The following is a 91735-nucleotide window of genomic DNA, read 5'->3' as shown; positions in this document are numbered from 1 at the left end:
CATGGCAACGCTTGGCCTTGGCATCATCATCTACATCGTCTTCAACGAGACGGTCGATCTGACCGGCGGACCTTCGGGCCTTTCCGGCATACCCAACCTTTCGATCAACGGCATCACGTTTGATTCGGATCTGAAAAACTATTATCTGGTCTGGGTCTTCACCCTGCTAATGGTTCTCTTCTCCCTCAATCTGGCCAATTCCAGGATCGGCCGGGCACTGCGTGCGGTGCACGACTCGGAAGTGGCGGCCCGGGTGGTGGGGGTCAACGCCCGGCTGCTCAAAGTCCAGATCTTTGCCGTCTCGGCCGTTTTCTGCGCCCTGGCCGGGAGTCTCTACGCCCACACGATGACGTTCATCTCACCCGCCTCGTTCGGCTTCACGTTCTCGGTCGAACTGCTCACCATGGTGGTCATCGGCGGGTTGGGGAGCATCTACGGATCATTCCTCGGAGCCGCGCTCCTCACCCTGCTTCCCGAATTTCTGCGTGCCGCGCACGACTACGACATCATCATCTACGGCGGCCTCCTGATGCTAATGGTCATATACATGCCGGGGGGACTGGTGCGGGGCATTCCCGAACTGTACCGGAAACTGCTCAAGTCGAAAGGAAAGACCGCGCTCAAGTCGGAAGGAGGGGTCGAGCATGCTTGAAGTTTCCGGCATCAGCCAGGTATTCGGTGGCGTCACCGCCCTCGATCGCGTCTCCTTTACCATTGCCAAGGGGGATATTACCGGAGTGATCGGCCCCAACGGCGCCGGGAAGACCACCCTCTTCAACATCATCACCGGCATTTACACCCAGACTGCCGGCAAGGTACTGCTGGATGGGGCGGATGTCTCCGGACTGCCGCCCGAGCGTCTGGCCCGGCTGGGGCTCGTGCGTACATTCCAGAACATCGAACTGTTCGGCGGCATGACCGTCCACGAGAACGTCATGGTCGGCATGCACACGAAAAGTTCCAGCGGGCTTATGGCCTGCGGTCTCAAGATGCCCTGGAACATGGCGGAAGAGCGCCGCATTCGGGAACACTCCCTGAACTGGCTGGACTTCACCGGGATTTCCGACCTGGCCGACGTCACCGCCGGCAACCTCCCCTTCGGCAAAGGGCGGTTGCTCGAGATTGCCCGCGCCCTGGCCGTTGAACCCCAGATCATACTGATGGATGAACCGGCCGCCGGCCTCAACAACCAGGAGACCCTGGAGCTTGCAAAACTCATCCAGCGGATACGGGAGACGGGCATCACGGTCGTTCTCGTGGAGCACGACATGGAACTGATCATGGATATCTGCGACCGGATCGTGGTGTTGAACCTCGGGAGAAAACTGGCCGAAGGGACACCCCGCGAGATCCAGGACAATCATGAAGTTATTGCGGCGTACCTGGGGGAGGACGAATAGCCATGCTCCGTGTCAATAATGTCAACACCTACTATGGCAAGGTGCACGCCCTGAAGGATGTCTCCCTGTCCCTGGGTGAGGGAGAGATCGTGACCCTGATCGGTGCCAACGGCGCCGGCAAGACCACCATACTCAACACCATTTCCGGGGTAACCCCTGCGGCCAGCGGAGAGATCAGCTTCCGGAGCGAATCCGTTGCCGCGCTGGCGCCGGACCGGATCGTCAAACTCGGCATATCCCAGGTGCCCGAGGGGCGCCAGGTATTCAAGCCGCTGTCGGTAGAGGACAACCTGGAAATGGGGGCGTACCTGCGCTACCGCAGTTCCGAGAAAACCGCGGCCATTCACCGGGACATGGACCAGGTATTCAGACTGTTTCCCCGTCTCGAGGAACGTCGCAATCAGCTGGCCGGTACCATGTCCGGCGGGGAACAGCAGATGCTCGCCATCGGCCGGGCCATGATGGCCAAGCCGAAACTGCTGCTCCTGGACGAGCCCTCCATGGGGCTTGCGCCGCTGGTGGTCCAGGAAATCTTCCGGGTACTGGAACGGCTGCGGCAGGAAACCGGCATGACCATCCTCCTGGTGGAACAGAATGCGAAGGCGGCCCTGAAACTGGCCGACCGTGGGTATGTGATGGAAACCGGCAAGGTCATCCTGGAAGGGATGGCAGATGAACTGATGGAAAATGCCGAGGTCAAGCGTGCGTATCTGGGGAAGGAAAAGAAAGCTGCACCGGGAACGTAGCCGGCGCGGGAGCAACCGGCGGGCAGCCAAACATCAGGCAAGGAGCCATATCGTGGGAATCAAAGACATATTGGTGCATCTGGACGATTCCGATGCCGCAGAAAGCAGGCTGGATCTGGCCATCCTCTATGCCCGGAAGCATGGGGCCAGTCTGCGGGGGATGTATCCGATAACCCAGGCCTATTACGAATCCCGCGGCATTGGCGAACGGGCCAGTCTGGAGCGGGTCGAGACGATGTTCAGGGAGAAAACGGCCGCAGCCGGGATCGCCTCGGAATGGGTCTTCGCCGATTCATCGGTAATCGGGGCCAGTGTTTCGGATATTGTGACCGTTCAGGCCTACTACTCGGACCTGGTCATCGTCGGGCAGACCAATTATCGCACCCCGGGCCTGAACGTCCCCACGGACCTCCCGGAGCAGTTGGTGATGACCTGTGGGCGGCCCGTGCTGGTCGTCCCCTATACCGGATCGTTCGAAACGGCCGGAGACCGGATCATGATCGCCTGGAAGACGGGACGGGAGTCGGTCAGGAGCCTGCACGACGCCATGCCGCATATCGAAAAGTCCCACCATGTCTCCGTCGTCGGTGTCGGCGCGGAAGTGATCACCTCCGACAGTGACAGCGATTTCATGAACGTCCGCAGCTATCTCGCCCGGCATGCGGTAACAGCCCGAACCGACCAGATCTGTGGTGGGAATCTATCGGTCGGCGACAAAATCCTCAACCTTGTCTGCGAACATACGGCCGACCTGCTGGTCATGGGGGCATTTGCCCCCAACCGCCGGGGAGCTCTCGCCCTGAGCCCGGTTGCTCTGCATGTGCTCAGGCACCTGACCGTGCCGGTCCTTCTGTCGCATTGAGGCAATGAGGTTCATATCCAGGCACTAATCTCTCCCCTGTCGTGGTCTCTCCAAGGGCGAGAGCAATGCCTGTAAGAACGTTCTAAATGGCAGGGTGTTAATTGGTTTCACGAGGCCATCGTTTCATGGCAACGAGATGACAAAGGCGACCATGGCAGCACTCGCATGCTTCCTGTAGATCGTGAATTCCACTCCACACGGCAAGGTACCACTTTCCAGTTCATAGCCGTTTTCTTTGCGGCGTGAACTGTTTCCAACAGTTTTCTCGGTGCATATTTCATGCAGGAATTCCTTGAAGAACGAATCGGTCAGTGTGCTGCCTTTACGGGCAATAACCTGTATCGCTTTGATGGCCCCATGTTCGCGGAATACGCGAAATTCCCCGGTATCCGAAATATAGCGCTCCCAGCCGGGTGAGGTTGCTGCAAACGATGGGTCAGGTTGCGCATGTTGAACCGGGGATGGCAACCGCTGCACGTTCAGTGCTGACCAGTGCAACGTCGTTTCCTTGGGAGCGGGTTTGTGCCCCCAAAGCGAAACAGACTGTGTATTCCAAGGTGAGAAATTTCCTTTATGGAGTAGATAGTAAAGAGCACCAACAACAACCATCAATGCAAGGCCGACAGTATACCGGCTGATGTTCCTGACGATAATAGGATGCTTCGGCGCAACATTACCTTCAACCACTCCAATCAGATAATAGTGGGGTTGAATTTTGCTGTCGGTGGAGGTGGTCACTGTCTCCGTGGCTGCTGTTTCGACGACTTTTGGCAGATCGGCGGGGGGGGGCGCCGGTCCGGGAGTCGCTGATACCGGCGTTCCGGCTGGAGGACGGCTTGTGGTCTCAGCAGAAGAGCCTTTGATTGTGTCCAGGAAACAAGATGTCCGCTCCGGATCGGCCATGGCCAGATCTATCCTGCCGTCAAAATTGACGCTGCCGGAAACAGCGCCGGCAGCTGAATCGTACAGCAGGATGAGTTTTGGCGCGCTGTTCTGCAGCATGCTCCTGATATGGTGCGCCACCTTTTGGCAGGATATCCCATCGATGGTGTCCTGAAGATACACGGCAGCGGGGTGCTTTTCAAAGACGTACGCCATCCCGAGGTCAAAGTTGTCCGCCAGGGCAATCTTGCCCCGCACCAGCGGTTGAGCAGAGTCGATCAATGTCGACACGCGCTGATCATTGGAGATGACAACCAGGTTGGTCATAAGCTCTCTCGGTATAAATGACCTGATACCCTACCTCGAAATGCTATAGATCGTTGAAAAAACGCAGATCATACTTGCTGCCGGAAATGATGAACTGATTAGAAAGTTTGCCGGGTAAGTCCTGCTTGATATCTTTAAGTCTGGAGGCATATTCATTCTCAAATACTTTAATGTCACTTGTTTTGCATGTAGGTAAGGCCAGCGAGTCGATGACAATAGCGTTTAATTGTTTGTATGTTTCATACAGATGTTGAAGTTTATGAAACGACACATCATATGTTTTGGGATGTGTTGCAAGTTTCAGCATGAGGCCATCTATTTCATTCTTTACCATGTCAAGGCTCTCTTTTTCATCACCTTTGGCAATATGGCTTATGGTGGCTGGTTCAAAACTCTTTACCCCTTCAGTAGAATATCTCAACCAGATGTTTTTGCTCAGTTTGATGCCGGAATTTATTCCATATACAGTCTGCACATAGTTGGTCAGATACTCTTTTTCCGAATCCGTATGGAAAACCATGCGGCCGACCAGCAGTGTCAAACATGCCAGGAAGGCCAGGCCAACTATGGCTGATGTTAACCATCGCGGCCGTGAACCAAGCCAGGTAACGAACCGTTCAGCCGTTCTTCCCCTGCTGACGGAGTCCTGTTTCCCTTCAATCGCAGAGTCCGACTTGTTGGCTCTCGAACCAGTGATCCTTTTTTCCGTCTGCACGAGCATGAAGCGTGCAAAGCGACTTTTGCATGACGTGCAGTGATCCGAGAAGGCCTGTGTATTACCGCAGTTGGAACAGTATACCCTTGCCTCGCGATGGTCCGGCCGGGTGTCGACTCTGGCTTTTATGACAAAAACCATCGAGCATCGTTGGCATGTTGCCTGGAGGGAGTCCCAAGGTATTTTGGGAATATCGATCCGGCAGATTCCCCGGCAGTTTGGGCATGGCAACTTCATCGAGACACTACCTTCCTGCTACGCTGATCTCTGAGTCATCTAAGTAGCTGGCCGACAGCCGGGTCGCCGTGTCCTGGTTTATTATCCTGAAGAATGCCTGGACAACGACAGGGTCGAACTGTTTTCCCGCTTCCTCCCCCATGTATTCCAGAACCCGGGGTAATTCCCACCCCGGACGATAGGGACGATCGGAGATCAGTGCGTCGTAAACATCCGACACCGCCATGATACGGGCTCCCAGAGAGATTTCATCGCCTGACAGCCCGGTTGGATAGCCATGTCCATCGAACCTTTCGTGATGTTGAACGATCAAGGGGATGAGGTCGTGATATGCCTCGATAGGCATAAGGATTTCCCGACCTTTCTCCGGGTGTTTTTTTATGAGGGCATATTCGTCGTCGGTCAGCTTCCCGGCCTTGTCCAGGACTGCTTCGGGAATGCCGATCTTGCCGATGTCGTGAAAAAGCCCCGCTTTGTGGATCAAGTCCAGTTCGGGTTCCGTGAGTTCCATTTCCCGGCCGATAGCTACTGCCAATCTGGTCACCCGCTCCGAATGCCCGGCAGTCCACGGTGACTTTGCGTCGACTGTATTTGCCAGGGCTTTCATTGCTCCCAAATTGAGTCGGTCGAGGTCCTCGATCAGGAAAATATTTTCCAGTGCCACTGCTATCTGGTCTGCAACCTGACGTGACTGTATCAGGACTTCGTGAGTATCCACTGGTAGTTGCCGGTAACCTAAGGTGAGTACTCCTGCGACTCTATTTTTGATAAAAATCGGTAGCAGAAGAAATTTAGTTGCTCCTTCTGTAGTCAACGGTGCAAGCAGTGAGGAGAAATTATCATGCTCATGTACGAGGATACTCTCGGCAGCAGTTTGCAATATTTCCAGATCGTTACTGGTGAAAACCGTGACATGCCGCTTGCTGGCAGAGGAAAAGGGAGAGGTTGGAGAATCGTATATCGTAACTGCAATGTCGATTATTTCGGTGTCCATCAGAGAGAGGCCCATGGAATCACAGAGGATGATTTCGCGTAGTTCCGGCATGACTGCCTTTACAATGCTCTCCTGACAGTTTGAACCCAGCATGCTGCGGACAATCTTTCCCATTCTGTCAAGAGAATTGAAGTTTCTCCCAAGTTTGATTGACATCGCATTGAATGAGCTGGCAAGGTCCTCAAATTCGTCTCCGCTGGAGATGGTAACCTGGGTGGTTAAATCACCATCGCTGATTTTTTGCGCACCTTCTCTGAGAATTGAAAGAGGAATCAGACTTCTCCGAATCTGAATACTGCTGATGAATACCACTATTAATAGAGTAAGAAACACGACGAGATAGAACGTTTTGAGGAAAGCCTTGACCGGCTTGAAGGCATCCTTCTTGGATTGGGCTACCACAACGGTCCATCCGTCTGCGCCGAAGTTGGATTTGAGAAATACCGACCGGTAGCTGATCAGATGCTCTTCGGCGCCATCGTTCCATTCGAAATGACCGATCTGTGATCGACTGAGTTTTCCCAGGACCGAGTTGATGAGCCCTGATGCAATGTTGGTGGTGCTGAAAAGCGGTGTTCCGTTCGGGTCGAGAATGCAGATATTGACGGCTGGCGGAATAGCGTCTTCTACCAGCTGCCACAGGTATTCGGGATTGATCTCCCCGACAAGCATGTTCTGTCCGGGCTGTTTCTGGCTCTTCGATGTGACTATGAATATACGCGGTGTCTGCTTTGCATTATTTTGCAGATACAAAAAGGGGGTGCCTGCTTCCAGCTGTTTTTTCCCCGTGGTATCCAGGTGAGGAGGGGGGATAGGAGCGCCGAATATTGACTTATGAGACGTCTCTCCCCTGAACAATGTCAGTCCGAGAAACTTTTGGTGCGTTTTCTCCTGCGTCAGTTTGTGCAGTTCTTCGGAACTGTATTCCCGTGGAACCAATGCAGAATTTATCTCGGCATCAATAAGAAGCAACCCTTCATGGATTGTCGAGTCGACATTCTTGGCTGCATGGCGCAGGCGTTCAAAGTTTTCATCCCTGACCTTGCCGGATATCTGCCCGAGGGAAATGAACGTCAAAATACAGACTGGAACGAGGGCGCATAAAATGAATAGTGCGAACATTCTCTGGGCGAACAGGCTGCGAACATATGACACATTTTTTTTCATATCGATTCCGCTCAAAAATCTGATGCTATTCCGATAAAGCCGCCGTTAGCGGCCCTGATGATGTCATCCTGGCTCACAGGGGCGTTCAGATTCGGCTTACTTTGCCCGTCCTCTCCCATGCTGTAGAGGTCGTAATCCGTATTCAGCGGGTTAAGGAACTTGTCTTTACGAAGGCTCCCCTTGCCTTTAATGTCCCCATCCGCAATGTTCAGATATTGATAAGGGTGTTGCCATGGATCGGTAAGTGTCCCATAGTCGTTGCCAAGATCATTAAGTGTAGCGGGATACCGGTTATGATCATTTCTGTAGGCATTGATTGCGGTTGACAACATCTGGATTTCGGCGATGGCGTGCGAAATTTTTGCCCTTTTGAGATACAGATTATAAGCCGGCACGGCAATTGAGGCGAGAATTCCCAGTATTGCTACGGCAACGATCGATTCGATCAGCGTGAACCCTCGACGGTCACGCTTGAACGCCCTCATCCCATCATTGGTTATCGCCACACGCAGGGTTTTCACGGGATTTACCGATATTCTGATCTCATTTCCGGAGTGTCGCTCCCCGGGAACGTTACGTTATCAGTTTACATTGTTTCAGGTAAACACAAAGGTGAATTCTACTCTGAGTACTATTCGGAGGGGATCTGCGAATGCTTAAACGGTGTGTGACAACACCTTAAGAAAGAAGGATTTATTTTGTTGCGGATAACAACGGGTGGCTACCCCTCCATCCCCAGTCGCTTCATCTTCTCCACCAGGGTGGTACGGTTCAGGTGGAGGAGCGTTGCGGCCCGGGCCTTGATCCCCCTGGCAATGGCCAGGGCCTCGATGATCATCTTCCGCTCGATGTCGTTTACCACCCTGACCAGGTCGATCCCCTGCTCGGTCACGCGGGGTGCGAGCAATTCGGCCTGGCCGTAGAGCTTGCTGATGTTGGCCGGCAGATCCAGGAGGGTGATCTGTTCCCCTTCGGTCAGCGCCACGCTCCGCTCCACGGCGTTTTCCAGTTCGCGCACGTTTCCCGGCCAGTCGTAGCGCTCCATCGCCTCCAGGGCTTCCTTGGCGATGGTGAGGTTGGGGCGCGCCATTTCGTCGCAGTACTTGACCATGAAGTGTCTCACCAGCGGCAGGATGTCCGAGACTCTTTCCCTGAGCGGCGGGATGACGAGCGGTATGACGTTCAGCCGGTAGTAGAGGTCTTCCCGGAAGGTTCCCTTGCGCACCTCTTTCTCCAGATGCTGGTTGGTGGCGGAGATGATCCTGATGTCGATCTTGATGGGGCGGGTGGAGCCGATCCGCTCGATCTCCTGCTCCTGGAGGACCCGCAGGAGCTTGCTCTGCAACTGGTGCGGCATGGTGCCGATTTCGTCCAGGAAGATGGTGCCGCCGTTGGCTGCCTCGAACTTGCCGAGCTTGTCCTTGTGGGCGCCGGTGAACGACCCCTTCATATGGCCGAACAGCTCGCTTTCCAGCAGGGTTTCAGGGATGGCACCGCAGTGGACGGCAATGAACGGCTTGTCCTTGCGGTGGCTGTTGAAGTGGATCGCCTTGGCCACCACCTCCTTGCCGGTCCCGGATTCACCCATGACCAGGACCGTGGAGTCGGTCTTGACGATCCGCTTCATCAGGTTGAAGACCGTCTGCATGGCCGGCGAGTTGCCAACGATGTTGGCGAACTCGTATTTGTCCAGGAGCTGCTTCCTGAGGTAGACGTTTTCCGAGAGGAGTCGACCCTTTTCCACCGCCTTGCCGATGATGATCTTCAGCTCTTCGATGTTGAGAGGCTTGGTGATGTAATCGTAGGCCCCCTCCTTCATGGCGCTGACGGCCGTTTCGGCGGAGGCGTGACCGGTGATCATGATGACTTCGGTCTGGGGGGAGTCTTCCTTCACCTTCTTCAGGATGTCGATACCGCTGAAATCGGGAAGGAAAAGGTCGGTGATGACGATACTGAACCGCTCCTGGGTCAACAGTTCAAAGGCTTCCGCCCCGGTGCCGACCCCCTTCAGGTAGCTGTCGCCACCTTTGGCCAGGAGCAGCAGCAATGCCTTGCGGCTCGCCTCCTCGTCGTCCACCAGCAGGATGTTGATCTTCTCCCTCATAACTCCGCTTCATAGCACGATTGACGCTCCCTTGGCAAGGCCGGTTTGACGCCGCGTCAGAGGGGGCTATACTTTGGGGGCAGCTATCATTGCAGTGTCCGGAGGAGTAAATGATCGACATCGCCAGTATTGTCCCGATGATCTTTTTCGTGATCGTTGCCATTATCATTGTTTCCAACGCCATCAAGATCCTACCCGAGTACGAGCGGGGGGTGATGTTCCGTCTGGGGCGCCTGAAGGCGACCCGCGGTCCCGGGCTGGTGATCATCATTCCCGGCATCGACCGGCTGGTGCGGGTTTCGCTGCGGATCATCGCCCTTGACGTGCCCCCCCAGGACGTGATCAGCCGTGACAACGTGACGATCAAGGTCTCAGCCGTGGTCTACATCCGGGTGATGGAGGCGGAGAAGGCGATCGTCCAGGTGGAGAACTACCTCTACGCCACGAGTCAACTGGCCCAGACCACCCTGCGCAGCGTGCTGGGCCAGGTGGAGCTGGATGAACTCCTGGCCAACCGGGAGAAGATCAACAAGGAACTCCAGGAGATACTGGAAAACCACACCGGCCCATGGGGGGTGAAGGTGACCACGGTGGAGGTGAAGAACATCGACCTGCCGCTGGAGATGCAGCGGGCCATTGCCAAGCAGGCAGAGGCCGAGCGCGAGCGGCGGGCCAAGATCATCCATGCCGAAGGGGAGCTGCAGGCATCGGAAAAACTGGCCCAGGCAGCCCAGGTCCTGGCGGAACACCCGAGTTCCATGCAGCTCCGTTATTTGCAGACCCTGACCGAGATCGCTGCGGAGAAGAATTCCACCACCATCTTCCCGGTCCCCATCGACCTGATCAAGCTGTTCGTGGACAAGAAAGAGAGCTGAGGGTTATGGGATCGGAAAGACCTTAACCCCCGAGCCCCCAACGGTTTTTCCGCCCCTTGTGGCGCGGCAGTTACCTGCTATGATGAAATCGAGCACCAGACATTAAAGGAGGAGACAATCAATGCTGTCCAAAAAAATGTACGCCGCCCTCAACAAACACATGAATACCGAACTCTATTCGGCCCATCTCTACCTGAACATGTCGTCCGCTGCCAATGCCATGGGGTTCAAGGGGGCTGCCACCTGGTTCAACGTCCAGTACCAGGAGGAGATGGTCCATTTCATGAAGTTCTATACCTACATCAACAGCCAGGGGGCGCAGGCAGTGATCGAGGCGATGACCGCGCCCACCAGCAGTTTCATGTCGCTCCTCCATATGCTGGAGGAGACCCTGCAACATGAACAGCACATCACCCGGTGCATCAACGAATTGACCGACCACGCCGTTGCGGAGAAGGACCACGCCTCCCAGATCTTCCTGCAGTGGTTCATTACCGAGCAGGTCGAGGAGGAGGAAAACGACCGGGAGATCATCGGCAAGCTGAAGTTGATCGGCGACAATGGGTACGGTCTCCTCATGCTGGACAACGAGCTCGGGCAGCGGGTCTTTGTCCCGCCGCCCGATGCCCCGCAGGCTTAGCGACACTGCCCATGAAGATTCGTTTCTGCGAGCACAACAAGGGAAAGTCCAAGGCCTGCAAACGGCTGATGAAAGAGTTTCCGAAGCTGGATGTGAAAATCAAGGACTGCATCAAGAAGTGCGGACCGTGCCACAAGACCCCGTTCGCCGTGGTGGACGGGAAGAAGGTCTGCGCCGTCGACGGCGATGAACTGTACCGGAAAATCGTAGCGGAAATGAAACAACACTGAGGTATGCAACCGGAGGGTAAAAAACACGAAGCCTGCCAACGGATGGCAATCGTTGGCAGGCTTCGTGTTGTCTCATGGCTGTATGGCGGCGGTGCTACAGTTTTTCGATCGTCGCCGTTTTCCGCAGACCGGTGACGAATTCACCGATGGACTTGTTCACCTTCTGGTTCTTCAGGTAGGTGCGTAACTTGTCCTGAACCTCCTCCAATGGGGTGGTTTTCCCTTCCTTCTTTTCAATCACCTTGATGATGTGAAAGCCGAACTGGGTCTCAACCACGTCGCTCACTTCACCCGGCTTAAGGGCAAAGGCGGCCTGCTCGAAGGGGGGGACCATCTGCCCTTTCTTGAAGAATCCCAGGTCGCCTCCCTGGGCGCTGCTCGGGCAGGTGGAACTGGTTTTGGCCAGTTCCGCGAAATCCTTGCCCGCCTTGACTTCCTTCAGAAGCGCCTCGGCCTTTTCCTTCGCCTTTTTCTTGTCGTCGGCGCTTGCCGCGGCATCCACGCCGATCAGGATATGGCTGGCACGCACCTCCGGCTCCTCGACGAGCCGCGCCTTGTTTTCTTCGTAGAATTTCTTCACCTCGTCGTCGGCAATCACGACTTTATTGGCGATGGTCTTTTCGATGTAGTTGACAGTGATGGCGTAGCGGCGGATCTGGTCCGTCAGCTCCTTTTCCGTCAGCCCTTCATTTTTGAGGTAGGTATCGAATTCGGCCGGGGTGGCGAATTTTGCCTTGCTCTGGGCCAGTTTGAAATCGACCTGTTTTTCCAGGTCGTCGATCTTCATCTTGCGCGCTTCCTGGTAGATCAGCTCGAAATCTATCAACTGGTCCAGTGCCCTTGCTTCGGCCTGCTTCTTGATCTCATCGGGAACCTGGTCTGGGAGCTGCCTCTGGGCCTGGGCCTGGGCGATCATGTTCTGTACGGCCATCTCCAGTTCACGGCGGGTGATGGCGGCCGTGCCGACCCGAGCTACAGTGTCGGCGGGTGACTTTCTGGCAGTCGAGGCTGTTTGTCCGGCCGCTGTGGCGGGGACGGGAGATTCCTTCACGTCAGCGCCGGCAGCATGTGCGGAACTGCTCTGCAAGGCTGTAAGTGCCAGGGTCAGGCATGCCATGGAGGTCAGGAATTTTCTGCAAGCGATCATTCAGCGACTCCTTTGTTAATTGAAATTGTCAGGAAGACCGAATCCTACCATTTTTCAGGAAACCGGGAAAGTGCAAAGACTGGCTATCGCAAAATCTTCTTGACACGGAGAAATCTTCAAACATAGTTTCAGCCATGATCAACCTGCTCATAAATCTTCTGGAACGACTCGGGATATTCGCCATAGCCTTTATCCTTATCATGCGTTTCGATATCTTCAAGCGGCTTCTGACGGGCAAGGCCAATCGTTATGAGAAGCTATACCTGTCCGTTCTCTTTGGTCTTTTCGGTGTCGCCGGGACCTACATGGGGGTGCCGATCCAGAATGCCATTGCCAATTCGCGTGTTGTCGGGGTTGCCCTTGGCGGCATTCTGGGAGGGCCTTTGGTCGGTTTCGCGGCCGGGATGATTGCCGGGGGGCATCGCTACCTGATCGATATCGGCGGCTTTACCGCGATTGCGTGCGGTGTGGCTACCATTATCGAGGGGTTGGCCGGCGGCCTGATCTATCACCGGCTGAAGCGGCGGCCATTCGATCCGGCTATTGCCTTTGCCACCGGCATAGCCGTGGAGACCATGCAAATGGTCATTCTCCTTATCTTGGCAAAGCCTTTTCCCGCCGCGGTTAATCTGGTGAGCGTGATCGGCGTTCCCATGATCCTGGTCAACTCGATCGGGCTGGCACTGTTCGTGGAGCTGGTTGCATCGGTGTACAAGGAAAAGGAGCGTTTTGCGGCCTTTCAGGCGCAGACCGCGCTGCGTATTGCCCTGCGCACCCTGCCATTTTTGCGGAGCGGTCTTACCGGTGCATCCGCATCCGAAACCGTACGGATAATCCTGGAGATGACCGATCTGGATGCGGTGGCGATCACCGATGAATCGAACATTCTGGCATATGCGGGCGCTGAAAACGATCACCACCGGCTCGGCACCCCGTATGTACACGCTTCTACGGGGGCAGTCCTCACCTCTGGACGGATAGCTGCCCCGCTTACCCGCGCGGAGATCGGCTGCTCAGGTGCAAACTGCCGCCTCGGCTCCGCCATTATCGTTCCGCTGGGAAAACAGGGCAGGGTTATCGGTACCCTGCAGTTATTCCGGTTAAAGGAAAACGGCATCACGTCACTCGACATGGAGCTTGCCAACGGGCTGGCACATCTCTTTTTCAACCAGTTGGAGATTTCGGAGCTGGAGGAGCAGCGCAAGCTGGTCAAGGATGCGGAGATCAGGGCGTTACAGGCGCAGATCAACCCACACTTCCTCTTCAATGCCATCAACACCGTCATCAGTTATATCCAGACCAGTCCCGACACCGCCTCGGGGTTACTGGTGAAGCTGGCCGATTTCTTCCGCGCCAATATCAACCCGGGATCTGGACATGTCACCCTGGCTGCCGAACTGGAGCACTGCCGGGCCTACATCGCCATTGAGTCGGCCAGATTCGAAGAGCGGATCAGGGTTTCATACGACATCGACCGGGATGCCTGTGATTGCCGGCTTCCGCCACTTATCCTCCAACCTCTCGTTGAAAACGCCATCAAGCACGGTATCCTTCCCCGGGAGGAGGGGGGTGAGGTGGTTATAGCGGCTCACCGGGACGGGGAACATGTGTGCATCGAGGTCAGGGACGATGGCGTGGGCATCCCACCGCAACGGCTTGCCACACTGTTTGCGGCTGAAGTGGCCCCATGCTCCGGGGATGGAGCGGGTATAGCACTCAAGAATGTCAATGCCCGGCTGATCGCCCATTATGGAGCAGATCACTCTTTGCGGATTGACAGCACTCCCGGAAAGGGGACGACGGTGTCGTTCAGGGTGCCGCAATAAATACGATGGTAGTGCGTGCGTACATCATTGATGACGAAGCCCCTGCCAGGAGGGGGCTTCGGTTCCTGCTGGAAAAGGTCGGCGGCGTCGAGGTGGTCGGAGAGGCTGCCAACGGCACCGAAGCGCTCAAGGGGATACGTGAAGCCAAGCCCCACGTGATATTTCTCGACATCCAGATGCCGGGCCTGAGCGGGCTGGAACTGGCCCCGTTCCTGTGCGAACTGCCGCTAAAGCCGCTGATCGTCTTTGCCACGGCGTGCCAGGAACATGCAGTTCAGGCGTTTGAGGTCGATGCAATCGATTATCTGCGCAAACCCTTTACCCTGGAGCGGGTTGCCAGGACAATTGCCAAGGCGGCCAGGATGCTTGCGTTCTCCACGGTTCCCCCGGCGCCGGAGGCACGGGAGGCCGCGGAACCCTGCCGCAAGGTGCCCCTTTGCCGGGGAGAGGCCATCATTCCGACCGCACCGGACAGGATACTGTTTGCCCATGCCGAAGAAGGGGAGGTGATCGTCCGGACCGTCGACGGCAGATACCGGACCCGTTTCACCCTGAACGAACTTGAGCAAAAGCTTGCCCTTGCCGGGTTTCTCAGGACTCATCGCGGTTTCCTCGTCAATGTCAACCATGTCCGGGAGGTGCTCCCCTGGTTTAACGGCAGCTACAAGCTGATCATGGATGATCGGGAGCGGTCCGAAATCCCGGTGAGCCGTTATAATGTCAAAGATCTAAAAAGGCATTTTGATCTGTAATTTACCATTCATCCCCGTTATTGGACCATTCATTCCACGTATCGCTCCATTCGAAGATTTTCCCCCATTCTTCCGGGAAAGTCCTTTATCCTGATCTCACTATGGAACGAGACCGCGTTTCGTCCATGCTCCATGGACGTTACCGGATCATTGTCGAGGCCGCAGGGGCAGATCAACCCGGAAAGGGGAACAACAGATGAATGCATTAACGCTCATTTTTGTGGCACTCTGCGTCTTTGCGATTGCCTACCGGTTTTACGGCGTCTTCATCGCCGACAAGGTGATGAACCTGCGTGACGACCGGTCAACTCCCGCCGTCACCATGGCAGACGGGCACGATTATGTGAAGACCAACAAGTATGTTCTGTTCGGTCATCACTTCGCGGCGATCGCCGCCGCCGGCCCGCTGCTCGGTCCCGTGCTGGCCGCCCAGTTCGGTTTTCTGCCGGGTGCACTCTGGATACTGATCGGTGCGGTGCTGGCCGGAGCGGTTCACGATTCCATCGTGCTCTTCGCCTCGGTACGGCACAAGGGGAAAAGCCTCTCCGTTATCGCCGAGAGCGAGATCGGCAAGGTGGCTGGCAAGGTGGCCTCCATTGCCATTCTCTTCATCCTGATCCTTACCCTGGCAGGCCTTTCCATCGCGGTCGTCAATGCCCTGTTCAACAGCCCCTGGGGCACCTTCACGGTTTTTGCCACTATCCCCATCGCCATGATCATGGGGATTTACATGCAGAAGATCCGACCCGGCGACATCAAGGGCGGGAGTCTCATCGGTGGGGTTCTTCTCATCCTCGCGCTTCTTGTCGGGCCGTATATTGCCGCCGATCCCACCCTGGCTGCCATGTTCACCTTCTCCAAGAAGCAGATCGCCCTGCTCATCCCGGCCTACGGCTTTGCCGCTTCGGTGCTGCCGGTCTGGTTCCTGCTGGTGCCGCGGGATTACCTCTCCACCTACCTGAAGATCGGGACCATCGCCATGCTTGCCCTGGGGATCATCGCCGTCCATCCACAGTTGCAGATGCCGGCCATTACCCCATATGTCGCCGGTGGTGGCCCCATCATCCCGGGCGCCGTCTTCCCGTTCATCTTTATCACCATCGCCTGCGGTGCCCTGTCGGGCTTCCATGCCATTATCGGTTCCGGAACCACCCCCAAGATGCTCGCCAGCGAACGGGATATCCTCTTCGTCGGCTACGGTGCCATGCTGACAGAGGGGTTCGTCGCCATCATGGCCCTTGTCGCCGCCTGTGTTCTGGTCCCGTCCGATTACTTCGCCATCAACTCCCTGCCCAAGGTGTACCAGACCCTGGGAATGACTCCGGTCAATCTGCCCGCACTGGCCACCGCCGTTGGCGAGCAGGTGCAGGGGCGGCCCGGCGGCGCGGTATCTCTGGCGGTCGGGATGGCCTATATCTTTTCAGCCGTCCCCTTTATGAAAGGAATGATGGCATACTGGTATCACTTCGCCATAATGTTCGAGGCGGTGTTCATCCTGACCGCAGTGGATGCCGGTACCAGGGTGGGGCGCTACCTCTTGCAGGAGATGCTCGGCAAAGTCCACCCCCGTTTTGCCGACAATGGCTGGACTCCCGGCATTATCGTTACCAGCGCCATATTCACCTCGGCGTGGGGCTATCTGGTATACACCGGCGATATCTCCACCATCTGGCCGCTGTTCGGTATGAGCAACCAGCTCCTGGCCACCTGTGCGCTGATCGTCGGCACCACCATGCTGATCAGGCTTGGCAAGGCGAAATATGCCTGGGTGACCGGCGCCCCCGGTCTCTTCATGATACCGATCTGCATGTGGTCGGGGTATCTCAATATCACCAGGAACTACCTACCCAAGGGGCTTTACCTGCTGGCGAGCATGTCGGTGATCCTCATGGTGCTGATGACCATCGTCTTTGTCGAGGCGTTCCGGCGCTGGTACGGTCTGCTGCAGATCCGCGACATGGTGACGGATTCCTTTGGCGACAAGGTGTTGATAACGGTCGAAGAGGGGGACTGAATGTTCTTGCCGTGACGGAGCAGATGGCGTTTCGTCACGTTATTGATGTCTGAAACGCACCCGGGGGCTCTCTTTCCAGAGCCCCCGTTCTTTTTTTATCCTTTCTGATCCCCTCGAAGACCCAAAGTTCCGCCAGCGCAAAAACATGGTTGACAAAACTGAACCAATCTGTTTTATTGCCGCGACATTTGCGACGTAACTATTTAAAATAGTTGAATAAATTTTAGTTATGCTAAATTTTGAACGTTTCGGTATGTCCCATTTACAGTTTCGATAAATCAGATGGTTCAGGGAGGTTTTGAATGCAGAAGAGGACGTTCAGGAAGGTTATGGCTGCGAACCGGGGAGAGATCGCCATCCGGATCTTCCGGGCCTGTACCGAGCTCGGGATCGGCACGGTGGCCATCTACTCGGAGGAGGACAAGCTGTCGCTCCACCGCTACAAGGCCGACGAGGCCTATCTGATCGGGAAGGGGAAGAGTCCCATCGATGCCTATCTGGGGATTGACGAGATCATCTCCCTGGCGGTGAAGGCCGATGTGGACGCCATCCATCCCGGCTACGGCTTCCTTTCCGAAAACGCCGAGTTTGCCGAGAAGTGCGAAGCGGCCGGCATCGCCTTTATCGGTCCGACCGCCGAGATGCAGCGGGCGCTGGGGGACAAGGTGGCGGCCCGCAAGGTTGCCGTGGCAGCCGGTGTGCCGACCGTCCCGGGCACCGAGGAGCCGATCGAGCGGGAAGAGGAGGCCCTCAAGTTCGCCAAGGACCACGGCTACCCGATCATCATCAAGGCCGCAGCCGGCGGTGGCGGCCGCGGCATGCGGGTGGCCCGCACCCGAAAGGAGCTGCTGGAGGGGCTGGTGGCCGCCAGAAGCGAGGCCAAGGCCTCGTTCGGCAACCCGGCGGTGTTCCTGGAGCGATACCTGGAGAACCCCAAGCATATCGAGGTCCAAGTCCTGGGGGACAACCACGGTAACCTGGTCCACTTCTACGAGCGGGACTGCTCCATCCAGCGTCGTCACCAGAAGGTGGTGGAGTTCGCCCCGTCCCTCTGTCTGACCCAGAGGGTCCGGCAGGAACTCTGCACCGCGGCCCTGAAGATCGCCGGCCAGGTCAAGTACCGCAACGCCGGCACCGTGGAGTTCCTCATGGACCAGCAGGGGGACTGGTACTTCATCGAGATGAACCCCCGCATCCAGGTGGAGCACACGGTGACCGAGATGATCACCGGCCGCAACCTGGTGCAGAACCAGATTCTGGTGGCAGAGGGGCACAAGCTCTCCGACCCGGAGATCAACATCCCGAGCCAGAGCTCCATCGACATGCGGGGGTACGCCATCCAGTGCCGGATCACCACCGAGGACCCAGCCAACAACTTCGCCCCGGACTTCGGCGTCATCACCACCTACCGTTCCGCTGCCGGCTTCGGTGTCCGCCTCGACGCGGGGAACGCCTACACCGGTTCCCACATCACCTCCCATTACGACTCTCTGCTGGTGAAGGTGACCAGCTGGGGGCTCTCCTTTGCCGATGCCGCCCACATCATGCACCGCTCACTCCAGGAGTTCCGGGTGCGGGGGGTGAAGACCAACATCGGTTTCCTGGAAAACGTCATTAACCATCCGGTCTTCCTCCACGGGAACTGCGATACCTCGTTCATCGAAAAGCACCCCGAACTGCTTCTGATCAGGGAGAAGAAGGACCGGGCCACCAAGGTGCTCACCTTTCTGGGGGACGTGATCGTCAACGGCTCGCCCGGGATCGTCAAGCCGCTCAGGTCCTCGGAGCTTATTGAGGCGCGGGTGCCGGAGGTGGACTATACCAAACCGCGGCCTACCGGTAGCCGCGACCTGTTCATGGAGCTGGGGGCCGAGGGGCTGTCCAAGAGGATTCTGGAGCAGAAGAAGCTCCTGATCACCGACACCACCATGCGGGATGCCCACCAGTCCAACCTGGCCACCCGGGTGCGGAGTTACGACCTCTTGAAGATCGCCGAGCCGACCTCCTATCTGGGGGCAGGGCTCTTCTCCCTGGAGTGTTGGGGCGGGGCCACCTTCGACGTTTCCATGCGCTTTCTGAAGGAAGACCCCTGGCAGCGGCTCCACAAGCTGTCCGAGGCGATCCCCAACATCCTGTTCCAGATGCTCTTGCGCGGCTCCAACGCCGTCGGTTATACCAACTACCCGGACAACGTGGTCCAGCGCTTCGTCGAGGAGGCGGCGGCTTCGGGGATCGACATCTTCCGGGTATTCGATTCGCTGAACTGGACCAAGGGGATGGCCGTGGCCATGGAGGCGGTGAGAAAGACCGGCAAGATCTGCGAGGCCGCCATCTGCTACACCGGCGACATCACCGACCCGGCGCGGAACAAGTACCCGCTGGAATACTACGTGAACATGGCCAAGGAGCTGGAACAGATGGGGGCCCACATCCTGGCCATCAAGGATATGGCCGGTCTCCTGAAGCCGTTTGCCGCCTTCCAACTGGTAAAGGCGCTGAAGGAGAACATCGGCATCCCGGTTCATCTCCATACCCATGACACCTCCAGTAACGGCAGCGCCACGCTCCTCATGGCCTGCCAGGCCGGGGTGGATATCGTCGACGCGGCCCTCTCGTCCCTGTCCGGTCTCACGGCTCAGCCGAACCTGAACGCCCTGGTGGCGGCCCTTCACGGCACCGAATGGGACACGCAGTTGAACGAGGAGGGGCTGCAGCAGTTGGCCAACTACTGGGAGACGGTGCGGGAGTACTACGCCCCCTTCGAGTCGGGACTCAAAAGCGGCACTGCCGAGGTCTATCACCACGAGATCCCGGGCGGCCAGTACTCCAACTACAAGCCCCAGGTGGCCGGACTCGGGCTCCTGGACCGCTGGGAGGAGTGCAAGGAGATGTACCACAAGGTAAATCTCCTGTTCGGCGACATCGTCAAGGTGACCCCTTCGTCCAAGGTGGTGGGGGACATGGCCATGTTCCTGGTAAAAAACAACCTGCAGCCGGAAGATGTCTTCACCAAGGCGGATGAACTCGCCTTCCCGGAATCGGTGGTCGGCATGTTCAAGGGAATGCTCGGCCAGCCCTACCAGGGGTGGCCGGAGGAGTTGCAGCGGATCGTCCTCAAGGGGGAACAGCCGATCACCTGTCGCCCCGGAGAACTCCTGGAGCCGGTCGACTTCGACGAGGAGCGGCTCAAGCTGGAGGAGAAATTCGGCCATGCGGTGGACGACAATTCCCTCATCTCCGCCATCCTTTACCCCCACGTCTATCCCGAGTTCGACAAGCACCGCCAGGAGTACTCGGACACCTCGGTGATCCCGACCCCGATCTTCTTCTACGGTCTGGAGCCGGGCCAGGAGACCTCGCTGGACATCGAGCCGGGCAAGACCCTGATCATCAAGCTGAACGCCATAGGCAAGGTCCACCCCGACGGTACCCGCCACATCTACTTCGAGCTGAACGGCAACGCCCGGAGCGTGGTGGTCCGCGACCAGTCGGTGCAGTCCGACGAGGCGGTGCGGGTTAAGGCGGACAAGGGTAACCCTGCCCATGTCGGCGCGCCCATGCCGGGCAAGGTGCTGAAGGTCAACGTCAAGGCCGGCGATGAGGTCAAGGCCGGCGATGTGCTGCTGGTCACCGAGGCGATGAAGATGGAGACCAACATCAAGGCCAAGGTCGAGGGCAAGGTTGCGGAAGTGAAGTTCAGGGAAGGGGACAAGGTGGAGAAAGAAGACCTGGTGATCGTGATGGCGTAGCCGAAGCGTCAGGAATAGCAACGAAAAAGGGAGCCGTCCGGCTCCCGTTTTCGTTGTCCCTTCAAGATGCTCCTGCTCAATTCCTTGTAAATAGCGCGCTGGTGCTGGAATAGACCGGTGACACCGGCGACACCGTGCCATCGAGAATAGCCAGCGTGCCTGAGAGCTGGTTCTGATTGCCGGTAACAGGCGACAGGCTGCCTGCTACCATGCTGTCACCGACAGGGCTCTGGGCCTGGAATTTATAGCCGCCGGTTCCGAAAGGCAGGATGTAATTCAAACCGGAACTATCCACGATCGTTACCAAACCTCCCGGCAGGACGGAGCATTGAATGGTGCCGAGATAATGGATGTTGTCGAGCGCCGGGCCGGTAATGGTCATGGTCACGGCTGGAACTATGCCGGTATCGGACTTCCAGACCTGTGGGAACATTCCGCCGGTAACCGTGACCGTTGCCGTGGCGTAGTTTCCGGGATCTGCAGCACTCGTCGCCGTAACGTGGTAGGTGCCCGCGGTCTGCGGCGCCGTGTAGACCCCACCCTGCGTGATGCTGCCGCCATTGGACTCGACGACGCTCCAGATTACACCCTGACCGGTTGCACCGCTGACGGTGGCGGAAAAGTTGCTGGTTCCTCCGCCTGCCATGCTTACCGTAGAGGGGGTGATCGTGACGCCCGAGGTCGTGGTCGTGGTGGTGGTCGTAGTGGTGTGATCGCCCAGGGCATTGTCGACGTTCCAGCCACATCCTGTGATGACCATTAACAGGGTTGCCAGGCAGCAGCAGAGGAACAAGCTGCGATCATGCATTATTGAGACCTTTCCGTAATGTTGAGTAATAGCTTCATCACTATAACAGCCGGGCAACTATTGAGTAAAGCGGTGAGTTTTACTGCTCCAGGAATGCCGAGATCTCCCTCCATGTCTCAACCGGCTGCTCTTCGTGTGGGTTGTGGCCGCAATCGTCGATGACCGCCAGACAGGCACCGGGGATCTCCCGTGCCAGCCGCTCCCCCATGGCCAGCGGGATGATCCGGTCGTTCCTCCCCCAGACGATGAGCGTTGGTGTTTCGACAGATCCGTAGGCGGCCACCAACCGGTCATACTCCGGCGGGACGATCCGGCGGACCGACTCCCCAAAGGCGTGGCAGATGCCATGACTACTGAACCCCCTGGCGTAACGTTCGATCCGGTCCGGAGTGATGTCGGTCCGGTTGCGAAAACAGACGCGAAGTACATGCCTGACGATGGTCCGAACCGGGATAAGGGTCAAGAGGAGTGTGCCGGCCAGAGGGTGGGCGAGTAGCCGCATGAACCGGGGAAATGTGTGCCGGTAGGCGGCGGCGTCAATAAGCACGAGCCGGCCGATCCGTTCTCTGTCCCGGGAGCGGATGGCGGTGATAAGGGCGACTCCCCCGCCCAGGGAGTGGCCGACCAGCGCCACATGCGTCAAACCCAGGGTTTCGAGGAAGCCGGCGACCAGCGCTGCCTGGTCAACGGGGGAGTAGCGGGTGTCGTTCGGCTTGGCTGAAAAGCCGAACCCCTTCAGGTCGAGGAGATAGAGTGTATGGCGGTCCGGGGGGATGAGCCGTCGCAGGTCGTGCCAAGTGGCGATGGATGCGGCATAACCATGGAGAAGGACGATCGGCACCGGCCCGGTTCCTTCGACCTGGTACGCCAGGTTAATCCCACAGATTGAGATGGTGCGATACGCTGGAGGGAGGTGGCTGCCCATCCTGTCGGCGGGGGCCTAGCGGTCGTCCGAGTTGAGCTTGTGGCATTCGCTGCAGTGAACGGACGGCCCCTTGCCGACCTTCTTATGGCAGCCGAGGCAGAGTTTGTGGCCGCTCTGCTTATTGATGCCGAACGGTCTCGGTGCTCCTTCGTGGCAATCCTTGCACGGGAAGAGCCCCATGTGCAGGGAGTGGTCGAAGTCGATATCGCCGTTATAGGCCTTGAGGATCTTGCCTTGGGCCAGCGGGGCCGCGGCCAGTAGCGTAGCGATTAAGATTGCGAGCTTTTTCATCCGTTCACCATTCTCTTCGGTAGCTGGTATGGCAAGAAATTACCACAAAGGGACAGCACCACAAAGGCAAAAAAGGACGATCTGTCGGGAGATATATTCGGGATCAAATGTCCAATTCGCGCCTGACCTCTGCCAGGCACTCTCTGATCGCGCTGCAGCTTTCCAGGGTGAGCACCTTCCGGGCGATCTCTTCGGCCCTTAGGATGTCGACGTTCTGCAGGGCCTGCTTGATGACCGGAATGGCGGGTGACGACATGCTGAATTCCCTGATCCCCATCCCCAGGAGGATGACGGCGTTGAGAGGGTCGGCGGCCATCTCGCCGCAGATGGAGACCTTTTTCCCGGCTGTCATCGCGGCATCGACAACGGTCTTGATGGCGTGCAGGATTGCCGGATGATGGGGGTCGTAATAGCGGCGGACCCTTGGATTGTTCCGGTCGGCGGCCAGGGTGTACTGGATCAGGTCGTTGGTGCCGATGCTGAAGAAGTCCACCTCCCTGGCCAGAATGGCGGCGGTCTGGACGGCGGCCGGCAGTTCCACCATGATCCCCAGCGGCATGTCCGGGTCAAACGGCTTGCCGTGGTGGGTGAGTTCGTCCCGCACCTCTGCGATGATTCTCCTGATCTCCCGAATTTCGTCAACGGAGGAGATCATCGGGAACATGAGGCTGGCCCGGCCGTGGATGGAGGCCATCAGCACCGCGGCCAACTGCTCCTTGAAGATGTCGTGGCGTTCCAGAGAAACCCTGATGGAGCGCCACCCCATAAAGGGGTTGTCCTCCTTGGGGTACTGGAAGTAGGGGAGCCCCTTGTCGCCGCCGATATCGAGGGTGCGGATCGTCACCGGCTGGCCCGGGAATCCCTCCAGCATCTTCCGGTAGATATGGTACTGCTCGACCCGGTCCGGAAACGACTTGCGGGTCATGTAGGGGAATTCGGTCCGGTAGAGCCCCACCCCTTCGGCGCCGTTGGCCAGGGCCACCCGGATGTCGGAGAGAAGCCCGATGTTGGCGCGGAGAAACGCCCGACACCCGTCCCGGGTGACTGCCGGCAACTCCTTCAGCTCCTCAAGTTCTTTCCGCTTCTGGCTGTAGTCGTGCTGCAGCCGCTCGTATTCACCCTTCACCCGGTCATCGGGATTGATGTATATATGGCCGGAGCTGCCGTCGATGATCACCTCGTCCCGCAGCCCGATGTGTGCCAGGAGCCGGTCGATCCCCAATACCGCCGGTATGCCGAGGGATTTGGCCATGATTGCGGCATGGGAGCTGACATCCCCCTTTTCGGTGACAATGCCGACGATCTTTTCCGGGTCGAAGGTCGCCAGGTCGGACGGGAGGATCTCCTCGGCCACCAGTATCCGCTTCTCCCTGAGCCGCTTGGGGGTTTTGTCATTCCCCTCCAGGGAGTCGATGATCCGGCGGCCGATGTCCTCCATGTCCGCTGAGCGACTCCGCAGGTAGGGGTCCTCCATCCGCGAGAAAGCCGACACGTAGAAGTCGACCACATCCCGCACGGCACGGGCAGCACCGAAATCGCTGTCGATCAGCTCCTGGATCTTGGCGATGAAGCCACGATCCTCCAGGATCATCAGGTGGGTGTGGAAGATGGCCGCATCCTCCTTGGAGATCAGCTGGGCCACCCGCTTTTCCATGTACAGGGTCTGGATCTTGGCCTTTTCCAGGGCCATCTGGAACCGCTTGTGCTCCTCGGGCCGGGGGAGGATCTTCTCCAGAAGGGTGGCACTGCGCGTCCCCCGACGGCTCAGCACATAGAGCCTCCCCATGCAGAAGCCTGGAGAAACCGCCGCGCCGATCAGGACGAGCGGCTGTTTCCCTTTCTTCCCGGTGGGCACGGCCCGGGACTTGGCCACACTGTCCTGCTCCATGGCCTGGATCTTTTTCAGCTCCAGCTCGAAAAAGGCCCGTTCCTCCTCCTTCTTGCGAATGGAGTCGAGTAGCTTGGCATTGATGACGATGCTGCTGATCTGGTAGGCGATGGTGGTGAGGGTGCTGATCTCTGTCGGGGTGAAGACCCGCGACTCACGGGTCTGCACGACGATTACCCCGACCGGGGTTTTCCGTTCGAAGAGCGGGATGCCGAGGAAGGAGTGGTATTTTTCCTCCCTGGTTTCCTTGAAGTACTTGTAGCGCGGGTGGGTCGGAGCATCGTCGGTGTTCACCACCCCGCGCTGTTCCACCACGAGGCCGGTGAGCCCCTCCGAGGTCTTCATGGTGATCCGGCCGACCGACGCGCGGGAAAGACCCTTGGTGGCCTGGAGCCTGAGGGTTTCTCCGTCGTCCTCCAGGAGATAGATGGAGCAGACGTCGGACGCCATCCGCTTCGATACCAGCGAAACGATGTTGTCCAGGGTCTCCTGGAGGTCATGGGAGTGGAGGATCAGGGTGTTGATGTCCTCTAGGGTCCGCAGACCGCTGATTTCCTGCCGGTCTTCGCCGGCCGTCGGTAGTGAAGGTGTCATGGCGATAAAATAGTACACGGCGTACCAGATGAACGCAAACCAATATTTTTTGCACTGTTGCAGCCGTAAGCTGGAAAGCTGGTTACCTTCGTGGTATAGTGCCGGCCAGACTACTTAGACGGGAGACAAGCCATGACGAGCGGATTCGAGCAGGAGCTGGGAGCGGTCATCGCCGCCCTTGAGGCGGGCGAAGGGGAAACGGCAGTGGCGGCGGCCAGGCGCTGCATCGAGTTGGAACCGAAGAACCCGGAAGGTCATTTCTGCCTCGGTGAAGCTCTGGCTACGACAGAGAAGCCGGAAGAGGCTATAAACGCATACGAGACGGGGCTCAAGCTGGAACCTGACGATACGGACGCCCTGACCGCGCTGGGGGACCTCCACTTCGAACTGGGGCGCCACAAGGAGGCGCTGCAGACCTACCGGAAAATCGTCGACCTCAATCCGAAGGATGCGGATGGCTATGTAAATATTGGCCTGGTGTACAATGCCATGGAGCGGGCCGACGAGGCGATCAAGGCCTACAATACGGCACTCGAACTCGATCCCAACAACGTCTTTGCCTACAATGCCCTGGGGGACGCACTCTACGGCCAGGGCGAACGGGACCGGGCGGTGGAGGCCTACAAACGGGGGATCGAGATCGATCCGTCCGATGCCGCGGCCCATTTCAACCTGGGGGAGCTGTACTACGATCTCGGTGAGCACGACAATGCCGAAAAGGAGTGTCGTGAGGCTGTCCGCCTCGACCCCCACTTTACCCTGGCCTACCTCACCCTGGGGAGCCTCTACATGGACCAGGAGCATGTGCAGGAAGCGCTGAAGTCCCTGAAGCTCTATCTTAAGTACGAAACCTCTCCCCAGGCCCAGGAGATGGTTGCCGAGGTAAAGGCGGTTGTGGAGGGGCTCGAAGCAGAACTAAAGGGACAGTAACCGCTATCTGTTCGGAACAACGGAAGGGGCTGCCGCGGGCAGCCTTTTTTTTGCCCGGAAAACGCAACCCGGCTGAGTTCCCGGTACCGACGGTTTGCGATGCATATAAGCAGGCATATCGCAATGATACGTTGATGACCGGGGCGGCAATGAGGCCTCTTCCAAGCGCCCGTGCCGAGCCGTGTTAAGAAAGAGAGTTGTTTTTTTCAGATACCTGAAATGGTTAAAGTTGTAATGAATCGTTGCCGATAGTCGTTACATCTAGGTTGGTGACCCAGTCCAATGACAAAAGAAGGAGACGGATATATGAGCAATTTGCCAATGGTTTCGGGGAACACGCTAGCCGGCCAGACACTGCACATGGTTGGCTTCACGGTGGGGAGCGAAGAGTTCTGTGTCGACATACTCAAGGTGCAGGAGATCATCCGGATGGTGCCGATTACTGCCATGCCCAATGCCCCCGACTATGTTGAGGGGGTCATCAACCTGCGGGGCAAGGTCATTCCCATCATCGATTTCCGCAAGCGGTTTCATATCTTCGATACGACCACGGTGGAGGAACAGAACCGGCGTATCGTGGTTGTTTCCATCGGCAGCGCCACCATTGGCCTGGTCGTGGACCAGGTGTCCCAGGTTCTCAAGCTGAATGCCGACCAGATATCTCCGACCCCGGCCGTGGCCAAGGGGTACGAGGCCGATTCGATCATCGGCGTGGGGCGGATTGGCGAAAAGCTGCTCATCATTCTCGATCTGGAGAAGGTCTTTTCCGATGCGGAACTGAGCGGGATGGAGAGTGCCGCATAAGTTGTGAGGAGTTGTGAGTGAGGAGTGAGGAGGCGCCGTTAGGCGCCTTTTCTTTTTTAGGGCGTCCGGCAGGTGCGATACAATGATATCAAGGAGGATACGCCATGAATGCCCACGAAGACGGCAACGCTTTTATCGCCCGGCTGTTGGCGCTCGACCGGCAACGGCTGGCGCCGGACGGACGGCCGGATTACAACCGCCTGATCTTTTCGGTCAGCCCCTACCTGTTGCAGCATGCGGACAACCCGGTGAACTGGTATCCCTGGGGAGAAGAGGCATTTGCCCGCGCCAGGAGCGAGGACAAACCGATTTTTCTCTCCATCGGCTATGCCACCTGCCACTGGTGCCACGTCATGGCAAGGGAATCCTTTGCCGACCCGGCCGTGGCAGAGATCCTGAACCGGCACTGCATCGCCATCAAGGTGGATCGGGAGGAGCGGCCGGACGTGGACGACTGCTACATGACCGCGGCCCAACTCCTTACCGGGAGTGGCGGCTGGCCCCTGAACCTCTTTCTGACGCCCGACCGGCGTCCGTTCTTTGCCGCCACCTATATCCCGCCGGTCCCGCGCCATGGCATGATGGCCTTTCCCGAACTCGTGGAAAAGATTGTCGGGCTCTGGGCGCAGGAGCGGAGCCGGGTGGAGCGGAACTGCGCCCAGGTCCTGGACGGACTCCTGCAGTTTTGCGAACCCGCATTGTTGGAGGACCCGGAGCCTGGACTTGCGGACGCGGCCTACCGGCAGTTGGTCGAACTGTACGACCCGGTCTTTGGTGGCTTCGGCGGCGCTCCCAAATTTCCCATGCCTGCCTACCACGCCTTTCTGCTCTGGTATGGGAAGCAGCGCTGCAACCGGTCTGCTGCGGACATGGTCCTGGCGAGTCTTAGTGCCATGCGGGCCGGCGGGATCTTCGACCAGTTGGGCGGCGGGATGCACCGCTACAGTGTTGACCGGGAGTGGCTGGTGCCCCATTTCGAGAAGATGCTCTATGATCAGGCACTGCTGGCCGGCATCGCCCTGGATGCCCACATTGCAACCGGCGACCCGCTGTGCCTCGATCTGGCAGGAGAGATCATCAATTATGTGCTGCGGGACCTGGCAGCACCGAAAGGGGGCTTCTGCGCGGCAGAGGATGCGGACAGCGAAGGGGAGGAGGGAACCTTTTATCTCTGGCGTCGCAGCGAGATACTCGATCTGCTTGGCGAGGCTGAGGGGAGCCGTTGCTGCAGTCTGTTCGGGGTAACCGAAGGGGGGAACTTCGAGGGGCGGAACATCCTTCATCTCCCCGTTTCCCTTGAGGAGTGGGCGCGACAGGAGGGGGTGAGCCTCGAAGAGGCGAAGACCCTGGCGACCGGCTGGCGTGAACGTTTGTTGGCCACCCGTGACAACAGAATCCGGCCGCTACGGGACGGGAAGGTGGTCACCGCCTGGAACGGGCTCATGGTGGCGCCCCTGGCCAAGGGGTATGGCATTACCGGAAACAGGGCCTGGCTGGATGCGGCCAGGCAGGCCGTGCAGTTCATCACGACCGGACTCACCTCCCCGGCCGGTCGCCTGCTCCGCTCCCGGCACGCCGGGACCACCTCCGGCCCGGCATTTCTGGAAGACTACGTTGCGCTGGTCCAGGCGCTGCTGGAACTGCATGCCGTTACCGGCGAGGCATCGTTTCTCACCGATGCCGGTCGCTACACGCAGGAGATGCTGCGCCTCTTCGGAGACTCGCCGGGAGGGCTCCATGACGTAGGCTGCGACGACGAACAGCTGCCGGTCCGGATGATGGGGGGGAGCGATGGGGTGATTCCGGCCGCCAACGGGCTTGCCGCCCGGAACCTCTTGCGCCTGGCATCCCTGACCGGGGAAGGATCGTTCAGGGAGCGGGCCGAGGGTATCGTGCGGGCCTTTGCCGGGAAAATGGCCCGCCAGCCCGCCGGCTATCTGACCCTGATCAGGGTGGCGGAAGAACTCAGGTCGTGAATTTCAGCGCCAACGGGACCAGCTGTGACCGCGACGTGACATTGGTCTTTCTGAAAATCCGGCTCAGGTGCGCCTTGACGGTCTGTTCGCTGATGCTCAGTTTTTCGGCGATCTCCCGATTGCGCAAGCCCTGGGAGATGAGAACGATGATCTCCCGCTCCTTTTTGCTGATGGTTTCGTGCCGCTGGTTTCTGGCAATGGATTCCACGTGGGAAAGGAGGGCCTTCAGTTTGCCGTTGTCGATCCAGACCTGGCCGGAGCCGACAGCAAAGAGTGCTTTCCTGAACAGGTCGGTATCGGTATCGACGGCGATCACCCCGTCGATCCGGTGAGTAAGGAGGAGGTTGATGATCCGTTCTTCCTCGATACCGGTGTCTATGAGGAGTATGTTTGCCTTGGGCCACCGGGCCAACGGGTTCCTGGCAAGGGTAATGGCGTCAACAAGGATGGTGTCGGGGTTGAAGTCGTCGTTGGCAGTGTCGGCTGCGGCAATCTGCGCCCGAAATTCATCCGGGTAGTTGTGCAGGAGCTGGTGCACTGCCTGACAAAGCAGATGATTGGTGAGATTGATCAGGATAAGTAAGCGGTTATTTCCGCTGTGCCGTTCCATAACAGATCCTCCCGTTTCCAGGGACTCGATTCCAACGCAACGCGTTTCGTGGGAAACTGCTCACGGGCATGTGCCGAGCGTTTGCAAAGGCTATCCATTATAACCATGGAAGATTATTGAGCAAGTAAAAATGTGTCTTTTCTCATTGGTCCACTGTTGGGGATTTGGCTGTGGCTATACTGTTCACGTGGCTGAAAATGTACGTCCGGCAACGAAAACAGCACGACTAAATTGCCAACATCTCGGCTGATGTGTTAATACACCTAAGCTAACCAATTGCTCAGACAGGTGTCCATGTCGGAAAAAAAACAGATCGTCAGGGCTGCCGGTGTTCTCGGCGCAGCCACCATCATCTCCAGGATCATGGGGATGGTCCGGGATATAATGGTGGCCCGCCTCTTCGGGGCCGGCTTTGCCACCGATGCCTTCGTTGCCGCCTTCCAGATCCCCAACATGCTCCGCCGCTTCTTTGCCGAGGGGGCGCTTACCTCCGCCTTTGTGCCCACCTTTTCCGAATGCTATACCAAGAAAGGGACGGCAGAGGCCAGGGAGGTGGCGAACATCTGCTTTACCCTGCTCATCATCGTCATGGCCGTTGTAACCCTCCTGGGGATACTGTTTTCGCCCCAGATCGTCCTCTGCATGTTCCCGGGTTTTCGGGAGTTTCCGAGCAAGCTGGAACTGACGATTCTGCTGAACCGTCTCATGTTCCCGTACATCTTTTTCATCAGCCTGGTTGCCCTCTGCATGGGGGTCCTGAACACGGTCCGCCACTTCTTTACCCCGGCCATCTCCACCATCTTCCTCAATATCTCGATGATCCTCTCTGCATGGCTGCTTCATGACCGCTTCCGGGTCCCCATCACCGCCCTGGCTTTCGGGGTGCTGGTCGGTGGGGTGATCCAGCTCCTGCTCCAGTTGCCGGTCCTCTGGCGCAAGGGGTTTCCGATCCGCCCCCGTTTCGCCTTCGGCCATCCGGCGGTCAGGCGGATCGTGCTCCTCATGGGGCCGTCGATTTTCGGCGTGGGGGTCTACTACCTGAACATCACCGTCGGCAATATCCTGGCCTCTCTCCTCCCCCAGGGGAGTGTCTCCTATCTCTATTACGCCCAGCGCCTCTTCGAGTTTCCCCAGGGGATCTTCATCGTTTCCGTGGCCCAGGCGGTGCTGCCGTCTCTCAGCCGGCAGGCCGCCGAGGGGGACATGGCTGCCATGAAGGAGTCCCTGGCCTTCGGCCTGCGCCTCACCCTGTTCATAACCATCCCGGCAACCGTGGGGCTTATGGTCTGCGCCACCCCCATCTTCAGTCTCCTTTTCATGGTGGGGGAATTCGACTTCGGCAAGGCCCAAAATTGTGCCCAGGCCCTTGCCGCATACTCCACCGGACTTTCGCTGGTGGCCCTGGTCCGCGTACTGGTTCCGGCCTTCTACGCCCTCAAGGATACCCGGACCCCGGTTGTGACCGCCTTTGTGGCGTTCCTGCTGAATGCCCTCTTCAGCCTCGTGCTCATGGGGCCGCTCAAGCATGCCGGCCTGGCCCTTGCCTCCAGCCTTTCGGCCCTGGCGAATTTTTCCCTTCTCGCCTGGCTCCTGCGGCGCAAGATCGGTCCCTTCGGCGGCCGGGCCATTACCGGTGCCGGTCTGAAGGCGCTGGCCGCCTCCCTCCCCATGGGAGTCGTTGCGTGGTGGCTGATGGGGCTGACAGACTGGTCGCTCCACGGACAGAAGCTGGTCCATGCCGGGGTGATGGGGGGGACGGTTATCGTCGGCGCCGGCCTGTTTCTGCTTGTGGCGACCATGCTGAAAAGCGGCGAGGCGGTGGAATTGCTGGCCCTGGTGCGGAGAAAATTGGGGCGACAGTGACCTGACGGGAGTTCCGAAAGAGTGGCACTGCTAACTCACCGTGATGCTGAAGGTTTTTTGACCGGTTATGCACAGCTTGCTGACTTTTTGAAGTTTTTGTTGCCTGCCCACACAGCTGCCTTTCAATCTAACCATGCAGAACTACAGCATATGGTGAAACTTGTTGAAAATACTGGTGTTATTTCGTGCACACATTTTAGGCAGATAGTGAAAGGGCCATTTTCCGTGACCGTTTTCAAGGTTGTCCACATGCTTATCAACAGCTTTTCCACAGATTTTGTGGAAAAGAGCCGTTTCCGTTGAAAATACGTTAATTTTGTCGACCCGGCAGCGCCCGGTCGCCAGAGAGAGGAAGGGTCATGCTGGATGAAGAATTGAAGGCACAGTTGCAGCGGGTTCTGACGGCAGTGGAGCAGCTCCTGCCGAGACCGGTTGCGCCACTTGAATGGTCGACCTGTCCGGCGGCCAACTGGCGCCGCCGCTCCTTCAGCGGTTTCCTGGATCCGATCATGTCGTTTGCGTCCATGGGGCTGGACGACCTGCTGGGGATCGACCGCCAGAAGCAGGTGGTCGAGGAGAACACGCGCCAGTTCCTGGCCGGTTATCCGGCCAACAACATCCTCCTCTGGGGGACCAGGGGGACCGGGAAGTCCTCCCTGGTGCGGGCACTCCTCCAGGCCTACGCCCCGCAGGGGCTCCGGGTGGTGCAGGTGGACAAGAGCGATCTGGTCAACCTGCCCGACATCGTCGACCAGATCAGGAGCGAGCCGTACCGGTTCATTCTCTTTGCCGACGATGTCTCGTTCGAGACCGGCGAATCCAGCTACAAGGTCCTGAAGAGCGCCCTTGACGGCGCGGTCTATGCCCCGCCCGACAATGTACTGATCTACGTTACCTCCAACCGGCGCCACCTCCTGCCCGAGTACGAGAGCGACAACCGGGGGGCCATGCTGGTGAATAACGAGATCCACCACGGCGAGTCGGTGGAGGAGAAGATCTCTCTTTCCGGCCGGTTCGGGCTCTGGGTCGGGTTCCACCCCTTTACCCAGGATCAGTACGTGGAGGTCACCCGGCAGTGGCTGGAGCGGCTCTGCCAACAGAATGGCTGTCCGTTCAGTTGGAATGGTGATGTGGAGAAGGAGGCCATCGACTGGTCCCATGCCAAGGGGGACCGGAGCGGCCGGATCTCCTGGCAGTTCGCCACCCAGTGGGTGGGGCGCACGTTGCTGAGAAGCGGGGAAAGGTGATCGGTGACGAGGTTGGGAGCTGGTGCCATGCAACTGATTTGTTGGGTTACGGTGATACAATCGCCTAACCCAACCTACGTCAGTTAAAGAGTTACAGTGTGCCGGCCCCCTGCCGCTCCTTTTCCTTTGCTTCCTGCCAGAGCGCTTCCATCTCGTCCAGCGTTGCGTCCTTCAGATTGACCCCCCGGCGGTGCAGGGTCTCTTCCACATGGGTGAATCGGGTAGTGAAGCGGGCAATGGTCTTTCCGAGGGCATCCTCCGGGTTCACCGAGATGAACCGTCCCAGGTTGACGATGGCGAAGAGCAGGTCTCCCAGCTCGGCTTCCATCCGCTCCTGGTCCCTGTCCGTCAGGGTCTCCTCCAGTTCGTGAAGTTCTTCCAGTACCTTGGCAAAGACCTGGTCCACGTGCTCCCAGTCGAAGCCGACCCGGGCCGCTTTTTCCGTGATCTTCTGGGCCTTGAGCAGGGCCGGCAGGTGGGGCGGTACCCCGGCCAGGGCGGAACGCCGTTCTTCACCCTTTTCCTCTTTCTTGATCTTTTCCCAGTTGGCCACCTGCTCGTCGCTGGTCCTGATCTGCTCGTCGCCGAAGACGTGGGGATGGCGGCGGACCAGCTTGTCCGCCAGGGTCTCCAGGACATCGTCGATGGTGAAGGTGCCGCGCTCCTCGGCGATGGCGGCATGGAAGAGCGGCTGGAGGAGGAGGTCACCCAATTCCTCCCTGAGGAGTGCGTCATCCCTGGTGTCGATTGCCTCGATCACCTCGTAGCACTCTTCCACCAGGTACCGTTTGAGTGAGTCGTGGGTCTGCTCCGCGTCCCAGGGGCAGCCACCTGGTGCCCTCAGGCGGCGCATGATGCTCATGGCGCGGTTGAAACGGTCGGAATTACTGGTCATGGGTACTCTCCGGATGGGGATTGTTGAGGTCGTGATTGATGTTGATTTAGACGTTACCGTGCAGGATGTAAAGAGATTTCTCGGCCGGCCGCATCCTCCTTCTCCTTGCCCCCTTGGCTGGTTCTGTGCTAAAAGTCACAGACCACGTGTGAGGAGGGTTATTCATGGCTATTGCCACCAAAATACAGAACTCCATCGAGAGTGCTTCATGGATCAGGAAGATGTTTGAAGAGGGAGAGCGTCTCCGTGCCCAATTCGGCACTGAGAATGTCTACGACTTCACCCTGGGCAACCCCAACATCGAACCTCCGGCCCGCTACTACGAGGAGCTCAGGAAGCTGGCCAATGAGCCGCTTCCCGGTATGCACCGCTATATGAGCAATGCCGGCTACGAGGAGACCCGGGCCGCAGTGGCGGCACAGCTGGCCGAATCCTCCGGTCTGCCGGTCGGCGCATCCCACGTGGTCATGACCGTCGGAGCGAGCGGCGCTCTGAACGTCGTCCTCAAGACCATCCTCAATCCGGGCGATGAGGTGATCATCCTCACCCCGTACTTCGTCGAGTACAAATTCTACATCGACAACCACGGCGGGGTCCCCCGCGAAGTCTGGACCGATCGTGACACCTTCCAGATGGAACTGCCGGCCTTGGCCGCGGCCATCAACCACAAGACACGGGCGATCATCATCAACACTCCCAACAACCCGACCGGGGTGATCTATCCTGCCGAAACCCTGCAGAAGCTGGGGGAGTTGATCCAGCGCAAGGAACGGGAACTGGAGCGGCAGATCTATGTCATCTCCGACGAACCGTACGCCCGGATCGCCTATGACGGTCAGCAGGTACCGAACATCTTCCCGTACGTGGACAACGCCGTCATCGTCACGTCCCACTCCAAGGACCTGGCCCTGCCCGGGGAGCGGATCGGCTACCTGGCTGCCAACCCCCGCATGACCCACATCGACCTGTTCATGGAAGGGGCGGTATTCTGCAACCGGACCCTGGGGTTCGTCAATGCCCCGGCCCTCATGCAGCGGCTGGTCGCCAAGCTCCAGCACGAGTCGGTGGATATCGGTGCGTACCAGGCCAAGCGCGACCTGCTCTATGACAGCCTGACCGGCCTCGGGTTTAAGATGGTGAAGCCGGACGGCGCGTTCTACCTGTTTCCCAAATCGCCGCTTGCCGACGACGTGGCCTTTGTCAGGATGGCCCAGAAACACCATGTCCTCCTGGTGCCGGGAGCGGGCTTCGGTGCGCCGGGGTATTTCCGGATCGCCTACTGTGTCGATTCGGAGATGATCCGGCGGAGCCTGCCGGCCTGGGAGGCGCTGGCCGGAGAGCTGGGACTGAAAAGGTCGTGAGGAGTCGGGAGTGAGGGGTGAGGAGTTAATCCACGCTGGAAAGGTCATTCAATGAGCGCAACCATCCTGATCGTCGATGACGAGGAGAGCATCAGAACCTCCCTGGCCGGGGTTCTGGAAGATGAGGGATACCGGACCGTCTTTGCCGTGGACGGCCTGGAGGCGTTGGCAGCCATCGAGACCGAACTGCCGGACCTGGTCCTTCTGGACATCTGGATGCCCCGGATGGACGGGATGGAGACGCTGCAGCGGCTGAAGGAAAAAAAACCGAGTCTGACGGTGGTCATGATCTCCGGTCACGGCACCATCGAAACGGCAGTCAGGTCAACCAAGCTGGGTGCCTTTGACTTCATCGAAAAGCCGTTTTCCCTGGAAAAGGTACTGGTCACCGTCAGAAACGCTCTCGGCATGACCCGCCTGGCGGAGGAGAACTCATCCCTGCGGACCATGCTCCTGGGCGACCTGGAGATGATTGGCGAGACCCCGGCCATGCACCAGTTGAAGGAGCATATCGGGCTGGTGGCCGAAACTGCCGCGTCGGTGCTCATTACCGGCGAGAACGGGACCGGTAAGGAGTTGGTGGCCCGCGCCATACACTCCCTGAGCCCGCGGCGGGCCAAGCCGTTCGTGGAGATCAACTGCGCCGCCATCCCTGAAGAACTGATCGAAAGCGAGCTGTTCGGTCACGAGAAAGGGGCGTTCACCGGCGCACTGGCCCAGAAGAAGGGGAAATTCGACCTGGCCGATGGCGGGACGATCTTCCTGGACGAGATCGGCGATATGTCCCTCAAGACCCAGGCCAAGGTACTGCGCATTCTCCAGGAGCGGAAATTTGAACGGGTCGGCGGCACCAGGACCATTGACGTGGATGTGCGGATCATTGCCGCCACCAACAAGGTGCTGGAAGACGAGATACGGAGCGGTGCCTTTCGGGAGGATCTCTACTACCGGCTCAACGTTGTTCCGTTCGTGGTGCCGCCGCTGCGGGAGCGCAGTGACGATATCCCCCTGCTGGTCGGCCATTTTCTCGACCTTTACTGCCGTCGCGAGGGACGCGAGCCCAAGATCATGGTTCCGGAAACCATTGAACTGTTGAAAGCCTACGACTGGCCGGGAAATATCAGGGAACTGAAAAACCTGATCGAGCGTCTGGTGATCATGGCCCCGGGAAACACCATCACCCCTAATCACCTTCCCGATTACCTGGTCACCGCCCAGGTCTGCCGCCCTCAAGGCGGCGCCAGGCTGGATTCCATGCTGGAGTTTCCGTCGCTACGCGTGGCGCGGGAGGAGTTCGAGAAGGAGTTTATCATCCAGAAGCTGGAGGAGTTCCAATGGAACATCAGCAGGACCGCCGAGGCGATCGAGCTGGAGCGGAGCAACCTGCACCGGAAGATCAAAAGCTATGGCATCGATATGGAGCATATCCGCAAATAGACCCGTTTCCCTGCATACTTATATCCTCCCCATGGTTGATTGCGCAGCTTTCCTTTTCCGCCCGAGGTGTTTTCCTGTTGCGCCGTGCCTCGCTTACCATTGTTTGACGGTATTTATTTAATTGTTTATAATTCACTTTCGTTATTGACGCCGGACTGGCGCATGTACGATCGGATGGAGGAATGTATGCGGTTTCTACTGCTTGCTGTCGTTCTTGTTTGCTTCTGGAGCGGTCCTGCCTGCGCTGACGGCACGGCCTCGGCCGATTTCACGACAGGAATGAAGGCGTATGATGATGGCGATTATGCCACTGCCATTCGGGAGTTCCGGATCGACAACAGCGCCAGGGCCAATTTCATGCTCGGCCAGATGTATGCCGACGGGAAGGGGGTGCGGCGGGCGGACAAGAAAGAGGCTTTGCGCTGGTACCGGAAGGCCGCCGAACAGGGGCATGGGCGCGCCCAGTACATCCTGGGAACTGCGTTCTCCATTGGTGACGGCGTCAAGGCCGACAAGCGCGAGGCGCTGAAATGGTTCCGCAAGGCGGCCGAACAGGGGGGTGCCGATGCCCAGTTTCAGACCGGCCGCCTCTATGCACAGGCCAAGGAGATGAAGGAGGATCATGCCGAGGCTGCCAAGTGGTACCGCAAGGCAGCGGAGCAGGGGCACGCGGTTGCTCAGGAGGAACTGGCCGAACTGTACGAGAAGGGGGAAGGGGTTCCCCTGGACCGGAAGGAGGCCATGATCTGGTACCGCAAAGCCGCCGAAGCCGGGAATGTGCGCGCCCAGTTCAGTCTGGGTGAGCTCTACGAGCGAGGGGGCAGCCAGGACCGCCTGACCGAGGCCCTTGTTTGGTACCGGAAGGCGGCGGAAAAGGGGTTCGTCAAGGCCCAGTTCAAGGTGGGGTACCTGTATGACCGCGGCGAAGGGGTTGCCCGAAATGCCAGGGAAGCCATCAAATGGTATCGGAAGGCTGCCGACAAGGGGTTGGGGGCGGCCCAGTTCAATCTCGGCCTGCTCCACTATTTCGGGGATGGCACCGGGCAGGACTACAAAGAAGCGGTCAAGTGGTTCCGCAAGGCGGCAACCCAGGGCGAGGCCGATGCCCAGTACAACCTCGGCCACCTCTATGAGGAGGGGGAAGGGGTCAGAAAAGATCCGAAAGAGGCGGCCACCTGGTATCGGAAGGCGGCGGAGAAGGGGCACGACAAGGCCCAGTACGCCCTTGGCCTCTTTTACTACAATGGCGAAGGGGTCAAGCTCAACCGGGAAGAAGGTATCCGCTGGTTCCTCAGGGCGGCCGAGCAGGGAAACGAAGATGCGCGCCGGATCATGGAGACGATTGGCAAGCATATTACCGCGCCCGGAAGCTTGCGCCAGTAACCCGGAACGTTGGCGCGGACTCTTCTCATCGGCCTGCTGGCCGTACAATTGATGTCAGGCGGCTGCGCCTCACTCCGGGACGCCGTCATTCGAGGAAGGCTTATGGACCACCGGTATCAACGGAATACCCTTCCAACGTTCATGAATTCCTACCGGCTGAAAATGGAGAACAGTGTTACACCACCCCCTCGTATCGAACCGGCCCCGGATGGGATGGACAGGGGGTGAATTTGGTGACTGGGGGGGCCGTTGGAATTATCTCAAACTGCGAGGGGGCTACTATGACTATGATCGTATCACTGAATCGACTGTTTCTGGGTATGGTTGCACTTTTTGCCCTGGCAGGGACGGCTGCGGCCGAACCGGCGGTATTCGACTTCAACCGCGACTTTTATCCCTTCTACCCGTCACTTATCCAATGGAACAAGTCCAACGTGCCGTTTACCCCCCCACAGACCTGTGGACAGTGCCACCAGCAACAGTATCAGGAGTGGAACGGCTCGGTGCACAGCCTGGCGTTCCTGGATCCGGTCTATCAGGGTGAGCTGAACAAGGCGGTGAAGGCGGTGGGGCACGATATCACCCGCCAGTGCGAAGGGTGTCATTCCGCGGCCGGCATGGTGACCGGGGAGATCAAGGGCCCGGGCCTGGCGGGGTTGTCACCCATGGCCTTGAGCGGCGTTTCCTGCGATATTTGCCATTCGGTGAGCGGTGTCACCCACTGGCAGACCCCGTCCCACGAGCCGGAAAACGGCTCGCTGATCCTGACCACGGGGGGGCAGGACAAACCGGTGAAGCGGGGGCCGTTCAAACCATCCCCCGAATGCGGTGGCGGGTTCCACGACTGCGAGCAGACATCGTTTCATCTCAAGGCCGATCTCTGCGCCTCATGCCACCAGGTCTACCACTACGACTCACACTTTCCGCTGGAAGCGACCTACAACGAATGGAAGCACGGGCCGTACGCTCAGTTGGATATACTCTGTCAGGACTGCCACATGGTGGACATGAAGACCTTCCGGGAGGCGGCCGACACCTTCAGGAAGCCGGCCCGGGGAGAGTATCGGCATTACTTCAACGGCGCCAACTATCTTCTGACCTACCTGTCGGCCGGCGCCGCCAAAAAGACCGGCGACCAGCAGCTTGCCAAACGGCTCATGGCCCAGTACGACATGGCGGTGGAGAGGCTGAAGAGCGCTGCGGAACTGGACGTGGAGCCGGTATACCGGAATGGGGGGCTGGCTGAACTGCGGGTGCGGGTGAAAAACGTGCGGGCCGGCCACAACCTCCCCACGTCGTTGACCAATGTGCGCCAGATGTGGCTTGAGGTGACCGCCCGGGACGAGAAGGGGGAACTGCTGCTGTCAAGCGGCACGGTGCAACCCGATGGCACCCTGCCGGATGATGCCAGGCTCTTCAATTCGGACGGGATGGGCAAGGATTTCCACTTTGCCGTTGATCCCTGGGTGGTGACCTCGTTCTCCCGCCACGACACGATCCCGCCCCGTGGCTACAAGGATGTTTTCTACGGTCTCACGCCGCCCGCCGGGGTGAAGCAGGTCTCCCTGGAGGTAAAACTCCGCTACCGCCAGGCCGATCAGAAGGTTGCCGAAGCACTGCTCGGCGCAGTTCCCAAGGATATGGACCTGAAGGCGATTTACGGGCTGGACAAGGTGCCGCAACTGCCGATAGTCGACATGGTCGTAAAGACTGTCGCTGTCCGGGTGCGGAAATAACGCTGCCAGCTTTGTCCTGAGTAAATCCAACCGAATTACCCCTCGTAGATACGCTCCCCGGCTGTGCTGAAATCGTAGCCGGGGAGTTTCGTTTCACTCGCCTGCCGTCCATACTAATCGTCAGTCTGAACGAATAACGACAGCAACTTCCTTGAGCTCTATTCTCACCCCTCTACCTGCGAAGTACGTACACATCCGCTGCCGATTGCTGACAATCCCATTTCCAGGCTGTCCTGATCCCTCTTTGGGTATGTCGGAATATTTAACATCTTGGTGTTAACCGGGAAATCAGACTGGTAACTACTGGGTGTAACAGTGTTTTGTTTTGTGGTCTGGTAATTGCTACCAGGTTAAAAATATCAATAAAAAAAGTTTATTTGTATAAATTAATGAGTAGGCTATGCTTGGAGGTAGTCAATATGAAAACAAGAATGAAGTGGCTGGCTTTGTTCTGGGTGGTGGGAGCGTTCCTGCTGGCACTGAGTGGCGTTTGGGTACGTGAGGCTGCGGCGGTCCCGGTTTCGGCCATGAACGGCCTTGACGGGTGGACTGGTTCTTATCTTGCTGATTCAATAACCCCGAACACTCCAACAAGCATCACAGTTTCATCCGCTTCTCTCTATACCCAGGGTATCAATTCTGGGATATTCCTGACCTCGATCTCCAACGACATCAGCTTCGATGCAACGGGATCACTCCAGTTTGATCTTTCTCTTAGTATTCTTCCGACCCCGGATGACAGGGGTAGTAGTTATGATCAGACCGTCAGAGATTTCCTTAATTTTTCATTTTTAGGATCAGACGGAAGCTTCGCGTTTCTGGATTCCTGGAACACCAGCACGTTGCCAGGCGTTTCAGGCACACTTAACTTTGGAACAATCACCTACGACATCTCCACGTTACGTGGAAGTAGCGGTTCCCTCTACTTTGACCTTAACGACCAGGATGACGGCCTGTACACCAAAGCCGTAATCAGCAAGCTAGCTTTTGTCCCCGCCCAGGTGGCACCTGTTCCCGAGCCTTCCACTATCGTTCTCCTTGCCGCAGGGGTCTGCGCTCTGGGGATAAGGATGCGTACTCGCAAACCGGAAACGCCCTGAATAAATCAGTTCTATAAAATTTATTCGTCTCATTCGCTGCACCATTGACCGCGCATGTACTTCATTACATGGACTCGTGATATCTGCTTGATGAGGTGATACATGAACACGGATATTTATCCTGAAGACCAGTTTGAGTCACATTGGGGAATGAAACATCTTCTGCAGATAGCCACTACCATATTCGTAGTGGCTTTTTGTGTTCTTCCATCCGTATTTGCAGAGAATGTGACAACCTATACCACCCTTACAAAGACCAACGAGGTCTCCACTCTGAATCGCGTTACCATGATCTCAACCACCTCAGTTGACATCACGATCCGGAATTCATCTGCTTCAGTTATAAGATCACCTCTACATGCGGTGATAGAGATCAGTGCTTCAGGCGTTACCATGCCTAACGCCCTTGGAGGCCCCGGTACCTCCATTTATGGCGGGAAATACTATTACGATCTCACCCCGCAGCTAACTGCAGGCGAGTTCCGGCCTCAAACCACAGTTATCTTCAACGCCCGATTTGTACGACCTGCAGCAGTCAGATTCACCTACAATGTGTTAATTAACGGGACGCTCCCTTCTCCCAACCAGCCTCCAACCGCCAACGCCGGGCCGAACCAGACCATTACCCTGCAGCCCGGCCAGACGACGGCGAACGTGACGCTCAGCGGGAGCGGCAGTGACCCGGACGGTACCATCGCGTCCTATGCCTGGGCCGGCACCCCGAAGCCGGCCGACCTGGCCGGCCCCACGCTGGCGCTCGGCGTCGGCACCTACACCTTCACCCTGACGGTGACCGACAATCAGGGGGCCGTCAGCGCCCCTTCCCAGATGACCGTCACCGTCAACCCTGTCCCGAACCGGTCGCCGACCATCACCACCGCTACGCTCCCCGACGGCCACTCCGGCAGATCGTACAGTACGCCTGTCACGGCTCTTGACCCTGATGGCGACGTACTCACGTTCTCTCTTCTCGCCGGTGCACCGGCCGGCATGACCATCAGTCAGGCCGGTGCCCTCAGCTGGCTGCCGGGGGCAGAAACAGAAGGGAATACCTATCCGGTATCGGTGAGCGTCAGCGACGGCAGGGGGGGGACCGACAGCAGGCAGTATAGTGTAAAAATTCCCGACACTACCCCGCCGAGCGTCTCCCTTTCGGTCCCGAAAGAGGCGATACCAGGTTCTTCATTCCCGCTGGTTCCCAGTGCGACAGACAATGTCGGTGTAACCGAGGTCCGGTTGCTGGTGGATGGCCAGGTGGTGAAGACATTTGCGGCTCCGCCGTATCGCCATGACTTCACCCTGCCGGCACTGAAATCGGTCGGGTCTGTGGTGGCGTTCAGGGTCGTTGCCGTCGATGCGGCCGGCAACAGCGCCGAGGCGGCTGCTTTACTCACCATTGCCGGAATCCCTGACACTACCCCACCCACCGTTTTCCTCAAGGCGCCGGCCACCGTCACCCCGGGGAGCACGATTGTTCTTTCTGCCGTTGCGGCCGACGACCAGGGGATTGCCCTTCTTACCTTCTACCTGGATGGCGTCCAGGTAGGTACGGCAACCCAGCAGAGCCCGTCGGTGACCGTGGCGCTGTCGCCGACGCTTCAGGATGGCGCGACAGTCGGGTTCTCGGTGAAGGCGGAGGACTTCAGCGGCAACAGTGCCACCGACCAGGCCCGGGCAACCGTGGTAGCTCAGGCCCTGGCCGACACCACCCCCCCGATTGTCGTGCTGACCGCCCCCCCATCGGTGGAGCAAGGGCTCTCCATTCCGGTTACGGCCGATGTGACCGACGACACCGGCGTGGCCCTGGTGGAGGTCTTTCTCAACAATACCAAGGTTCGGACCTTCCCGAACGGCGGCACCCTGTCGTTCGATCTGGCCTTCCCCCAGGGAAGCCTGGCGGGAGACGATCTGCTGATCGAGGCAAAGGCTGTCGACTTTTCCGGCAACAGGGCCGCGGCCAGCCGGGTGGTCCGCGTCACAGCCCCGCTCGTGCGCCAGGGGCTTTTGACCGGTGCCGTGTATGACGACAGCAACGGCCTGCCGCTGGCCGATGCCACGGTGATGCTGAGTCTGGCCGGTAACCCCGATCAGACGGCAACCACCGACAGCCGCGGCCGGTATGCCTTCGTTGCCGATGAGGGAAGCGGCCGGCTGACCGTGACCAAGGCCGGCTTCACCAGGGTTGACCGTCCGAACCTGTCATTGGTCGTCAACCAGGGGCGCCGAGTGTTCGATGCCCGCCTGACACCGCTCAACATCGGCGGCAAACTGGTGGCGGCCGTTCAGGGTGACACCCTCACCAGACCGTTTACCGGCAGCGGCGCCGGCATCTCGTCGGCATTGAAGAAGGCCGGTTTTTCCGGATCACCTGTTGCCGTCATGACCCTCGTGCTCGGTCCGGGAGCACTGGCGGCCGACCAACGGCTCACCCTGACCCAGGTCGGCGCCCAGGGTCTCCAGGGAAGACTGCCGAACGGCTGGTCGCCGGTTGCAGCCTTCGATCTGCAGCCGCATGGCATCGCCTTTGCCGCGCCGCAGTCGGTAACCGTGCCGAACCTCTTCGGCGCCGGCGTGAGCGGTCCGTTCTCGCTCGTTCGCTGGGATGAAGGCGCCGGTCAATGGCAGGTGGCGGCGGGAGGCACGGCTTCCTCCGACGGGACGACCGTTTCGACCGCACTGTCCGGAACAGGGGAGTACGCCCTGGTTGTCCGTGACAGCTCACTCGCTGCCGCTACCCTGCCGGAGGTCGGCTCGCCACTGCCGGCCGCAGCGCTGTTGCCGGTGCCCCAGGATATCGCCCCGCTGGTCACCCCTCAGCCCAAGATCATTTTCTATCGGCCCGGCGTCAAGTCCGAGGTGGGAACCGGGCTCGGCAATCCGGCACCGCTGGTGAGCGGCCGGGCAATCTGGGCCAATATCGCCGAAGAGTACAATTTCTACTCCAAGGACCACCTGGTCGGCGAACCGTTCAACCAGGACATAGCGCTCTTCACCTTCGGCCTGCCGGGGCGCGAACTGCTGGCCGACTACCAAGTCTCGCCGTCGCTGCCGTTCAACGGTCTGGTCCTTGAGAAGGGGATCATCACCGTCACCGCCACCATCCCGCCGGACAACGCCGATACGGTTGCTGTCATCGGCCCGCAGGGGGGGACCCTTACCAGTCCGACCGGCGAGGCCATCACCTTCCCGGCCGGCGCCGTGCAGCGTTTCATCCCGGTTACGCTCAAACCGTTCAATCCGCTCGCTGCCGGCCTTTCGCTGCCGAACGGCTTTGAATCGCTCGGCGGGGTTGTCGTTTCGTTCAGCGGCGGCGTTCTGGGGCAGCCGGCGATCTTGTCGCTGCCGCTCCCGAACGGGTTCGTCAATGACGGCGACCTGTTGCTGGTCAAGGTGGTGGATCTCCTCGCCAGCACCCGGCTGTCCCTGGCCGGCGTCGGCAAGGTGGAGGGCAACCGCCTGATCACCTTCTACGACCTGAACGGCGACGGTCAGGTGCGGTTCCCCGGCCTCCTGGGCGAAGGGCGTTACCTGCTGTTGAAGACAAAGCTTCCCGTCGGCTATGGTATCGGCACGGTCACCGGCATCGACGCATCCCCGTTCAACGGGGCACTGGTTTCCGGTGACAACCTGCCGCTGGTGGCTCTCTCCGGGGCAGGGGGTAACTATACGGCGGCAGTCGGCGCCGGGAACTTCACCCTTACCGCCCTCGATCCGGTCAAGCTGGACAAGGGGATCGGTGCCGCCAGTGTGGCTATCAAAGGGTACGTCAAGGTCGATCTTTCCCTGAAGATAGAACCGCCGGCCGTTGCCTCGGTCACGCCGGCCAACGGCGCGACCGACGTGGCGCTGGCCGACCCGGTGAGGATCCGCTTCTCCGAGTCGGTCGATCCGGCCACGGTGACGGCTTCTGCGGTCACCCTCGCCAGTCCGGCCGGTCTGGTCAGCGGGACCCTTTCCCTCAGCGGCGACGGCCTGGAGGCGACCCTGCGTCCGGCGGCAGCGCTTGAGCCGAACACTGCGTACACCATTACCGTTGCCGCCACCATCCGCGACCTGGCCGGCTACACTATGGTCTCACCCTTCACCGCCGGCTTCACCAGCCTCAATACCAATCCGCCGCCGGCGCCGCCGGCCGGCAGTGTGACCGCAACCATCCCATCGGCAGGGGGCACCACAACAGTCTCAGCCACGCAGGGTACGGCCGGACTGCATGACGCTGTTTTTATCATCAACCAGACTACCGGCGCCCGGAATCAGGTACAGGTAGATCCCGACGGCGGTTTCAGTGTAGGTATTCAGGCCGGGCTCAAAGACAGGCTGGTAATCACCATCACCAACCCTGCGGGGATTACCACATCCGTACCTCTGGAAGGATTCCGGGAGATAAAACCGGATGGCAGCGTGGTTGGAGCGGTCGGTCCTGAAGGGGGTAGAATCCGTGGGGGGAATGGAATATTCCTTGATGTTCCCAAGGATGCATTCCCTGAGACTGCATTGGTCCGATTCAAGGTGCTGTCGGAGGCCGATCTGGGCGTATCTGCGCCTGCATCATTCCCGGTTGTGACTGCTTTTGAAATTGAATCCTCGGTTACTCCACAGGTCTATCTCAATGTCTCTGCACCCATGAACGAAGGCGTTGATCCCCGAACAAACGGCATGGTTGTCAAGGTTGTGGACGACTTGGGGACACCGGCATTTTCCGTCGTCGATACTGCCAAAATCATAAATGGCCGACTGGCAACTTCTTCCCCTCCCTGTCCAGGCATTACAGACCGTACCGGCCGCTATGCCATGCTGATGAATGATGACCAGAGGATGCGCTACCAGACGGTGCTCACAACACTCTATCCCAACAAGTATGTCAATTACAGTGTCATAATCAGACCATTTTTCTCTGATGCAACCGGGTCTGGTGGCTTCATGATTCCGTTTTTCAATTTTATTCTGAAAACTGATGTTACTGAAAGTGCGGCTTACAACTCGCTGTGCATGCCGGTGCCTCCAAACCAGAAGGCGTCATTCATTTTTCAGGATGCCCGAGACGGCAAGATAATAAAGTCCATTCCGGTTGATAATACCTCAGCAGGCGGCAGCAGCCTTTCCATAACCTACGTTGACAAAAATGACAGCGCAGCACCGGAAATAGTCGATACCGGCCCTGCGAACAAAACGCTTTCGCCATCAAACCGAAGTCTGGTCCTCCGGTTCAATGAGCCTATGTCGGATAAAAGCTTCAAAGACAATGCAAAGATCATTCTCGCAAAGGACTACGATCTTTTTCTGAAAACGACAGGTCCAAATAATCTGGTATTCCCTTTCAATGTTACATTCTCCGAGAATAATTCCGTAGCCACCATCACCCCTTCACAACTGCTGCCGATGGGGAATCGTTTTTACCTGCTACTGGACAAGATTACTGATACAGCTGGCAACAAGATCAAACTTCCTTATATCGAGTTTTTCTCTTCGAAGCCCCGTCTGATTTTTCCGGCAGGCGCTGATCGGATGGACAAGAGCAAGGTTGCCTTCGACCTGAGCCTCAGCACTGCTTCCGTCGGGGGCATAGCTTTCAGCGATGTGGATTTCTTTACAACACCTGCGGCGGCATCGCCTGACGGCAAATGGCATACCAATGTCCTTGGTCTCAACGGCAGTTATGTGAACCTTAGGTACAGGATATTGGCCATTGATGCCTCTGACCCCACTATGCCCAAAGTGCTCTCGGCATATCCAGCCGGCAACAAATATGCGCTCAAGATCCAGTATATCAAGGACTCATCATTCAATACCCGGTCAGATTCATCTTCTCAATGGCAGAAAAGAAAAATGTATAAGCTGCAGAGAGACCCGAGTCTGAAAGTCTGTGCCGACACATCTGTCAAAGAGGATGCAGACCGTCTCGACCGCTGGAGGACCAAGAACGGGTGCGGTCCCACATCGAGTCCCAACTCATCGGATTGTCTGGAAACTGTTACCAGCGGGTGCGGAGACCTTGCCGTTGTTTCAGGGTACGACTCCGTTTACAGCCTGCTCTGGTCTTATGATGTTACCAATCTTTCCGGTGTTCAGCTTATGGGGTCCCGCCTGCTGAGTGACAATGGGGAGATGTTGAGTTACCCGCGGAAAAGGTGGGCTCCGGCCGGTTTTGGCATGGCCAAACGCTTTGGGCTCCTTTCTCCAATGGATATTGACCATAATGGTGTAAGCAATGCGGGGACTATGGGTGCATTCGTTGCCGTTCCCGGCATAGGCCTGGAACTGGTGGATGTTGGAGCGAATGTCCCGCCAATTAATGATTTTGTAGAAAGAGGGATTACCGGAACGCCACTTACCCGGAATGAAAAACTAGGAGTATTCCAGGGGCTCTATTATCAGGATGCTGCTGTCCTGGGGAACAAAGTGATGGCTATTGCCGGCGACAGGTCAAACGGGACAGGTATCCAGACACTCGAGACTTTTGACACTGCACTCACTTCGTCCTCTTCCGTACTGGCATTACCCAATATTCCAAACAGGATGACGATTGCCGAGAACTTCCTTGCCTACGACGACAATGGTGACGGGAAAGATGAACAGCACGATTATGCCTTCATAACCGGCTATGACGGAGGCATTTCTGTTGTTGAAATACCCCGGAACAATTCGAGTCCCCAGCTAGTCGCCTTCCTGAAGACTCCAAAAGGGACACTGACCAAGCATATCGAAGTTGATCCGGTGGACAGGGTTGCCTATGTGAGCGCCTCATACTCGGATAGTGGGACACAGGTACATGCACTGCTTGTCGCAGATGTTTCGAGGATAGGCTCGAATGTCCAGGCAAGGCTTGATACCGATGGATGGGATACGAGGATAATCGGCAGAATTCCGGTTCAGACGCCGGCCTCAAACTCTGTTGCTCTTAACGGATTCAGGCTCGACCGTCAGCGTGGCCTTCTTTATGCGGCCATCGATGGCGGTTTTGAAGGAGACGGTCTGGCAGTTTTCAGGATTGCGGAGTGTGCCGATATTGGTCTGGATTTCAATGATCCTTCGAGTTCGATAACAGTTCCTGCCGTGGTAGAGAAAAAGGCGCTCCAGCAGGCAATTACCAAGGGGCTTGCACTGGCACAGAGTAAATGTGGGGCAGACAACCTGAAGAACATGACAATGCTTGAACAGGGGAGCGGCGCCTGCGTATGGACCGGCAAATGCCAGTCAAACTACCAGCCGGGCATCAGCGACCATGACTATGAACTGTTCTTTACCAGCGCAACACCTGATGATAAGCGTCAATGCGTGACCAAGGCACTGTCGGATCAATTCAGGGACGACGCCAGCAAAGAACTTACTCCCATAATTGTTGACGGATATCGCCTGACCTTCCCGGACATAACCTTTTATTCAATGTCCAGGGAGGAGTTCGAATCGGCACAACTTAATGTAAACCCTCCTCCTGGATCAACACCTGGCGATGCAATCGGTGACATGGGTCTGGGACGACAGATGCTGCTTCTGAAATGGCTGATAGAAGGTGCGTATGTCGATCTTGGCACCACTCCCAACCCTCTTCAGGGCAAGTCCCTCATGGATATACTTAAACTTCTCCGCACCCAGGTTGACGGTGAGCCATCCGGAATCAAGCGTCTGGAAGGATTTGAATGGGCCAGGCTGCAGGAGTCGGAAATATACAGCTCAGGCGCACTAATCAGGCTTCTGGGAGATGGCAAACCAGGAACTACACTGAATCATTCACTGGACAAGGATCTGCACAAGGTCGGCAAGGCCGGGATCCGGGCAGTACTTGCCCGGATGATCGCCAACAAGCTTGCCAACAGCATGATTCTCAGCAATGCCAACGGCAACATACATCTTGATGGCCTTGCATGCATAGACGCCAGCTCAAGCCCTCTGCCGATATACTGGTCTGAAGAGCCATGTGATTCCTTTGAACATTTCGTTGCCAGTCAGGCAGCGCGTATAACACGTGACACCGGTCTGAACATCTTCACCCTGGACCAGATAAAGGATCTTGTCTACCCTCTGTACCGTATAAAGGCCGGGAAAGACCAGCTTGACACTGATCAGAAGGCTAACGATTTCATTGCCAGGGCATTCAATTTTATTTCCAGTGTTACTGCTGGAGGTGGCGAGGCAAAATCAGTTTATGATTCAACGCTTCCTGTAGACAAGAACAGCGCCCAGCGTCAGTCCAACATGGCCAGCGTGACAGACAGAACCGACAAAGCGAAAAAGAACGGAAAGAAACAGATCGTTCCACGTTTCTTCAATAAGGGAGACAAAAACTCGGAAGATACATTCATCAGGATGTATCTCCCTGACCCTGTCGGCGAAGAGACCATGAAACTGACTGCTGGAGCCTCCTCTCTGCTTGATACCAAGAAGATCCCGGACCCAGCCGATCCCAACAAAAAGATAGAAAAGAAATATTTCACCATTGACAAGATTGACCAGACCAGTTCAGCAACCAGCAGTTGGGTCAGTTTCCTTGCAGACCTTCCTGAAAAGAGGAATGAAGAACCGGATCGTATCAACAACTGGACAAAGGTTTTCTACTATGTGCTCGACCCGGCGAATCCTGCTGTGCCTGTACCATTTGCAGCCACATTGCCGATTGCTGATCCGAAGAAAGATCTTCAGACTCCAGACAATGTCTGTCTGATTAAAAAGGCTTCAATCCGCATCGAACAGACATTCAAGGTCAAGGGAGTAGTAATTGCACCCCCCTTTGTATATGCCGGGGGAGATTGCGGAACCGTAGAGTCCAGGGTGACCAATTCCAGCGGGCAGACCCTGAAAGATGTGCAAATTTACAGTGCTCTTGACAAGAAGACCTACACCATCAGCAGCATTGCCGATGGCGATTCCAAGACGTTCTCCTTTGATTACTGCCCAGGCAAGACACCTGCAGTGGAAACCTCTTTCTTCATACCGACGGCCAACGACAGCAATGGCAATCCTACACCGGTGGGAATTTTCGCTCCAGCCATGGAGATCGAGACCCGCTGCCCCATTCAGATCGAATCTCTTGAACAAGATCCTAATCCCAAAGTATCCGAAGTCATGCTGGGTGGTACGTTCTATCGTTACTACAGGTTGATGGATCATCGCGAAGATCCGGCAAAACCGGTGGCCGCTAACGAAGTTGTGGCAACGTTTGTCGGAAAGAAGACAAATGGTGCGAGCTTCCTTATCGACAAGAAATACATTACGAACTCCCAGGGTTTTGTAACGCTTCCTGATTCAGAAAATCCGGATAAGGAAGTAGGTATGGCCGTACCGTGGTCTATCTGGGACGAGACAACAATCCTCAATAACAATTATTCGGTAAACGCCACGCTGAAAGCGACCGTAGACAGCAAGACCTGTAGCGAACAGGTTGATTTTACGGCCAAAAGAAAACCGCTTGATGTCCGCAGTTCCATTAAAGCCGGAGCGGCCATCGATCTGGCGAGCAATTTCGGAACGCCCAGACTATCCCTTGGTAGTGGAGCCAGCCTTGAAGTTGCCTTTATCGGGCAGCGAAACGGGACAACCGAAAACTATTCGTCCCTTTCAGTTGCCAGGAGCATGAATGTAAATGCTGGTGTCGGGCTTAAGTCGACCGTTGCAGACATGAAGATCATGGCTGGCGGATCAATAGGCGTAGAAGGTCCGACAGCAGGCGTTGCCGCAAAGCTGACAGTCAGTGCGGGCGACAAATATTCTTTCCCGCTACCGCTTTCAGCAGCAGACAAGACCAAGGTGGATGGACTTATCGTGGATACTCTCCTGGAAACAATGGGACCCGCTATCGGGCCTATAGGCACAGGATTTTCCAAAGCGCTTCAGTTGATTAACGGCTATGTAACCGACTTCAGCGCTGCACGTGATTCGAGGTCAGTGGGGATGGCTGCAGAAGTGTCAGGTTCCGTGACCCTCGCATCCTTCAAAATAAGGCTTCCGGGGTCCAATTTCGATAGCCCGACGGTCAACGTCGATGTCGGTGGGGGGGGCAAGGTCGGTTTCAACATTACTGTCGAAGACCTTATAAAGCAGAAAAGCACGTCATCATCCATAGGTTTATCGGGTGAAGTAAACTTCGCATCAAACTTGAAAATAGGTCTTTCTGACCGTTCATGGTCAGATATGCTTCATGATGACTGGGATAAGTATCAGAAGTGGAGTTTTACCAAGACGTTAGACAAGCTTGCCACTGGAGATGCCACACTTTCTTCAGCCATATCATTCAAGTTTGTCCAGAATAACGAGCAGAATATGAAACCGACTTTGCTGGAGATGACCTTGCAGGGCAAGAAGTCATACGGCCTGAAATTCCTCGGTAATACCATAATTGACAATGGTCCTGGCAACAAATGGAATCAGGTCATATCCATCAAGGACGATGCCGAAATCATCAGGACAATTCAGAAAATCAATTCCATCAAACTGCTTGTGGACAAAACCAATGCCTATCTGCAGGCAATCCCCTATGTAAACGTGGTTTCATCTGTTGTCGGCCCCCTATTGATAATGAAAGAGGCTGCAGACGTCATCATTGATGCAACAACTGCTGAATACTCTTTCAAAAGAGAAGCAGGCAATTCGACTGCCTTCCCGATTGGCATCAAAGCCGAGTTCGGGGCAGGCGGCGAGTTGAAATTCACTCTGAATGCCGATTATGCCGATTCCATAACCGACATCAAGGGGGTGAAAAGAGGGGGGCTGCCGTTCAAACTGGAAGATTACACAATGGTACCCCTTGATTATCCGACGTTGGGGGGATCCCTCGACAAGCTTGACGGGATTTACCTGACTGATCCTGAAATAAAGGCAGGTTTCCATCCGGTTACCGTCGATCCGAAGAACAAGACTGTCAAAAGCACCGGTTCAGCTGAAATTCGGCTTCAGAACGACGCCGACTTCACACTGATCAAAGGGATTGCGGCTTATGATTTCACGCCGGTCCAGGGGCCTGTCGAGCCACATCAATACAGCTCAATTGACGTGTCAGGTCCGGCAGGCAAGCCCCATTACGGGATTGGTGGATTCCAGCACATCCTCTCAACCGGAACAGATCTCTCGGTTCCGTCCACTCTCATCATGAACTATCATGACGAAGAGGTGGCTAGTTTCGACAAATCGACACTGAAGCTCTACTATTTCGATCCGGTTACCAACGAATGGAGTCCCGTAAGCGGAACTCATGACCAGACCCAGAAAACAATCACTGCTCAGGTCACTAAAACTGGTCTCTACACAATAGCTCCGCCTATGCCTGCCGGCAAAATCCTGTGGACTCTCGAGAGCCTTGTCAGAAACAGTGTCGATACCCCGGATGAATCTGCGACAGCAACTTTCACTGCCCAGGTTCCTTCCCAGAACGATGGCACTCCTGTCACAGCCGAAGTACTTTACCATGTCACAAGTGCGGTTCCATCATCTATGAACCAGAGTGGGGCTATCCCCTATGGCAAGATTCTGTCACCTGATGAGCGAAGTGATATCAAAGGTACTCAGCTGAAGGTCGCTGCAGACGGAAAACTGCATCTTTCCGTCCTTTTCCAGGGCAAGGCTGAACTGGCACGAATTGTTTCATTCTCTGATATCGGCACGGCATACAGTGACCAGATGATTACATTGGAATGAACTGAATGAGGACATCCAAAAATATTTCGATAATTTTCATCTTCGTTCTGGCTGCCCAGTCAGCTTTGGGGAAAGATATTCAGAAACCGCTCGCTTTGGTGGCGGATCAGGTCATAAGCATGGATTATTTCAAGACGTCACTCATCTCGAACAGAACGAGCGGCGACCTCAGTAAGTTGGCGGACAGCATGACCAAAGAGGGGAAACAGGCTTTGCTCAATGATCTGGTCGATATAAAGCTGATTACTATGAAGGCCAGGGAAGAGGGGCTTGATTCCTTGCCGCAGGTGAAGGCACAGCTTGAACTTGCTGCCGATTCAATCCTTGTCCAGGAGTATCTCAAGAGACAAGTTGAAAAACTGGACCTTTCGGATGCTGGTTTGCGGGCCTACTATGGACAGCACCCGGATGAGTTCCGCACGGAAAAAAAGGTTAAAGCCCTGCATGTGATCACTGCCAGTCTGGATGAAGCCAATAAAGCCAGAGAGGCTATCCTGGCAGGGAGAGAATTCAGGGATGTGGCAGCAGAAGTAAATATCGACTCTACAAAAACGCTTCGCGGCGACCTTGGGTGGACAAAACGGGGGATCTTTGTCAAGGAATTCGAGGAAGTGCTTTTTAATATGAAGGTTGGTGAAATCAGCAATGCAGTAAAGACCAGCTTTGGATATCACATCATTAAAGTTGAAGAAATAGATGAGGGGCAGGTCAGGCCTTTCGAATCTGTCCGGGATGCTGTCCAGAAGACGATTGCACGGAACACGATATCAGGACTCAAGCAGGAATTGAGGAAGAAGCACAGCATAACTATCGACAGGAAGCTGCTTGAGGCTGGTGACCTGTAATTTGAGGATATGCAGTATGGCCTGGTATACAGGTGTTTTGGGAGGCTGGTAATGGGAATTATTAATAGATCCAGGTATATGTGTTTTATCGGCACATTGTATTTATTGCTTGTCAGCCTGACGTCTGCCCATGCCTACGAAGGCCGCTTCCTGGCCCAGGACGACATCATCCTCTACGGCATGCAGCTGACCGCGGCCCCGGCCAAGCAGACGGTACCGAAGAACATCGCCACCATCGTCAGCACCTACCTGCAGGTTCCGACCATGCCGGCCGGGCAGATCCCGCCGCTCGCCCCCGATGCCACGGTCAGGGCGACCTTGCGGGGGCCCGGTCTGGAGACCCCCCTTGAGCTGGCAGTGCCGGCCAACTCACCGTTCAATATCCCTCCACTGACGGTACCCGGCAGTTACAGCCTCGACGGCATCCGCCTGGAGAGTGGCGGTCAGGTGCTCTTCTACGGCACGCCGGAGAGCGTGAAGATCGAGGTCATCGAAAAGCTGCTGGTTACCCAGGTGACTGCCCGACCGCTCACTGCCCAGGAGATCCGCGACAAGGGGATCGTCTTCGACAAGTCCAACTTTCAGGCCTACAACTTCACCGCTGCCTTTGCCATCAAGCCGGGGCAGGAAATCAACATTACCATGCCGGTCATTCTGCCGCGGCTCCAGACGACCCAGGATGTCCCGGTTGACGGAATCCGCATTCCCGGTATCCAGGGGGCGCAGATCCAGACGCTCTCCACGATCATCCCCGACTCGCTCAAACTGGCCCAGACCTCGATCCCCAACCTGAGCGTGCAGAGTTTCACCCTGAAGCCGGACATCCCGGTCGGGAACAACTTCTTCCTGCCGCCGATCCCGGGGGTGGTGGTCATTCCCGGTGACATCGGCTTCCTGAACCAGTACTTCAGCGTCATGCTGATGGTCGGGAACGTGGCGCCGGCTGACTCCAACCTGGTGGTAAAGGATATCAAAGCCGAGATAATCCTCCCTCCGGGCAGGGATGAAGTGGTGAACACCAGTGACGATCCGCTCCGGATGGCCAAGACCGATCGCGGGGAGTCGCCGCGTATCCAGCCGGTGGCCAAACCGGGTCCTGACGGCAAGCTCGGTACCGGCGACGACATCAGCGAACTTGCGCCGGGAGAGACCGGCAACGCCGAATTCCTGGTGGAGGGGCGTCGCGAGGGGAGCCACACGGTGGAGATGGAGATAACCGGTACCCTGTACGGCCTCCCCATCGGGCCGGTGCCGATCCGCGGCCGGGCCATGGGGACGGTGCTGGTCCGCAATCCGACCTTTACCATGACCTTCACCCACCCGGACCTGGTCAATGCCGGGGAGCGGTACAACCTGGACGTGACGGTGACCAATACCTCCGACTCGCCCGCCAACTTCGTTTCCATCAACCTGTACCCGCGCTACATCAGCGGCGCTACCCTGGTGGGAGACCCGGTCAGGTCCATCGACTCGATCTTGCCGGGTGATTCGGCGACCATCAGCTACGAGCTGATCTCCCAGGTGACCGGCAACGTCTTTGCCGCGACCCTGGATTCGGACGAGCATATCAAGGGTAAGTTCCTGCTCAAGACCTCGGTCGGAGAGCTGGGGATACCCCTCTCCCCGGACTCCCTGGTCCTTCCCAAGGAGGCGAACAGCCTTCCCGAGGAGCTGCGCAAGGCGGCGCTGGGGATGCTGGGCAAGGCGTACGCCACGGCCACCGCGCCGGCGGCTGCCCTGCCGAAGGACGTGCTCCGTTTCGGCAAGAAGATCGTCTGGGACCGCGGGATCGAGACGGCCGAGGCCGGGTTCCGCTACGCGCTGCACGAGGAGTTGCCGGCCACGGCCAGCCAGCTCCTGATGGACTTCATGGGGAGCAACTACAGCCGGATCGCCGAGCTCTACCCGAACCAGGCGGACCGGGACGCGGCAGTGACCGATTTCACCGGCTTCGACGACCTGCGCCGCCGGTCGGTGCGGGGCGACACCTTTGCCGCGGCCGTGGCGAACATCCTGAAGGATGAAGTTGCCGCCAAGGGTGCGCTTGCGTTCCACCGCGATCTGGCGACCCGCCTTGCCTACCGCCCCGGCTTCGTGTCACTGCTGGCGACCGGCGACAGCGGTCCGCTGCCGGTGACCATTTCTCTGGTTGACGGGAGTGGCAAGCGGCTCGGCGGCGTCGATGCCAAGGGAAAGGTGACCAAGGAGATTCCCTTCGCCGATTATCTGCTGCTGAACGACACGACCGGCGCCACAACCGGACAACTGGCCATGATGGCCGTACCCGGCAGAGGTCCGCTTTCCCTGCGGATCGATCCGGTCTCCGGTGTCACTGCCGGCAGCTATACCCTGAGCCTGATCTATCCCGACGCCACCGGCGCTCTTCACCAGGTGAGTTGGTCCGGTCTTTCCGGCCAGCAGGCACCCCTGTTTATACCGGCGGCCGGTGATCCGGTGCAGCTTGCCGTGGTCGCCGCCGGTACCGGCGTTCCGCCGGCGGGGAGCGACCTCATCCCCGACCTGTCGCCGTCAATCATCAGTGTTGTCCAGCAGCCCCAGGCCGATGTCCACAAGTGCGACGCGAAGGACCCGGGCGAGCCGCTGGGCCGGGTGGTGGCCATGCTCTTCAGCGAGGAGGTGACGCCCGAATCGGTACAGGACAAGCTGCCGCCGGAGCTGATCGCCAATTACTCCCCCGAGGGGAACAAGGTGGTAGGCGTCTCCCTGCAGCCGGGACGGCGGATCGCCTTTGTGGCCCTGCGCGACCCGCTGGGACCGTTCGTCCCCCGTACCATGACCGTTGCCAATGTGGTCGACCGGCGCGGGCATGCCATGGCGCCCCAGACCGTGCCGATGGAAGCGACCATCGAGGCGTTCGGCGGGGTCGTCTCCGGCCGGATACTCCAGGCCGACGGCTCCCTCGTCCCCGGTTCTGAGATCCGCCTGGTGCTCCAGCGGATGTGCGACGACGAGTGGGTCGATGTGGGGATCGCCGCCAAGCTGACCGACGCCAACGCCCACTACCAGTGGGACTACGTCCGGGGCGGCGCATTCCGGGTCAAGGAGATCGCCATGGACCCGGATACCAATGATGTCCGGCGTCTCCAGTTCTCCATCGCCCGCCACGGCCAGCGTCTGAACGCCGACATCGTTTTTCTGGGGCGCGGCACGGTCCAGGGGCGCGTCTTCGGCGAAGACGGCGTCACCCCGCTCAAGGATGTGCGGATCAAGGTGACCAATCTGGTGGATCAGACCGAGTATGGCGCCACCACCGATGCCAACGGCCGCTACGTCATCACCCGCGTCCCCATCGGCAACAGTCTGGTGGAGGCGGTGCACGTGGAGACCAACTCCCACGCTGCCCAGAGCACCTATATCGGGACTGCCGGGGAGGTTGTCGAGCTGAACTTGGTGCTTCTCACCGAGCAGGTAAAGACTATCACGGTGAAGTACGGCCAGGTTTCCGGTGTGGTCCTCCGGCCGGACGGCGCTACGCCGGTGCCGGGGGTGCCGGTCATCGCCTTCTACCAGAGCGGCAGCCAGCCCGGGGTTACCTGTCCCAAGCCGGGCGAGTGTCCCGTGGCCATGGTGACCACCGACAAGAACGGCGCCTATCTCTTCCCGAGCATCCCGGCCGGCAGCCACCGGATAAACTCCTTTGACCAGGCGGTTTATCAGGAGGGGAACATCAACCTTCCCCTTGCCGCCGACGCCAAGATCACGGGAAATATCCTTCTCAACGGCGGCTTCGGCACGGTGCAAGGGACGGTTCTGGACTCCGAGGGGCGGCCGGTGGCAGGCGCCCAGGTGGGTGGCGGCCTGGTGCTCGCCACCACCGACGTGAACGGCGCCTATGAGCTGAAGGATGTGCCGCTGGGTCACGCCAAGATCGTGGCGGTCTCCCAGGCCCTTGGCGCCTCGGGGAGCACCGAGATCGACATCATCAGAAACGGCGAGCTGGTCAACGCCACTATTGTCCTTTCCGCACAGGGTGGGGTCTACGGCACGGTCTATCTTGCCGACGGGATATCGCCGGCCGGAGGGATCGACGTCTTTGCCCTCAGGCAGGGAGACTCCGGCATGCAGATCGCCGGCACCGCCGTTACCAACGCTCAGGGACAATACCAGATCAAGCCGCTGCCGGTGATGACCGGGGCGGAATACACCATTTCCGCCTTCCTTCCCGACCTTTCCGACGGCAACGTGACCACGACCAAGGTCCTCTTCAACGGTCACCAGGCCAGGGCCAACGTGACCTTCAAAGGGAAGGGACGGGTGGAAGGTGTCATCTACGACGACGACGGCAAGACGCCGCTGAAGGCGCGGGTGAGCGTATCCGGTCTCACAGTGCGGAGCGCCAGGGGGCCTGGCGGCAAGTCGGTCGGTCTCGGCTTCGCCCACACCCCGCATATCCGGATCGTGGACAACGATTTCTCCACCGGCAGATTCTCCTTTGACAACGTCTTTGTGGGGCAGTTCGTGATCACCGCCGGCGGCGCCTTCAGTCCCGATCCGATCACCTTCAGCGATGCCATCAACCAGGATGGCGAGACGCGACAGGTCGTCCTGAAGCTGCTGCCGACCAGTGTCATCACCGGCAGGGTCTATCAGCCGGATGGGTTCACTCCGGTGGGGGAGGCAGTAAAGGTCACCTTCCATTCCGAAGAGACCAAGAAGTTCTGCCGTGAGACCTCTATCGGCGAAATGATCTGCGATACCATTCCGCAGGGGATACAGGAAGAGAACGTCTATACGCTCCCCGATGACGGCACCTCCAAGGTGGGGGGCACTTTCAAGGTGCCGATCGTGAACGCCGGCGACTTCACCCTGACCGCAATGGACCCGGTGACCGGCAAGAGCGCCCGGGTCAAGGGCCACGTGGCGGCAGGCCAGACCGCCGACGTCAAGCTGCGGCTGATCGGCAAGGCCGACGTGACGGTCAGGGTCTTCGGCAGCGATGGGGTGACACCGATCATCGGCGCCCGGGTAGACCTGGAGCGGAGCGAATTCCCGCCAATCAAGAAGACCGGCACCGCCGTGGACGGCACCATCACGTTCACCGGCATCGACGAGGGGACCTTTGTGGTCTTCGCCCAGGACCTCTCCCGCGGCTTTTCGGCCCGGAAGAGCGGCAAGGTGGTGAAGGACGGGGAAAAGGTCACCATCGATGTCTACCTGTATGACGCTACCGGCGTTGTCTATGGCACGGTCTACCGACCCGACGGGGTGACCCCGGTCCCCAACGCCGACGTGGCGATCTTCAACGGTCAGGGGCCGCTTGCCTTCAACACCACCGACAGCAACGGCCAGTACCGTCAGGGCACTATCCCTCTGGGTCCGGTCAACGTCAAGGTCTTCGAGGCTGCCACCGGCCGGCGCGGCGGCGGCAGCGGGACGGTCGACCTGGCCGGGCAGCAGGTGCCGATCATGATCAACGAGGCCGCCATCGGCCATGTGCGGGGCGTTGCCTACGACGCCGTTACCATGGCCCCGCTGCGTGGCTGGCGGGTGCAGCTCTCGATTTCCTTCCCGGACGGGAGCGCTCTCACGCTCATCGGGACCACCGGCCCGGATGGCAGCTACTTCTTCCCCGGCATACCGCAGGGGGCATTCTCTGTTACGGTGAGCCGGGACGGGCTGGGAAGCGCCAGTGCCACCGGGATCATCACCCGGGAGAACGAACTGATAGACCTGCCGCTGGTGGTAAATCTGCTGAAGCCGGCTCTGGGTAGTATGGACGGCATGGTCTTCAACACCGACGGCACACCCGCGAAAAACTATGCCATCTGCATAGACCCGAGCGGAGAAGGGTGCGGCGTCAGCCTCACCGCCGGTGAGGACGGCACCTTCCATGCGGCCGACCTGTCGCTTGGCCGCCACACGGTTGTTGCAAAATCCCAGGTGACCGCCAGCAGCGGCAGTGCCATGGCCGATCTTGCCTTTGCCGGTGAGGCCGCCGTGGTCAAGATCGTTGTTGACGGTCTGGGAAGCGTGTCGCCGGTGGTGGTCTGGCAGGACAATTCGCCCGCCAGCGGTGTCCAGGTGGTGCTGGAGAAGGCACCGAACGCCGGCTGCGGCTCATCCACCTGTACCAGGTACGGCGACAGCAACGGTACGGCAACCTTTACCGCCGTCCCGCCCGGCAACTACACGGTCTGGGCCCACGACCCGGTCCGTGGCCTGAGTGGCGCGGCCAGCGGCGTCCTCCATGTGGGGGACAACGCCACCCCGCGCCTGGTCCTGGAAGTGAATGGCACGGTCACCGGCACGGCTATCTATCCGGATGCCGTCAAGCGGGCCGGCATCATCGCCGCCCTGACCGGAACAACGGCAGCCGGCGCAGCTGCGCAACACTACACCGCCACCGATGCCAACGGCGACTTCACCCTGCGCGGGATCAAGAGCGGCACCTACACCCTCAACCTGCTCGACCCGCTCGGCAGCGGGATGGGGCGGAAATACCTGGTGGTGAACGGCCTGGAAAACGTCGGCACCATCATCCTCGACGATGCCCCGCCGTCGGTCAGGACCATCTCGCCGGTCCCCGGTGCCCTCAAGGTAGCGCTGGGTCAAAAGGTCGTCATCACCTTCAGCGAACCGGTCCAGCCCGGTTCGGTCACCGCCGCGACAGTAACGGTGAACGACGGCAGCGGTACCGTCGCCGGCACCATCGCCATGGGGGACGGCAATACCACCGTCACCTTCACCCCCATTGCACCGCTCAAGGAGCAGACCATCTATACGGTAAAGGTGTTCGGGGTGACCGACAACCTGGATCGCCCCATGGCCAGGCCGTTCGTGGCCTCCTTCACCACCGAGGACCGGACGCCGCCCGCCTTCCAGTCCGTCGACCCGGCAGCCGGGACCAGCGGCGTGCCGCTGGAGAGCGTGATCCGGATCGTCTACAACGAGCCGATTGACCCGGCCGCCTTCAGCGGCCCTGCCATCACCCTCAGTAGAGGAGGTGCGCCGGTTGCCGGTCGGGTGGATGCCATCTTCGGCAACACCGGCCTGGTCTTCACCCCCACCTATCCGCTGGTGGAAAGCGGCGCCTACCAGGTGGCGGTGCAACCTGCCACCGACCTTTCGGGGAATCGGCAGCAGTCCGGTCTTACCTACAGCTTCTCTGCCCTTGACCGGACCCCGCCGGTCATCGCCGGCCTTTCTCCGTCCAATAACGGCACGGTCATCGAAGGGAGTGTCGCCAGCGTCAGCGTCAATCTGGGGGGGGCCAGCGACGTCGCCTTTGTCGATTTTATGGTCAACGGCACGATCGTCGGCACCGACCGTACTATCGCCGACGGCTTCAAGTTCAACATCCTCTCCGTACCGTCGCTGGGCAAGCCGGGCGACACCATCAGGATCAGCGCCGTGGCCACCGACACCTCGGGCAACCGTGGTACGGCAGTCGACACCCTGTTCACCATCACCGCCGACACCCCGCCAACCGTGGCCATCTCGGCGCCGGCAGACGGTTCCGCCTTCAAGACCGGCGAACGGGTCAACGTGTCCGTCGCCGCCAACGACGACCTGGGGGTCAGCCTGGTCGGTTATCAGGCCATCGGCGGCCAGGCCCCGGCTGCCGCAACGACCGACGTCGTCCCGGCCTCGACCGCGACGACGAAGAACTTCGCCTTCTACGTGCCGGTCGACGCGATACCCGGCTCCACCATCACCGTCAACGCCACGGCCATCGACACCAAGGGGCAGACCACCAAGGCCCGGCCGGTGAACATCACCGTTCTGGACGCCACGCCGCCGCAGGTCGGCTTCACCAGTCCGGTCACCGGCGCCAAAGTAAAGCCGGGCCAGCAGGTGACCGCCGTGGTCTCCGCCGCCGACCTCGGAGGCGTTGCCAGCCTGGAGTTCCGCGTATCCGGCGGCACGGTCTACAGCGAGAACCGGGTCATCGACCCGGCACTGAACGCCGTCGCCACCACCTTTACCTTTACTGTCTCGCCGGCGGCCAGCCCGCTGGAAACGGTCAATCTGGACGTGACCGCCGTCGACAAGGCCGGCAACCGCGCCAGCGCCGGCCAGGTCAAGCTGGCAGTGGCCGACACCCATGCGCCGCAGGTAACGTTACGGACTCTGACCGGCTCCACCGAGATGGTCCCGGGGCAGCCGCTGACCATCGTTGTGGACGCCAGCGACGAGGTCGGGGTGCAGCGGATCGACCTCACCGCTAGCGGTGCCCTTACCTATGCCAATGCCAAGGGAATCTCGCCGCCGCTGGGGAGTGCCCAGGCCCAGTTCCTCATCACCATTCCGACCACCCTGGCCGACGGTGCCACCCTGAACCTGCAGGCCACGGCCGTCGACCTTTCGGGCAACGTGAGTGCCCCGGCGAGCCTGGTCCTCAGGGGGCAATCCCTGCCGGGCGTCACGCTCCCCGCCTCGCTCGTGCTGAATGCCGGCGACCAGCGGCAGATCGACCTGCTGCTGTCCGCACCGGCACCGGCCAACGGTGCCATCGTCTCCATCACCAGCGCCAATGCCGGCATCGCCGTGGCCACGCCGACACTGATCTTTGCCCCGGGCGAACAGAGCAAGCCGATCACGATTTCCGCTGTCAGCGGCGGGACCGTGCAGTTGCGTGCTTTCATCGGCTCCGTGGAGCGGACCGCCATGACGGTCACCGTGGGCGGCGGCATCGTCACCGGTACGGTTTACAATCCCTATCCGAACCCGGTTGCCGGCGCCGAAGTGATGATCAACGGCTATTCGGTCACCACCGACGCTACCGGCCGGTTCTCCATCTCCGGTATTGCCGGTCCGGGAGTGACGTTCAGGGCCAACGACCCGCAGACCAAGCTCAAAGGGTACCTGGCAGCCTCCATGAACGCCGCCAACGGCTACCTGAAGGATGTGCAGATCCAGCTGATCCCGGCCGCCAGCCTGGCCGGCACGGTCAGGAAGGCCGACGGTGTCACTTCTGCCGGTGCCGGGGTCCAGGTGGATGTCTTCCGCTCCGGCGACCTCTCCACCCCGCTCGATACGGTTTTCACCGACGCGGCCGGCCATTTTGAATTCCCGCTGCTCCAGGTCGGCACCTACGTGATCAATGCCGCTACCGGCCAGGGCGAGAAGGGGAGGGCGAACGCCGCCATCCTCCAGAGCGGCCTGGATGTGAACGTCGTTGTCGTCTTCCTGGGCAAGGGAAACATCACCGGCCTGGTGGTGGATGGCGCCGGGACCCCGGTTGCCAATCCCGAACTGCGGCTTGGCTCCTACTCGCTCTTCGGGGCGGAGCAGCGGCTGGCAAACGGCCCCGGCAGCGGGACCTTCTCTTTCAGCGACATCTTTGTCGGAGATTTCTCGCTGTCGGCCAGGGACCCGGTCACCCGGATGAGTGCCGGCGCTTCGGGCAAGATCGCCACCAATGGCGAAACTGTTCAGCTCACCCTCCGCCTCGCCTCGGTCGGTTCCATTACCGGCACGGTCTACCGCTACGATGGCGTCACCCCGGTTTCCGGGGCAACGGTCAGCGCGGGCAGCGCCTCGACGACCACCGACACCTCGGGTGGCTACCTGCTGGAGACGGTCCCGCTCGGTGTCTACACGGTGACCGCCGACGACAAGTCGGCCAGGAGCAGAAGCAGCGCCCCGGTTTCCCTCCAGACCCACGGCGCGACCGTGACCCGGAACCTGACCATGCCCGGCCAGGGGAACGTGGTGGTCACCGTTACCAATGCCAGCGGGCCGGTCGGTAATGCCGACGTCACTCTCCATGACGGCTACGGCACCGTCACGCAGAAGACGGCCGCTGATGGCGTAACCATATTCAACCAGGTCCAGGCCGGGAATGTCAGCCTCTACGCCTACTCCGGCAACGCCAGCGCCACCGGCAGCGCCAGCGTGGCGGTTGGCGGCTCGCCGGCCGTTGCCCTGGCCCTGCCGACCATCCAGGTACCCGTGGCCAGTATCACCGGTATTGTCTACGCCCCGGACGGCAAGACGCCGCTTGCCGGGATCACGGTGGGCGGCGGCCAATGGTCGGTCGCGACCGGTGCTGACGGCACCTATCGCCTGGATAATCACCGGCTTGCCACCTACCAGCTTTACTTTGTCGACAGTACCGGCATGGTCAGGGCCAAGGCTGCCAATGTCGTTCTCAACCAGGACGGCCAGACGGTGGTACGCGACGTCACGCTGGTCGGACTTGGCTCGGTCAGCGGCCGGGTGCTGATGCCGGACGCCTCCAGCGCCTCGTCGATCCGGGTCAACGTCAGGAGCATGAATGCCGATTTCGGCCGGACCGCTACCGCCATCACCGATGCGGCAGGCTACTACCTGGTGGAACGTCTGCCGGTCGGCCAGTTCACGGTCAGCGCCGGCGATGCGGCCCGTCAACTCCTGGGTGAAACGGCCGGATTGATCAATGCCGACGGCGATACTGCCAGCGGTGACATCGTCCTGCAGAACAATGCCTTCACGCCACCGCGCACCCTCCAGGACGGCAACCTGTACAGTTACGACATCCAGCAGGATGGCACCCTGGCCAACGGCCAGAATGGCGCCTTCACCCAAAACGGCAGGAAAGGGGCCGTCGCCCTCGAACTGATTGCCGGCAGCATCGTCATGCCGTTTGCCGGCGACCCGATCGCCACCCAGGAGGACCAGTCCAGGGAGCTGGCCCTGCGCCAGCAGAACCTGGCCGGGCTGAACGTTACCCGCAAGGTATTTGTCCCGCGCGACGGCTACTTCGCCCGCTACCTGGAGATCGTCAGCAACCCGACCCTTGCGCCGGTAACGGTCGACCTGCGTCTGCGGACCAACTTCAGTGCGGGCAGCGCAGGAGTCATCGCTACCTCAAGTGGCGACAGCGACCTGCAGGTGATCGATCCGGCCACCCGCGACTATTGGGCGGTCATCGACGACGGTAACGCAACCCAGCCGCCGGCCGTTGCCCTGGTCTGGGGAGGCACCGGTGCCGTGCCCCCATCTTCGGCAGCATTTGCGGCTGCCTCCGGCGGCAGTCCGGCCAATCTGCAGGCTACCTGGCAGTCGGTGACCGTGCAGCCGGGTCAGACGATGGCCCTGCTCCACTTCGTGGTGCAGGGGATCAGCAGGGACGGGGCAAAGAGTGCGGCCGAACGGCTGGTGCAGATGCCGCCCGAGACCCTCTCCGGCCTCAGCGGCGACGAACTGGCAGCCATTGCCAACTTCGTGGTGCCGGCGGACGGCAGCAGCCCGCTTGCATCCCTGCCGCCGCTCACCGGCGAGATCACCGGCCAGGTGCTGGCCAGCGACGGCCTGACCCCGGCCCCGGCCGGGACGCCGGTCACCATTGTCAGCGACCAGCCGATCTTTGCCAAGAGCTTCCAGACCACGACAGATGGCAGCGGCATCTTCCGTTTCTCCTCCAACCTGTTTTCCGCCTCTCCGAGCATCGGTATCCCGCTGACCGGCTTCACCCTGACGGCGCGGGTCGCAAGGGGGGCGGCCTTCGACTCGCCGCCGGTTGCCGGCAGCTTCGGCGCCGGAACCAGCAGCACGACGAAGAACGTCGCCTTCAGCAATTCGGGGATACTGGCCGGAACCGTGCAGTCCGGCAGCGGCCTGCCGCTTGCCGGCGTCTCGGTGCGAATTGCCAACGGCGCCTACAATGCCTCCGCCACAACGCCGCAGGACGGCAGTTACCGTTTTGCCTTCCTGCCGCCCGGCAGTTACTCCATCACCGTGGAAAAGGTGAGCAGCCAGGGGGGCAGTGCCGTCATCGGTTATGCGGTCGTAGTCACCGCCGGCAGTGAGACCAGAAACGACCTCATCTTCCCGGCCCTGGCAACGGTCACCGGCTCGGTAAAATCCGCTTCCGGCACCGCTGTCGGCGGCGCCACGGTCCGACTTGCCGCCGCTGGTTTCCAGCGGACGGCAGGCAGCGACAGCAGTGGCTCGGTTACCTTCTTCGAGGTGCCGGCGGGCAGCTACAGTGTCACCGCCACCGACCCGGGCAGTGGCCTCACGGCAACGGCCCCGGTGACGGTCATTGGCAGCGGCACGACACCGTTCACCCTGGCCTTCCCGAGCAGCGGGCGGATCAGCGGCAGTGTCCTGTTCGCCGACAACGTGACCCCGGCGAGCGGCGTGCTGGTGGAGATCTTCGATGCCGTCACTGGCGCGCTCCTCAAGAGCGTTACCTCCGGCAGCAGTTTCGAGACCGGGATACTGGTGAGCAATGCCGCCTCGTTCCGGGTGAGGGGGACCTTCACCTATGCAACGGCCGGCGGCAACCGCTCGGTCGGCGCCGAACTGATCGTCCCCGGCTTCGGCGGTTCCAACGTCACCGTTCCGGCCAAGCTGACCCTCCCGGTCAACCGGACCACCCTGCTGACCCGGCTCTTCCTGGCCGACAGCAGCCGCTACCTGGGCGACAGCCTGACCATCGAAGCGAGAAGCAGAGGCGACGGCACACTCCTCACCACCTGCAGCAGTGGCACGATCAGCGGGGAGTGCTCCATGACCAACCTGGTTGCCGGCAGCGACGGCATCACGGTCAGGGCTGTGGGGAGCGGCGGGACCGTGGCGGAGAAGAGCGCCACCGTTACCGCCAGCAGCGGCACCACCACGGTCGACCTCACCGTGCCGGTAACCGGCGCCACCATGCCGGTCACCTTCTACGACGGAAATGGCGCCCCCTACCGGATCGAGGCCGATGGGCGCCTCTCCAGCGGCCTCAACACCCTGTTCGAGACCGGCAGCGCCTCGACCGGCGGCGCCGTGCTGGAACTGGTGGCCGGTGGGATTACCCAGCGTTTCACCGGTGGCTCGGCCGCGGTCATCCCGTCGGGCAGCGGCCGCGAACTGGCGCTCCGTCAGGACAATCTGGCCGGGCTGACCGTTATCCGGCGGATTGCCGTGCCTGCTGATGGCTATTTCGTCCGGTACCTCGATACCCTCATCAACACCGGTAGCGCACCGGTCACCGTCGACCTGAATCTCCGTTCCCAACTGGCCGCGACCGGCTCCGCGCCGCAGCTCGTCACCACCTCCAACGGCGACGCCAATCTGCTGCCATCCCTCGACCGCTGGGCCATGTTCGACGATGGCGTCCAGGACGATCCGTTCCTGGTCCCGACCGCCAACCTCCCACCTATGGCCGCAGTCTGGCAGGGGAGCGGCGCCACCCTGACGCCTGCCGGCCTCTCCTATGGTGCCGGGGGAGAACTGCTCACCAGTTGGGGAAGTGTCACCGTCCCGGCCGGAGGCAGCGTTGAACTTCTCCACTTCGTCACCCAACAGGCGAGCAGGAGCGGCGCTCAGGCGTCGGCCGGCCGGCTGGCGCTCCTGCCGCCCGAGGTCCTGGCCGGGCTGAGCAGTTCCGACCGGGCCGCGATCCGCAACTTCGCGGTTCCGGCAAGCGGTCAGGGTGTACTGCAGCCGCTGCCTCCGCTGGACGGTACGGTCAGCGGCAAGGTGATCGCCAATGACGGCGTAACTCTTGCCCCGGCCGGCTCGCCCGTCTCCTTTACCAGCAGCAACGCATACTACGGCCGTACCTACCGGACGGTTACCGATGCGGCCGGCATCTTCTCCTTCTCGACCGCCCTGGACAAAGGTCCCGCCACGGTCGGCATCGTACGCGACGTCTTTGATCTGAACGCCATGGTTACCTTTGGCGGCGTCACCGTCCCGGCCACGGCCAGCGGCGACTTCAACCAGGGGGGCGCAGCCTCTGCGAAGGACGTCTACTTCACCATCATGCCGCGGATCACCACGGTCGTCCCGAGCCAGCTCTTCGCGAACCAGTCGCCGGTGACGGTCCAGTTGAACGGGAACAACTTCACCGCCAGTTCGGAAGTGCTGCTTGAAGGTGTGCCGCTTACAACCGAATTTGTCCCCCCCACGGCTCTCCGGGCCACGGTACCGATGCAACTGGTGGCCGGGGCCAAGGCGCTGACGGTTCGCAATCCCGACCCGATCCACCCCGGCAGCTACGTGACCTCGGCCGCAGCTACCCTGACCGTGGTGCTGCCGCAGTTCTCCCTGACCCCTAATCCTCTCACCGTCCGCCAGAAGGAGAGCGGCACCCTGACGATTGCCATCCCGTTCACCGCTCCTGCCGGCGGGATTACCGCCAACCTGACCAGCACCGACCCGGCGACCGCGACGGTCCCTGCCACGGTGACCATCCCGGCTGGTGCCAGCTCCGCCACCTTTGCGGTTACTGCCCCGGATACCACCCAGAACCGCGACGCGACCGTGGCTGTCCATGCCAACCTGAACAACTGGCTCGGCAGTTCCACCCAGGTCACGGTCAGGCCGGAGCCGACGGTCAACCTGACCCCGACAGCACTCCTCACCGGCCAGGGGTTCTCCTTCTTCCTGACGATCTCCCTGACCGATCCTGCCCCGGTCGGCGGTCTGGTCGTCGCCCTCGCCGCCAGTACGGCCAACGTGGTCAGCTTCCCGGCGTCGGTTACCATCACTGCCGGCGCTACCCAGGCCCAAGTGACGGTGATTAATTCCGGCACCGGCAATACGGCTATTTCGGCAACTCCTGCCGCCGGCAAAGGTTTCAGCTCCGGTGATTCCTGTACTGTGACTGTGAAACCGGTACAGACCTACAATATCGGGCCGACAGTTTCAAGCCCTGTTGGCATCATGGTGGGCACCACGTCTACTCCGGCTGCCCCTCCCACCCCTGTAACACCTTTTCTCAGCACGCCGGTTGGTGTCGCAGTAGGGGCGGTGGTTAAGGGCCTCTCGCCGAACAGCGCTCCGATTGACACGCAGAATCAGGTCGTCAGGGTCTATGGCTCCGGTCTGGGCGAAGTTACGGATATCTCCTTTTCCCCGTCCACAGGCATCACGGTACATGCCGGCTCCCTGAACAAGGCTGCCGATGGTAGCTATGCCGAGGTGACGGTAAATATTGCTGCCGACGCCCCTATCGCCCCACGAGTGACGGTAGTGAAAACAGGAATGACCACTGCCACCCCGGCTTCTCCAGGTGCTACCCAGTTCACCGTAACTTATCCGCCTCCCGTGATCTGGTCACTGATACCAAACAGCTCTCTTCCCGGCACCATGACACTGCAGGTGAACGGCCGCAATCTTTACAGCACCTCTGTTGTCACCTTCGAGCCAGCTGACGGTATTTATGTATCCAGTTCCATCTCCGTTTCTTCTGACGGTACGCTGGTGTCTGTACCGATCACCATTGACCCAACAGCCGCAGTAGGCCGACGGGTTGTCAGAATTACAGCCCCAGGGGGAACAACGAGTGTTGTCATGTCTCCGGCAAATACCTTCGGCATTCTCTCCGTTGCCGGAGATCTCTACACGTCGATCGTCGCTCCGCAGGTTGGGGTATTGGTTCCAACAACACCGGCGACAGAAGCGAGTAGAACATACACTCCGTTTGTGTCGCTGCCGGTCGGTATTGCGGTAGGACCGATCATGAACGGTGTTGCCCCGGCATCGGGCGCCATTGGTACCAATGACCTCAAGCTGCGCATAACCGGCAGCAGCCTTGACAAGGTGAATTCCATAACCTTCAACCCATCGACCGGCATCACCGTCGCACCTGGCAGTCTGACGGCGGCCGCAGACGGTACCTATGTCGAGGCATTGATATCAATAGCTGCTGATGCTCCGCTGACAGCGAGGTCCGTTATCCTTATGGCCGGAAGCTACTCGGTGCCACCTGCTGCGCCGGGAGCCAACATCTTCCGCGTCACCCTGCCGCAGCCGATGCTTTATGGCATCTCGCCGATCCGGAACGTGGTTGGCAGCAGTTTCACCATGACCCTTAACGGTACGCTCCTTGCCGGGGCCACCAGTGTCTCCTTCATCCCGCCCGACGGGATCACGGTGGCCAATCCCCCGACTGTGTCTTCCGACGGCATTGTGGCCACGGTGGCAGTTACCCTGGCAGCCAATGCGCCAACGACGGCCAGGGCCGTGACCATAACCACGCCTGGCGGGACAACAACGGATATCCCTTCCACTGCCAACAGCTTTACCGTCACTTCCGTGCCAGGGACCACCTACACACCGATCGTTTCAAGCCAGGTCGGGGTGATGGTAGCAACTGCTCCGGCACCGACTTCGGCACCGGCTACCTATACACCGATCATCTCTGCACAGGTTGGGGTCAACGTTCCGTTTGTTCCGCCTCGTCCTAATTCCGATTTGGTGGGATATTGGAAAATGAATGGTGATTGGACCGATAGTTCCGGAAACGGCCTGAACGGTACGCCGGTCAACAGTCCATCTTTCAGCACCGACAAGATCCTGGGCAGCAACTCGGGTAGCTTTGGCGGTGCCTCTGACTATGTTGCCATCGGGAACCTTTACGGTCGCTTCCCCAATAATGCCTTCACCGTCGAAGGATGGGTCAAAGCATCCGGAACCGGTGCCGGTGGCATCAATATTATTGCCGGAGGCGCCGGAGCTTGGGCTGACTACGGCATCGGACTTATTAATGACCAACTCATGGCCACTACGGTGAATAAAAATACCCAAGTCGGGTATTATGCCAAATCCGGCTCCACCGTCCAGACCGGCACATGGTATCACGTGGCCGGGACCTATGACGGTAACTGGCTGAAGCTCTACGTCAACGGCGAGCTGAAAAATACCGTTTATGCCGAATGGGTCCAGAACAACGGCAGCGTCGATTTCTGGCTTGGCGGAGGGCAGTGCTGCAGCAATTATAACTACAATGGCCTGCTGGACGACATTGCCCTTTACAACCGAGCTCTTTCAGCAAGTGAAGTAACTTCACGTTACAATGCCGGTTTGAGTGGTGATTCCTCAATTCCCGCCTCGTCGGTCAGTACGTTCGGTCCGATTACTTCACAATCCGTCGGTGTCATCGTCGGATACTCGCTGTCTGACATCGATATCAAACATATGGAGCCGGGCACTACAACTGTCGTGGTTATCAGTGGGGTGGGGCTTGACAAGGTGACCGGCGTCAAGGTCGCACCGGCAACCGGGGTGACGGTCGGCACAATCACCCCATCACCAGACGGATCGACACTGTCGGTACAGCTTACTGCGGATACTACGGCTCCCCGAGCAGTAAGGGCACTGGTGCCGATGATCGGCACTACGCCGGTATCGGCTCCAGTCCCGGGAAGTAACCTGCTTTATGTCGGGCTGCGGCCGTCTCTGGTTTCCATCTCGCCGATCCTGCAGACCGTCGGCAACACATTCACCCTGACCATTAACGGCACCAGTCTTGATAGTGCTACGATGGTCCGTTTCGAACCATCCGATGGGGTAACAGTTATGAACCCGCCGGTGATTAATGCCACCGGCACCCAGGCTACGGTTACCGTAATCATCGACGGGATGGCAAAGGGCGGACAGCGGGTTGTGGTGGTGGATGGTCCGTTTGGTCCTTCCGACAACACGCCTGGCGCCAACAACACCTTCAATGTCAGTCGGCCGGTCGTGCAGTCTCCAGCCGGGGAAATGATGATGGCAGGCCGTTCGACGCCGGCACCTTCCGCTCAGGCGGGGGTTGGCTGGCCTGTTCACTCGGATCTGCTGGTTCTGGCCGGCCAGGCCATGCCGGCAATCCCTGTCTGGCGGCAACAGACAGTGCCGGTCTATCTGGCATCTCCTGCTTTAGATGGGGATACTCAGAACCCTGAACGAAAGAAAGTTCCGCACCAGGCTGAAGAGCAGTTTCCGCTGTTGATGCTTGCCATGGCCAGCAGAGGATATCGCGGGCCGCCTGATGAGCTTGCCGTTTAACAGATTTGATAATGAACTACATTCCAAATAAAGGAGAATACAGATGCGAACAAGAAGCAGCCGGTTTTACCCGGTCACCCTGATGATGGTGATGTTGCTGACTTTTCTTTCTCTTCCGGTCGGAAACGAGGCAATGGCTGCATTTGAGAGCGGCAGCACCTGCGGTGCGGCCTTTCACAATACCACCAGCTGCCGAGGCGCCTTCAACCCAACGGTTAATACCACAATCCAGCTTCCGTCCAGTGGAATACTGGATTACACCACCTTTACTGTGCCGCAGGGTGTCACAGTAAAGTTTGCCAAGATCGCAAACAATACCCCGGTTATAATCCGGACCAGCGGCAATGTCCTGATCGAGGGGACAATTGACGTCAGTGGCTCATCTGCTGTGCATAGCGGTACTGCGGGTGATGGTGTTCTTGGCGATGACGGCCAACCGGGGCTCGGTGGCCCGGGTGGGTTCGATGGCGGATACGGTGGTCGTTCGCCACTGTTCGGCGGGGCGCCGTGTCAGGCTGGAGGTGCTGGGAAAGGTCCTGGCGGTGGACCGACGGCAACGTTCTGTACCGGAAATGATAACTGGCGTGGGGGAAACGGCGGGGGGGCCGGGTATGCTTCAGTTGAAGGAGTTCCTGGCTGGGCTGCCAGCAATGGAACGGTATACGGTCAGGCCTCCATACTTCCCATCATTGGCGGTTCCGGTGGCGGTGGCGGGGCCGGAGGAGGGAGTTATAACGGTGCTGGCGGTGGTGGCGGTGGTGGTGCGATCCTGATAGCTTCTTCTGGAGCTATCATTATTGGTAAAAACGGTGTTGGTGGGGCTGGACGGATTTTTGCCGATGGTGGCGCCGGCGGTTCCAATGGTGGAGACGGTTGTGGCGGTGGTGGCGGTGGTGGCAGCGGCGGTTCCATCAAGTTGGTAGCTGAAACGCTGACGCGTGTTTATGACGGATGGGTCGGTGCTCGTCGAGGGCCTGGTGGTGGCTCTTGTTATAGCTCAGGCGGATATGGTGGATATGGCCGGATCAGGCTTGAAGCTAACAATACAAACTGGTCAGGCTATACTGATCCTGGCTACTCATTTGCCCTTCCCGGAAAGGTGCTGGTGCCGAACAACCCAACCCTGTCCATCATAGGCATTACTGCCGGCGGCACTACCCAGGCGGTGCCGGCCAATCCCACCGGAGTGGGTGACGTGACCCTTCCTCAGGGAACTACTACCGCCACCGTGCAGATTGCTGCGACCAATATTCCCATAGGTACTACGGTTACGGTCTACGTGGTGCCGGTCATCGGTGCCAACCGTTCGTCGTCGCTCAGTACTGCCCTTGCTGGCCCCTCTGACGCATCTACATCTGCCATGGCCACGGTGACCCTGAGCAACGGCAACAACGTCCTACTGGCCTCGGCCACCTACACGGTAACCGAGCTGCTGGCCATGAGCCTGCCCAGGTTCGGAGGGGAGTACGTGGCAAAGATCCGGATTGATTCGGAAATGAACGGAACCTCGAGGGTGACCTATATCACTGCTTCCGGCAAGGAGTATCCGGCCGACGGCCGTACGGTGAAGGCCACCAGCTGAACCGTACCCACAACTGCTGCTATGGTATCATCAAGACGCCGGGGCCTTTCCCGGCGTCTCTTTTCGTGTTAAGGAAACAGGCATGACAGTTACCGGCGTAGGGCAGTGCTGCTGGGATTACCTGGCAACGGTGGAGAGCTATCCGTCGGCGGACAGCAAGACCGAGGTGTATGAATGGACCGAGCAGGGGGGCGGGCCGGTCGCCACCGCACTGGTGGCCCTGGCCCGGCTCGGGGGCCGGACCCGATTTGCCGGCGTGGTGGGGGACGATCCGTTGGGGATGCAGATCCGTGCCTCTCTGGCAGCGCCCCACCGGCGCTCCTTTGCAGCTGGCAGAACTCCCCGCCGATTTTCTGGCCGGGAGCGTGGTGTAAGGGTCATGCTGGATGCGGGGGGTACGGCCGGGGATTTCCTCCCTGCCGGCAGTGCTGGCGTTTCTTGCCGACCGCGACTGTGCCTGACACGCTTCGCTCCCTTGGAGCGATCCGTCTTGCCCTGTACACGAAAAAACAGTATCCTCCACCCATGGACTGGTTACGTGAAAACAATCACTGGGTATTCGACCTGGACGGCACCCTGACCGTGCCGGTGCATGATTTTGCCGCTATCCGGAGTGAGTTGGGGATTCCGTCCGAGGCGGACATCCTCGACTTCCTGGCTGCGCTTCCGGAAGCTGAGGCTGCCCGTCGGCATGCGCGGCTGAACGAGATCGAACTGGAGCTCTCGGCGCGGACCGTCGTGGCTCCGGGTGCGGTCCGGCTGGTGGAGTGTCTGGCGCTGCGCGGCGCACGTCTCGGCATTCTTACCCGCAACACCAGGGAGATCGCCCTGGTTACCCTGTCGCACCTCGGCCTCCTGGACTATTTTGAGCCGGCGGCGATTGTCGGCCGGGACGAAGCCCCTCCCAAGCCTGAACCGGACGGTATTCGCAGGCTTGCAGGCCAGTGGGGCGCAGATCCGACGGCAACGATCATGGTGGGCGATTATCTGTTCGATCTCCAGGCCGGCAAGGCTGCCGGGGCAACCACGGTCCATGTGGACCGTACCGGTAGCTTCCGCTGGCCCGAGTTTGCCGATCTGGCTGTAGTCTCCCTCGACGAACTGCTCCCGTTGATCGAACCTGCACTATGAGCCCGTTCAGGGGCCAACTGCACGGGATGGTGCTGCCATGTTCGCGCTGAAAAAGTTCATTACCCCCTTTCTGCTGCCACCCGGCATCGTTGTGCTCATCCTCGTTGGCTACGGGTTCCGGTGCTGTCGCCGCCGCCGGTACGGAGCCGGTCTGGTGACCCTGCTGCTCGGGGCGTTTCTCTGGCTGTTAGCCACGGCCCCTGTCGGCAGCCTGCTGATGCGGGGGCTGGAGGGGCGTTTGACGATACCTCGGCCACTCCGGGGGGATGTTATCATCCTGCTCGGTGGTGGCATCAATGGCTTTGTCCCGGATTTGACCGGCACGGGTACGCCGTCTGCGGACATGTCCTGCCGCATTCTGACGGCCGTGCGTGCCCAGCGGCAGCTGGGGGTGCCGGTGATCGTCTCCGGCGGGGCGGTCTTTGCCGGTCAGCCGGCTGAGGCGCCGGTGGTGCGGCGCTTTCTCCTCGACCTCGGGGTTCCGGCGGAGCAGGTAATTGTCGAGGCCCAGAGCCGGGACACAATGGAAAACGCCCGCTACTGCCGGGAGATCATCAACCGAAGCGGGTTTCGGCAGCCGTTGCTGGTCACGTCCGCCTATCACATGCCACGCTCCCTTGCCGCGTTCCGCACGGCAGGGGTGGTGGTAACCCCTGTGCCGGCCCAATTTGCCACCGGTGGCGGCGAACCGTTCCTCTGGGTGCATTGGCTGCCCGAAGCCGGGGCGCTGCATCGTTCGTCAAAGGCGCTGCACGAGTACCTGGGGCTGCTCTGGTACCGGTTGTCCGGGTAGCCATTGCGGGGAGACGCTGCATGTTGTCGGCGATATGATACCCTTTCGCCAGATGTATACATTGAAAGAAGAACGTATATGGCACGACAGTCAATGGTTTGCCGGTTGCTGGTGGCTGGCGTCGTGACGATGACGGCTGTTCCGGCGATGGCGGGAGGACCTGCGTGGGAACTGCTGGATTCGGCGCCGAACCATTCGGAGCTATTCTTACGAGATCAGCTGCGCCAAAGGAGAGAGCAGGCTTGTGTCGGTGAAGCATGCCAACGCACAAGGTGGGGCGATTGCCGAGTTCAGCCTGGCGGGCAAGGCCGAGTGGGAGGAGATACCGATCGGGTCGCGGCTCGATATGGTGGTGGACGAAGAGTGCCCGGTCCCTGCTCGTTGACCGATGCCAGTCGGTAATGGTGGCAATGTAAAAGGCCCCGGCAGCTTCTGCCGGGGCCTTTTACATGGACGGGACGAATGCTCGGCTACAGCCTGAACCGCTTCACCATCTCCTGCAGCTCCACCGAGAGCTTGGAGAGCTGCGACGAGGCGAGGGATATCTCATTGGAGCTGTGGGCGCTTTGCTGAACCGTGTCCGATATCTGGTGGATGTTGTTGGAAATTTCCCGGGTGGTTGCTGTCTGCTCCTCGGCTGCGGTGGCGATCTGGTTGATCTGGCCGGTCACCTCGTTGATCTGCGACAGGATCTCCTCCAAGGCCTGACCAGACCTGGCAGCCTCCGACGTTCCCCGCTCCACCTCGTTGACCCCCTCCTCCATCGCCGATACCGCCAGTCTCGTCTCTCCCTGGATGCTCTTGATCATTTCGCCGATTTCCCGGGTCGCCTTGGTGGTCCGTTCGGCCAGTGCCCTGACTTCGTCCGCCACCACGGCAAAGCCGCGCCCCTGCTCGCCGGCCCTTGCCGCTTCGATGGCGGCGTTCAGGGCCAGCAGGTTGGTCTGGTCGGCAATGTCTTCAATGGTGGCGACTATGGCGCCGATCTGGTCGGAGCGGGTGCCGAGCTGCTCCACCACGCCGGCTGAACTGCGCACCTTGTCGGCGATCCGGTTCATCCCTTCGACCGTATTCCTGACGATGACCGCACCGTTCTGGGCCGCCTGGCTGGCATTGCTGGAGCTTTCGGCAGCATGGTGGCAGTTGTTGGCGATGTCCGAACTGGTTGCCGACATCTCTTCGCTGGCCGTGGCCACGGTCTCCGCCTGGCTCACCACTTCGTGGGAGCCATCCGCTGTGTTCTGGGCGTTGGCGTGGAGTTCGACCGAGGCTGCCGAGACCTCGTGGGCGCTCTTATTAACCATGTCCATGATCTGCCGCAGGTTTTCCACCATGGCCTTCATCGCCCCGTAGACACCGCCATTTGCCTTGTCGAAGCGGACGGTCAGGTCACCTTCGGCCACCAGCTTGGCAATCTCCTCCAACTGCTCCGGCTCGGTGCCGAGACGACCAATCAGGCGCTTGGTCGTGACGAGGGATATGATGGCAATAACGATCAGCAACGTTATGGTTGCCCCGACGATCAGATAAACCCCTTCGATCAGATGCCTCCTGTTGTCATCAGAGGCTTTCTTGATGATCGCCTCCAGGTCGTCCACGTAATTGCCGGTGCCGATAACCCAGCCGAAGGGCTGGAATTGCAGCGAGTAGCTCCGTTTGGGGAACGGCTTGGGGGCGCCCGGTCTGGGGAACCAGTAGTTTGTGTACCCCCCTCCGGGCTGCATGCCGTTCCTGATGATCTCCTGAACAAGATATGTGCCTTTGGCATCCTGAAGGTTGTAGCGGTTCTTCCCCTCTATCTCCTTGCCCAGCATTGCCACGTTGACCCCTTCGGTGGTGTCGGCCCACAAGTAGCCGTCCTTGCCGAACTTCATGTTCCGGAGCAGGTCGGCCCCCTGTCTTTTCGCCTCGTCCAGGGAAAATTCGCCTTTCTGGTGGCGCTCGAAGATCCGCTGCAGCATACTGACCGCCGCTTCCACCTGGCTCTTGGCCTGGGTGTCAAAGTCGCTGTAGAGCGTTTTTCGATATGAGTCGACGAAATTGTTGAAGACGTCCAGGTTTTCCTTCATGGCAAGGAGGCTGGTGACCACGGCCAGGGTTATGCAACTGGCAAGGACCAGGGCAAGGATCTTGGCGCCAAAACCAAATTGTGTGCGTGATGATGTCATAATAATGCCTCCGTAAAACAAGATTTCATTTCTGTGACGACGTTGTAACTACTTGGTTAGAATAGTGGGTTAGTGAGTAATTACTTAATAATTTCACACTAAACTAAGGATGTTGTCTGAGTTTTTGTATACTATCGGCCAATGGCTCGAGAGCTTTAATGTTCTGAGAAAATGTATACAAATTCAAAAAATCAAATATATGGTTGGTGTCGAGGGCGTTTGTATCGTCGCATGTTGAGGGGGGTGCAAGCCAGATCGTGGTAGCGTGTTGGCGGTCCATATCAATATATATTCTGAATGAAATTATGAGCGGGGAGGGCGCGCAACACCGCGAAACTGGTAATGAACTTGACACCTCCCAGCCTTTGTGCTAGCTTTCCCGGGCCTGTCCCGTCTATTTGAGCGGTCGTTTGGGGGCGGTGTGTCACAGAACAGCCAGGGAGGCTACATGAGCAACAAACTGCTCCTCGCCGATGACAGCGTCACCATTCAAAAGGTCGTTGGGATTATCTTTTCAAACGAAGATTACGAGCTTGCCGTTGTTGATAACGGTAACGCCGCCCTGGAAAAAGCCCGGGAGTCTCACCCCGATATCATGCTGGTGGACGCCCTTATGCCGGGAATTAACGGCTATGAGGTCTGCCAGGAGATCCGCCGGGATCCGGCACTGAAAAACACCCCTCTGTTGCTCCTTACCGGTGCCTTCGAACCGTTCGACGAGGACAAGGCCCGCCAGTGCGGGGCCGATGATTTCATCAGCAAGCCATTTGATTCCCAGAGCCTCATCGAGAGCGTCAAGAAGCTGATTGCTCTCGGTCGGGAGCGTGCCGCGGTTCCTGGTGAACAGACGCCGCCGGTTCAAGTCGCTGCACCGGCATCAGATTGGGCAGTACAGGAACTTGTCGAGCTTCCCCCCGAGCCGTTGGCTGCCGCAGTATCATCCGCGACCGGAGCTGTTGCCGAACCGACCCCGGCGGCGGCAGAGGATGATCTGTGGGGCGCATTCGAGCTTGAGGCGGGCGGGGCAGAACCGGTCGTTGAGACTGCCGGTGAAGAGTCGGTCGTGGCCGGGTTCGAGGACCTGTCTGCCGACAACGCCTTCTCATTTGCCGAGTCTGAATCGATTCCCGAACCGGCAGCAGCCGACTTCGGCTCGAACTGGGTGCCGGTGGGGGAGCAGGAGTTCGGCTGCGACGAACCTTCTCCGGTCCAACCGGCACCAACGCTCGCTTCGGTACCATTGGCTGCGGTTTCCGTTGATGCCATGGAGCCGAACTCCTTTCCCGAATCATCCTTTACCGCCAGTGTGGTGGAGCCATCCGCTTTTGGCGGCTTCGAGGGGGGGGGCGAACCGGTATCCGCAGCCATCCCAATGGAGCCGGTCGAGCCGCTTTTTGCCCCTGAAGAAGAATTCGTACCCGCCCCTGCGGCCATGGTGTCCTCCACTGAGCCGGCAGCCGAGCCCGCGGCGGTGTCGGCCATTCCGGCTATGGTAGCCCTGGACGAGGGCCAGCTCAAGGCTCTTCTGGCCAGTGTTTCCCGTGAGGTGATCGAAAAGATCGTCTGGGAAGTGGTGCCTGATCTGGCCGAGACCATCATCAAGGAAGAGATCAGGAAGATCAAGGAAGGGCTTGGTAACCAGTGAACTCGTAACTGGTGACTGGTGTACAATCGTTACCCAAAAGAGCGGGGGATTTCGTATCCCCCGTTTTTTTCATACATTACAATAGATACGATGAGAGGTCGGACGATGGAGCAGCAGGAACTGGCAAAGGTCTACGAACCCCGGGCCGTTGAGGAGAAATGGTACGGGGTCTGGGAGCAAAGCGGCTATTTTCGCGCAACGGCACCATCCGAGAAGAAACCGTACAGCATTGTCATCCCTCCTCCGAACGTCACCGGCGCCCTGCACATGGGGCATGCCCTGAACAATACCCTGCAGGATATTCTCTGCCGCTGGAAGCGGATGCAGGGATACAATGTCCTCTGGATGCCCGGCACCGACCATGCCGGCATTGCCACGCAGAACGTGGTGGAGCGCCAGCTGGCGGCCCAGAAGAAGGATCGCCACGAGCTCGGACGGGAGGCGTTCATCGAGCGGGTCTGGCAATGGAAGGCGGAGTCCGGCGGGCAGATCATCGGCCAGTTGAAGCGTCTGGGCGCCTCCTGCGACTGGGAACGGGAACGTTTTACCATGGACGAGGGGCTTTCCAGGGCAGTACGTACGGTCTTTGTCAGGCTGCATCAGGAGGGGCTGATCTACCGCGACAACCGGCTGATCAACTGGTGCCCCCGCTGCCACACCGCCCTGTCGGATATCGAGGTCGAGCACGAGGATAAGAAGGGGCATCTTTGGCATATCCGCTACCCGGTCGTCGGCGCCCCGGGCCGGTTCGTGACCGTGGCCACCACGAGGCCGGAGACCATGCTGGGTGATACGGCCGTGGCCGTGCATCCGGATGACGAGCGGTATTGCGACCTGGTCGGCAAGACGGTTGTGCTCCCCCTGATCAACCGGGAGATCCCGGTGGTGGCCGACGAGTATGTCGACCGGGAGTTCGGCACCGGGGTGGTGAAGATTACGCCGGCCCATGACTTCAACGACTTCGAGGTGGGGGTCCGGCACGGGCTGGACAAGATCAACGTCTTCGACGAATCCGGCATCATCAACGCCGCCGGCCGGCAGTACGAGGGGCTTGACCGGTTCGAGGCCCGCAAGAGGATCGTTGCCGATCTGGAGGAGGCGGGGCTGTTGGCGAAGATCGACGACCACGCCATGGCGGTCGGCGGCTGCTACCGCTGCAAGACGGTGGTCGAGCCGTATCTGTCGCTCCAGTGGTACGTCAAGGTCGGCCCGCTGGCCGAGCGGGCACTGGCTGCGGTCAAGGATGGTCGGACCCGCATTCTTCCCAAGCAGTGGGAGAATACCTATTACGACTGGATGGAGAACATCCGCGACTGGTGCATCTCGCGCCAGATCTGGTGGGGCCACCGGATTCCGGCCTGGTTCTGCGATCACTGCGGTGAGGTGACCGTAGGGATGGAGGAGCCGAAGAGTTGCTGCAAGTGCGGCAGTGACGAGATCCGCCAGGAGACAGATGTGCTGGACACCTGGTTCTCTTCGGCCCTCTGGCCGTTCTCTACCATGGGCTGGCCGGACAAGACGCCGGAAGTGGCTGCCTTCTACCCCACCTCCTGCCTGGTGACCGGGTTCGATATCCTTTTCTTCTGGGTTGCCCGGATGATGATGATGGGACTGCACTTCATGGACGAGGTGCCGTTCAGGGACGTCTACATCCATGCCTTGGTGCGGGACGCCCAGGGGCAGAAGATGAGCAAGTCCAAGGGGAACGTCATCGATCCGCTGACGGTCATCGACCAGTATGGCACCGATGCCTTCCGCTTTACCCTGGCTGCTTTTGCCGCCCAGGGGCGTGACATCAAGCTGGCCGAGGAGCGGATTGCCGGCTATCGGAACTTTGCCAACAAGATCTGGAACGCTGCCCGCTTTGCCCTGATGAATCTGCAGGGATTCGATCCGGAGAGTGACGACCCGGCCATTGCCCAACTGCGCCATTTCTTCTTCACCGCGACGCCGGGCAAGGAGTATCCGGAGGAGGAAGCGCGTCTGCCGCTGGCCAATGCGGATCGCTGGATACTGTACCGGCTCCACAACGCGGCGATTGAAGTCAACACCTCACTGGATGGGTACTATTTCAACAGCGCCGCCAATGCGCTCTACCAGTTCACCTGGAGCGAGTTCTGCGACTGGTACATCGAGCTGATCAAAAACGACCTCTACGCCGGCAGTCCGGAGCGGAAAGCGACCGCCCAGTATGTCCTCTGGTACGTGCTGGAGCACCTGCTCAGGCTGCTCCACCCCTTCATGCCGTTTATCACGGAAGAGATCTGGCAGGTGCTGCCGGGAAACAAGGCGAACGAGAGCATTATGCTCGCCCCCTATCCCGAGCCGCAGGCGATCTGGGATTTTCAGGGAGAGGCAACGGCCATGGAACTGGTCATGGATGTCATACGGGGTATCCGGACCATCCGCGGCGAGATGGAGGTGGCGCCTTCCAGGGAGATCGCCGCCATCCTGGAGTGCGGTTCCGACGCCAGTCGGAGTCTGCTCAAGCAGAACGAGGGGTACATCGTTTCCCTGGCCCGCCTGGCGAGCCTGGCCATCGGCAGCGGGTTGGATCTGCCGGAAGATGCGGCACTGCAGGTTGCCGGCGACGTGAAGATAGTGGTGCCGCTCAGGGGACTGGTGGACGTGGAGGAAGAGGAAAAGCGCCTCCTCAAGGAGATCGGCAAGGCGGACAAGGATATAGAGTTCCTGGAGAAGAAGCTGGCCAACCCGAGTTTTGTCGAACGCGCCCCGGCCGATATCGTGGCCAAGGAGCAGGAAAAGCTGGCCGAGTTCGGGGAGAAGAAGCGACTGCTGGAAGAGAGCCTCGTCAAGATCCGCAGGCTGCGGTAGGGGCAACCCTTGTGGTTGCCCTCGCTTGGGCAGGCACAAGACCTGGAATGGATATGCCGTTGCCAATACAGTTCTACATTTTCGCCTTTCTCTTCGGGGCCGTGGTCGGCTCGTTCCTGAACGTCTGCATCTGCCGTCTTCCGGAAGGGAGATCGGTGGTATTTCCTCCTTCCGCCTGTCCTTCCTGCGGGGCCGCTATCCGCTGGTACGACAATATCCCCATAGTCAGCTACCTCGTTCTCAGGGGGCGGTGCCGCTCGTGCAGCGCATCCATCTCCTGGCGCTATCCCCTGGTGGAGACCTTGAACGGCCTGCTGACCCTGGTACTGTTCCTCCGCTTCGGACCGTCCCTGACCTTCCTGGCGCTGTTTCTCTTCTGCTCCGCCCTGGTGGCTATCACCTTCATCGATTTCGATCACCAGATCATTCCGGACGTTATCAGCCTTCCCGGCATCGTGGTCGGTTTTGTCTTCTCCTTTTTCCTCCCCTGGCTCGGGTGGCGGTCGTCGCTCATCGGCATCGTCGCCGGCGGCGGGGTCATCTGGCTGATCATCGAGCTCTACTACCGGCTGCGGAAGGAAGAGGGGATGGGGGGCGGCGATGTCAAGCTCCTGGCGATGATCGGTGCCTTCCTCGGCTGGCGGGCCATCCTGTTCACCCTCTTTGCTGCGTCCCTGGTGGGGTCGGTCGTCGGCGTATCCCTCATGTTCCTGCAAAAAAAGGACGGCAAGCTGGCCATCCCCTTTGGGCCGTATCTTGCGTTCGGGGCTGTTCTGTATATATTTTACGGGAAGCAGATCATTTACTGGTATCTGAATATCGGCAGATAAACTTTCTGGGGGGTGCATGAAGCCGTTCCGTGTCAACCTGTCGGTTGCCATTCTCACCTCACTCGCTACCCTCCTCCTCCTCTCCTGGCTGTTACTCAGCATCATCTCATTCACCACTGCACGCAAGGACCTGGTTGCCCAGAAAAACGAACAGGCCAGGGTCCTTTTGGCGACGTTCATCAGTGCGCTGCCGCCACGCCTGCGGCTACCGGCCGACCCGGCGTCGACCCCTGCCGGTCGCATTTCCGCCACCATCGGCCGGGAGCGGGACTTCCTGGATCTTCTGGTAACCGATGCCAATGGGGCACCGGTCTATTATATGAGCGCGAAGGGTAGCAAGCGGCCCGTAAACGAGGTCGAGATGCGGGAGACCGTGCGGAGCGGCAGGGAATCGTTCGTCGTTGCCGACAACGGACATGCGGTGGTCCGTTACGCGCCGATCGTCGAGTCGGGCGAAGTGGTCGGTGCGGCACGGTTGTCCCTGGCCTTCGGCAGCGAGTTCGAGCGGCTGGAATACTCGCGGCGGATCTTCTTTGCCTATTTTGTTCTCGATTTCCTCCTGCTGTTCGGTCTGGGGAGCTTCATGCTCCGCAGAATTGTGGTCCTGCCGGTGTCACGGCTACTTGCCGCTACCGAACGGATCACTGCCGGCGACTATTCCCACCCGGTCCACGGTGCCGGGAGTAAAGAGATCGGCGATCTTGCCGATGCGTTTAATCTGATGGTTCATTCCCTCAAGGTGAAAAAGGATGAAGTCGAGCGGTATGTTGCCTCGCTGGAAGAGGCGAACCGGGCGTTGCAGGTGGCAAGGGAAGAGACGATCCGTTCCGAAAAGCTGGCGTCGGTGGGGGTGCTGGCCGCCGGCATGGCCCATGAAATCGGCACCCCTCTTTCGGCGATTATCGGCTATGCCGGCATGTTGAGGGATGATCTGTCTGATGAGCCGGAAAAGGCCGACCAAGCCGACCGGATCGATCGGGAGGCGCACCGGATCGATCGGCTGGTGCGGGAGCTTCTCGATTATGCCCGTCCCCGGCAACCGGAATGCGAACGGTTCGCCATTGGTCCGTTCCTTGCCGAGACCGTGGCCATGCTCGACCGCCAGGGGCTGTTCAAGCGGGTCAAGGTCAGTCTGTTGGTTGCGGAAGGGCTACCGGAGCCGTTCATCGACCGGCACCAGCTCCTTCAGGTACTCATCAATCTGCTGGTAAATGCCCGCGATGCCATGCCCGACGGAGGAACTATTACGGTGTCTGCCGCACAGGCTTCGAACGTTCCTGAGATGGACCGGGCTGTGACCATAACCGTGCGGGATTCCGGTGAAGGTATTGCCCCGGAGCACCTGGACAAGGTGTTCGATCCGTTCTTCACCACCAAGGACCCGGGACGCGGGACCGGTCTCGGTCTTGCCATCTGCGCGCGGATCGTGGACGGGTTCGGTGGTAGAATAAGGGTCAGGAGCCAAAGAGCGGAAGGGACGGAGTTCATGGTCTGGCTGCCGGTGGCAGAGCCGAATGGCGAGGGAGAACAGGGTGAGCGCTGAGCCGCACCGCAAACGGATTCTCGTGGTGGATGACGAAGAGAGTCTGCGCCACATGCTGTCGGTCCTTCTCCGGAAACAGGGGTATAGCGTCGATACAGCGGAAAACGGCAAGGATGCCCTGGCAAAGGTCGGTAACGCCGGGTACGAGTTCATTCTCAGCGATATCATCATGCCGGAGATGGATGGCAAGTGCTTTCTTCAGGAGGCGGTCCGACGGAGAGTTCCCGCGACAATCATCATGATGTCCGCCTACGGCACGGTGGACACCGCTATCGAGTGCATGAAGCTTGGGGCATACGACTATGTTTCCAAGCCGTTCAAAAACGATGAAATAATCCTGGTACTGAAGAAGGCGGAGGAGCGGGAACGGCTCAAGGAGGAGAATTCCCGGCTAAAAGCGGAAATCAACCGGGAATATACCTTTGCGGATATCATCAGCAGGGCTCCTCGGATGCAGGAGGTTTTCGGCCTGGTCCGAAAGCTGTGCAATGTGAAAACCACTGTGCTGGTACAGGGGGAGTCGGGGACCGGCAAGGAATTGATCGCCCGGGCGCTGCATTCCACCGGGAGCCGGCGCCATGCCCCATTCGTGGCTGTCAACTGCGGTGCCATCCCGGAGAGTCTGCTGGAGAGCGAGCTGTTCGGCCATGTGAAGGGGGCGTTCACCGATGCCGTCTCCGACAAGGCGGGTCTGTTCGAGCAGGCGGATGGCGGCACCCTGTTCCTGGACGAGATTGGCGAGATGCCGCTGTCGCTTCAGGTGAAACTCCTGCGGGTGATTCAGGATGAGGAGATCAAGCGGGTAGGGGGGACAACGGCGAAAAAGGTGAACGTTCGGGTGGTCTCGGCCACTGCCAGGCGGTTGGATGAGGAGGTGGCTGCCGGGCGTTTTCGGGAGGACCTGTTTTTTCGGCTCAATGTCTTTACCATTTCCCTACCGCCGCTCAGGGAGCGGGTGGAAGACATTCCGCTGCTGATTGATATTTTCATCGACAAGTACGCCCACACCTTTGGCAAATCTGTGGGCAATTGTACTGCCGAGGCCCGCAAAGCTTTGGCTGCCTACACCTGGCCGGGCAATATTCGGGAACTGGAAAACGTGGTGGAGCGAGGGGTTATCCTTTGTGACCATGATTTGTTGGGACTGGAGTGCCTGCCGCCTCAGATAGCCGGTGACAATGATCTGCTCGGCCACTTTGCCCTTGCTGCTGATTCGCTGTCGATCAAACAATCCGAGATTGTTCTGGAGAGGGAACTGATCAGGCGTGCCCTGAACAAGACCAACGGTAACCGGACCCATGCGGCCCGGTTGTTGGAAATAAGTCATCGGGCATTGCTGTATAAGCTGAAGGAATATGGTATCGAATAGTCGGCCTGGTGTGGGCACAGCTGACGGCTACAGTGCTAGCCCTGAAAATTTTGCATAGCAACAGCTCGTTGCTCGCTGCTAACCATGAACTATTTGCGCAATGATGGTGTTGTTTCTTAAAATGCGCTGGAATTACAGCTGATTCCCTTTATCCGGTCGGCGGCATCCTAATTGCTTGACTTTGTTGCACCTTGCCGACGCCGGCGCTAGATGTAGGGCAATGAAAAAGCCGGTTACAACGGGTATGGCTCAGCTAAATATGTCCTCGATTGGTTGACATAATTCATAATCGTATAAAGTTTAATGTAGTGGCTGGGGTAAGAGACTAATAGTGAGGTGGCCTATGAAGGGGATTTGCGGAAGGTTTTTTGGCGGTATTGCATCTGTGTACCTGTTTGTGCTGTTGCTGCCCGTTGCCGCTCAGGCAGATCCGGGGAACCAGTACTGCATCACCCCGCCGTTCATCACCGCCGGCTTGAAGCCGAACCTGCTGCTGATGATCGATAACTCGGCCAGTATGTACGACCTGCAGTATCAGGATACCACCAACATGTACTGCGCCAATGCCCCCACAACCGCATGTACTACGGACTCAACCTGCTCTGCAGCCGGCATGCCCACGGGCTATTGTATAGCAAGCTCCACGACCACAACCACGACTACTGCGGCAGCCTGCACGAAAGATACGGACTGTCAGCCGCCCAATCCCGGCGGGGTTGTGGGTGATACCTGTTTCCTGGCAGGCAACAAAAAAAATACCTGTAAAACCGCTGTGGTGACCACGACCACGGTCACGCCGATAGCCTGTTCTGCGGATACGACCTGCAGCGCCATAACTGCCGGCGATACCTGTAACAATAAATGTAACTCCACTCGCCAGTGCTACGACACCAGCTACTCCGGTACGACCACGTACTACGGCTATTTCGATACTACCGCCACCTACAGCTATGATTTCACCACCAATAAATTCACGAGCGGTGCTGCGATGCCGGGGACCTGCACCTACTCGGCCGGAACGCCCAGTTATTTTTGTGTGAACACCGCGGGCACACCGGAGGCGGTGGTAACGACAGGTTCCACCGGATTTGTCGCGAGCGGCAACTTTTTGAACTGGCTCACCGCGTCCAAGTTCGACATCGAAAAAAAGATCCTGACCGGCGGTAAGTTCGATACCGTAAATAATGTCCTGGTCGCCGAGTCGCGCGGCTGCTCAGGGCGGGATTTTCTCAAGGCGGTATCGGGAGTGAATCTGACCTTCGCCATCAGGGGGGGGACGCCGGGAGGCATCGGCTCGACCCAGAGTCTGGCGACCGAGTACGGCCAGACGTACATCGAGATCTATGCGGGGGTCTATAACGCAACCGCCTGTCTTTCCGCGATGAATGACTGGATAGGCGTGGTGAGCGGCACTCCGCCGAATCTCGGCTCGTTTCAAAACGACAGCAAGTCCTGCGTGGGTGCGGGAAGCGGGGCACTCAACCCCACCAGCATGTGGAACCATGTGCTGCACAACTGCTACTGGGGCATCCTCAATATCGCCGGTGGATACTCCGGCAACCTGAGCCCCTTGGAAGGCGAGTGCCAATCCGTCTACGCCACTGTCCTTCCTTCCGCTATTACGGATCCGAATTCAGGGATTTCGATTTGCTCGAGTGCATTGACATATACTATCAACGGCATCACCTCCACGGGGTATTTGGGCGCATGCTATAACACCGTAACCAACACTTTTTCCAGCCCCTGTGACGTGACGCAGATACAGAATTACTGCAATGCAAACGTCACCACAAACCCGGTGGTGGACCCGTCGTCCACGTCCACTGCCACCACCAGTGCCACCATCCCGGGCTTTGTCATGCAACAGGGTCTGACTAATTTAACCCAAGTTGGGGTTTTGACGGCAAAGGTTGGCCTTGCCACACCGCCGACGGGATTGGTAGACAAATACAGCGACCGGATTCGCTTCGGCGCCATGACATTCCAGAATAACGGCTCGGGTTCCGAATGTGGCGGCACCGGTTCGATTCCGTGCGCAAAGGCGTGTTCCGTAAGCACGACAAGGATGTGTTATCTGAATACGGACTGCCCGAGCGGGGAGACCTGTGGCGCGCTCTCTCTGACGGATGGCGGTAAAATCATCTCTTACGTCGGTGCGGGCAGCTGTTCGGTCACGACAACAACCGCCTGTAACGTCGACTCGGATTGCTCCGGCCTTACCCCGAGCGGTCAGTACTGCGTACCGTCAAAGGGGAGTCACAGTGCCGGACTCATTAAAAGTATTGACGACATTCCGGCAACTTCATGGACACCTTTTGCCGAAGCTTTCTACTCTGCCATGGGGTACTTCGCCCGGACGAACGATTATACCGTTTCACCGCCGACGAGCAGAAGCGATGCCAATTTCAGCTCGCTCCCCGCTCCTAACACGGCGACGAGCTACGACACCAGCAAAAATCCGTCGCAGTACCGGTGCCAGTCGAACAATGTCCTGCTTATTACCGACGGGATGTCCACGGCCGACCAGAACACGGCTTCCGAGTCCCTGGCAACGCTGTATGCCTCCCAGGTTCCCTATATCACCAAGACCGGAACTACTTACAATCCGGGGAGTACGGGCTATGACCCGGCAAAAAACCACGGATACGATTCAACGGGCAAATGCCCGGCATATTCCGGGAGCAGGAGCATTGCCAACCTTGCCTGGGTGGCAAAAAACCGCAACATCAAGTCTACATCGTTGGCCAGCACGGCAATCACGACCACTCCTCAGGCGGCGAGTGAATCCATCTCGACCTATGTGGTCTACTCAGGACCTCAGACGAGCGGTCAGCCCGATCTTTGTGATCCGAAAACGCTCATGACCAATACTGCCACCAACGGTGGAACAACGCTTTTTGCGGCAGCCGACCCCACGACCCTCTACGGCCAACTCGACTCGGCATTCTCTACCGTTGCGGCCAAGGCGGCTTCGGGTACTGCGGCCTCCATTCTCAGCAACAGCGAGGGGAGTGGCGCCAATATTCTCCAGGCCGTTTTCTATCCGAAGAAAAATTTTGAAAACTCCACTTCTGCCTCTTGGATTGGTGAGATGCAGAACCTTTGGTACTATGTGGACCCCTACATCAATAACAGTACCATTAGGGAGGATACGGACGGAGATTTGAAACTGAATCTCATCAATGACTATGTCGCCCGCTTCGCTTTTGACTCATCTTCGAACAAGACCATGGTGCAACTCTACAAGGACATCAACGGCGACGGTAGCAGCTACACTGCCATCGGCGGCCTGATCGACCCGGATTACGTGAAGAGCATCTGGCGGGCCGGCAAACTCCTCTGGGCGCGCAATATCAGCAGTTCGCCCCGGACCATCAAGACCTCTATCAACGGCAGCACGCTGATCGACTTCTCTTCGGCCACTTTCCCCGGCGGCTCCGTGGCCAGTAATGCCGCAACTCTTGCTCCTTACCTCAATGTGACGGCCACCAATGCGCCGACGCTGATCAATTGGGTGCATGGCCAGGAGCAGGCAGGGTACCGGAGCAGGAGCGTCGACATCAAGGACCCGGTAACGAACAGTATCAGCAGCGGCGTCTGGCGACTGGGGGACATCATCTCCTCAACGCCCAGGGTGCAGTCAACCGTGAGGCTCAATACCTACAATCTGCCCCCCCCTGGCGGGTATAATGACAATTCCTACCTTTCCTACATCAACTCCAACCAATACAAAGGGCGCGGCATGGTTTATGTGGGGGGCAACGACGGCATGTTCCACGCATTCAATCTCGGTCTCCTGTCAGTGCAGGCATCCGGCTTCCAGAAGGCGACCCTGAGCGGCAGTAACCTGGGCAATGAGCAGTGGGCCTATATTCCCAAGAACGTCCTTCCCTACCTCCAATATATGGTCGATCCGGCTTACGGCCACCTTTACTACCTCGACGGCCGGACCTCCATCTTCGATGCCAGCATCGGCTACACCGGTGTCGGCACCTGCGTCCGGGGGACCTATGACACCTGCGACAAATCGACACTCGGCTCGGTAGTGGACAGCAACAATAATCTCGACGCGACGCGCAACACCTGGCGCACTGTGGTCATCGGCGGCATGGGGCTGGGGGGGGCCTCCCAGAAGACCTGCGCCGCCGGTGCCAACTGCGTGCAGACCCCGATTACCGACCCGAGTGACACGACCAATAATCCTGGACTCGGCTATTCCTCCTATTTTGCCTTTGACGTTACCGATCCAAACAGTCCTGCACTTCTCTGGGAGTTCAACAACCCTGCGCTGGGCTATGCCACCGGAGGGCCGGCCATTGTCCGTGTCGGCAACTCCCAGAAGAATGGCAAGTGGTTCGCGGTGTTCGGTTCCGGCCCCACTGGGCCGATCGATACCTCAAGCCACCAGTTCCTCGGGACCTCCAACCAGAATCTGAAATTCTTTGTCGTCGACTTGCAGAATGGAACTCTGGTCAAGACTATTGATACAAACATTCCCAACGCTTTTGTCGGTTCCATGATCGGAGGTGCCATCGATGTCGATAGGGCCAACCCGACGGCAGTGGGGAACTACCAGGACGACGCCATCTATGTGGGGTATGTGAAGCAAGCTGTTGATGGCACCTGGACCAAGGGAGGCGTTGGCAGGATAATGACCATGGAAAGTACTGACCCCAATGATCTGGTCAATCCGTGGCGCTGGAACGTGATCATCGACGATATCGGTCCGGTAACGACCGCCATTTCCCGGCTCCAGGACAAGAAGAACCGGAATCTCTGGCTCTACTTCGGCACTGGCCGGTATTTCTTCCGCAACAGCTCTTCTCTGGACGACAGTAGCGGCAGTCGGTCCCTTTACGGGATCAAGGATCCCTGTTACAACACCACCACCCTGCCGGGCAATTTGCTGGACAAAACCTGCACTGCCGCGATAACCGGATCTCTGGTCAACCAGACGAGTTCTGTTTCTGCGCTTGCCACCGGTGCTCCGGGATGGCAAATAGACCTAGATGCTGCTACTGCCTCTGAAGGTGCCGAGCGGGTGGTTACGGACACGGTTGCCCTTCCCAACGGCACGGTCTTTTTTACTTCATTCAAACCAACGATGGATATCTGTGGCTTTGGCGGCAATTCCTTCCTCTGGGGTGTCAAGTTTGATACCGGTGGCCAGGCGGATGCCGGCGCATTGAAGGGCAAAGCACTTATCCAGCTTTCCACCGGCGAGTTCAAGGAGGTTGACCTGTCCACTGCCTTTACTGACAAGGGGAATCGGCGCATGCAGACGCCAATGACCGGCAAGCCCCCTTCAGATGCTCCACCGATCATCAGTAACAGTCAGAATAAGCCGGTGAAGAAGATCCTTCACATTCAGGAACACTGACATGCGCAACCACGGCTTTTCGCTGATCGAGTTAATGCTTGTCATAGCGGTCATTGCCATCCTTGGGAGCATTGCCACGCTAAGCTGGCAATCGATGCAGAAAAAGGCCGCCATCGAAACCCAGGCGAAAACTATGTACGGTGACCTCATGGACGTCCGGTCACAGGCCCTCTACACCAAGAGAGCGCGCAGCGTGGCGATCAGCAGCGGCCTGTTCCAAGTCTATTCGTCTACTGTCACGTCAGTACCGCCTGTGTCGCAGAAGACCCTCGGATATGCCGTCGTCTGGAGTTCTGCAGGGACTATAACGTTTGATACCGCTGGGTTGGCCAACGGTAGCGAAAGGTCGCTCTGCGTTGATCCATACAACGATCTTACCGTGGTCAATGCGGCAGCCGTTGACAGCCTCGTTATTTCGGCGGCGAGAATCAATCTGGGCAAGCGCACCGGGGGGAATTGTGTCACTAACAACATTGAACAAAAATAGCAACGGATTCACTCTGGTGGAGGTAATGGTCGCCATTGTCATCATGATGGTTGGGATGCTGGGCCTTTTGGAAGCGGTGAATGTGGCAATGGAGTTCAATCTGAAGAACCAGTTGCGCGATGAGGCGGTATATATGGGTGAGCGCTACATGAACGAACTGAAAGGGCAGGGTTTCGACGCCATCGCTGCTACTTACGCGACGATTTCCACTGCCAGCAAGGTTCGGGGGGCCGGGAAAAGGATTTATGTGGACCGCAGTTCCCAAGTATTGTCGACCGACTCGGTAGGGCCGACTTCAAAGCAGCTGATTGTGGTGATCAGATGGAATTACAAGGGAATGCAGTACCAGAATAGGGTTATGGCCCCCATTTCCATAGCCCGATAACCGGCCGGTACGAATTATTATGCGATCGAGGAACAGAGCAATGATTATACAAGATACGCGAGGATTCACACTGATCGAGTTGATCATCGTGATGGCGATATTCCTGATTGTCATTATAATAACTGCGGGAACCTTTGATACCGTCGTTAAAAAGTCAATACAACAGTCCAAGTCGGTGGAGACCCAGATCGAGGGGATCGTGGGGCTCGAACTCCTGAGGGCAGACCTTGAGCAGGCCGGTTTTGGTCTCCCTTGGACTTTTCAGGCAGCACCTGCGGCCACCATGTACAGTGAAGTTGATGTGGCTGCATCGTACCCTACAGCCTTCTGGCCCATGGGAATTTCCGCTACTTCGTTCAATGATGCCCCGGCAAATCCTCCGCGCGCCATCCAGAGCAGCGAAACGACCTTCAATCAGGATAGCGACAGCCACGGGTCCAAGTATCTGGTCATCAAGTCCACGGTGGCGGGAACCAACGCCACTGCAAAAAAATGGACGAACGTATCGTTCTCCAGCGGTGGCAAGTCAATCCGGACGTGGGGGACGACTGACCGGGACCTGGCCTCATCCGATCAGGTCATCGTTGTCAAGAATTCGCTGATCTCGACCCCCCCCACCCGCCAGCTCATGGTGGATTCCAGTGGAAAATTTTACACCACTTTTGGTACCTATTCGACCTTGACCCTGCCCCACCAGGATGGCGATTCGTTTGTCATTTACGGCATAAGTTCCCTATCCTCGCTGAGGATGCCATTCAACCGTGCCGACTACTATGTGAGGAGTCCGGCGAAAATGCCGACATCCTGTGCACCCAATACGGGGATTCTGTACAAAGCAACGGCCACCCACTCGGGGGGGGGCTTTGATCCAGTAATGCCGCTCCTGGATT

52 protein-coding genes (1 of these 52 only partly in view) are annotated in these 91735 nt (G+C 58.9%); 39 read left to right on the top strand and 13 right to left on the bottom strand.

From position 1 onward, the window contains the following. The 4 genes from JN12_RS04065 to JN12_RS04050 form a co-directional block, all read left to right on the top strand. A partial coding sequence (locus JN12_RS04065) for a branched-chain amino acid ABC transporter permease (protein ID WP_145018543.1) occupies nt 1–652 on the top strand: 652 nt, incomplete at its 5' end. Next, a complete protein-coding gene (locus JN12_RS04060) occupies nt 645–1400 on the top strand; it encodes an ABC transporter ATP-binding protein (RefSeq protein WP_145018540.1) in 756 nt (251 codons plus the stop codon). The genes JN12_RS04065 and JN12_RS04060, both read left to right, overlap by 8 nt. 2 nt (nt 1401–1402) lie before the next feature. Beyond that, nucleotides 1403–2146 carry an ABC transporter ATP-binding protein gene (locus JN12_RS04055; protein WP_145018537.1) on the top strand — a complete coding sequence of 248 codons (744 nt, stop codon included), beginning with the start codon at nt 1403–1405 and terminating at the stop codon, nt 2144–2146. A 52-nt stretch (nt 2147–2198) separates the two neighbouring features. After that, nucleotides 2199–3008: a universal stress protein gene (locus tag JN12_RS04050; protein WP_170241840.1), complete on the top strand. Its 810-nt coding sequence runs from the start codon at nt 2199–2201 to the stop codon at nt 3006–3008. A gap of 123 nt (nt 3009–3131) precedes the next feature. Here JN12_RS04050 and JN12_RS04045 read toward each other — a convergent pair whose 3' ends face one another. The 5 genes from JN12_RS04045 to JN12_RS04025 form a co-directional block, all read right to left on the bottom strand. Next, nucleotides 3132–4217: a hypothetical protein gene (locus tag JN12_RS04045; RefSeq protein WP_145018530.1), complete on the bottom strand. Its 1086-nt coding sequence runs from the start codon at nt 4215–4217 to the stop codon at nt 3132–3134. A 43-nt stretch (nt 4218–4260) separates the two neighbouring features. Continuing rightward, nucleotides 4261–4938, bottom strand: a complete 678-nt coding sequence (locus JN12_RS04040) for a hypothetical protein (RefSeq protein WP_145018527.1) — start codon at nt 4936–4938, stop codon at nt 4261–4263. Between the two features lie 238 nt (nt 4939–5176). After that, nucleotides 5177–7330 (bottom strand): HD domain-containing phosphohydrolase, encoded by a 2154-nt coding sequence (locus JN12_RS04035; RefSeq protein ID WP_145018524.1) that lies wholly within the window; start codon nt 7328–7330, stop codon nt 5177–5179. An 11-nt stretch (nt 7331–7341) separates the two neighbouring features. After that, entirely contained in the window at nt 7342–7851 is a 510-nt protein-coding gene (locus JN12_RS04030; protein ID WP_246125742.1) for a type II secretion system protein GspG, read from the bottom strand. 200 nt (nt 7852–8051) lie between these two features. After that, a complete protein-coding gene (locus JN12_RS04025; protein ID WP_145018521.1) occupies nt 8052–9434 on the bottom strand; it encodes a sigma-54-dependent transcriptional regulator in 1383 nt (460 codons plus the stop codon). Between the two features lie 110 nt (nt 9435–9544). Here JN12_RS04025 and JN12_RS04020 point away from each other — a divergent pair, with 110 nt between their 5' ends. From JN12_RS04020 to JN12_RS04010, 3 genes are all read left to right on the top strand, one after another. Next, nucleotides 9545–10309: a slipin family protein gene (locus tag JN12_RS04020; RefSeq protein WP_145018518.1), complete on the top strand. Its 765-nt coding sequence runs from the start codon at nt 9545–9547 to the stop codon at nt 10307–10309. A gap of 121 nt (nt 10310–10430) precedes the next feature. Further along, a complete protein-coding gene (locus JN12_RS04015; RefSeq protein WP_145018514.1) occupies nt 10431–10949 on the top strand; it encodes a ferritin in 519 nt (172 codons plus the stop codon). Nucleotides 10950–10960: 11 nt separating this feature from the next. Next, the gene (locus tag JN12_RS04010) at nt 10961–11179 is read left to right on the top strand and encodes a DUF1450 domain-containing protein (RefSeq protein WP_145018511.1); all 219 of its coding nucleotides are present in this window, start codon (nt 10961–10963) and stop codon (nt 11177–11179) included. 94 nt (nt 11180–11273) lie between these two features. Here JN12_RS04010 and JN12_RS04005 read toward each other — a convergent pair whose 3' ends face one another. Further along, nucleotides 11274–12326, bottom strand: coding sequence for a foldase protein PrsA (locus tag JN12_RS04005; RefSeq protein WP_145018508.1), 1053 nt, complete (start codon nt 12324–12326; stop codon nt 11274–11276). Between the two features lie 134 nt (nt 12327–12460). Here JN12_RS04005 and JN12_RS04000 point away from each other — a divergent pair, with 134 nt between their 5' ends. The 4 genes from JN12_RS04000 to JN12_RS03985 all read left to right on the top strand — a co-directional run bounded on the left by JN12_RS04000 (nt 12461) and on the right by JN12_RS03985 (nt 20667). Beyond that, the gene (locus tag JN12_RS04000) at nt 12461–14152 is read left to right on the top strand and encodes a sensor histidine kinase (RefSeq protein ID WP_145018504.1); all 1692 of its coding nucleotides are present in this window, start codon (nt 12461–12463) and stop codon (nt 14150–14152) included. A 5-nt stretch (nt 14153–14157) separates the two neighbouring features. Then, nucleotides 14158–14904, top strand: coding sequence for a LytR/AlgR family response regulator transcription factor (locus JN12_RS03995; RefSeq protein ID WP_145018501.1), 747 nt, complete (start codon nt 14158–14160; stop codon nt 14902–14904). Nucleotides 14905–15100: 196 nt separating this feature from the next. After that, nucleotides 15101–16918: a carbon starvation CstA family protein gene (locus tag JN12_RS03990; protein WP_145018498.1), complete on the top strand. Its 1818-nt coding sequence runs from the start codon at nt 15101–15103 to the stop codon at nt 16916–16918. A 302-nt stretch (nt 16919–17220) separates the two neighbouring features. Continuing rightward, nucleotides 17221–20667 (top strand): pyruvate carboxylase, encoded by a 3447-nt coding sequence (locus JN12_RS03985; RefSeq protein WP_145018495.1) that lies wholly within the window; start codon nt 17221–17223, stop codon nt 20665–20667. 76 nt (nt 20668–20743) lie between these two features. On the opposite strand, the gene JN12_RS03980 is transcribed toward JN12_RS03985, so the two are convergent. The 4 genes from JN12_RS03980 to ptsP all read right to left on the bottom strand — a co-directional run bounded on the left by JN12_RS03980 (nt 20744) and on the right by ptsP (nt 25173). Further along, a complete protein-coding gene (locus JN12_RS03980; protein ID WP_145018492.1) occupies nt 20744–21475 on the bottom strand; it encodes a hypothetical protein in 732 nt (243 codons plus the stop codon). Between the two features lie 79 nt (nt 21476–21554). Further along, entirely contained in the window at nt 21555–22316 is a 762-nt protein-coding gene (locus JN12_RS03975; protein WP_170241839.1) for an alpha/beta fold hydrolase, read from the bottom strand. A 99-nt stretch (nt 22317–22415) separates the two neighbouring features. Further along, nucleotides 22416–22691: a cytochrome c3 family protein gene (locus tag JN12_RS03970; protein WP_145018486.1), complete on the bottom strand. Its 276-nt coding sequence runs from the start codon at nt 22689–22691 to the stop codon at nt 22416–22418. A gap of 103 nt (nt 22692–22794) precedes the next feature. Further along, nucleotides 22795–25173, bottom strand: coding sequence for a phosphoenolpyruvate--protein phosphotransferase (ptsP, locus tag JN12_RS03965; RefSeq protein WP_145018585.1), 2379 nt, complete (start codon nt 25171–25173; stop codon nt 22795–22797). A 132-nt stretch (nt 25174–25305) separates the two neighbouring features. On the opposite strand from ptsP, the gene JN12_RS03960 reads away from it, so the two are divergent. From JN12_RS03960 to JN12_RS03950, 3 genes are all read left to right on the top strand, one after another. Further along, complete coding sequence (locus JN12_RS03960) at nt 25306–26103, top strand: tetratricopeptide repeat protein (protein ID WP_145018483.1); 798 nt, start codon at nt 25306–25308, stop codon at nt 26101–26103. A 306-nt stretch (nt 26104–26409) separates the two neighbouring features. Then, complete coding sequence (locus tag JN12_RS03955; RefSeq protein ID WP_145018479.1) at nt 26410–26907, top strand: chemotaxis protein CheW; 498 nt, start codon at nt 26410–26412, stop codon at nt 26905–26907. 104 nt (nt 26908–27011) lie between these two features. Next, nucleotides 27012–28883 (top strand): thioredoxin domain-containing protein, encoded by a 1872-nt coding sequence (locus JN12_RS03950; protein ID WP_145018476.1) that lies wholly within the window; start codon nt 27012–27014, stop codon nt 28881–28883. On the opposite strand, the gene JN12_RS03945 is transcribed toward JN12_RS03950, so the two are convergent. Further along, entirely contained in the window at nt 28873–29493 is a 621-nt protein-coding gene (locus JN12_RS03945; RefSeq protein ID WP_145018473.1) for a helix-turn-helix transcriptional regulator, read from the bottom strand. The two genes, JN12_RS03950 and JN12_RS03945, sit on opposite strands and share 11 nt — an antisense overlap. 294 nt (nt 29494–29787) lie before the next feature. On the opposite strand from JN12_RS03945, the gene murJ reads away from it, so the two are divergent. Genes murJ through JN12_RS03930 form a run of 3 tightly spaced genes read left to right on the top strand, consistent with a single transcriptional unit; the run spans nt 29788 to nt 32603 of the window. Continuing rightward, on the top strand, nt 29788–31356 hold the full coding sequence (gene murJ, locus JN12_RS03940) for a murein biosynthesis integral membrane protein MurJ (RefSeq protein ID WP_145018470.1): 1569 nt from the start codon (nt 29788–29790) through the stop codon (nt 31354–31356). Between the two features lie 21 nt (nt 31357–31377). After that, on the top strand, nt 31378–31659 hold the full coding sequence (locus JN12_RS03935; protein WP_145018467.1) for a hypothetical protein: 282 nt from the start codon (nt 31378–31380) through the stop codon (nt 31657–31659). Between the two features lie 56 nt (nt 31660–31715). Continuing rightward, nucleotides 31716–32603 carry an ATP-binding protein gene (locus tag JN12_RS03930; RefSeq protein ID WP_145018462.1) on the top strand — a complete coding sequence of 296 codons (888 nt, stop codon included), beginning with the start codon at nt 31716–31718 and terminating at the stop codon, nt 32601–32603. Nucleotides 32604–32694: 91 nt separating this feature from the next. Here JN12_RS03930 and mazG read toward each other — a convergent pair whose 3' ends face one another. Continuing rightward, nucleotides 32695–33498 (bottom strand): nucleoside triphosphate pyrophosphohydrolase, encoded by an 804-nt coding sequence (gene mazG / locus JN12_RS03925; RefSeq protein ID WP_145018459.1) that lies wholly within the window; start codon nt 33496–33498, stop codon nt 32695–32697. Between the two features lie 164 nt (nt 33499–33662). Here mazG and JN12_RS03920 point away from each other — a divergent pair, with 164 nt between their 5' ends. The 13 genes from JN12_RS03920 to JN12_RS20410 all read left to right on the top strand — a co-directional run bounded on the left by JN12_RS03920 (nt 33663) and on the right by JN12_RS20410 (nt 74588). Further along, the gene (locus JN12_RS03920; protein WP_145018456.1) at nt 33663–34859 is read left to right on the top strand and encodes a pyridoxal phosphate-dependent aminotransferase; all 1197 of its coding nucleotides are present in this window, start codon (nt 33663–33665) and stop codon (nt 34857–34859) included. Nucleotides 34860–34910: 51 nt separating this feature from the next. Continuing rightward, nucleotides 34911–36296 (top strand): sigma-54-dependent transcriptional regulator, encoded by a 1386-nt coding sequence (locus JN12_RS03915; protein ID WP_145018453.1) that lies wholly within the window; start codon nt 34911–34913, stop codon nt 36294–36296. A gap of 186 nt (nt 36297–36482) precedes the next feature. Further along, the gene (locus tag JN12_RS03910; protein ID WP_170241838.1) at nt 36483–37679 is read left to right on the top strand and encodes a tetratricopeptide repeat protein; all 1197 of its coding nucleotides are present in this window, start codon (nt 36483–36485) and stop codon (nt 37677–37679) included. Nucleotides 37680–37960: 281 nt separating this feature from the next. Continuing rightward, complete coding sequence (locus JN12_RS03905) at nt 37961–39415, top strand: cytochrome c family protein (RefSeq protein ID WP_170241837.1); 1455 nt, start codon at nt 37961–37963, stop codon at nt 39413–39415. A gap of 419 nt (nt 39416–39834) precedes the next feature. Then, complete coding sequence (locus tag JN12_RS03900) at nt 39835–40515, top strand: PEP-CTERM sorting domain-containing protein (protein WP_170241836.1); 681 nt, start codon at nt 39835–39837, stop codon at nt 40513–40515. A gap of 393 nt (nt 40516–40908) precedes the next feature. Further along, nucleotides 40909–52140 (top strand): Ig-like domain-containing protein, encoded by an 11232-nt coding sequence (locus JN12_RS03895; protein WP_145018444.1) that lies wholly within the window; start codon nt 40909–40911, stop codon nt 52138–52140. 5 nt (nt 52141–52145) lie between these two features. Further along, a complete protein-coding gene (locus JN12_RS03890) occupies nt 52146–52985 on the top strand; it encodes a peptidylprolyl isomerase (protein WP_145018441.1) in 840 nt (279 codons plus the stop codon). A gap of 96 nt (nt 52986–53081) precedes the next feature. After that, the gene (locus JN12_RS03885) at nt 53082–70697 is read left to right on the top strand and encodes a carboxypeptidase regulatory-like domain-containing protein (RefSeq protein ID WP_211360494.1); all 17616 of its coding nucleotides are present in this window, start codon (nt 53082–53084) and stop codon (nt 70695–70697) included. 43 nt (nt 70698–70740) lie between these two features. Then, entirely contained in the window at nt 70741–72279 is a 1539-nt protein-coding gene (locus JN12_RS20960; RefSeq protein ID WP_170241834.1) for a hypothetical protein, read from the top strand. An 82-nt stretch (nt 72280–72361) separates the two neighbouring features. After that, entirely contained in the window at nt 72362–72859 is a 498-nt protein-coding gene (locus tag JN12_RS20955; protein WP_145018430.1) for a PfkB family carbohydrate kinase, read from the top strand. Then, the gene (locus tag JN12_RS03865) at nt 72805–73410 is read left to right on the top strand and encodes an HAD family hydrolase (RefSeq protein WP_145018427.1); all 606 of its coding nucleotides are present in this window, start codon (nt 72805–72807) and stop codon (nt 73408–73410) included. Before JN12_RS20955 ends, JN12_RS03865 begins: the two co-directional genes overlap by 55 nt. Before the next feature lie 37 nt (nt 73411–73447). Continuing rightward, a complete protein-coding gene (locus tag JN12_RS03860; protein WP_145018424.1) occupies nt 73448–74203 on the top strand; it encodes a YdcF family protein in 756 nt (251 codons plus the stop codon). Between the two features lie 244 nt (nt 74204–74447). After that, entirely contained in the window at nt 74448–74588 is a 141-nt protein-coding gene (locus tag JN12_RS20410; protein WP_170241833.1) for a hypothetical protein, read from the top strand. A gap of 85 nt (nt 74589–74673) precedes the next feature. On the opposite strand, the gene JN12_RS03855 is transcribed toward JN12_RS20410, so the two are convergent. Further along, a complete protein-coding gene (locus JN12_RS03855; RefSeq protein WP_145018421.1) occupies nt 74674–76371 on the bottom strand; it encodes a methyl-accepting chemotaxis protein in 1698 nt (565 codons plus the stop codon). Between the two features lie 448 nt (nt 76372–76819). On the opposite strand from JN12_RS03855, the gene JN12_RS03850 reads away from it, so the two are divergent. The 9 genes from JN12_RS03850 to JN12_RS03810 all read left to right on the top strand — a co-directional run. Next, entirely contained in the window at nt 76820–78016 is a 1197-nt protein-coding gene (locus JN12_RS03850; protein WP_145018418.1) for a response regulator, read from the top strand. 105 nt (nt 78017–78121) lie between these two features. Beyond that, nucleotides 78122–80851, top strand: coding sequence for a valine--tRNA ligase (locus JN12_RS03845; RefSeq protein WP_145018415.1), 2730 nt, complete (start codon nt 78122–78124; stop codon nt 80849–80851). A 53-nt stretch (nt 80852–80904) separates the two neighbouring features. After that, nucleotides 80905–81681: a prepilin peptidase gene (locus JN12_RS03840; RefSeq protein ID WP_145018412.1), complete on the top strand. Its 777-nt coding sequence runs from the start codon at nt 80905–80907 to the stop codon at nt 81679–81681. Nucleotides 81682–81697: 16 nt separating this feature from the next. Further along, on the top strand, nt 81698–83224 hold the full coding sequence (locus JN12_RS03835; protein ID WP_145018409.1) for a sensor histidine kinase: 1527 nt from the start codon (nt 81698–81700) through the stop codon (nt 83222–83224). After that, nucleotides 83214–84593 (top strand): sigma-54-dependent transcriptional regulator, encoded by a 1380-nt coding sequence (locus tag JN12_RS03830; protein WP_281287709.1) that lies wholly within the window; start codon nt 83214–83216, stop codon nt 84591–84593. Before JN12_RS03835 ends, JN12_RS03830 begins: the two co-directional genes overlap by 11 nt. A gap of 385 nt (nt 84594–84978) precedes the next feature. Beyond that, nucleotides 84979–89973, top strand: a complete 4995-nt coding sequence (locus JN12_RS03825; protein ID WP_145018403.1) for a pilus assembly protein — start codon at nt 84979–84981, stop codon at nt 89971–89973. 1 nt (nt 89974) lies between these two features. Next, a complete protein-coding gene (locus tag JN12_RS03820; RefSeq protein WP_145018401.1) occupies nt 89975–90460 on the top strand; it encodes a pilus assembly FimT family protein in 486 nt (161 codons plus the stop codon). 25 nt (nt 90461–90485) lie between these two features. Further along, nucleotides 90486–90845: a type IV pilus modification PilV family protein gene (locus tag JN12_RS03815; RefSeq protein WP_170241832.1), complete on the top strand. Its 360-nt coding sequence runs from the start codon at nt 90486–90488 to the stop codon at nt 90843–90845. A gap of 40 nt (nt 90846–90885) precedes the next feature. Next, nucleotides 90886–91735: the 5' portion of a prepilin-type N-terminal cleavage/methylation domain-containing protein gene (locus tag JN12_RS03810; protein WP_246125740.1), read on the top strand. Its footprint extends 323 nt past the window's final position; only the first 850 of its 1173 coding nucleotides appear in the window; it begins with the start codon at nt 90886–90888; its stop codon lies off the right edge, out of view.

It is taken from the genome of Geobacter argillaceus, assembly GCF_007830735.1.
Classification (GTDB): domain Bacteria; phylum Desulfobacterota; class Desulfuromonadia; order Geobacterales; family DSM-12255; genus Geomobilibacter; species Geomobilibacter argillaceus.
This window is presented reverse-complemented; position numbering and strand designations above follow the sequence as displayed.

What these genes read in the sequence shown, in the direction of transcription:
- JN12_RS04060 (WP_145018540.1), top strand. Translation starts at nt 645, where the DNA reads ATGCTTGAAGTTTCCGGCATCAGCCAGGTATTCGGTGGCGTCACCGCC.
- JN12_RS04055 (WP_145018537.1), top strand. Translation starts at nt 1,403, where the DNA reads ATGCTCCGTGTCAATAATGTCAACACCTACTATGGCAAGGTGCACGCC.
- JN12_RS04045 (WP_145018530.1), bottom strand. Translation starts at nt 4,217, where the DNA reads ATGACCAACCTGGTTGTCATCTCCAATGATCAGCGCGTGTCGACATTG.
- JN12_RS04040 (WP_145018527.1), bottom strand. Translation starts at nt 4,938, where the DNA reads ATGCTCGTGCAGACGGAAAAAAGGATCACTGGTTCGAGAGCCAACAAG.
- JN12_RS04035 (WP_145018524.1), bottom strand. Translation starts at nt 7,330, where the DNA reads ATGAAAAAAAATGTGTCATATGTTCGCAGCCTGTTCGCCCAGAGAATG.
- JN12_RS04025 (WP_145018521.1), bottom strand. Translation starts at nt 9,434, where the DNA reads ATGAGGGAGAAGATCAACATCCTGCTGGTGGACGACGAGGAGGCGAGC.
- JN12_RS04020 (WP_145018518.1), top strand. Translation starts at nt 9,545, where the DNA reads ATGATCGACATCGCCAGTATTGTCCCGATGATCTTTTTCGTGATCGTT.
- JN12_RS04015 (WP_145018514.1), top strand. Translation starts at nt 10,431, where the DNA reads ATGCTGTCCAAAAAAATGTACGCCGCCCTCAACAAACACATGAATACC.
- JN12_RS04010 (WP_145018511.1), top strand. Translation starts at nt 10,961, where the DNA reads ATGAAGATTCGTTTCTGCGAGCACAACAAGGGAAAGTCCAAGGCCTGC.
- JN12_RS04005 (WP_145018508.1), bottom strand. Translation starts at nt 12,326, where the DNA reads ATGATCGCTTGCAGAAAATTCCTGACCTCCATGGCATGCCTGACCCTG.
- JN12_RS04000 (WP_145018504.1), top strand. Translation starts at nt 12,461, where the DNA reads ATGATCAACCTGCTCATAAATCTTCTGGAACGACTCGGGATATTCGCC.
- JN12_RS03995 (WP_145018501.1), top strand. Translation starts at nt 14,158, where the DNA reads ATGGTAGTGCGTGCGTACATCATTGATGACGAAGCCCCTGCCAGGAGG.
- JN12_RS03990 (WP_145018498.1), top strand. Translation starts at nt 15,101, where the DNA reads ATGAATGCATTAACGCTCATTTTTGTGGCACTCTGCGTCTTTGCGATT.
- JN12_RS03985 (WP_145018495.1), top strand. Translation starts at nt 17,221, where the DNA reads ATGCAGAAGAGGACGTTCAGGAAGGTTATGGCTGCGAACCGGGGAGAG.
- JN12_RS03980 (WP_145018492.1), bottom strand. Translation starts at nt 21,475, where the DNA reads ATGCATGATCGCAGCTTGTTCCTCTGCTGCTGCCTGGCAACCCTGTTA.
- JN12_RS03970 (WP_145018486.1), bottom strand. Translation starts at nt 22,691, where the DNA reads ATGAAAAAGCTCGCAATCTTAATCGCTACGCTACTGGCCGCGGCCCCG.
- ptsP (WP_145018585.1), bottom strand. Translation starts at nt 25,173, where the DNA reads ATGACACCTTCACTACCGACGGCCGGCGAAGACCGGCAGGAAATCAGC.
- JN12_RS03960 (WP_145018483.1), top strand. Translation starts at nt 25,306, where the DNA reads ATGACGAGCGGATTCGAGCAGGAGCTGGGAGCGGTCATCGCCGCCCTT.
- JN12_RS03955 (WP_145018479.1), top strand. Translation starts at nt 26,410, where the DNA reads ATGAGCAATTTGCCAATGGTTTCGGGGAACACGCTAGCCGGCCAGACA.
- JN12_RS03950 (WP_145018476.1), top strand. Translation starts at nt 27,012, where the DNA reads ATGAATGCCCACGAAGACGGCAACGCTTTTATCGCCCGGCTGTTGGCG.
- JN12_RS03945 (WP_145018473.1), bottom strand. Translation starts at nt 29,493, where the DNA reads ATGGAACGGCACAGCGGAAATAACCGCTTACTTATCCTGATCAATCTC.
- murJ (WP_145018470.1), top strand. Translation starts at nt 29,788, where the DNA reads ATGTCGGAAAAAAAACAGATCGTCAGGGCTGCCGGTGTTCTCGGCGCA.
- JN12_RS03930 (WP_145018462.1), top strand. Translation starts at nt 31,716, where the DNA reads ATGCTGGATGAAGAATTGAAGGCACAGTTGCAGCGGGTTCTGACGGCA.
- mazG (WP_145018459.1), bottom strand. Translation starts at nt 33,498, where the DNA reads ATGACCAGTAATTCCGACCGTTTCAACCGCGCCATGAGCATCATGCGC.
- JN12_RS03920 (WP_145018456.1), top strand. Translation starts at nt 33,663, where the DNA reads ATGGCTATTGCCACCAAAATACAGAACTCCATCGAGAGTGCTTCATGG.
- JN12_RS03915 (WP_145018453.1), top strand. Translation starts at nt 34,911, where the DNA reads ATGAGCGCAACCATCCTGATCGTCGATGACGAGGAGAGCATCAGAACC.
- JN12_RS03910 (WP_170241838.1), top strand. Translation starts at nt 36,483, where the DNA reads ATGCGGTTTCTACTGCTTGCTGTCGTTCTTGTTTGCTTCTGGAGCGGT.
- JN12_RS03905 (WP_170241837.1), top strand. Translation starts at nt 37,961, where the DNA reads ATGACTATGATCGTATCACTGAATCGACTGTTTCTGGGTATGGTTGCA.
- JN12_RS03900 (WP_170241836.1), top strand. Translation starts at nt 39,835, where the DNA reads ATGAAAACAAGAATGAAGTGGCTGGCTTTGTTCTGGGTGGTGGGAGCG.
- JN12_RS03895 (WP_145018444.1), top strand. Translation starts at nt 40,909, where the DNA reads ATGCCTAACGCCCTTGGAGGCCCCGGTACCTCCATTTATGGCGGGAAA.
- JN12_RS03890 (WP_145018441.1), top strand. Translation starts at nt 52,146, where the DNA reads ATGAGGACATCCAAAAATATTTCGATAATTTTCATCTTCGTTCTGGCT.
- JN12_RS20960 (WP_170241834.1), top strand. Translation starts at nt 70,741, where the DNA reads ATGCGAACAAGAAGCAGCCGGTTTTACCCGGTCACCCTGATGATGGTG.
- JN12_RS20955 (WP_145018430.1), top strand. Translation starts at nt 72,362, where the DNA reads ATGACAGTTACCGGCGTAGGGCAGTGCTGCTGGGATTACCTGGCAACG.
- JN12_RS03865 (WP_145018427.1), top strand. Translation starts at nt 72,805, where the DNA reads ATGGACTGGTTACGTGAAAACAATCACTGGGTATTCGACCTGGACGGC.
- JN12_RS03860 (WP_145018424.1), top strand. Translation starts at nt 73,448, where the DNA reads ATGTTCGCGCTGAAAAAGTTCATTACCCCCTTTCTGCTGCCACCCGGC.
- JN12_RS03855 (WP_145018421.1), bottom strand. Translation starts at nt 76,371, where the DNA reads ATGACATCATCACGCACACAATTTGGTTTTGGCGCCAAGATCCTTGCC.
- JN12_RS03850 (WP_145018418.1), top strand. Translation starts at nt 76,820, where the DNA reads ATGAGCAACAAACTGCTCCTCGCCGATGACAGCGTCACCATTCAAAAG.
- JN12_RS03845 (WP_145018415.1), top strand. Translation starts at nt 78,122, where the DNA reads ATGGAGCAGCAGGAACTGGCAAAGGTCTACGAACCCCGGGCCGTTGAG.
- JN12_RS03840 (WP_145018412.1), top strand. Translation starts at nt 80,905, where the DNA reads ATGCCGTTGCCAATACAGTTCTACATTTTCGCCTTTCTCTTCGGGGCC.
- JN12_RS03835 (WP_145018409.1), top strand. Translation starts at nt 81,698, where the DNA reads ATGAAGCCGTTCCGTGTCAACCTGTCGGTTGCCATTCTCACCTCACTC.
- JN12_RS03820 (WP_145018401.1), top strand. Translation starts at nt 89,975, where the DNA reads ATGCGCAACCACGGCTTTTCGCTGATCGAGTTAATGCTTGTCATAGCG.
- JN12_RS03815 (WP_170241832.1), top strand. Translation starts at nt 90,486, where the DNA reads ATGGTCGCCATTGTCATCATGATGGTTGGGATGCTGGGCCTTTTGGAA.